The sequence below is a fragment of the Lentzea albidocapillata genome, from assembly GCF_000719115.1.
In the GTDB taxonomy this organism is placed as follows: domain Bacteria; phylum Actinomycetota; class Actinomycetes; order Mycobacteriales; family Pseudonocardiaceae; genus Lentzea; species Lentzea albidocapillata.
In genome coordinates, this window is record NZ_JOEA01000001.1 from 1 (window position 1) to 109849 (window position 109849).

Consider the following 109849-nt stretch of genomic DNA (forward strand, 5'->3'; position numbering starts at 1 on the left):
ATGGTACTGCACTGGTTACGGTGTGGGAGAGTAGGTCGCCGCCGAACTTAATTTGCCCTGCGGGTTGAGCGCCACAAGCGCTCCCCGCAGGGCTTTTTTGCGTACAGAACAACTTGCTTGATCAGCCTGGGATGCTGGCCCCGTGAAGTGGTTCGGACTGCTGGGACTCGCCGCCGTCGCCACCCTCGTGGCCGTCACCCACCGGGACATCGGGACGGTCCTGGCCATCTGGTTCTCCGGCAAGCAGACGTCGGGCGCGACACTGTGGGGCCTGTCCATGGTGTGGTGGGGCCGCGCCGGCAAGCTTCTGCAGTTCATGGCGGGCTGCGTGGTGATCCTCGACCTGGTCGGGCCGGACCGGCTGCGTGCGATCGGCGCACGGGCCACCGCCGAGGTCAGCGACTTCCGGGCCTGGCGCTCGCGGATGCACGAGGCCGGCCAGCTTCTGGAACTACAAAGAGCCATCTCGGAATGGCTCATCACCAGGATTGGGTCCATCAACAAGGTCAACGGGGACACCCGCCGGTGGCAGCTGGTGCGCCACGGCAGCCGGTACTTGCCGGACCAGCCGTGGTTCACCGGACCCATGATCGAGGACCCTGCGGAACACGGTGCTGAGCGACCTGCCGCGAGCGCACGCCTGCGCCGACGCCCACGCGGAGGAGCCGTGCGCGAAGCAGGTCGGCTACGTGTTCGACCGGGTCAAGGAGTTCGTGCGCGACGGCCTGCCGCCTCGTGAGCGGGAGCTCGTCGACCAGCGCGAGGCCGTGTTCCGTGTGGAGAACCACGGCTGCACGGCCATCAGCTGCGCTGGCTCGGGTTCCTCCTGTTCGTCACCGGCTTCGGGCTGGACCTGCTGAGCAGCTAGGGGGCTCGTCATGCATCGTTGGTCGGGTAGTGGGTCCGGTCAACGTTCAGAACAACTTGCCGGCCAGCCTCGCAACCGCTTGCGCATCGCAGTCGAGCAGCAGCTCGCGCAGATTCGCATCGGCCTCGCGATCGGAATAGGCGAACCCGAGCTTGGCGATCGTTGCGCCCCACTGGACGCCGCGTCTGCCAGGTCCTGCCATCCACCTCGCAGGCGGTGCAGGTAGGCCGGCCACCGGACCGCGATCTCAGCGACGGCGACCAGATGACCTGCCTGCGTGACGTCCACGGTGCTGAGAACGCGCAGATAGAACTGCCACACGTTCAGCAGCCGCTTCTCCTCGCGCACCGAGTGTTCGGGCTGAGCGCTCAGACGGCGACGCAGGTGGTCGCGCACCTCGGTGTGCCGCTCGATGGCGACGATCTCCTGCTCGATCTCGGGCAGCGAAGGGAGGCCGCCGAGGGTGCCGCCGCTACTGTGCTCGGGTTGGGTCAATGTCCGCTCGTCCCTGCGCACCGGCCCGAGCTGGGAGAGCAGGACCTGGCCGATGTCGTCCGCGGTCGTGCGAGGCAGGCGCACCGGGAGCTGGACGAGCTTGCGCAGGAACGTCCAGCCAGGACTCGGGTCGTCCGGGTGCGTCACGATCTTCGCGTCGGCGAGCTCCTTGTAGGCGTGGTCCACGTGCGATGCGACGACGGTGGTGTCGAGGCCGAGCACGAACCTCGTGGCGGGGAAGTCGTCCGACAGGAACACGTTGATCGCCTCGAACACCTGCGCAGTCGTGCGGGGCGTGCACCGGTCCAGGTCGTCGATCAGCAGGATCGGCTGGTAGCCATGCACGTTGAGGTCCTCCAGCAACGCCTGGACGTCGTGCTGCACCAGGTACAGATAGCCGGCACGCGCGTTGTAGTAAGGGTCGCGGATCAACGGATCCGTTGTGGTACCTGCGAAAGCATTGCTAACGACCGGTCCGGCGAACAGTTCACCCGGCAGGAACGCCGACGCACGCCCGAACAGGTACCTCAGGCCCGTGTGCAGCAAACCGGCCGAGGCCAGGCCGACGGTCACCCACCACGCCCAGCCGAGCTTCAGGTTGGTCAACGCGTTCAGCACCGACAGCCCGAAAGCCAGCCCCGCCAACGACAGCAGTGGTGAGAAGATCCGCTTCCACAGCTGGCGCTGGAGGTGCCGACGGTCGACGCGTTCGGCGTTGCGGGTGAACCAGTACCGCTCGCGTGCGTTCTGATGCGGCATGATCGCCGTTTCCGCCGCTTCGGTCACTGCCTTCGCGAGCCCCGCCCACACCTGTTCACTCGACTGGTGCCGCCAGGGGTTGAAAGACACGACCAACGGCCTCGGCTTCGGCTTCGTCGCCACCGGCTGCCGATGCCACCACCGCCACAACCTGCGATCTGCGCCGGCCACCGTCAGTCGTCGTCCTTTTGGAGTCTCGGCAGGGGGCGTGGCCAGTTCACCCTTGACCATGTCCAGCAGGGTGCTCTTGCCCGAACCCCACGCGCCCTCGACCGTGATCACGGTGGGTGGATCGTCGTCCCTCGGGTCGAGCATCTGCTTGAGCGCCTGCACCAGCGCACCGCGGTCGAGCAGGTCCTGGCGCGCCACGCGGTCGCTGAACCCGCGTGTCGACACGAGTCCGGTACGAGGAGGTGCCGCCAGCTGAGGGTCCCAGATGCGCAGCCGACCGGTGTTGCCACCGGAGGCGATGCGAGTCCGCCCGTCCGGGCCAGGAAACGTGACCAGCACCGAGACCCTGGTCGACCTGCTCCGGCCGACCTCCTGCCCGGTCCGAGGGTTCCAGATCCGCACCGATCCGCCCTCACTGCCGGACGCCACCAGCGGTCCGCCCGCAGCTGGGAACACGTCCAGCGAGATGACCGGCGTGGTGTGGCCGGTCAGCTCGGTGATCACTTCCCGGTCGTGGAACACGACGATCGCGGTGCCTTCGGCCCGGACGGTCAGGTCCTCGATCCGCACCGACCGCACCGCGCTGCCCGAACGTCGCCTGAACTCGGACGGCGTGTGCTCGCCCGTGAGGGGATCCACGATTTCCGCCCCGCCTTCAGCGAGCTCGACCACGAGCTGCGGCTGCACCGGATCGATGACGGTGATGCCGGTGATGGGGGCTCCGAAGCGGATCGTGTGTACGAGTTCCATGTCTGGCGCGTCGGCTGAGATCACGCCTGGAAAGTACCGAGTTTCGTTTCCGGCAGGTTTCTGTCCGGTCGGACTAGTGCGAAATCGGCCTGAACAGGGTGAAGATGTGGACCATGGAGCACCGAGCCCGCACCTCAGGACTGCGCCGCAGCCGCACGGTCACCACGCCGAGGCTCGGTGAGCTTTTCAACGGCTATCTGAATCCCGAACGGCCGCACGCCGGTGCCTACGACGAGATGTTCTCCACGGACAACGGGGTGCGGAGTGCTTACCGCGCGCTGTACGAGTCGGTGGCTCCGTCGCAGGTCCACGAGCTGAACGCGCGAAGCGAAGCCCTTGGCAGAGCCTTTGTGGACCAAGGGATCACGTTCTCGCTCAGTGGTCAGGAACGGCCGTTTCCGCTCGACCTGATTCCGCGGATCATCACCGCGACTGAGTGGTCGAAGCTCGAGAAAGGCATCGTTCAGCGGGTGCGCGCGATGGAGATGTTTCTCGCGGACATCTACGGTGACGCGCAGATCGTCCGGGATGGAGTGTTGCCCCGGCGTCTCATTACGAGCTGCGAGCACTTCCATCGGGAGGCGGCCGGCATCAGTCCGCCCAACGGGGTGCGCATCCACGTCTCGGGTGTGGACCTGGTGCGGGACGAGCAGGGGACGTTCCGGGTGCTCGAAGACAATCTTCGGTGTCCGTCCGGCGTCTCCTACGTCATGGAGAACCGGCGGACGATGGCACGGGTCTTCCCCGATCTGTTCGCACGGCACCGTGTGCGCGCTGTGGGTGACTACGCGGTTCATCTGCTCAGGGCTCTGAGGAACGCTGCCGCGCCTAACGCTGCGGACCCGAACGTTGTTGTGCTTACGCCTGGCCTTGCCAACAGCGCGTACTTCGAGCACTCGTTGCTTGCGCGGCAGATGGGGGTGGAGTTGGTCGAAGGGCGGGATCTGTTCTGCCGCGACAACTTCGTGTACCTCCGGACGACCGAGGGGGAGCGGCAGGTCGATGTCATCTACCGGCGCATCGACGACGACTTCCTGGATCCCGTGCACTTCCGGCCTGACTCGGTGCTGGGGATCGCGGGGCTGTTGAACGCGGCGCGGGCGGGCAACGTGGTCGTTGCCAACGCTGTGGGTAACGGGGTGGCGGACGACAAGCTCGTCTACACGTACCTGCCGGAGATCGTGCAGTACTACCTTGGCGAGAAGCCGTTGCTGCCCAACGTGGACACGTTCCGGTGCTGGCTTTCCGAGGAACGGTCGCACGTGTTCGACCACCTCGACGAACTGGTGGTGAAGCCCGTCGAGGGGTCTGGCGGGTACGGGATCGTGTTCGGGCCGGACGCTACGGTTCGCGAGCTCAACTCGCTGCGGAAGCGGATCAAGAGCAATCCGCGCGGATGGATCGCGCAGCCCGTGGTGCAGTTGAGCACGGTGCCGACCAAGGTGGGCGACAAGCTGGCGCCTCGGCACGTGGACCTGCGGCCGTTCGCGGTGAACGACGGCAACTTCATCTTCGTGTTGCCCGGTGGGTTGACGCGGGTGGCGTTGCCGGAGGGCAGTTTGATCGTGAACTCGTCGCAGGGCGGCGGGTCCAAGGACACCTGGGTGCTGGCGGCCAAGTCGTCCACGCAGGAACGGGAGCTGGCGCAGCCTGGGCTCGCCGGTCCGTCCGAAATGGAGGCTGCGGCGGCTGAGCAAGGGCCGGAGCTGACCACTTCGCAGCAACAGCAACAGCAACAACAGCAGCAGTAGGGAGGCGCGCGAAATGCTGGCACGCAACGCTGAGTCGCTGTACTGGATCGGCCGCTACGTCGAACGGGCGGACGACACGGCGCGCATCCTGGACGTTTCGGTCCATCAGCTGTTGGAGGACGCGACCGTCGACCCGGACGCCACGTCACGGCAGTTGCTGACGGTTCTGGGCATCACACCGCCTGAGGGTGCTGAGCAGTTCGACGTGTGGTCGTTGACGGAACTGGTGGCGTACAACAAGGACAACCCCAGTTCGATCGTGTCGTCGGTCAACAGCGCGCGGGAGAACACGCGTGGTGCTCGTGAGGTCGTGTCGACCGAAATGTGGGAGTGCCTCAACGCGATGTGGAACGCCGTTGCCGAACGGGAGACCTACGCGCGCACGATGGGGCCGCACGCGTTCTTCAGCTTTGTCGAGGAGCGGGCGGCGATGTTCGCAGGGCTTGCGGACTCCACGATGTCACGGGACGACGGGTGGCGGTTCCTCGTGCTGGGACGCTCGGTTGAGCGCGTTGACATGATCGTGCGGCTGCTGCTGGCTCGTGTGGGCGACAAGGCGTCTTCGCCGGGCTGGGTCACGGTGCTGCGGTCGGCCGGTGCGCACGACACGTACCTGAGGACGTACCGCGGCGCGTTGGACGCGTCGAGAGTGGTGCAGTTCCTGTTGTTGGACAGGCTGTTCCCGCGGTCGGTGTTCCACGCGCTGAGGCAGGCGGAGTCGTGTCTGGAACAGCTGGAGAACCAACCGTCCGTGCGTGTCGGTGCGCGCGCGGAGGCGTTGCGGTTGCTCGGCAAGGCACGGAGCGACCTGGAGTTCTTGAGGCCGCACGATCTGCTGCCTGATCTGCCGAAACGTCTTTCTGCGTTGCAGAAAACCGTGCGTGACGTCGGTGAGGCCGTGTCGACGCAGTACTTCCACGTGTCCCCGTGGGTCGCCTGGACGAACACCGAGGTGGGCTGACCATGAGCTGGCGAGTGCGTGTCGTGCACACGACGGGCTATCAGTACGAGGCACCGGTCATGCAGTCGTACAACGAGGCACGGCTGACACCGCGCGGTGACCGCCGTCAGAACGTGGTCGTCTCACGCGTCGAGACCACGCCGGCGACCCGTGCGTACCGGTACACGGACTACTGGGGCACGGAGGTCACGTCGTTCGACCTCCATGCGCCGCACAAGGAACTGCAGGTCGTCGCGTCGTCGGTGGTGGAGACGAGTGCGGTGATCGAGCCGGTGACCACGGGGACGTGGGCGGACATGCGCGAGGAGAACCTCCTCGACCGGTACACCGAGTTTCTGGAACCGACGCGCTACACGCCGCGCAACCGTGAGTTGCTGGCGAAGGCGCGTGAGCTCAAGAAGGGCAAGACGCCGTCCGAGGCCGTGCTGGCTGCCTCGCAGTGGGTGTGGGAGCAGCTGAAGTACCAGCCGGGTTCGACCGGCGTGCACAGCTCGGCCGTTGACGCGTGGCACGAACGTAAGGGCGTGTGTCAGGACTTCGCGCATCTGACGTTGGTGTTGCTGCGCGGTATGGGGATCCCGTCGCGGTACGTCTCCGGGTACCTGCACACGAAGAAGGACGGCGCGCTGCGAGAGACGGTGCGTGGCGAGTCGCACGCGTGGATCGAGGCGTGGACCGGCGGGTGGTGGGGATACGACCCGACCAACGCGATGCCGGTCGGGCCACGGCACATCTGGGTGGCGCTCGGGCGCGACTACGCGGATGTGGCTCCGTTGAAGGGGATCTACTCGGGTGGGGCGGCCACCGCGCTGGAGGTGACGGTCGACATCACGCGCCTTGCGTAGGTTGTTTTCACCCGAATGAGCACCTTCCTTGGACCGACTGCAATCCCTAGCGTCGGCCCTATGAGTGTGATCACATCCACCGCGTGCAGCAGGTCCTTGGGTGACGAGCTGCGCCGGCTTCGGGAGTCCTGCACGGACTTGGGCGGTGCCCACATGGCCGTGCGGTTGGGTTGGCATCCGAGCAAGGTGACCAACATCGAGAAGGGCAAGGCGCGCGCCAGCGAGATCGACCTGGTGCAGTTCCTGACGATGTGCGGCAAGGACATCGACTTCTTCGAGGACTTTCGAAGGCGCTACAAGTACGCCTTCGACGAGTACGTGGTGCAGGTGAACGAGGAGCTGCGCACGGTTGCGTTCGCCGAGTCCACGGCGGCGACGCTCACCAGCTACTCCGCGCGGGGCATACCTGGGCTGGTCCAGACGTCGGAGTACGCCGATGCCCTGTACCGGCTGGGCGGATTCGTCGCGGAGGAGCGGATTCCGAACCTCGTGCGGTTCCGCATCGAGCGGCAGGCGATCCTGCGCCGGCACGATCGGCCGACCTGCGTGTTCTTCGTGCACGAGCTGGCGCTTCGGCAGAAGGTCGGTGACGACCGGATCATGGAGGACCAGTACGCCAAGCTGCTGTTCAGCGCGCAGGACATCCGGATCGTGCCCGCGGACGTCGTGGTGCCCTCGTCGGGCTGCGTGTTGTGGTCCTACGAGAAGTCGGCACCGGTGGTCTATTGCGAGGCCGACCTCGTGAACGTGTTCGTGCAGGACTCAGGTGCCATCGCCCGGACCAGGCTCCTCTTCGATCACCTGGATCAGGTCGCGTTGGATGCGGGACAATCGCGGTCGAAGCTGGCGGAGTACGTCAGCCCACCGCGAGAGGAATTCGATGGCCGGGGACCGCGTCTGGCGTAAGAGCAGCTACAGCGGAGCAACCGAGGGCGGCGAGTGCGTGGAGGTCTCGATCGCTCATGACGTGCTGGTTCGTGACTCCAAGAACGCCGGCGCGGGCACGCTGACCTTCAGCGCACCCGCGTGGCGTGCGTTCGTTCAGCGCCAGCCGTGACGGTCGCGTAGGGCGTCCACGACCAGGCCGAAGGCGGCGGGTGCCAGCACGGCACCCTCACGCCGGATGTCGTCGTCCGAGTCGAGGGCGAAGACGCGGTCGAGGCGCAGGTACGACGGGCGGCCGTCGCGGTCCCAGGCGCCCGCGCCCAGTTCCAGGTAGTCGTCGCGCGGCTCCTTCGAGGAGAGCATCAGCGCCACGAGATCGCCGTCCGCATGCCCCACGACCAGCAGCGGACGGTCCTTGCCGCGGGTGGCGTCCTCCTCGAAGGGCACCCACGCCCACACGACCTCGCCGGGGTCGGCGTCGCCGTCCATGGTGGGGGAGTAGTCCAGCTTGGCGGCCCGTGCCGCGTCGAAAATCTCGCGAACCGCGCCCTTGGCCGGGCGGGGGTCTTCACCGTTCATCTGCACGGACGCACCCTAGTGGTGCAGAGCACGTCAGCCTCTATGGGACCATAAGGGGACACCCGTCCGATTTCCTGTTGAGGACTGCCTTGACCTCGTTCGCCGACACGACCTTCACGCCGCCGGAACTCATCCGGAACTTCTGCATCATCGCGCACATCGACCACGGCAAGTCGACGCTGGCCGACCGCATGCTGCAGCTCACCGGCGTGGTCGACGCGCGGGCGATGCGTGCGCAGTACCTCGACCGCATGGACATCGAGCGTGAGCGCGGCATCACCATCAAGGCGCAGAACGTGCGCCTGCCGTGGCAGCTCGACGGGCAGGACCACGTCCTGCACATGATCGACACGCCTGGCCACGTCGACTTCACCTACGAGGTGTCCCGCGCACTGGAGGCCTGCGAGGGCGCCGTGCTGCTGGTCGACGCCGCGCAGGGCATCGAGGCGCAGACGCTGGCGAACCTGTACCTGGCGATGGAGAACGACCTCACCATCATCCCGGTGCTGAACAAGATCGACCTGCCCGCCGCGGACCCGGACAAGTACGCGAAGGAGATCGCGCACATCACCGGCTGTGAGCCGGACGAGGTGCTGCGCGTCTCCGCGAAGACCGGTCTCGGTGTCGGCGCGCTGCTCGACGAGGTCGTGAAGAAGGTGCCGGCCCCCGTCGGCAGGGACGACGCCCCGGCCCGCGCGATGATCTTCGACTCGGTCTACGACACCTATCGCGGCGTCGTCACCTACATCCGCGTCGTCGACGGCAAGATCACGCCGCGCGAGCGCATCAAGATGATGTCGACCGGCGCGACCCACGAGATCCTCGAGGTCGGCATCGTCTCGCCGGAGCCCAAGCCGTCCCAGGGCCTCGGCGTCGGCGAGGTGGGCTACCTGATCACCGGCGTGAAGGACGTGCGCCAGTCCAAGGTCGGCGACACCGTCACGTCGGAGCGCAAGGGCGCCACGGAGCCGCTGGCCGGCTACCGCGAGCCGCGTCCGATGGTCTACTCCGGCCTGTACCCGGTCGACGGCTCGGACTACCCGGAGCTGCGCGAGGCGCTCGACAAGCTCCAGCTCAACGACGCCGCGCTCACCTACGAGCCGGAGACTTCCGCAGCGCTGGGCTTCGGTTTCCGCTGCGGCTTCCTCGGCCTCCTGCACCTGGAGATCACCCGCGACCGCCTGGAGCGCGAGTACGGTCTCGACCTCATCTCCACGGCCCCGAACGTCGTGTACCGGGTGGTGATGGAGGACGGCGCCGAGATCGTCGTGACGAACCCGTCCGACTGGCCGGAAGGCAAGCGCGCCGAGGTCTACGAGCCCATCACCAAGTGCACCATCATCGCTCCGTCCGACTACATCGGCCCGATCATGGAGCTCTGCCAGTCCAAGCGCGGCCAGCTCGGCGGCATGGACTACCTCTCCGAGGACCGGGTCGAGCTGCGCTACACGATGCCGCTCGGCGAGATCATCTTCGACTTCTTCGACTCGCTGAAGTCGCGCACCCGCGGCTACGCGTCGCTGGACTACGAAGAGTCCGGCGAGCAGGACGCGGAGCTCGTCAAGGTCGACATCCTGTTGCAGGGTGAGACGGTCGACGCGTTCAGTGCGATCGTGCACAAGGACTACGCCTACGCGTACGGAACGCGCATGGCGACTCGTCTGCGTGAGCTCATCCCCAGGCAGCAGTTCGAGGTGCCGATCCAGGCCGCGATCGGTGCCCGCGTGATCGCCCGCGAGACGATCCGCGCCATCCGCAAGGACGTGCTGGCCAAGTGCTACGGCGGTGACATCACCCGTAAGCGCAAGCTGCTCGAGAAGCAGAAGGAAGGCAAGAAGCGCATGAAGATGGTGGGGCGTGTGGAGGTGCCGCAGGAGGCCTTCGTCGCCGCGCTGTCCACGGATGAGCCGAAGGGCAAGAAGTAGGCTTCAGGCGTCAGAAGGGCCGGATCCGCTTGGCGGGTCCGGCCCTCTGTGCGTTGCTGGAACGGCAACGTAGGTTGCCAATATGGCACGGCCGGGAGCATCGTCGAAGCATGACGACAGCGCAGGAGTTCTGGGAGACCTTCTACTCGGAGCGGGACCAGGTCTGGTCCGGGAAGCCGAATCCGTTGCTGGTGCGCGAGGCCGAACGGCTCACGCCCGGCAGCGCGCTCGACATCGGGTGCGCGGAGGGCGGGGACGCCGTCTGGCTGGCGAAGCGGGGCTGGCGGGTGCTGGGCGTCGACGTGTCGCAGGTCGCGCTGGACCGGGCGGTGAAGCACGCGTACGACGCCGGTGTCGAGATCTCGGTGGAGCGGCACGATCTCAAGGCCACGTTCCCCGAGGGCCTGTACGACCTCGTGAGCGCCCAGTTCCTGCACTCGCCGGTCGAGGAGGACGGGGAGCGCAACAGCATCCTCAAGAAGGCTTCACAGGCGGTGGCGCCGGGTGGCTACCTGATCATCGGCGGGCACGCGGGCGCGCCGTCATGGTCCGAGCACCAGGACTACTACTTCCCGACGACGAAGGACGTGCTCGACCACCTCGCGCTCAAGGACAACTGGATCGTCGTCACCGACGAGGTGGTGGAACGGCCGCTCACCGGGCCGGACGGTCAGCAGGAGACGCGCAGGGACAACGTCCTGACCCTCAAGCGGCTGTTCTAGAAACGGATCAGGAGGAGAGCGTCACCGCGCTTCAGGCCACCTGGCTGGTCGCGAGGTTCACGTCTTCGCCGTCGATGTCAGCCACGATCTTGAGCGTGCCGCCGAGCGCGGTGATGTACCTCCGCACCGTGTCCACCTCGAGCTGATCCACTTCGCCCTGCTCAAGCTGACTGATCCGTGCCTGACTGACTCCCATGTGCTCGGCCACGTCGACCTGGGTCAGTCCGACCTTCTTGCGCAGTTCGGCGAGCCGGAATCCCAGCACGTATGCCTGTGTCCGGTTGCGTGCAGTGGTTCGGGTGGCTTCGACATCGCGTCCGGCGGCGTGGTCGATGGCTTCCTTGTCCGCCTTCACGTCTTTCCATGAGCGGCCCATGCGTCACCTCTTCTCCGCGTTCGCGAGATGCTCGTCGTATCGCTGCTCTGCCAGCGGGATGTTCGAGTTGTACCAGCTGTTCCAGCTGCCTGCTTTGTCGCCCGCCACCAGGAGAACGGCGCATCGTGCCGGATCGAAGACGAACAAGATCCGCACCTCACTCGTTCCCGCTGAGCCCGGCCTGAGCTCTTTCATGTTGTGGTATCGCGATCCTTTGACGCGATCCACGAGCGGTCGCCCTAGTTGCGGGCCTCGCTCCGCCAGCAGGTCGATGGCGCTCTCGACCAGGTCCGCGGACATCGGGTCCGTCCGAGCCAAGTCAAGCAGCCAGCCAGCCGTCGACCTCTGGATGCAGTTCGATCTCCCACACCTGACAAATATAACGTTAACCTTGTTTTTCTGTTCTGCCAAGCCCTGGAAACGCGAAGGCCACCCTCGGCAACGTTGCCGGGGTGGCCCAAGGGGTACTCGTCAGGCGGAACGGAGCAAACGGTCCATCGCCTGGCGGTTGATGATCGAGCGGAGCTCGCCGGTCTCCTCCGCGCTGTGGCGCGACAGGATGGCGTCCAGTTCGAGCCGGTCGCTCTCGGTGGTGTAGCTGGCCAACTGCCGTTCCAGGCTCTGGCGCTTCGTGCGAGCGGCACGGCGGGAAGCCAGGCTCGAGCGCAGGGACTTCACGGACAGGTCGTGGCGGGTCATCGTGTCCTTCCAATCTTGGTTACGATTCGATAATACACCCTGTTCAAGCGACCTGTACCGATGAAGACGCGAGTTAGCTCACGTACTCGTCGAGCAACCTGAGTGCCCGCGCGTACTTGGCCTTCAGACGATCCTGCGTCGCCTCGTCCAGCCGGGCCATGCGGGCGGGTGCGAGGTTGTCGCCGATGTCCGCGCGCTTCACGGAGAGTGCCAACGGGTTCGCGGCGACGCGCCGCAGGTAGTCCTCCTGCGGCTCCTCCGGCAGATGCGACAACGCCACGACGGCGTCGACGACGACGGCGGGGCAGCCGCGGGCGAGCAGGTCGGAAGCCGTCACCGGGGTGTCCTCGATGACGTCGTGCAGGACGGCGGCCATCTGCTCGTGCTCTCCCGTCACGGATGCCATGACCCGCAACGGGTGTCCGATGTACGGCCGGCCTGACTTGTCGACCTGGCCGTCGTGGGCCGAGGTGGCGATCGCGATGGCGTCTTCGAGGGTGAACACGGACATCAAGCTAAACCAGGGCTTGACCGGAGGCAGTGGTCTAGTCCATTTTTAGTCCACTCACAACATGGCCGCCGCATGATGTGTGGAGGTGGACCATGTCCAAGACCAGACGAGCAGCCATAGCGCTGTTGTCCGCGCTGTTCGCCTGCGCCGGTCTGGTGTTGGTGATCAACGGGAGCGCTGCCGCCGCGAACCTCGCGGCGAACAGCGGCTTCGAGGCCGGCAACCTGAGCGGTTGGACCTGCACCGAGGGCACGAGCGTCACCAACAGCACGAAGCGCACCGGCACGTACGCACTGCAGGGCGCTCCCGCCGGGCAGAGCAACGCACGGTGCCAGCAAACCGTGACGGTGCAACCGAACACGGCCTACAAGCTGTCCGCGTGGGTGCAGGGCAGCTACGTCTACCTCGGCGTCACCGGTGGCGTGGAGAAGAACACCTGGACGCCCGGCTCCAGCGGCTTCTCACAGCTCACCGTCGACTTCAACTCCGGCAGCGCCAGCAGCGTCACGATCTACCTGCACGGCTGGTACGGCCAGCCCGCGTACTACGCCGACGACGTCAACCTCGACGGCCCCGGCACCCCGCCGACGACCACGAGCACCACGACGTCGACCACCACCACTACTACTACGACCACGACGACCACCACCAGCAACCCGCCGAACACCGGTCTGCCCAAGCACGTCCTGACGGGCTACTGGCAGAACTTCTACAACGGTGCGCGCGCTCTGAAGCTGGCGGACGTCCCCACCACCTACGACATCATCGCGGTCTCGTTCGCCGACGCCACGGCGGTGCAGGGCCAGGTCGCGTTCAACCTCGACCCCGGTCTGAGCAGCCAGCTCGGCGGCTACACCGACGCGCAGTTCCGCGCGGACATCAAGACCGTGCAGAACCGCGGTCAGAAGGTGATCATCTCTGTCGGCGGTGAGAAGGGCACGATCAGCGTCGGCAACTCGACGGCGGCCACGAACTTCGCCAACAGCGTCAAGGGCCTGATCTCGAGCTACGGCTTCAACGGCGTCGACATCGACCTGGAGAACGGCGTCAACGCCCAGTACATGGGCCAGGCGCTGCGCAGCATCCACGCCGGTGGCGGCACCGTCATCACCATGGCGCCGCAGACGATCGACATGCAGAACGTCAACGCCGAGTACTTCAAGCTGGCGCTGGCCACCAAGGACATCCTGACGATCGTCAACATGCAGTACTACAACTCCGGCACGATGCTCGGCTGCGACCAGCAGGTCCACAGCCAGGGCACGGTCAACTTCCTGACCGCGCTCGCGTGCATCCAGCTGCAGTCCGGTCTGCGCGCCGACCAGGTGGGCCTCGGCCTGCCGGCGTCGCCGTCCGGTGCCGGCGGCGGTTACCAGTCGCCGTCCAACGTCAACAACGCGCTCAGCTGCCTCGCCCGCGGTACCAGCTGCGGGACGTTCAAGCCGAGCACGACCTGGCCGTCCATCCGGGGCGCCATGACGTGGTCGATCAACTGGGACGCTTCCAACAACTGGCAGTTCGCCAACACGGTCGCCCCTCATCTGGACTCCCTGCCCTAGATGATGGAACCGGTCGGCGCCACGTCCACAGTGGACGTGGCGCCGACCGTCCGATCCAACTAGGTTGTCCCTCATGTTCCACACGCTGGCCGTGCCTGTGATCGCCGCGCCGATGGCAGGTGGCCCCTCCACCCCCGAGCTGGTAGCCGAGGTGAGCGAAGCAGGCGGGTTCGGGTTCCTCGCGGCGGGGTACATCACCGTCGAGCAGCTCGCGGAGAAGATCACGCGCACGAGCGAGCTCACGAGCAAACCGTTCGGGGTCAACCTTTTCGTGCCCGGCACACGGCCGACAGCGGACATCTCGTCGTACGTGCAACGCGTCGCGTCCTATGCCGAGAAGGTCGGCGCTGTACCCGGCGATCCCCGCTGGGACGACGACAACTACGCGGCGAAGCTCGAACTCGTCCTGGCACTGCGGGTGCCCGTGGTGTCGTTCACGTTCGGCCTGCCCGACATCGACGACGTGCACCGGCTCAAGGCGGCCGGTTCCACGATCGTCGTCACGGTCACCACCCCCAGCGAGGCACGGCAGGCCCAGCAGATCGGCGCCGACGTCGTGTGCGTGCAGGGCTCGGACGCGGGCGGCCACCGCGGCACGTTCGTCGACGACGGCATCTCGCCTGGCGGCGGTGACCTGTACGGCACGCTTGCGGCGATCAGGCTGGTGCGCGGAGCCGTCGGCCTGCCGGTGATCGCGACCGGCGGCCTTCTCACCGGCGCCGACGTCGCCGCCGTGCTGGCGGCGGGCGCGGTCGCGGCCCAACTCGGCACCGCGTTCCTCGGTTGCCCGGAGGCGGGAACCAATGCGGCACAACGGGAAGCGCTCGCCGAAGGGGCCAGGCGCACCGCGCTCACCCGGGCGTTCAGCGGACGGCCCGCGCGGGGACTGGTCAACCGGTTCCTGATCGAGCAGGGCCCGCACGCGCCCGCCGCCTACCCGAACGTGCACCACTTGACGAGGCCCGTGCGCGCGACCGGCGAGGTGGAGGTCATGTCGCTGTGGGCAGGCACCACGTACCCGCTCGCGACGGCCGAACCCGCGGGTGAGCTCGTGCAACGGATCGGTGCCGAACTGACGGAAACGATCAATTCCTTGGCAGAGCGGTTCCCGCGCGGCTAAGAAGGAGGGCGTGACCTCGCTCTCCGATGAGATGTTCCAGACGATGATGGACTGGAACCCGCTGTTCGCCACGCTCGTCGGTGTTCCCGGCTGGGACGACAGGCTCGACGACGTCAGCGTCGACGGCCACCAGGCGCTGCGGCAGCGGTTGACCGGCATCCTCGGCCGCCTCGACGGCAGTGACGAGGACCGGGTCTCGCGGGACGTGATCCGGCACCAGGCCGAGTCGATCATCACGTGCATCGACGCGCGGCTGGTCGAGCACTCGGTGTCCAGGGGCACGAACGCGCCGGTCGCGACCATGCTCAGAGCCACCTCTCAGGTGGACTTCTCGCGGCGGCGGCACCTCGTTCCGCGCCTGCTGGAGCAGGCCGGGCGGCGGTTGCTCGACACCGATCGCAGGCCGTTGCGCCGGCACGTCGAGAACGGCGCTGGGTACGTCGAACGGTTCCTCGCCTCACCGCGCCAGGAGTGGGAGGGCGACGCGGACCTGCGTCCGGCGTTCGCCCGGTACCGCGAGGTGTTGCTCGGCCTGCCCGGACGGGACGACGAGAAGGCCGGCCTGTGCTGGCTGCCCGACGGCGAGGAGAACTACCGCAGGCTCGTCCGCGACTACACGACCGCCGCCTACAACCCCGCCGAACTGCACCAGCTCGGGCTCGACCTGATCGCCCGGCTGCACGAGGAGTACGCGGAGATCGGTTCACGGGTCTGGGGGATCTCGGACGTGCCGGAGATCTTCCGGCGGTTGCGCACGGATCTGTTGTGGGACAACGAGGACCAGATGCTCGTCAGCGCGGTCGAAGCCGTCGCGCGGGCCGAGGCCGAGGCGCCCAAGTGGTTCGGGCGGCTGCCGCTGGCGCGCTGCGAGATCAGGTTCGTGCCGGAGGTCGACCGCCACAACGCCGCGTTCGCGTACTACGAGGACGCGGCCCTCGACGGGTCTCGTCCCGGCACGTACTTCGTGAACCCGTTGAACGCCACCGGACGCAGCCGCACGGTGTCGGAGGTGACGGCGTTCCACGAAGCCATTCCCGGCCACCACTTCCAGCTCTCGATCGCCGCCGAGACCGAGCTGTCGAACGTGCGCAAGTTCGCGTTCATCGACTCCTACCTCGAAGGCTGGGGCCTCTACACCGAGCGCCTGGCCGACGAGATGGGCCTGTACTCGTCGGACGAGGCACGTCTGGGCATGCTGGGCCTCGACGCCATGCGCGCCGGCCGGCTGGTGGTCGACACCGGCCTGCACGCGCTCGGATGGCCGCGGCAGCGGGCCATCGACTACCTGAGCGAGAACACCGCGATGGACGACGCGGAGATCTCGGCCGAGGTCGACCGGTACATCGAGGCGCCGGGGCAGGCGCTCGCCTACATGGTGGGGCGCCTGGAGATCCAGCGCGTGCGCGAGGAGGCCAGGGTGGCGATGGGCGACCGGTTCGACATCAAGGAGTTCCACGACCTCGTGCTGCAGAACGGCATCGTGCCGTTGCCCACGCTCGGCAAGCTCGTTTCCGACTGGTCCAGGAGGGCCTGATGTCGCTCGCTGATGAGATGTTCCAGGCGATGATGGACTACTCGCCGCTGCATGCCGCGATGCTGGGGGTGCCAGGCTGGGAGGACGGGCTCGGTGACTTGAGCGTCGACGGCCAGCGGACCGACCGTGACCGGATCGCCGCCCTCCTGGACAGGGCCGAGACGGACGACACCGAGGACGCCGTCACGCTCGCGGTGATCAGGCAGCAGGGCAGGGCGATCGTCGACCGCATCGACGCCAGGCTGGCCGAACACACCGTCGCGACCATGAGCGCGCCGGTGAACAGCCTGCTCATGATCTCCTCGAAGCTGGACGTGTCCCAGCGCCTCGACAAGTACCCGCGGTACATCGAGCAGGCCGGGGAGCGGGTGCGCGACTCCGGCCGCAGGCCGCTGAGCCGGCATCTCCAGACCGGTGTGCAGCGCATGGACGCCTTCCTGGCCCTGCCGGCACAGGAGTGGGAAGGCGCGCACTCAGGCGAGATCCGCACCGCCGTCGCCGGGTTCCGCGACGTGCTGGCTTCGATCGAGGACGGCCGCGACGATGACAAGGCTGGACTCTGCTGGCTTCCCGACGGCGAGCGGAACTACGCGAACCTGGTCCGCAACTACACCACGACCTCCCGCACACCCGACGAGCTGCACCGGCTCGGGCTCGACATCATCGCGTCGCTGCGCGAGGAGTACGCGGAGATCGGCTCGCGGTTGTGGGGCACCAAGGACGTGCCGGAGATCTTCCACCGGCTGCGCACGGAAATGTTGTGGGACAACGAAGAGCAGATGATCGAGAACGCCCTCGCGGCGATCGCCCGCGCGGAGGCCGAGGCGCCGAAGTGGTTCGGCCGCATGCCGGTCGTCGGCTGCCAGGTGCGGGCCGTGCCCGAGGAGGAGCAGCGCACGTCGGCCATCGCGTTCTACCAGCCCGCGCCCGCCGACCGCAGCCGTCCCGGCACGTACTGGCTGAACCCGTTGGGCGCCACCGAACGCAGCCGCACGCTGTCCGAGGTGACGGCGTTCCACGAGGCCGTGCCGGGCCACCACTACCAATTCTCGATCGCCGCCGAGACGGACCTGCCCAACCTGCGCAAGTACGCGTTCATCGAGGCGTACCTGGAGGGCTGGGGCCTCTACACCGAGCGCCTCGCCGACGAGATGGGCCTGTACTCGTCGGACGAGCAGCGCCTCGGGATGCTGGGGCTCGACGCGATGCGCGCCGGCCGGCTCGTGGTGGACACCGGCATCCACGCGTTCGGCTGGTCGCGGCAGCAGGCCGTCGACTACCTGCGTGAGAACACCGTCATGACCGAGCCCGAGATCGACTCCGAGATCGACCGGTACATCGAGACGCCGGGCCAGGCGCTCGCGTACATGGTGGGGCGTCTGGAGATCCAGCGCATTCGTGCGGAGGCCGAGACGAAGCTGGGCGACAGGTTCGACGTCCGCGCGTTCCACGACCTGGTGGTGGGGAGCGGCGCCGTGCCGCTCTCCACCCTCGACCAGATCGTCACTTCCTGGACTGCTTCTCCATGACGGAGTTGCGCTTCGAGTAGGCGAAGTAGATGACCAGTCCGATCACGAACCAGGCCGCGAACCGCAGCCAGGTCTCCGGGTTGAGGAACGTGATCAGCCAGATCGAGAAGATCACGCCGATGATCGGCACCACCGGCATGCCCGGCGTCCTGAACGTCCGCGGCAGGTCGGGCTGCTTGTAGCGCAGCACGATCACGGCGATGCAGACCACGACGAACGCCAGCAGGATGCCGATGTTGGTGAGTTCGGCGGCCTCCGCGATCGGCAGGAAACCGGCGATGATCGCGGAGGCGATGCCCAGCACCCAGGTGATGCGCGACGGCACGTGCTTCACCGGGTGCGTCTTCGCGAACCACTGGGGCAGCAGGCCGTCACGGCTCATCGAGTAGCCGACCCGCGCCGCTCCCATGAGGAACGTGAAGAGCACCGTCGTGATGCCGAGGATGGCGCCGACGCTGATGATGATGCCCAGCGCGGGCAGGCCCACGTCCGCGAACGCCGTGGCGAACGCGGACTCCGCGTCGACGTCCTTGTAGTTCACCATGCCCGTGAGCACCAGGCAGGCCAGCACGTACAGCACCATCGAGATCGCGAGCGAGTAGATGATCGCCTTCGGCATGTGCCGCTGCGAGTCCTTGGACTCCTCGGCCGCCGTCGACATCGCGTCGTAGCCGAACACCGCGAAGAACACCGTCGCCGCACCCGTGAGCGCACCCGTGAGGCCGAACGGGAAGAACGGGTTGTAGTTGTCGGTGTTGATGTGGAACACGCCGACGCCGATCACCAGCAGCACCACGGCGACCTTCAGGTACACCAACGTGGTTTCGAACCGTGCGGCGTTCTTCATGCCCATGTTCAGTACGTACGCGATGAGCAGGCACAGCAGCACGGCGAACAGGTTCACCTTGTACGTTCCCGCGTCGACGGCGCCTGTCTCGGTGCCCGGTGCACCCAGCATCCATTGCGGCAGCTGGATGTTGAGCAAACTGAGGAGTTCGGTGAAGTAGCCGGAGATGCCGATCGCGACCACCGCCACGATCGCGGTGTACTCCAGCAGCAGGTCCCAGCCGATGAACCAGCCGACGATCTCGCCCAGCACCGCGTAGCCGTAGGTGTAGGCACTGCCCGCCTTGGGGATCAGGCCCGCGAACTCCGCGTACGAGAACGCCGCCGCCGCGCTCGCGATACCGGCGATGAGGAACGAGATCAGCACGGCAGGGCCCGCCGTCTTGTTCGCGACGGCGCCCGCGAGCGAGAAGATGCCGGCGCCGATGATGCCGCCGATGCCGATCGCGGTGAGCTGCCACAGGCCCAGTGTTCTGGTGAGCCCGTCGCCCTTCTCCTCCGAGATCTGTTCGATGGGCTTGCGCCGGAACACGCCCTGCGTCGTCATGCCGTCAGCTCCCCTGGTTGGTGGGTCCGGGCGAACGGAGTGTGGTGGCCGCCAACCTTCACCGCGTCTCCGGCGCTCAGCAGGACGCCTCACGGCCCCGGCCCCGCACCCCCGTACAACCAGTACGAGGGTGCGGGGCCGGCACCGCGATGCGCCCGTCTGAACACCGAAGCCGGGGCAAAGGCTGGCGGCCACCACACTGCCCGCGTCAACTGTCACGCGGTTTGTCCGAACCCACCAATCAGGGAGCCGATTTTTGGCTTTTCGTGCTGTTTACGGCCTGCTGAACACGATCTTGCCGGCGGTGTCGCCGTCCAGCATCGAACGGAACCCCTGCTCGGCGTCCTCGAACTTCAGCTCGGCGCCGATCTGCGGCTTGAGGCCGTTGATCGCGCAGAACCGCATGAGGTCGCCCAGTTCCTCGCGCGTGCCCATGGTCGAGCCGACCACGCGCAACTGCAGGAAGAAGAGTCGCTGGAGCTCGGCCGCGGAGGCGTCACCGGACGTCGCGCCGGAGATCACCACGATGCCGCCGGGCTTGAGCGCCTTCATCGAGTGCGACCAGGTGGCCTTGCCGACGGTCTCGAACACCGCGTCGACCCGTTCGGGCAGCCGGGCACCGGACTCGAACGTGTCGTGGGCACCGAGACTGGACGCGAGCGCGCGCTTCTCCTCCGTGCGGCCCGTGACCCACACACGGAATCCGGCGGCGCGGCCGAGCTGGATCAGGGCGGTCGACACACCACCCGACGCGCCCTGCACGAGCATCGTCTGGCCGGGGCGCAGGCCGGACTTCACGAACAGCATCCGGTACGCGGTCAGCCACGCCGTGCCCATGCAGGCGGCCTCGGCGAACGAGAGGTCCGCGGGCTTGGGCAGCGCGTTGCGGGCCGGCACGACCACGTGGTCGGCGAACGTGCCCTGGTGCTTCTCGGTGAGCAGCGAGCGCTTCGGGTCGAGCGTCTCCTCGCCGGTCCAGTTCGGGTCGCCGATGACGGAGTGCAGCACCACCTCGGTGCCGTCGTCGAGGACGCCGGCGCCGTCGCAGCCCAGGATCATCGGGAACTGCTCGGGCTTGATGCCGACACCGCGCAACGTCCACAGGTCGTGCATGTTGAGGCTGGCCGCCTTGACCGCGACGCGCACCCACCCGGCGGGAACCTCGGGGTCGGGGCGCTCGCCGACGCGGAGCGACGCCAGCGGGTTCTCAGGACTGGGTTCTGCTGCGTAAACGGCGAACATGGTTCGCAACATACCCACCTGGATCGTGGCCAAATGCCGTGACACGGGTCACGCGACTACGCTCGGGGGTGTGGACTGGCTGGTGCAGTGGTGGGACGGGGTCGAGCTGTGGGTCGTGCAGCTGCCCGTCGCCGTGCAGTTCCCCGTCGTGATGGTCGTGGTGCTCCCGCTCTGCCTGGGCGTGGCGCGGCTGATCGACCGGGTCGCTGACTGGGGTGCGAAGAACCCGGCTTCCGGTTCCGAGCTGGAACCCGAGCCCGAGCCGGAGAAGGTCGCCGCGTGAGCCCTGGTCGTCGCCTGACCGTCGCACTGGTCGGGCTCATCGCGCTGGTCGTCATCGGGTGGTTCGTCAAGGACAACACGGCGGGTGCGCCTCCCGGGACCACGAAGCCGGTGGTCACGAGCGCGGCGCAGGGCGAGACCGTGCCCGGCGCGAACTCTGGGCTGGACGTCGAGGCGCTGTCGAAGCTGCCCGCCGAGGCCGCCAAGACCTGGAAGCTGATCGAGGCGAAGGGGCCGTTCCCGTACCCGCGCAACGACGGCGTGACGTTCCAGAACCGCGAGAAGCGGCTGCCCGCCAAGGACTCCGGGTACTACAAGGAGTACACCGTGCCGACGCCGGGAAGTCCTGACCGGGGCGCGCGGCGCATCGTCACCGGTTCGGAGAAGGAAGTCTTCTACACCGGTGACCACTATTCGTCGTTCGTCGTCGTGGACGTGAAAAAGTGAAACGGCACATTCTCGTTTCGGAAAAGTCCGCTGCGATCTCGGCCATTGCCGCGGCGCTGGACTTCCCCGAGTGGTTCGGGCAGAACCTGGACGCCTTGTACGACAGCCTGACCGACCTCTCGTGGCTGCCCGCGGGCGAGTACGTGCTGGTCGTGCCCGCGAACCTGGACCCGTCGGTCTCGCAGGTCCTGCGTGACGCTGCGAAACTGACCGCCGAATCAGGTGACCGAAAAGTGCGCGTGATTCGCACAGAAAGGTGACTTGGGCTGCGGTTGTGGCGTCCGGAGTGGACAGTGCCATTCCATGGGAACGCAATTCCGCCGCTTGAGCTCCGTGCTCGGCGTCGTCGTGGTTGTTGGAGTGCTTTGTCCGGCGGTGTCGTTCGCCGGTGACCCCGACTGCTCGCAGGAGGGGCCTTTCACGCCGTTCGAGACGATCGACGGCGACAACCCCGTGACGATGCAGAACGGCCGGGTGGTCGAGCTGCGCGCGTCGAACAAGTCCAAGTGCGCGTGGGGCCGCATCTCCTACGGCACGCCCGGCGAGGAGATCTGGACGGACCGCAAGGAGCCCTCGGCCAACTGGCACGAGGGCTTCCTCGGCTACACCAGGATCGACTCGGGTTCGGCGAAGTACACCGACGCGTTCAAGAACGACGGCAAGGTGATGCGCGCCTGCGGTTCCTCGCAGGGCGTCATCGAGTGCACCGGCTGGTTCTAGCCTTCCGCGGGCACCCAGGAGGGCTTGCGCTTCTCCTTGAACGCCGCGATGCCCTCCTGGCCCTCCGGGCCGCCGAAGTGCTGCGCTGACAGCTTGAGCATGTCCGCGAAGACCTCACCGAGGTTCGTGGACCTCTCCTGCTGCAGCATCTCCTTGGTGGCCGCGAGCGCGTTGGGCGCGCCGAGCGCGAGCATGTCCGTGTAGCGGCGGACCTCCGCGTCGACGTCCTCGGTCGCGGAGTTCAGCAGGCCGATCTCGACCGCGCGCTTCGCGTCGAACGTCTCGCCGGTCAGGAACAGCTCGTGAGCCTGGCGGGGGAGCAGGCGCGGCAGCACGGTCACCGAGATGACGGCCGGCACGACGCCGATCCTGACCTCGCTGAACGCGAACGTGGCCGCGGTGGCGGCGATGGAGATGTCGCACGCCGCGACGATGCCGACGCCGCCCGCGCGCGCCGGGCCCTTCAGTGCGGCGACGACCGGCTTCGGGCTGGTCCAGAGCTGTTCGAGGATCGCGGGGAACTCGTTGACGCCCTGATCGCCCGCGCTCGCTCCGGCGGCCTCCTTGAGGTCCATGCCGGAACAGAACACGGAACCCGTGTGGGTCAGCACGACCACGCGCACCTGGTCGTCGCTCGCCGCGCTGGTGAGGTGCTCCTTGAGCTCCCGGCGCAGCTGCGAGGACAGCGCGTTGCGGTTGTGGGGGGAGTCCAGCGTGATCGTCGCGATGCCACGCTGCACCTCGTAGTGGACCAGCTCGTCTGCCATGTCGCTGACCTTAGCTTCCGGGTTCCTTGACAGCATGCTGTCAGACATGACAGTCTACTGTCATGACACAGACGGTGTACCTCGTTCTGGCCGACCAGCTCGCCGACTGGGAGTACGGCCACGTGGCCGCGCAGGTGAGCCTGCAGCAGTTCCAGCAGCAGCCGGGGCGGTACGAGCTGCGGACGGTCGGGCTGACCACGGACCCGATCCGCACGATCGGCGGCGTGCGGATGCTGCCGGACATCGCCATCGAGGACGTCTCGGTGGAGGACGCGGCGATGCTCGTCATGCCGGGCGGCGACGGGTGGGAGTCCGGTTCGCTGGCGGCGTTCGGGAAGCTCGCGCGGCGGTTCCGCGAGGAGGGCAAGCCGATCGCGGCGATCTGCGGGGCGACGGTCGCGCTGGCGGCCGAAGGGCTGCTCGACGACGTGCCGCACACGTCGAACTTCCTTGAAGGACTTGGTCCTTACGGCGGCGCGGCTCTCTACCGCGACGAACGTGTGGTGCGCGCCGATGGTGTGATCACGGCGGGCGGTGCCTCCGCGCTGGAGTTCGCCCGCGAGGTGCTGGCGGAGCTGGAGACGTTCTCGCCGGGAACCCTGCAGGCGTGGTACGAGTTCAACCGCGACGACACGGTCGAGGCGTTCGGGAAGCTGGTGGCGAGTGTCCAGGACTGAGTCGGGTGATGTGCTGACCGACGTCGTGATGAGGACTTTCCGTTTGTACGGAGCGTTCCTCGACGCGGCCGAGGTGATGACGAAGCCCGTCGGGCTGACGGCGGCGTGGTGGCAGGTGCTCGGCGCGGTGCTGCGCGAGCCGTTGTCCGTCTCGGGCATCGCGCGGGAGATGGGGCTGGCGCGGCAGTCCGTGCAGCGGATCGCGGACCTGTTGGTGGACAAGGGTTTGGCGGAGTACCTGCCGAACCCGGCGCACGCCCGCGCAAAGCTCGTGCAGCCGACACCGGAGGGAATCGCTGCCATCGAACGGTTGCGGGACGCGCAGCACGAGTGGGCCAACCGCGTCAGTGCGCAGGTCTCACTGGAAGACCTGCGCACGACGCTCGCCACGATGACCGCTCTGGTCGCGGCTACGTCCTGATGCCCGGCAGGGGGTTGGGCATCAGGATCGCTAGCCGATCGTGGTCGTGGTCAGCACGGGGCTCGGGTCCGGGTAGCCATTCGCGGCCGCGTTGACCGGGAACCCGATGACCGTGACGACGGCGGTGAAGGTGAGGCCGGGGGCGTCGTAGCTGGTGCCACCCAGCTTCGTGGTGATCGTCCCGGCGCCACCGGCCTGGAGGTTGATCGTGACGGTCGGCAGCTCGAAGTCCGCGCCGCCCTTGATCGGCCCGGGCACGTTCAGCACGACGTCGTTGCCCTGCAAGGCAACCGTCGGCGTGCCACCCAGCCCGGAGCCGCCGGACAGCGACGCGGACTGGAACGTCGAGTTGGCGGGCACCGGCAACTTCAGCGCGAGCCCCTTGATCTCCCGCACCTGCCGGCCACCGGCCTCGGCCGGGATCTTGTTGGGCGCGGGGTCGATCGTGACCGCGACCGAGCCGTTGGGCGCGACGGTCGCGGGTGCCGACGCGTCGACGCCCTGGTCGAGTGTGAAGTCCGACGACTGCCCGGCGGCACTCGCCCGGAGCTTGTAGGTGATGGTCTGCGGAGCTGCTGACGCGTTGACGGCGAACATCAGCATTGGTACCAGTGCGGCTGCTGCGATTCCGGCTAGCTTCATGGCCTCTCCCCGATGAGTGGACGAGGGACACTTCCAGCACACGGCGTAACCAATTGACTACTCATGAGTAGGTTTCACGTCAACAGTTCACAGTTCACATCGCCCGAACGGCGCTGTGGATTCGATCTTGTGGCGGCGGCTGAAAGTGGCGCGGGGAGCGGTTGGGCTCAAATGTGCTAGGCTGTGCGCATAGCCTTCGCCGCTAGGTGGAGGAAGTGAGCCCAGGTGCGCGTCCGGACGGTCGCTGCCTGGGCTTCGCGCTTTTTAGAGCTGGCCCAGGTCGACGACGGTCCCGGTAATGGGCGTGATCCGCCGCTTCCAGTCGCTGCCGGCGCCGTGGCACCAAGCGAGCGCGTCGCTGACCCACAGTGCGGGTTCGGAGGACGACTGGATGTGCTCGTACACCAGTCCGGCATCGTGGGCCTTGGTTCTGGTACCGATCACCAGCCGGTCGCGACCGTTGGCCACGGGGTCGCGTGAATCGAGCACCAGGCGGGTGACGCCGGCGCCGACGGCGTCATCGACCAGCAGCGGGAGAAGCTTCGAACGGACTTTTTCGCTCTTGCCACGCGCGACGTAGATGTTGACCACGAGGTCGCAGCACGCCAGCTTGTCGGCGATCAGCTTGCGCCGGGCGGGTTTCTCGGTCTTGAAGTGCACGCGTCGGCAACCGGGGAGCAACAGTCCGCGCATCAACGAGCGGGTGGAGTGAAGTGCGTTCGGGGCGATCAGGACGGCTGCCATGAGGTAGCCGCTCCGCTCCGACTCGTCGACGAACATATGCATCCAAACAGGATCGCAGGTGGCACCGACAGTTCCTGCTCGGGTCGTTGAACGCGATCCAAGGAATTGCTTGCGGCACAAGCTAAGCGGCCACCGTCTGACGCGCCACGGCGAAGTCGTAACGGTCGAGCACGAGCTGCGCGACCTCCACGTCGTCACCCAACGGCTGTGCCACCACGGCATCCCCAGCCAGCGAAGCGACCTTGTCCGGCAGCAACCCCGGCGCCAGGAACCACGACGCCACCGCGATCCGAGTGGCACCCTTCATCCGCAGCTTCTCGACAGCCTCGGGCACGGTAGGCGACGCGATGGAGGCGAACGCCGCCTCGACACCGGCCCATCCCGACTCGCGAGCCCACCGCCGGGCGACGCGGGCCACGGCCTCGTTCGCTGGAGCATGCGAGGACCCGGCGCCGGCCAGCACGACGCCCAAAGACCTGTCCCCGAACGAGACCCCGGCCTCGGACAGCCGGCGCAGAGCCGCCGACTCCAGCCGGGGATCCGGCCCCAGCACGTCCGTCACCACAGCGGGAACGCGGGACTCCGCAACGGCGGCCGGAACGTCGACGCGGGCGTGATAAGCCTTGCCCAGCAACAAAGGCACGACCACGGCGGGTCCGCGCAGCACGTCGCTCAACCGAGGCGCGCACAGGTCCAGGAAGCACCCGCGAACGTCCAACTCGGGCCGCAAGGACCGCACCACGTCCAACAACCCATGGATCGACGCGGCCGAACGGGGATCGCGGCTGCCGTGGGCGACAGCGACAAGAGGAATCACAGCGCCCCCGTCAGTCCACGGGCCCGCAGCACAGCGCGTTCCAACGGCCGGAACAGCAGCAGCTCGATTCCGATGCCCACCAACAGGATCAGGAAGATCGCCGCGATCACCATGTTGATGTCGTTCAACGACGAACCGTTGTGCAGGTACTGCCCGAGCCCGACGCCGAGCTGCGGCGAGGTGGCGATGATCTCCGCGGCCATCAGCGACCGCCACGAGAACGCCCAACCTTGTTTCAAACCGGCCAGGTATCCGGGCAGGGCGGCGGGAAGCAGGATGTAGCGGGCCGAAGCGAGCCGGCCGGCCCCCAGGGCACGTCCCACGCGGGGCAGCAGCGGCGGGATCTGGTCGATGCCCGCCACCAGGCCGTTCGCGATCGACGGCACCGAGCCCATCAGCACCACGAAGTAGATCGTGGACGGCGTCACGCCGAACCACAGGATCGCCGCCGGAACCCAGGCCACCGAGGGAAGTGACTGCAGGCCGGTCAGCAACGACCCGATCGCCGCGCGCACCACCCGCACCTTGGCGATCAGCAGACCCAGTGGCGTCGCGATCACGACCGCCGCGAGGAACCCGAGCACCGCGCGGTGCAGTGAGGTCCACAGGATGCCGAACGCGTCGCCGGTGGTGATCGAGCGGACGAGCTCGTTCCACACGTTGACCGGAGCGGGGAGCTGGAACTCGGGCAGCAGGGCCGAAGCCCACAACGCCTGCCACACGCCCAGAAGCAGGGCGAAGGCGATGAGGGGTGGCACGCCCGTCTTCAGGAAACGGCGCCAGACCGGCGGTCGGTGCGCCTCTACGGGCACATCGAGCGCGTCGAGGCCGGCGCCGACCTTGTCGAGCGTGTCAGGAGGCGTGGCCACTGATGACCTCTCGCAGATGGATGTTGATCTCGTCGAGGACCTCGTTCGAGGAGTCCGTGACGTCCCACTCGCGCACGACGCGGCCGGGACGTGAGGACAGCAGCACGACGCGCTGGCCGAGACGAACGGCCTCGCGCACGTCGTGCGTCACGAAGATGATCGCGGTGTTCGTGGTCTCCCAGACGCGCAGCAGTTCGCTCTGCAGCACGTCGCGCGTGATGGCGTCGAGTGCCGCGAACGGCTCGTCCATCAGCAGCAGGGCGGGAGCGCCGTCCGGGGAGACCGTGGTGGACGCCAGGGCGCGAGCCAGGGCCACGCGCTGGCGCATACCACCGGAAAGCTCGTGCGGGCGCTTGTCCGCGACGTCGCCGAGCCGCACCAGTTCCAGCAGTTCCAACGCGCGGCGCTTGCGTGCCAGGCGGCCGACACCGGCGAAACGCAGCGCCAGTTCGACGTTGCGAGCGGCGGTGAGCCACGGCATCAGAGCGGGCTCCTGGAACATCACGGCCGGGCGGGACGTGTTGAGCTGCAACGAGCCCGACGTCGCGGCGTCGAGGCCCGCGACGATGTTGAGCAGCGTGCTCTTGCCGCAGCCGGACGCGCCCAGAAGGCACACGAACTCGCCCGGCTTCACCAACAGGTCGACGCCGTCGAGTGCCACCACCGCCGAGTTGCCGTGGCCGAACACCTTGCGGACGCCGGCCAGTTCGACGGCGGTGTCCACAGTAGACAAGACAGTGGTCTCGAGCGTGGCGGTCATGGTCCGTGTCCCCTCAGAAGTTACTTCTGGTCCAGTCCGGCTGCTTGTACCTGCGGCTTGCCCTGTGCCTGGAGAACCTTGTTCAGCAACGTGAAGTCGGCGTACCCGGCGACGTTCGCGGCCTCCTTGGCCACGCCCGCCGTCACAGCGTCCTTCGCGAGCTGCGGGAAGTGCTTGGCCTGCGCGTCGGTCGTGAGCTCGATGTTGTCCCAGGCGGCGTCGAGGACCTTGTCGCCGAGCTTCTTGGACGTGAGCTTCTCCAGCGCGGCGTTCACGGACTTCTTGGCCTCGTCGGAGTTGGCATTCGCCCAGTCGATCGCGGCGACGTGCCCCTTCAGCACTGCCTCGACCGTCTCCGGGTGCTCCTGCAGGAACTTCGTCCGCACGATGACCACGGTGGTCGGGAACGCCCCGCCGTCCCACAGCGTGTTCTCGTCGAGCAGCACCTTCGCGCCCGCCTCGGCGACCAGGCGCGCCGACCACGGCTGCGGTGCCCAGGCGGCCTGGATGTCGCCCTTCTTGAACAGGTCGAGCGACGCGGCGTTCTCCACGTTCTGCACGGTGACCTGGCCGGTCAGGTTCTTCTCCGCCAGGTACTTCTTCAGCGACACGTCCTGCGTGTTCGCGAGCTGCGGCGTGGCGACGATCTTGCCCTTGAGGTCCTCGACCGAGTTGATCCCGGGCTTCACCACGAGTTGCGCGCCACCGGACGTGGCACCCGCGATGAGCTTCACGGCCTCGCCCTTGGACTTCGCGTAGGCGTTGATCGCCGGCCCCGAACCGATGTAGGCGATGTCGAGGGACTCGCCCAGCAGCGCGTTCACCTCGTCGGGGCCCGCGTTGAACGTCTGCGTCGTCAGCTTGGTACTGCCGAGCTCCTTGGTGAACAAGCCCTTCTCGACGCCGATCAGCGCGGCGGCGTGGGTCACGTTCGGGAAGTACCCGAGGCGGACCTCGGTCGCGGCGCCCTTTGACCCGACCGTGGCCGGTTCGTCGGTGACGCGGCGGCTGCAGCCGGACAGTGCTGTCAGTGCGATGAGCGCGACGGCGAGCGCGGGCTTGAGGTTCACGAGGAGGTGGCCTTTCAGGGACCGGGGGAGACGAGGGCGTGGTCGTCGGGGGTAGCGGCGCTACCCCCGGTACAGCTCTCCACGCCGTCCTCGAGCAGCGGCAGCGGAGCCCCGACCAGGCCGGCGGCGAGCGTGGAACCGTCGCTCGCGTCGATCACCAGGAAGGACCCGGTGCGCCTGCTGAAGCTGTAGTCGTCCAGCGGAACGGGCTCCGCGAGTCGCAGAGCCACCCGGCCGATCTCGTTGAGCTCCAGCGAGGCAGGGCTGTCCACACTGGACAGGTTCTGCTCGTCGAAGCGGTCGCGCAGGTCGGTGACCACCGCCTGCACGGTGCGCGTGCCGTGCTTGACGAGAACCCGGGCGCCGGGCCGCAGCGACTTCTCCGCGAGCCAGCACAGGGTCGCGTCGAGCTCGTCGGTGACGGTCGGCGCGTTGTCCGCGACGGCGATCAGGTCGCCGCGCGAGATGTCGATGTCGTCGGCCAGCAGCAGCGTGACGGACTGGCCGGCCGCCGCCTCGGTCAGTTCACCGTCGGCCGTGTCGATCTTCGTGACCGTCGAGCGACGGCCCGACGGCAGCACGACGATCTCGTCGCCCGGCTTGATCGTGCCGGCCGCGACCAGACCGGCGTAACCCCGGTAGTCGAGGTGCTCGGCGGTGCGAGGGCGGATCACGTACTGCACCGGGAAGCGGAACGGAGCGTCGTGCGGGTCGGGCTCGACCGGCACGTTCTCCAGGTGCTCCAGCAGGGTCGGGCCGGAGTACCAGGGCGTGTTCACGGACTTGTCCACGACGTTGTCGCCCGCCAGCGCGGACACCGGGATCTCGACGACCGAGTCCTCGGTGTAGCCGAGAGCCGTGGCGTGCGCCGTGAACTCCTTGGCGATGCGGGCGAACGTCACCTCGTCGTAGTCCACGAGGTCGATCTTGTTGACCGCGAGGACGAGCCGCGGCACGCCCAGCAACGCGAGAACCGCCGCGTGGCGCCGGGTCTGCTCGATGACGCCCTTGCGCGCGTCGACGAGCAGGACCGCGAGCTGCGCGGTGGAGGCGCCGGTGACGGTGTTGCGGGTGTACTGGACGTGGCCAGGGGTGTCCGCGAGCACGAACGACCGCTTGGGCGTCGCGAAGTAGCGGTACGCCACGTCGATCGTGATGCCCTGCTCGCGTTCCGAGCGCAGGCCGTCGACCAGCAGTGACAGATCCGGCGTCGCGAGACCGCGGTCGGCGCTCGCGCGGTGCACGGCGTCGAGCGTGTCCGCGAGCACGGACTTGGTGTCGTAGAGCAACCTGCCGACGAGCGTGGACTTCCCATCGTCCACGCTGCCTGCGGTAGCCAGCCTCAACAGGTCGCTCATTTAGAAGTAGCCCTCCCGCTTGCGGTCTTCCATGGCGGCCTCGGACAGCCGGTCGTCGGCCCGCGTGGCGCCGCGCTCGGTCAGTCGTGACGCGGCGACCTCGGCGATCACCGCGTGGATGTCGGCGGCGTCGGACTCGACGGCACCCGTGCAGGAGCCGTCACCGACCGTGCGGTAGCGAACTGTCTTGCGCAGCAACGTTTCGCCGTCGCGTGCCGTGCCCCACGGACCCTCGGCGAGCCACATGCCGTCGCGCAGGAACACGTCGCGCTGGTGCGAGTAGTAGATGTCCGGCAGCTCGATGCCTTCGCGCTCGATGTAGTTCCACACGTCGAGCTCGGTCCAGTTGGACAGCGGGAACACACGGACGTGCTCACCGGCGCGGTGCCGGCCGTTGTAGAGGTTCCACAGCTCCGGGCGCTGGCGCTTCGGGTCCCACTGACCGAACGCCGTGCGCAGGCTGAAGATCCGCTCCTTGGCGCGCGCCCGTTCCTCGTCCCGGCGCCCGCCGCCGAAGACCGCGTCGAACTTGTGCTGCGTGATGGAGTCCAGCAGCGGCACGGTCTGCAACGGGTTGCGCGTGCCGTCCGGGCGCTCTTCGAGGCGGCCGTCGTCGATCCAGTCCTGGACGTTCGCGACCTCCAGGCGCAGACCGTGTTGCGCGACGACGCGGTCGCGGAACTCGATGACCTCGTCGAAGTTGTGCCCGGTGTCCACGTGCAGCAACGGGAACGGCACCGGCGCCGGGTAGAACGCCTTGATCGCGAGGTGCAGCAGCAGCGTCGAGTCCTTGCCGCCGGAGAAGAGGATCACCGGCCGGTCGAACTCGCCCGCGACCTCGCGGAAGATGTGGATCGCCTCGGATTCGAGGCGTCCCAGGGTGTCCAGAGCCAGTGTCATCCGTGCAACCCACATTCAGTCTTGGACTGGCCCGCCCACCGGCCGCTGCGGGCGTCCTGCCCCGGCAACGGCTTGGCGGTGCACGGCAGGCAGCCGATGGAGGGATAACCCTCCTGCACCAACAGGTTCTCGAGGACGCCCTTCTCGCGGATGTAGGCGTTGAACTCGTCGTCGCTCCACGGCGCGATCGGGTTGATCTTCACCAGGCCGTTGCGGTCGTCCCACTGCACGATCGGCGTGTTGGCCCTGGTCGGGGCGTCCACGCGGCGCACACCGGTGACCCACGCGTCGTACTTCGCGAGCTCCCGACGCAGGGGGATCACTTTCCGCAGGTTGCAGCACTTGGCCGGATCCGACTGGTACAGCAGGCCGAACTCCGCCTCCTGGTCCGCGACGGACTGCTCGGCGGCGGCGTTGACGACGCGCACCTCCGGGTAGACGACACCGACGGCGTCACGCACGCCGATGGTCTCCGGGAAGTGGTAGCCCGTCTCCAGGAACAGCACGTCGAAGTTCGGCTTCACCTTGGCGGCGAGGTCGATCAGCACGGCGTCCTGCATGTTGGAGGCCACGATGTAGTTGTCGCCGAACGTCCGCGCGACCCACTCCAGCGCTTCCTCGGGACTTGCGTCCCTCAGTTCCTGCTCGGCCGCGTCGGCGACGATCTTGAGGTCTTCCTTGAGATCGCTCACTTCTTCACCTCCTGCGGCAGGTTGAGCCCGACGAACGAGACCTTGAAGACGCGGCGGCACCCGGTGCACAGCCACGCGTAGCTGGGTTCCTCCTGCGGCCGGAGGTCCTCGTCACCGCAGTAGGGGCAGTAGAACGGCGTCGCGCGTTCGCTCATCGCAGCGAACCCTCTTCCGCCCGGCCGACCCACTGCGCGAACCGCTCGTCGGTCTCGCGCTGGGCGACGAAGTTCCGCACGACCCGCTCGACGTACTCGGGCAGCTCGGCCGAGGTCACCTTGTGGCCGCGCAACTTCCGGCCGAACCCGGCGTCGAGGCCGAGGCCACCGCCGAGGTGCACCTGGAAGCCCTCGACCTGGTTGCCCTGCTCGTCCGTGACGATCTGGCCCTTGAGGCCGATGTCCGCGGTCTGGATGCGGGCACAGGAGTTGGGGCAGCCGTTGATGTGCACGGTGATCGGCGCCGTGACGCCGTCGACGATGTCCTTGAGGTTGGCTTCGAGCTGCGTGACGAGGTCGAGGGCGCGCGCCTTGGTCTCGACGATCGCGAGCTTGCAGAACTCGATGCCGGTGCACGCCATGATGCCCCGGCGCCACGGCGACGGGTCGACCTGCAGGCCCAGCTTGGCGAGATCGCTCTTGAGCGCCGGGATCTCGGACTCGGGCACGTCCAGCACGATGATCTTCTGCTGCGGCGTGAAACGGACGCGGCCGGAGCCGGCCCGTTCCGCGTACTTCGCGACCTCGACGAGGATCGAGCCCGAGACCCGGCCCGCGACGGGAGCGGCGCCGACGTAGAACAGGCCGTCCTTCTGCTTGTGCACGCCGATGTGGTCGAGCTGCTGGTCCAGGGTCTCCGGCGCCGGGCCGTCGATCATCTTGCGCTTGAGGTACTCGTCCTCGACGACCTGGCGGAACTTCTCCGGGCCCCAGTCGGCGACGAGGAACTTGATGCGCGCGCGGTGGCGCAGACGGCGGTAGCCGTAGTCACGGAAGACGCTGATGACGGCTTCCCACACGTCCGGCACCTCGTCGAGCGGCACCCAGGCGCCCAGGCGCTTGCCCAGCATGGGGTTCGTGGACAGGCCGCCGCCGACCCAGAGGTCGAAGCCCGGCCCGTGCTCGGGGTGGTGCACGCCGACGAACGCGATGTCGTGGATCTCGTGCGCCACGTCCTGCAGACCGGAGATGGCCGTCTTGAACTTGCGCGGCAGGTTGGAGAAGCGCGGGTCGCCGATGTAGCGCTCGAGGATCGTGTCGATCGCCGGCTGCCCGTCGATCACCTCGTCCTGCGAGATGCCCGCGACCGGCGAACCGAGGATGACGCGCGGGCTGTCGCCACACGCCTCCATCGTCGTCAGGCCGACGGCTTCGAGCTTCTGCCAGATCGTGGGAACGTCCTCGACCCGGATCCAGTGGTACTGGATGTTCTGCCGGTCGGTGATGTCCGCGGTGTCACGCGCGTAGGTCTGCGAAATCTCGCCGAGGACCGTCAACTGCTCCGTGGTGAGCGCACCGCCGTCGCTGCGGACGCGCATCATGAAGAACTCGTCGTCCAACTCCTCCGGCTCCAGCGTGGCCGTGCGGCCGCCGTCGATGCCGGGCTTGCGTTGCGTGTACAGGCCGTACCAGCGGAACCGTCCGCGCAGGTCGGCCGGGTCGATCGAGTCGAAACCGCCGTGGGCGTAGATGTTCTCGATGCGGGCGCGGACGTTGAGCGGGTTGTCGTCCTTCTTGCTCCGCTCGTTGGGGTTCAGCGGCTCTCGGTAACCGAGTGCCCACTGCCCCTCGCCGCGACGCTGCTTGGCACGCGGTGACGTCTGCGGCGTGGCCATCGCCATCCTCCGGGTTTCGAGGCGCTCAGTGCGCGTGCGAGCCCGGAGGTGCTTGTGGTGGGGGCGTCGTCAGCGCGCCGAGCGCTGACGGGAACAAATCAGCGCGCGGTCATGCCGAACGACGGCACATCGCGCTGGAGACACGACGGAAGTCGACGTGGCGGCGGGCCACGAGGCGGACTCCAGTCGAATGCATGACCTCAGTGTGCATGCCGTCCAGTGCGTGGTCCACCGCCAACCGAATGCTGGGATTGCCGAGGGGGAGTTGACATCCTGGCCTGATCTCACTCCGTAGCATTTCTGTCACCGACAGACACTTTCCCTGGTCGAACACCGCCATTTGGGCCGTGTAGGGGACACTGGGAGTCATGCCCTCCGCTTTGCCCGATGGCGAGCCCGCGCCCGCCGACGGTTCGCTTCCCCCTTCCGCTCTCGCCGGTGCCGGCTCGCGCCCCTTCGGCATCTACGTGCACGTGCCGTTCTGCGCGACCCGTTGCGGCTACTGCGACTTCAACACCTACACGCCCGGTGAGCTGGGTTCCTCCGCGTCACCGGAGTCGTGGCTGGAGGGCCTGCGCCGCGAACTGGACCTGGCCGCTTCCGTTCTCGGCACCGCTCCGTTGGCCGAAACCGTGTTCGTCGGCGGCGGTACGCCTTCTCTGCTGGGCGCCTCGGGTCTGGGTGACGTGCTGGACGCGGTGCGGCAGTCCTTCGGCCTGGCTCCCGGCGCCGAGGTGACGACGGAGTCGAACCCCGAGTCGACGTCCGTGGAGTTCTTCTCCGGTATTCGTTCGGCCGGCTACACGCGCGTGTCGCTGGGCATGCAGTCCGCGGCCCGGCACGTTCTCGCTGTGCTGGACCGCAAGCACACGCCCGGCCGTCCCGGCGAGGCCGCGCTGGAGGCCCGCGCGGCCGGGTTCGAGCACGTGAACCTCGACCTCATCTATGGCACACCGGGGGAACGACCCTCGGATCTGGCCGAATCCCTCGACGCCGTGCTGGCCGCAGGCGTCGACCACGTGTCCGCCTACGCGTTGATCGTGGAGGACGGCACCGGCCTCGCCCGCCGCATCCGCCGCGGCGATCTGCCCATGCCGGACGACGACGTGCTGGCCTCGTCGTACGAGATGGTCGACTCGGTACTGAGCGGCGCCGGTTTCTCCTGGTACGAGGTGTCGAACTGGGCGACCTCTGCCGAGGCGCAGTGCCGCCACAACGTCCTGTACTGGAAGGGCGCCGACTGGTGGGGCTTCGGCCCCGGCGCGCACAGCCACGTGGGCGGCGTGCGCTTCTGGAACGTGAAGCACCCTGCCCGCTACTCGTCCCTGCTGGCCGAGGGCAAGTCACCCGCCGCAGGCCGCGAGACGCTGTCGGCCGAGGACCAGCGCGTCGAACGGGTGCTGCTGGAACTGCGCCTCTCCGAAGGCCTGCCGATGGACGTGCTGGACGACGCCGGCCGCGAGGAGGCGAAGCAGGCGATCGCCGACGGGTTGCTCGAACCGCACGACGACCGCTGCGTGCTGACCGACCGCGGCCGCCTGCTGGCCGACGCCGTCGTCAGGCGCCTGCTGCCCTGATCACCTCGCGCGCAGGTCGTGCTGGCTGTGCACCTCGGTGAGCACCCACCCGCCCTTGCGGTATGTCACCGTGCCCCACCACAACCCGTCCGCCCGGCGGGCCTCCTCCCAGACCACGGTGCCCTCCCACCACTCGTCCTCGCTGTGGACCAGGCACGCTCTCCCCGGCGCGGGACCTTCCTCCTCCGGTGGCCGCAGCCACACCACGTTGCCCACGTTTGGACCCTAGCGACGGGCACCGACAAAAACCGGAGCCCGGATCGAGCACGACTTCAGAGCGCGCACCGAGCAGGAAACGGGCTGGGTAAACTCGGGAGCAATGGACACGGAGGTGAACAGCGGTGAACGCCGATGAGCGTCGGTTCGAGGTGCTGCGCGCCATCGTTGCCGACTACGTGTCCAACCAGGAGCCCGTGGGGTCGAAAGCCCTGGTCGACCGGCACAACCTGGGTGTCTCGAGCGCGACCGTGCGCAACGACATGGCCGCGCTGGAGGACGAGGGCTACATCGCCCAGCCGCACACCAGCGCGGGGCGCGTGCCAACGGACAAGGGCTACCGGCTCTTCGTCGACAAGCTGAGCGAGATCAAGCCGCTCTCGCAGGCCGAGAAGCGGGCCATCCGCAGCTTCCTCGACGGCGCGATCGACCTCGACGACGTGATGCGCCGCAGTGTGCGGTTGCTCGCGCAGCTGACCAGGCAGGTGGCGGTGATCCAGGTGCCGACGCTGTCCCGCGCGGCCGTGCGCCACCTGGAGGTGCTGCCGATCACGCCGTCGCGGCTGATGCTGGTGCTCATCACCGACACCGGCCGCGTCGACCAGCGCATCGTCGAGCTCGGGGACGTGATCAGCGAGGCGCACACGGCCCAGTTGCGCGGCGTGCTGAACCAGGCGATGGCGGGGCAGCGGCTGGCCGAGGCGAGTGCCAAGGTCGCCGAGCTGCCCGACGAGGTTCCGCCGAACCTGCGCGATCCGATGCTGCGAGTCGCTACTGTGCTCATCGAGACGCTGGTGGAGCACCCCGAGGAACGGCTGGTGCTCGGCGGTACCGCGAACCTCACGCGCAGCATCACCGACTTCCCGGGCTCGCTGCGGCAGGTGCTGGAAGCGCTGGAGGAGCAGGTCGTCGTGCTCAAGCTGCTCGCCGCCTCCCGCGACCCCGGTCGCGTGCTGGTGCGCATCGGCGAGGAGAACGAGGCCGCTGAGATGCGCAGCACTTCCGTGGTGTCCATCGGCTACGGCAGCCGTGACAATCCACTCGGGGGCCTCGGCGTCGTCGGACCGACGCGCATGGACTACCCCGGGACCATGGCCGCCGTACGCGCGGTCGCCAACTATGTCGGTGAGATCCTGACCGGTCGTTGACCAGAAACGTCTTGCACTTGAGATGAACACGAAAGCGAACAAGGTGGCCAGGGATTACTACGGCATCCTCGGTGTCTCGCAGAACGCGACACAGGATGAGATCAAGCGCGCCTATCGCAAGCTCGCCAGGCAGCTGCACCCGGACGTCAATCCCAACGAGGAGGCCCGCTTCAAGGAGGTGACGGCCGCCTACGAGGTGTTGTCGAACCCCGAGAAGCGCCGCGTCGTCGACCTGGGAGGCGACCCGCTCGACTCGGGCGGCGGTGGCCGCGCGGGTGGTGACCCGTTCGCGGGTTTCGGCCTCGGCGACATCATGGACGCCTTCTTCGGCGCCACGCCCGGCGGTGGCCGGGGGCCGCGCAGCCGCGTGCAGCCCGGCTCCGACGCGCTGATCCGGCTCGACATGACGCTGGAGGAGTGCGCGGCGGGCGCCACCCGTGAGCTGACCGTCGACACGGCGATCCTGTGCGACCGCTGCCACGGCGCCGGCACCCAGAACAACTCCAAGCCCGTCCAGTGCGACACCTGCCACGGCCGCGGCGAGGTCCAGTCGGTGCAGCGCTCGTTCCTCGGGCAGGTCGTCACGTCGCGCCCGTGCCCGGTGTGCCGCGGCTTCGGCGAGGTCATCCCGGACCCGTGCCAGCAGTGCGCCGGTGACGGCCGCACGCGGTCGCGCCGCACGATCTCCGTGAACATCCCCGCGGGTGTCGCCGAGGGCATGCGCGTGCGCCTCGCGGGCCAGGGCGAGGTCGGCCCCGGCGGTGGCCCGGCCGGCGACCTCTACGTCGAGGTCGAGGAGCACCCGCACGAGATCTTCGAACGCGACGGCGCCGACCTGCACTGCATCGTCCAGATCCCGATGACGACGGCCGCCCTGGGCGCCACGTTGCCGTTGAAGACCCTGGACGGCGAGGAAGAGCTGCAGATCGACCCCGGCACGCAGCCGGGCACGCAGCTCGTCATGACCGGCCGCGGCATGCCGAAGCTGCGTTCCACCGGCCGTGTCGACGGTCGCGGCGACCTGCACGTGCACCTCGAGGTGGTCGTGCCGACCAAGCTCGACGCCGCGCAGTCCTCGTTGCTGCGCGACCTGGCCGAGATGCGGGGCGAGAGCGAGCCCTCCCTGTCCCACAACGGCAAGGGCGGCGGCGGGCTGTTCGCCCGCCTGCGCTCCTCACGCGGCCACCGGTGACCCTGCCGGTCTTCCTCGTCGAGGCGTTGCCCTCCGGCGAGGAGTTCGTGCTCGACGGCCCGGAAGGCCGGCACGCCGCCACCGTGAAGAGGTTGCGCGCGGGCGAGGAACTCGTGCTGTCGGACGGGTCCGGTGCCCAGGTGCGCTGTTCCGTGGTGGCGGTGGAGAAGGACGCCCTGGCGTTGCGCGTGGTCGAGCGCTGGGTGGAGCCCGAACCGGCCCCGCGCGTCGTGCTCGCCCAGGCCCTGGTGAAGGGCGACCGCGGTGAGCTGGCGGTCGAGCTGGCCACCGAGGCCGGCGTGGACGGCGTGGTGCCGTGGCGCGCGGCCCGATGCGTGGCGAAGTGGGAAGACGGCCCGCGCGGTGCGAAAGCGTTGGGGCGTTGGCGATCCACGGTCCGTGAGGCGGCCAAGCAGGCCCGTCGTGCGCGAGTGCCGTTCGTCGATGAACCCGTGAGCACGAATCAGCTTTCTCATCGCGTGTCGTCGTCGGCGCTCACTCTCGTGTTGCACGAAAGTGCCACCGAACGGCTTGCGGACGTTCCGTTGCCCGATTCGGGTGACGTGCTACTTGTAGTGGGCCCCGAGGGTGGAATCACGCCCGAGGAACTCGACACGTTGCGATCTTCGGGTGCGCGGATCGTCCGATTGGGTCCAACCGTTCTGCGTGCATCTACAGCTGCGGCGGTTGCTCTTGGTGCCATTGGGGTACGTACTACAAGGTGGTGACCCCGATCACTCCGAAGATGAACATCGGATGGATTGGCTTGACGCAAGTTGTAGCGAACCGCAGGCGGTTGGGGTTACCCTTGTTCGCAGAGGGGCCGATTGGTCTATCCGGAAACGGAGTAGACGATTAGCCTTTCTGACCAAAAGACTCGCCGGACACCTCCCCCCTCGGTCCGGCGTCGGCGCCTCGCGGCGAAGCGACCCCCAGGCTTCGGACCGCGAGGCGCCCCTTTTGGTTTCAGGTGTCTTTGTGCGCTCTGCTCGGGCCGTCTGGCCTGCGGGTTCGTCACTCCCTATCGAACCGGCGCGCTTCTCGGCGAATTCTTGTCGTTCACGTAAGTTCTGCGTGTGCAGCGAATTGCTTACGGTGACCATCCCAGTCAGTTCGGCGAGCTTTACGTTCCCGAGACCGCGACTCAGGGTGCCGTTGTCGTCATTCACGGTGGTTTTTGGCACCAGCGCTACGGCCTCGAACTCGGCCGCCCTCTCGCGGACGTGCTCGTCGCGGAAGGATTTGTCGTCTGGAACATCGAATACCGGCGGGTGAGCGGCGGCGGTGGGTGGCCGCAGACGGGTGAGGACGTGCTCGCCGCGATCAACGCCGTCGACATCGGGCCCGTCGTGACGCTCGGGCACAGCGCCGGAGGCCACCTCGCCGTGTGGGCGGCCAGGCACAGCGCGCGAGTGGTCGGAGCGGTCGCCCAGGCGGCGGTGCTGGACTTCACCAGGCACATCACGCCGCGGGCGCTGGAACTGTGCACCGAGGAACAGTTCGCGGAGGCCTCGCCGGCCGCGCTGATCCCCATCGGCAAGCCGGTGGTGTGCGTGCACGGTGACCAGGACGAGGACGTCCCGGTCGAGCAGTCGATCGAGTTCTGCGCCGCCGAGCCGCAGGCGGAACTCGTCGTGGTGCAGGGGGCAGGGCACATGGACATGATCACGCCGGGCACCGAGTCGTGGGAGAGGTGCCGCGCGGCTGTCGTTCGGCTCGCGCACGACTGCTAGAAAGGGCCGGTGCCGAAGGTTGTCGACCATGAGCAACGCCGCCGCGAACTCGCTGAGGCAGTGTGGCGCATCGTGCGGCGGGACGGGATAGACCACGCGTCCGTGCGCGCCGTCGCCGCCGAGTCCGGCTGGTCGAGCGGGTCGCTGCGCCACTACTTTCCGACGCAGGACGCGCTGCTGGGGTTCGCGATGGAGCTCGCGTACCGGCGGTTCATCGCGCGGTTGGAAAAGATCGACACCACCGCCGGCAACCGCGAGGTGCTGCGCTCCTTCGCGCACGAGATGCTGGCGATGGACGACGACCGCCGGGTCGAGGCCGCGGTGCTGCTGTCGTTCCTGCCCCGGGCGATGGTCGAGCCGTCGTTGCACGAGCTGGAACGCATCGGCACACGCGAGTTGTACGGCGAGATCGCGCGTGTTCTCGTTGCGGCGCAAGAAGCCGGTGAGCTGCGGGATGGCGTCGTGCCGATGAAGGCCGCGCGGCGGTTCATCGTGCTGATCGACGGGCTCAACATCCACCACGGGCTCGGCCCCGACGAGCTCACGGTCGCCGACATGGTCGAGGCCGTCGACGAGCAGCTGGACCGGCTGTTCGTTTAGCTTGGGGTATGTCCTGTTTGTTCTGCCGGATCGCCGACGGTGAGATTCCCGCGACGATCGTGCACGAGACCAAGACGACGCTCGCGTTCCGCGACATCCAGCCCAAGGCGCCCGTGCACGTGCTGCTCATCCCGCGCGAGCACGTGCCGAACGCCGTCGACCTGAACGGCGACCAGCTCGGCGACCTCTTCGCCGCCGCGAAGGAGGTCGCCGACGCCGAGGGAGTGGCCGAGTCGGGCTACCGGCTGCTCTTCAACACCGGGCCGGACAGCGGACAGGAGGTCTTCCACGCCCACCTGCACCTGCTGGGCGGCCGCCGTCTTTAGCCCAGCGCCTGCAGCAGGGGAGCGTGGTAGCGGGTGCGGTCACCCGGCAGGTGCTCGGCACCGCGGACCATCCAGGTGGCCTCGCCCCACGACTCCAGGCCGTGCTCGCGCACGAACGCGATGACCTCGGGGTCGTGCACGTCGACGCGCACGCTGGGATCACCGGCGGCGCAGTCGGCGATGAGCGCGCACGCGTCGGCGGCGGAGTCCGCGATCACCGGGCCGATCAGCTTCCGGCCCTCGCGCACCTGCCACGAGCCCGCGACGCCGTGCTCGGAGATCCGGACCGTGCCCATCCTGAGCAGCGACTCCCACAGGTACGGCCGGGTGAGGCCGGTGACCTTGGTGTCGAGCGCGACGAGGTCGTCGAGGTCGGCTGCGGTCGCGATATGCGATATATCGGATGCCGGTCCGGTGAACGTCCCGGCGTGGATGTCGGTGAAGCCGACGGCGCGGAAACCCATCTGCTCGTAGAGCGGGCGGCCCATCGACGTCGCGAACAACGTCGAGACATCCGTATCCAATACATGGGATACCAGCCGCCGGGCGTGGCCTTGGCGCGCGGCGCGTTCGGCGACCAGCACCATGCTGACCGACGCCAGCTCCGGATAGCGCGTCAGGATCGTCGTGCCGACGAGGCCCTGCTCGTCGAACAGTCCCCAGCCCTCGCCGTACGTGAGCAGGAACTCCCACTTGCTCTCCTCGCGCGGCCACGACCGGCTTTCCGCCAGGTCGGAGCACGCGGGGATGTCGTCCAAGGTCAGTCGTCGCAGTTCCACAGGTTCCCCAGTCATCCCAGCGCGAGCGACGCGGGCGCGAAGTACCGCCCACGGTCGCCGCCGACGTCATCGACGCCGTGCACCATCAGTGCGCAGCCTCCGCGCACCTCGTAGCCCTTGCCCAACAGGAACGCCGCCACCTCCGGGTCGCTCACGTCGACGCGGGACGGCCCGGCGCCGGCGGCCACGTCAGCGATGATCTCGCACGCCGCAGCCGCGTTCGGTGCTACGAGCGGACCGATGACCAACGTCTCACCCATGCGCCGCGTGCAGACGAAGCCGTCCTCCCCGATGTGGGGTGTGTAGACCGATGACGGACCGAACACGTGCATCCAGAACGCCTCTCGCGTGAACCCGCTCGCCGCCCGGTCCAGCGCCACCACCGAGGGCAGATCGCCTGACGTCGCCGGCCGCGTCACGCCGGCAGCCGCGCCCATGATCTCGCCGTGGTACGCCAACGCACGCCCGACCGAGTGAAAGCCGAGCCGTTCGTACAGCGGCTCACCCATCGTGGTCGCGTACAGCACCGAAGGACCCATATCCAATATATTGGATATCAGTGCGCCCGCAATGCCCCTGCGTTCCGCCCACGAACCGACCAGCACGCCGCTGATCGCCTGCATCTCGGGATACGGCGTGACCAGAGTCGTGCCGAGCAGCCCGGTCTCGTCGAAGGCGCCGAAGCCCGGACCGAGGGACAGCAGCATCTCCCACTGCGCGGGCGTCCAGCTCCAACCCCGGTCCGTCACGAGTTTCATGCACTCGGGTACGTCCTCGACACCAAGCCTCCGGATCTCCACGGTTCATGAGCACACACCGTGAGCAAAGCGGTAGCCACCCATTTTCGGCCGGACTAGCATCGACGGCACCAGATCCGAGCGACAGGAAGCAGGCCGGGGCCACGTGGCCGAGGAAAACCAGCAGAACAACAAGGAAGGTCAGTCCCGGTTCGCCGTGCCGGAAGGTGCGGTGCTCACGCTGCTCGGGTCGCGCGACGAGAACCTCCGGCTCGCGGAGGAACTGCTCGACGCCGACGTGCACGTGCGCGGGAACGAGATCACCTTGTCCGGCGACCCCGCCGACGTGGCCTTCGCCGAACGCGTCTTCTCCGAGCTCATCACCCTCGCGGGCCGCGGGCAGGCCATCGACCAGAACGCCGTCCGCCGCATCGTCGCGATGCTCAGCGCGAACGAGGCCGAGTCGCCCGCCGAGGTCCTGAGCCTCGACATCATCAGCCGCCGCGGCCGCACCATCAGGCCGAAGACGCTGAACCAGAAGCACTACGTCGACGCGATCGACAAGAACACGATCGTGTTCGGCATCGGCCCCGCCGGCACCGGCAAGACGTACCTCGCCATGGCCAAGGCCGTGCAGGCGCTGCAGGCCAAGCAGGTCAACCGGATCATCCTCACCCGCCCGGCCGTCGAGGCCGGCGAGCGCCTGGGCTACCTGCCGGGCACGCTCTACGAGAAGATCGACCCGTACCTGCGGCCCCTCTACGACGCGCTGCACGACATGGTCGACCCGGAGTCGATCCCGCGCCTCACGCAGGCGGGCACGATCGAGGTCGCACCCCTCGCATACATGCGTGGCCGCGCGCAGCCGATCTTCACGCCGGTGCTGACCCCGGAGGGCTATCGCCCGATCGGATCGCTGCAGGTCGGTGACCTGGTCATCGGCTCCAACGGCGAGCCGACCCCCGTGCTGGGCGTCTACCCGCAGGGTGAGAAGGACGTCTACCGCGTCACGGCGCAGGACGGTTCGTCGACGCTCGCGTGCGGTGAGCACCTCTGGACGGTTCGAACGGCTGCTGATCGTCGCCGTGACAAGCCGTGGCGAGTGCTCGAGACCAGGGAGATGATCGGCAACCTGCGGGCCGCACACGCCCGCCGGTACGAGCTTCCGCTCCTCAGCGCACCGGTGTGCCTGCCGGAACGCGAAGTGCCGATGGACGCGTACGCGCTCGGCCTGCTGCTGGGCGACGGATGCATCACCGGCTCGACGACGCCGTCGTTCGCCGCAGATGTGGCGCAGGAGACGCGGTCAGGTGCCAGCTCTGACGTTGCCACGCTGGAGAAGTCCCGCAGCGACGTCGTACGTGCGCTCGGGGGCGATGACACGGGCATCGACTTCGTTCCGGAGCTGTACCTGCACAACAGCGCTGACGTGCGGCTCGGCGTGCTTCAGGGCTTGCTGGACACCCAAGGCGAGCCGCACCTCCAGGCGGGCCGATCCTGCCGGATTCACTACACGGCTTCTTCGCAACAGCTGAGTGCCGACGTCGTCGACCTTGTTCGTTCGCTCGGTGGTGTCGCCTTCGCGGATGTCCGCGACGGTCGCCACGACGCGTACGTCCTCGACATCAGGCTGCCCGAGGGCGTCGAGCCGTTCCGGCTCAAGCGCAAGCGGGAGAAGTACCACGCCGCCGGTGGCGGCGGGCGTCCGATGCGGTTCATCGACAGCATCGAGCCCGCGGGTCGTACGGAGACGGTGTGCATCCAGGTGGCGGCGCAGGACTCCCTGTACGTCACCGAGGACTATCTGCTGACGCACAACACGCTCAACGACGCGTTCATCATCCTCGACGAGGCGCAGAACACCACGCCCGAGCAGATGAAGATGTTCCTCACCCGCCTCGGCTTCGGCTCCAAGGTGGTCGTCACGGGTGACGTCACCCAGGTCGACCTCCCCGGTGGCCAGCGCAGCGGCCTGCGGGTCGTCAGGGAGATCCTCGACGGTGTCGACGACGTGCACTTCTCGGTGCTGACCAGCCAGGACGTGGTGCGCCACCGCCTGGTCGGCGACATCGTCGACGCGTACGACAAGTGGCAGGTCCAGCAGGACGCCGTCGACCAGAACGGGCAACACCACGGACCCGGTGCACGCCGGGGGAACCAGCGGCGAGGACGATAGGCGCTGTGAGCATCGAGATCGCCAACGAGTCGGGTGTCGGAGTCGACGAGGGTTCCATCGTCTCCGCCGCCCGCTTCGCGCTGGACCGCATGGGCGTGAGCCCGCTGGCCGAACTGTCCGTCCTGCTCGTGGAGCTGGACGTGATGGCAGACCTGCACGAGCGCTGGATGGACCTGCCGGGTCCTACGGACGTCATGGCCTTCCCCATGGACGAGCTGGACTCCGCGCGCCGCCCCGACGCCGCGGGCCTCGGTCCCGCGCTGCTCGGGGACATCGTGCTGTGCCCCGCGTTCGCCAAGGACCAGGCCAAGAAGGCGGGCCACGGCCTGCTGGACGAGCTGCACCTGCTGACCGTGCACGGCGTGCTGCACCTGCTCGGCTACGACCACGCCGAGCCTGCCGAGGAACGTGAGATGTTCACGTTGCAGAACCGCATCCTCGGCGACTTCCGCACCGCGCGTGACGAGGCCGAACGGGCCGCGCACCAGCGCAGCACCGACGACAAGGTGCTCGGCGCGGTCGGCCTGGACGAGAAGAACGAAGAAGCCTGACGCGATGAGCGCCAACCCTGCCAGTGTGATCGTGCTGGCCGTTTTGCTCGTGCTTGCCGCAGGCCTGTTCGCGTGTGTGGATGCCGCTCTCGGCACCGTGTCACGCGCACGGGTGGAGGCCCTGCAACGGCAGGGTCGCTGGGGCACCGGGCAGTTGCTGAACGTCCTCAACGACCGGCCACGGCACGTCAACCTGTTGTTGCTGCTGCGCCTGGCCTGCGAGATGTCGGCGGCGGTGCTGGTCACGACGGTGTTCCTCGACTACGTGGCACAGGACTGGCTCGCCGTCCTGTACTCGTGCCTGAGCATGCTCGTCGTGTCGTATGTCCTCGTCGGCGTCGGACCGCGCACCATCGGCCGTCAGCACTCGTACGGCGTGAGCCTGCTCGCCGCGGGCACCGTCCGGCAGCTCGGGCGCGTGCTCGGGCCGCTGTCCAAGCTGCTGATCCTCGTCGGTAACGCCATCACGCCCGGTAAGGGCTTCCGTGAGGGTCCGTTCAGCTCCGAGGTCGAGCTGCGCGAGCTCGTCGACATGGCGCAGGAACGCGGCGTCGTGGACGAGGGCGAGCGCGAGATGATCCACTCGGTGTTCGAGCTGGGTGACACCATCACGCGCGAGATCATGGTGCCGCGCACCGAGATCGTGTGGATCGAGCAGTCGAAGTCGTTGCGGCAGGCGCTCGCGCTGTCGTTGCGCACGGGCTACACCCGCGTCCCGGTGATCGGCGAGAGCGTCGACGACGTGCTCGGCGTGGTGAACCTCAAGGACCTGATGCGGGCCACGCTCGCCGAGGACGAGGACCCGAAGAGCGTCGCCGAGCTGATGCGCCCGATGAGCTTCATCCCGGACTCGAAGCCCATCGCGGACCTGCTGCGCGAGATGCAGGTGTCGCGCCGGCACATGGCGATCGTCGTGGACGAGTACGGCGGCACCGCGGGCCTGCTGACCATCGAGGACATCCTCGAGGAGATCGTCGGCGAGATCACCGACGAGTCCGACACCGACGACCGCCCGCCGGTCGAGCACCTGGAGGACGGCGCGGTGCGGGTCAGCGCGCGCCTGCCGGTGGACGACCTCGACGCGTTGTTCGGCACCGAGCTCGACGACCACGAGGTCGAGACCGTCGGCGGCCTGCTCGCGCAACGGCTCGGGCGCGTGCCGCTGCCCGGCACCGAGGCGGAGATCGCCGGCCTGCGCATGCGGGCCGAGGGCGGCAAGGACGAACGCGGCCGCATTCGCGTCACCACCGTGCTCGTACGCCCCGTGCAGAAGGAGAACGATGACGATGCCTGACGTCGACCCCGAGAACGCGAAGCTCATCACGCTGGCGCGGTCCGTCCGAGCGCGCAACGGCGCCGAGGAGGGAGCGGCGGTGCGGGACCTCGACGGCCGCACCTACAACGCCTCCACGGTCTCGTTGCCGTCGCTGAAGCTCACCGCGCTGCAGGCGGCGATCGCGGCAGCCGTGTCGAGCGGTGCCGAGGGGCTGGAGGCGGCGGCGGTCGTCACCGAGTCGAACCGGGTGGACGGGGAGTCGCTCGCGGCCGTGCGGGACCTCACGCCCACCGGCCCGGTGCTTCTCGCGAACCTCTCAGGCGAACTGCGCAAGCAGTTCTAGGTGGTCGGAAGGCCCCGCGAACGGCCAGAACGAGCTAGAGGGACAATGGACGGATGGATGGTTACCGCTCCGGGTTCGCGTGCTTCGTCGGCCGCCCGAACGCAGGGAAGTCGACGCTGACGAACGCGCTGGTGGGCACGAAGGTCGCCATCACGTCCAGCAAGCCGCAGACCACCCGGCACACGATCCGCGGCATCGTGCACCGCGAGGACGGCCAGCTCGTGCTGGTCGACACGCCTGGTCTGCACCGGCCGCGCACGTTGCTCGGCCAGCGGCTCAACGACCTGGTGCGCGAGACGTGGTCGGAGGTCGACGTCGTCGGCTTCTGCGTGCCCGCGGACCAGAAGGTCGGCCCCGGTGACAAGTTCATCGCCGCCGAGCTGGAGAAGGTCGCCAAGCGCACGCCCGTGCTCGGCATCGTCACCAAGACGGACCTGGTGTCGCAGCAGCAGGTGATGGAGCAGTTGCTCGCGCTGCAGAAGATCATGGAGTTCGCCGAGATCATCCCGGTGTCCGCGGTGGACGGCTTCCAGGTCGACACGCTGAGCGACCTGCTGCTGAAGAAGCTGCCGGAGGGCCCGCAGCTGTTCCCGGACGGCGACCTGACCGACGAGCCGGAGCAGACGCTGGTCGCCGAGCTGATCCGCGAGGCCGCGCTGGAGGGTGTGCGCGACGAGCTGCCGCACTCCATCGCCGTGGTGGTCGAGGAGATGCAGCCGCGTGAGGGCCGCAACGACCTGATCGACATCCACGCGTTCGTGTTCGTGGAACGGTCGTCGCAGAAGGCGATCATCCTGGGACATCGGGGCGAGCGGCTCAAGCAGGTCGGCATGGAGGCTCGCAAGCAGATCGAGGGTCTGCTGGGCAGCCGGGTGTACCTGAACCTGCACATCAAGATCGCCAAGGACTGGCAGCGCGATCCGAAACAGTTGCGCCGCCTGGGTTTTTAGTGCCGTGACCTCCAGTCTTCACCGCGTCTTCCGGCGCCCAGCAGGCCACCTCACGGCACCGCCCCCGCGCCCCCATATGCCCGATATGAGGGCGCGGGGCCGGCGCCGCGATGCGACCGTCTGAACGTCGAAACACGAGGCAAAGACCGGAGGTCACGGCACTATGGCACATCTGTACGGCGACACCGGGATCGTGCTTCGTGTGCAGAAGCTCGGTGAAGCCGACCGGATCATCACCTTCCTGACCCAGAAGCACGGCAAGCTCCGCGCCGTGGCCAAGGGCGTGCGCCGCACGTCGTCGAAGTTCGGGGCGCGGCTGGAGCCGTTCTGCCACGTCGACGTGCAGTTCCACCCCGGCCGGTCGCTCGACATCATCACGCAGGTGCAGACGCTGGACGCGTTCGGAGTCGGCATCGTCACCGACTACCAGCGCTACACGGCCGCGTGCGCCATCTTGGAGACCGCTGACCGGCTCACGGCCGAAGAAGGCGAACCGGTCTTGCGGCTGTACATGCTCGTGGCCGGGGCGTTGAGGGCGTTGTCGAACGGTGAGCGTGACCCGTCGCTGCTGCTGGACGCGTTCCTGATGCGTGCGATGGCGTTCGCGGGATGGGCGCCCGCGGTGAACGAGTGCGCGAAGTGCGGCGATCCCGGTCCGCACCGGGCGTTCAGCATCCAGGCGGGCGGCTCGTGCTGCCCGAACTGCCGTCCCGCCGGTTCGTCGTCGCCGTCCCAGGACACGCTGACGTTGCTCTCGGCGTTGCTGCATGGCAGGTGGACCGTGGTCGACGAGATCCCGCACATCGCCCGTCGTGACGCGAGTGGCCTGGTCGCGGCGCATCTGCAGTGGCACCTCGAACGGCAGCTCAGGTCGTTGCCTTTGGTCGAGCGAAAGGCACAGCCGGCGGACGGCTAATGTGGCGGCTACCCGAAAACGGTTGTCGCCCGAGAGGATGCCGAGCCCCATGTTGCGTCGCCGCCGCTCTGAGCGTGAGAAGCGCGTACCGCGCCCGCCGGAGCCGCACGAGTCCGGTGCGACGCCCCCGGACATCCCCGCCGACCTGGTGCCCAAGCACATCGCGATCGTGATGGACGGCAACGGCCGTTGGGCGAACCAGCGCGGGCTGTCGCGGGTGGAGGGGCACAAGCGCGGTGAGCAGGTCGTGCTCGACGTCGCGAAGGGCTCCATCGAGCTCGGCGTGAAGTGGCTCTCGCTCTACGCCTTCTCCACGGAGAACTGGAAGCGCAGCCCTGAAGAGGTCCGCTTCCTGATGAATTTCAACCGCGACGTGATCGCGCGCCGCACCGACGAGCTGGACGAGATGGGTGTCCGCATCCACTGGGCCGGCCGCTCGCCGAAGCTGTGGGGCAGCGTCATCAAGCAGCTGCAGGAGGCCGAGGTCCGCACGGCCGAGAACGACGTGCTGAACCTCGTGATGTGCGTGAACTACGGCGGGCGCGCGGAGATCGGTGACGCCGCCCGCGAGGTCGCGCGCCTGGTCGCCGCCGGGAAGATCAACCCGGACAAGGTCGACGAGCGCACCCTCGCGAAGTACCTGTACAAGCCGGAGATGCCCGACGTCGACCTGTTCATCAGGCCGTCCGGTGAGCAGCGCATCTCGAACTTCCTGCTGTGGCAGTCCGCGTACGCCGAGATGGTGTACCAGGACATCCTGTGGCCCGATTTCGACCGCCGCGACCTGTGGCGCGCCTGCGAGAGGTTCGCGGGCCGCGACCGCCGCTTCGGCGGTGCCGTCGACAAACCCGGTGAGGAGGCGGTGTCGTCGTGAACGCGAGTGGTGAGGCCCTGGAGGCCGCGCGCAAGGCGTTGGAGCTGTTCCACGACGTCTCCGTTGACGACGACGGCGCGTTGAGTTTCCGCCACGGCGACGTGCCGTGCGCGGTGCAGGGCATGGAACTGGCCGAAGGGCTGACGGTTCTCTCGCTGACGGTCGTCGTCGCGTGGGACCTGCCCGGAGACGTGGCTGTGTGGGTGGCCGAACGCGCTGGTCAGGGCCTGTTCGGGACGTTGGGTGTCATCGCGTCCGAACGAGGCACGGACGTGATGCTGCGCTACGCCTTCCCGGCGGACGGCCTCAAGCCCGAGCCGCTGAGCACGCTGCTCATGCTCGTCGTGTCGACCGCGTCGCAGGTGCGCGGCGAGCTCCTCTCCCGGTTTTCTTGAGAAAGGACCCTTCCATGGGTGGCGTGATCATTTACGAGCCGGAAGAGGACTCGGACGTCAACGAGTTCCCGTGGACCGTCACGTTCGAGCCTTCGGGCGGCGACGACTGGGACTCGTTCATCTGCGGCCCGTACGAGCGTGACCACGCCGTCGCGCTGGCCGAGGCGGTGGCGCTGGACGACGCCGAGGGCGGCGTGCTGGCCATCGTGAAGCCGATGCTGCCCGCGCTGTCGGCCGACGACGTCTCCGCGACGATCGAGGAGCTCCGCGAGGCCGCCCTCGAAGAGGAGGCCGACGACGAGGAGACCGTCAACGGCACCCCCGTCGACTTCGATGACGACGACCTTGTAGAGGAGGAGGCGGAGTTCGACGAGCCGCCCTCGCCCGAGGAGATCCGTGAGGGCATGGCGCGCCAGTACCGCCGCCTGCTGGACCTGGACGCGGACGCGGAATGACGATCACCGGCGAGATCCGCTCGTCGAAGCGGCGCTCGGGCCCGCCTCGGCTGAAGATCACGTCGTTGGAGGTGCTGTGCGGGATCCTCGTTCTCGCACTGCTCTTCCAGTCCAGGCTCGTCGACCTGCTCGACGCGCCGAAGCTGCGTACGGCGTCGACGGTGTTCGTGGCGATCTGCGTGCAGGCGATGCCGTTCCTGGTGCTGGGCGTGCTTATCTCGGGCGCCATCGCGGCGTTCGTGCCGCCCTCGGCCCTGCGCCGGTTGTTGCCTTCGAAGACCGCGCTGGCCGTGCCCGTGGCCGGTGTCGCGGGCATCGCGCTGCCGGGCTGTGAGTGCGCCTCGGTGCCGGTCGCGAAGCGGTTGATGCAGCAGGGTGTCGCGCCGGCCGTGGCGCTGACGTTCCTGCTGGCCGCGCCCGCGGTGAACCCGATCGTGCTGGTGTCGACCGCCGTGGCGTTCAACGACACCCCGATGATGGTCGTCGCGCGGTTCGCCGGCTCGTTGCTGACCGCGATGATCATGGGCTGGCTGTGGGTGCGCTTCGGCAAGATGGAGTGGATCGCCGAACGCGCGCTGGCACGCATGGCCGACCACTCCGGTAAGTCGAAGTGGGCCGTGTTCGCCGAGAGCGCGCGGCACGACCTCGTGGACGCCGGCGGGTTCCTGGTGCTGGGCGGTCTGTTCGCGGCGGCGTTCAAGACGTTCGTGCCGACCGCGTGGATGCAGACGCTGGGCGGCCAGATCGTGCTGGGCGTGATCGTGATGGCCCTCCTGGCCGTCATCCTCGCGCTGTGCTCCGAGGCCGACGCCTTCGTGGCGGTGGCGTTCTCCGCGCTGCCCCTGCTGCCGCGCCTGGTGTTCCTCGTCGTCGGCCCGGCCGTCGACGTGAAGCTGATCGCGCTGCAGGCCGGTGCGTTCGGCAAGTCCTTCGCGTTCCGCTTCGCACCCGCTACCTTCGTGGTGGCGATCTTGTGTGCCGTGGTGAGTGGAGTGGTGCTGCTGTGAGACGGGAAACCCAGAACATCCTGCTGGTCCTGCTCGGCGGCGCGCTGCTGAAGATCAGCTTCTCGGGCCTGTACCTCAGGTATGTGCAGAAGAGCCTGCTGCCACTGCTGATCGCGGCCGGCGTGATCATGATCGGCCTGGCGCTGTTCGCGATCGTCCAGGACATCCGTCGCGGCAAGGCCGCCTCCGAGGACGACCACGAGCACTCGCACTCGTCGCGCTCGACGTGGCTGATGCTGCTGCCGGTGCTGGCGGTGTTCCTGATCTCGCCCCCGGCTCTGGGTGGCGACGTCGTGAACTCGGCCGCCGACACGAACCAGACGCAGCGCTCCCGCAATCTGCTGGGCGAGCTGCCGTCCGGGGACGTGATCCCGTTGTCCATGACGGAGTTCGTCACGCGCACGGCGTGGGACGAGTCCGGGACGCTGGACGGGCGCCGGGTGAAGCTGACCGGGTTCCTGCTGCGCGCGGAGGGCGACACGTTCGTCGCACGGCTCGCGATCTCGTGCTGTGCCGCCGACGCCCGGCCGTTGAAGGTGCGGGTGACCGGGGACGTGCCCTCGCTGCCCGACGAGCAGTGGGTCGAGGTGACCGGGCAGGTCGTGCCGAAGTCGGCGAGCGAGAAGAACTCCTGGGTGCCGAGCTTCACCGTGGAGTCCTTCACGCCCGTGCCCGAGCCGGTCGAGCCCTACGAGTCCTAGTGCCTACTTGAGGCCCTTCGCCGTGCAGTCCGCGCACGTCCCGAAGATCTCTACGGTGTGGCTGACCTCGGAAAAGCCGTTCTCGGCCGCCACCCGGTCCGCCCACTTCTCGACGGCGGGACCCTCCACCTCGACCGTGCGGCCGCAGTGGCGGCACACGAGGTGATGGTGGTGGTGCGCCGAGCAACGGCGATAGATCGCCTCGCCCGAGTCGGTGCGCAGGACGTCGACCTGGCCGGCGTCCGCGAGCGACTGCAGGGTGCGGTAGACCGTGGTCAGGCCGATGCCCTCGCCACGGCGGCGTAGTTCCTCGTGTAGTTCCTGGGCGCTGCGGAAGTCGTCGAGCTGGTCGAGCAGGTTCGACACCGCGGTGCGCTGCTTGGTGGACCTCAGTCCGGTCACAACTTCTCCTCGACGTGCGTCACAGCGTCCACCACGATGTGCGCCAGATGTTCGTCCACCAGTCGGTACACGACCTCGCGGCCGTGTCTCTCGCCGTGCACCACGCCCGCCGACTTCAGCACGCGCAGGTGCTGGCTGATCAGCGGCTGCGCGACTCCGAGCGCCTCGACCAGTTCGTGCACACAGCGGTCATGTTCCCGCAGTTGCAGCACGATGGCGATGCGGACCGGGGCGGCCAGTGCGCGCAGCAGGTCGCCGGCCTCGGCGAGGGTGTGCGCGGGGCGGGGTGGAGCGGGCGCGGGGGCCGCGCGTTCGGGGGAGTGCTCACCGTGCAGCTGGACGGTCATGGCGGCACACCTCACCTGGTAGGGATTTTCACAACCAATTCTACGGTGATGATGAGCAGTACCAGCAGGACCACCACGCGCAATGTGCGGTGAGCTGGGGAAAGAACCTTCCAGGTGGCCGCCAGGAGCACCGCGGCGCCCACGACCAGCACGCCGAGGAGCACCGCGCCGAGGGTGCCGCCCACCAGAACGCCGGTGACGAACAGACCGAGCACGAGCACGAACGCAACGACGGGGCGCACACGCGCGAGTGGTCCGTCGCCGGGCAGGAGAGGGCGCTTGGAGGTCACCGTGCCATCCTTGCACCGTGCTGCTGGTGTGCCGATTCCGCGTGTCCGACCCCGAGACGTTCACCGTGCGCGTCGAAGAGGCGTTGAAGCTGCTGACGGCTCAGCCGGGGTGTCACAAGGGCACGCTGGCGCGGTCGACCGACGAGGACGACCGCTGGGTGCTGACCGTCGAGTTCGAGTCCGTGGTGGCTTATCGGCGCGCGATGTCGCCGTTCCCCGTGCGTGAACACGTCATCCCGCTGCTGTCCGAGGCGCTGACCGACGAGCCCGCCATGTACGAGCCGGCGCTGACCAGCGCCGGCGGCGAGGTCGAGAAGCACACGAGCGTGCTCGCCGAGGACGCGTTCACGGTGCGGCTCGGCGAGGCGGCAGGGCCTACGAACCCTCGGCGATAGCTTCCATCTCCTTGACCCACTCCTCCTGCGAGTCGTGGGGGAGGAGCTCCAACGCCCTGCGCGCGGCCTCGGCGGCCTCCGCGGACCGGCCCAGCGCGTGCAGCGTCTTGGCCTTGCCGCTCTCCGCGTACGCCTCCGGCGTCTTCTCGAACGCGTCGAGCGCCTCGTCGTAGCGGCCGTTCTCGAAGTAGAACCAGCCGAGGTTGTTGTGCAGCGGGCCGAGCCAGCGCACGAGTCCGGGGTTGGCCACGACCAGTTCGATGCCCTGCTTGGTCCACTTCTCCGGGTCGTCGACCAGCGACGCCATGTGCGCGGCGTCGACCGCGAGCGACAGGTCACCGCGCGTCTTGGCGAGGATGAACGCCGCCACGAACAACGGTTGCGCCGCCTCGGAGTCGCCGCCGGAGCGGTGCAGCCTGCCGCGTTCGAGCAGCGCGCGCACCCGGCCCGTCGAGTCGGGGGCGACCAGCACCTCCGCCTCGTCGACCAGAGCGTGACCTGCGGCGAAGTTCTCCCTCAGCCCCTCGACACGCGCGAGCTGGGTCAGCACCTCCGCCCGCTCGTCGTCGGTCTCCACGTTGCCCAGGAACGCGCGGAACCTCGCCTCGGTGCCGTCCAGGTCGGCGAAGTCCCACAGCTCTCGCAGCCGGTCTTCCATTCCTGCAGGGTAAGGCTCCGGTCGCCCGTTCGGGGCGTGACGTGACGGGCTAGGCTTGAGCCCCCGATTCTCATTCCCCCGATGGAGTTCCCCTTGCCCGCCGATCGCATCGAGACCGTTGTCAGCCTCTGCAAGCGCAGGGGGTTCGTCTACCCGTGCGGGGAGATCTACGGCGGTACCCGCTCGGCATGGGACTACGGACCTCTCGGGGTCGAGCTCAAGGACAACATCAAGCGGCAGTGGTGGAACTTCATGGTCCGCGGCCGCGAGGACGTCGTCGGCCTGGACTCGTCGGTGATCCTGCCGCGTGACGTGTGGGTCGCCTCCGGTCACGTCGAGGCGTTCGTCGACCCGCTCGTCGAGTGCGAGTCGTGCCACAAGCGGTTCCGCGCGGACACGCTGTCCGAGGAGTACGCGGAGCGCACCGGCAAGGAGGTCGCCGAGGGCGACGTCTCCGACGTGCCGTGCCCCAACTGCGGCGTGCGCGGCACCTACACCGAGCCGAAGATGTTCAACGGCCTGCTCAAGACGCACCTCGGTCCGATCGAGACCGAGGAGGGCCTGCACTACCTGCGCCCCGAGACCGCGCAGGGCATCTTCACGAACTTCCTGAACGTGCAGACGACGTCGCGCAAGAAGCCGCCGTTCGGCATCGGTCAGATCGGCAAGTCGTTCCGCAACGAGATCACGCCGGGCAACTTCATCTTCCGCACCCGCGAGTTCGAGCAGATGGAGATGGAGTTCTTCGTCGAGCCCGGGACGGACGAGGAATGGCACCAGTACTGGATCGACGAGCGCACCCGCTGGTACACGGACCTGGGCATCTCCAAGGAGAACCTGCGTCACTACGAGCACCCGAAGGAAAAGCTGTCGCACTACTCGAAGCGGACGGTCGACGTCGAGTACCGCTTCCAGTTCGGCGGCCAGGAGTGGGGTGAGCTCGAGGGCATCGCGAACCGCACCGACTTCGACCTCACGACGCACTCGAACCACTCGGGTGTCGACCTGTCGTACTTCGACCAGGCCACGAACTCGCGCTTCAGGCCGTTCGTCATCGAACCGGCGGCCGGTGTCGGCCGCCCGATGATGGCGTTCCTGCTGGAGGCCTACTCCGAGGACGAGGCCCCGAACGCCAAGGGCGGCGTGGACAAGCGCGTCGTGCTGAAGCTCGACCGCCGCCTCGCACCGGTCAAGGTCGCGGTGCTGCCGTTGTCGCGCAACGCCGACCTGTCGCCCAAGGCCCGCGACCTCGCGACGGCCCTGCGCCGCAACTGGAACGTCGACTTCGACGACGCCGGCGCGATCGGCCGCCGCTACCGCCGCCAGGACGAGATCGGCACGCCGTTCTGCGTGACGGTCGACTTCGACACGCTCACCGACCTCGCCGTGACGGTGCGGGAGCGCGACACGATGTCGCAGGAGCGCGTGGCGATGGACCAGCTGGAGTCGTACCTCGCGGCACGCCTCGTCGGCTGCTAGTTCGACTACTCCGTTCAGTCGTATCCACTGCTACGCTGTGAAGTCACTTCGTCACAGCGTAGCAGGGTGGAAGTCGACAACTGATGATCATCGGCCAGGGGCCGGCACCGGCGTGGGTGTGGGTGTCCGCACCGCGCGTCGAGCGGATCAGGACGAGGCTGGCTCTGACGGGCCTGCCCCTCATCGGCATGGCGCTGGTGTTCGGGATCGCGCTCGTCGGGGTCGGCCTGAACCTGCCGACCGCCCACAGCCCGATCAACGTGATCGGCGTGATGACGGCCGGGATCGGCGCGTTCTGGGGGATCTTGTCCGGCGTGAGTCTCGCGACGGCTCGGTCGTGCGCGCGAGGTGAGTTCGTCGACGTGAACGGGGCCCGGCTGGTCCGGCGGTTGCTCGGGGTCTGGTGGCTCGGGGCGATCGTGTGCGCGATGGCGGCCTGGTTCTGCGAGGTGATGACGTTGAACAGCGTCGCTCGGCCGGTGCCGTTCACCATCGGATCCGCTGTGTACCTCGCGGTGCTGGGCCTGCTCGTCGTGCTGGGCGGGGTCGCGTTCTTCACCGCCCGCAAGGTGTTGCGGGTCGGCTGAGGCAACTTTCCTGGGCGTTCTCGCGTGTAAAAGACATGGCGGGGGAGCGCGGGCAGGCCGCGGCGGGGGTGGCGCTCTTCGTCTGGGTGGTGGTGTTCGCGGCGTTGGCCGAGGTGGGAAATCCGCAGGTGCTGCTGGCCACGGCCGTGAGCGGCGGGCTGGTGTGCCTGTGCGCGGTGGCGGGCGGCGTAGTGGCGATGCGGATCACCGACGCGGAGTCGGCGGCTCGGTTGCGGCACGTGTTCGTGGTGCTGGAAGGCACCGCGATGGCGATCTTCTACCTGTTCTACGGGTTCGCGTTCAGCGCCGAGCCCGTGGGGAGGCCGGGGGACTTCGCGGTCGTGGTCCTGCTGGTGTTCTCGGTGCCGGCACTGGGTGCGCTCGCGTTGGTCGTGTGGCGGAGCTACGCCGTGCACAAGGTCGTCGTCGAGGCCTTCGGGCCGCTCGTGCCGGATTCCCGCGCGGGGGTTGGGTTGCAGCGGATCAGGGTGCTCGGGACCGTGCTTGTCACGGTGGGACTCGCCTTGGTGGTGTCCGCGATGACGGTGGCGCTCGTGACGCCGCTGTACCGGCCGGTGCTGCTGGTCGTCGGATTGCTGGTGACGCTCACGCCCGTTGTGCTCGGGGTGAGTCTGGTGCGGGTGACGGACGTCTACTCCGCACGGCGCCGCAACGTCGGCAACTACGTCATCGTCCTCGCCGCTTCGGGGTTCGCCGTGTCCGAGTTCTCCTCCGGCGCGGGGGTCGCGGGGGTGTTGTTCGGCGCGCTGGTCTTCGGCGCGGTCGTGCTGCTCGTGATCGCGATCCTCGTGGTGCGCGAGTTCACCGGCGAGTGGGACCGGCCGTGGCGGGAGCGCCAGGACCGGAGGGTCAGCCGTTGACACCCAGCTTCGCGAGGACGGCCGACGCGACGGCGTTGATCGACTGCCTGGCCGTCGTCCAGGACCCCGTGGGGCTCGTGGTGAGCACGGCGACGGCGTAGCGGCCGTCGAGCACGCCCGCGCTGTGCAGGTAGACGTCGCTCGGCAGGTAGTACATCCAGCCCTGCTTGGCGTAGACGCCGGTGACGCCGAGCAGACCGAACGCCTGGTCGAAGCCGTCGGCGGCGGTGGCGGGGGCGGACGACAGCGCCGTGACGATCGCGTCGCGCGCCGGTGAGGCGAGGATGTAGTGGTAGAGCCGCACCATGTCGTTCGCGGTGATGACGACCTCGCCCCACTGTGAGGGGTCGTCCGGCGCGTGCGTGCCGGTGAGGCCCGCTTCGGTGGCGACGCGGCTGATGGCGTCCATGCCGTCGAACCTCGTCCACAGCATGTCCATGGCGTTGTCGTCGCTCGCGCTCAACGCGCGGTGGATCAGGTCCTGGTCCTCGTCCGACAACTGCTGCTGCAACGCGTCCACGGCGAGGATCAGCTTCGATAACGATGCCGAGTAGAACGGCTGGTCGCCCTGTTCCGAGACCACCTGATCCGTCTGGAGGTCGAGCACCGCGACGCCGACGTCGGACGCACCGCCCGTAGCGGCGATATCCGATATATCAGTCGGTGATATATCGGATATCGCTGAAGGCGAGCCAGTATCCGATATATCGGCGTCGCCGGGATCCAGCGAACCGTCGCCGGTGTCCACCACGTCGGGGCCGCGCGATATATCGGCGGAAGGCTTCCCGTGCGCCAGGCACGGCGACGTCTCGGGGACGACGAACACGGCCGCCGCGAGGAAGAGGATCAAGGCCCAGCGCACACTTCAAAGGTCCGCTTCACAGGAGCCGGGTGTCGAGCTTTTCCTCCTGTGCGGTTCCTGAAGAATCCTCCCTGACCACCACGTATGCGCCGGAGCCCGGACGTTCCGCCACCGCCTCGACGAGTTCGGTGCCGCGGTAGAGCAGGCCGGCGCCGTCGTCGGTGCAGTACGTCTTCGGCAGCACTCCGGCGGCCACCGCGGCGTGGATCTTCGGACGGCGTTGCTCCTCCGAGTCGTAGTGCACGCCGTTGCCATAGGGCAGGAAGCCCAGGCCGTTCGTGACGATCCGGAGGTCCGGGCCGAACGAGTCCGTGGCGCCGCCCGTGTGCCAGCAGATCGAACCTGCCGACACGCCGCTGAGCACCACGCCGGCCTCCCACGCCTTGCGGAAGACCGCGCCGAGCCCGTGCACCTCCCACACCGCGAGCAGGTTCGCCACCGAGCCACCGCCCACCCAGACGACGTCGTGGGACAGCACGTAGTCCTCGAGGTCGTCGGTCGGCGGCATCGTGAAGAGGTTCAGCACCGACACGTCGACGCCCGCGACCCGGCCCGCCTCCGCCATGTTCGCGTTCATCGCCCGCTGGTCGCCCCCGGCGGTGCCGACGTGGCACAGGCGCGGTGTGCGGCCGTCCACGCCGGACAGGTCGAGAGCGAAGTGGATCAAGCTGTTGAACTCGACGAAGGTCCGGCTCCCGGAGCGCAGACCCCCGGACGTCGCGAGGATGGTGGGCTGCTCAGCAGGCATGCCGATGATCCTTGCAGGGGCGTCAACGCGACACCCGCGCCGTCTGGAAGCATGCGTGGTGTGCGGACCACGCCCCTGAAACCCCTCGCCAGGATTCGCCGAGTCGTGTTGCGCCTCTTTTTCGGGGCGTTGGTCATCGGCATGCTCGTGGGCGGTGGCACGGCGTTCCGCGTCTGGCAGGTCGCGCGCGTGGACGACTGGACGAAGGCCGACATGGCGATCGTCCTCGGCGCCGCGCAGTACAACGGTGTCCCGTCCGACGTGCTCGCGGCACGCCTGGAGCACGCGCTCGGCCTCTACGAGGAGGGCGTGGTCGGCTACATCGCCACGACCGGCGGCCGCCAGCCCGGTGACAACTTCACCGAGGGCCAGGTCGGCAAGTTGTGGCTGGTCAAGCGCGGTGTGCCGGAGGACAGGGTGCTGCAGGTCGGCGAGGGTGCGGACACGCTCGGGTCGCTGCGGGCCGTCGCGTCCGTCGCGAGGGAACGCGACCTGAAGACAGCCGTGATCGTCAGCGATCCGTGGCACTCGCTGCGCGCCCGCACGATGGCGGAGGACTCCGGTCTGCAGGCGTGGACGTCCCCGACCCGAAGCGGCCCGAACGTGCAGACGCGCGAGACGCAGTGGTTCTACATCAAGCGCGAGACCGGAGCCTTGCTCTACTACCGCCTGATGAAGGCGCACGCCGGCGTGTTCGACGAGCTCATGCTCCCTAAAATCGGCTGATGGGATACACCGGCCACGACACGGAGCGCCTGCTCCCCGAAGAGCCCAAGAGCGCCGTGCTGCCGGGTGCCCGCACCGACACGCGCACGCCGTTCTCCCGTGACCGGGCCCGTGTGCTGCATTCCGCGGCGTTGCGCAGGCTCGCCGGCAAGACCCAGGTCGTCGGTCCCGGCGAGGGCTCCGAGGTCACCGGTGTGCCGCGCACGCGCCTCACGCACTCGCTGGAGGTCGCGCAGATCGGCCGCGGCATCGGTGAGGAACTGGGCTGCGACCCCGACATCGTCGACACGGCCGGTCTCGCGCACGACATCGGGCATCCGCCGTTCGGGCACAACGGCGAGCGGGCGTTGAACGAACTCGCGGGCCCGTGCGGTGGCTTCGAGGGCAACGCGCAGACGTTCCGCATCCTCGCGCGCCTCGAACCGAAGACCGCGCACGGCCTGAACCTCACGCGCGCGGTGCTCGACGCGTCGACGAAGTACCCGTGGACGCGCACGCCGGGCACGGTGAAGTTCGGCGTGTACGACGACGACCTCGAAGTGTTCGAGTGGATGCGTGCGGGTGCACCGGACCGTGAGCGGTGCATCGAGGCACAGGTGATGGACTGGTCCGACGACGTGGCCTACTCGGTGCACGACGTCGAGGACGGCGTGCTGGCCCACCGCATCAGCCTCGGCGCGCTGGCCCGTCCCGACGAACGCGGCGCCATCGCGTCGCTCGCCGCGAAGACGTTCTCCGGCGAGTCCGTCGCGACGCTCGAGGCCACCGCCGAGGAACTGCTGAAGCTGCCGGTGATCGCGTACTGGACCGACCGCGAGTACGACGGCTCGCTCGGCGCGCAGGTGGCGTTGAAGAACCTCACCAGCGAACTGGTCGGCCGCTTCGCCTCCGCCGCCGTCACCGCGACCCGTGCCGTGCACGGCGACGGGACGCTGACGAGGTACAACGCGTCGCTGGAGGTCCCGACGCAGGTCGCGGCGGAGGTGGCGCTGCTCAAGGCGATGGCCGTCCGGTACGTGATGAGCGATCCGGCACGCCTGGCCATGCAGGCGAAGCAACGCGACCTGATCACCGACCTCGCCGGCCGCCTGATGGAGCGCCCGACGTTGCTCGACCCCGCGTTCCGCCCGGTGTTCGCGGCCGCTTCCTCTTACGCCGCACGGCTTCGCGTCGTCATCGACCAGGTCGCGCTGCTCACCGACGCGCAGGCCGTGGCCTGGCACCGCGCATCGGCGTAGGTTCGGGGGCGTGGCGGACGAACCGGGACCGCCGGACCGGCCGTGGCGGAGACCGGGCAGGGGATGACGACGATCCGGCCGGTCACTGCCAGATCCACGCCGTTAGGGGAGTGTTTCCGTGACCGATCAGGCCGACTTCGCCCTGAACCTGCACCGCGTCGCAGTACCTGATCCCTCCTCGAACGCGTGCTGGTCGCCCTTCTCGGTGGCCAGTGCGCTCGCGTTGGCCCGTGAGGCCGCGCGCGGCGAGACCCGCACCGAACTCGACGGCCTGCTCCAGGACTTCGACGCCTCCGACGCGCTCGACGTGCCCGAACTGGCCGTCGCGAACACGCTGTGGGCCGACGACGACCTGAGGATCGACCCTGACTTCTCGCTCGCCGGTTCGGTGCGGCGCACCGCGTTCTCCGACCCCGCGACGGTCCGCAAGCTCGTCAACACCGACGTCGCCGAGACCACCCGCGGCCTCATCCCCGAACTGCTGACGGACCCGCCACCGCCGGACGCCGCCGCGATCATCGTGAACGCCCTGTACCTCAAGGTCGGCTGGCTCAACGCGTTCTCCGCCTGGGAGACCGCCGCGAAACCGTTCCACGCGCCCGGCGGCGACGTGGACGTGCCGACGATGAAGGTCACCGAGAAGTTCCGCTACGCCCGCCACGACGGCTGGCAGACGATCGTGCTGCCCGCCGACTCCGGCGTCGAGGCCGTGGTCCTGCTGCCGGACGAGTCGCTCGACCAGCCGCTGAGCCCGTCCGTGCTCACCGCGCAGGACTTCACGCGGCTCGAGCTCTCACTGCCCAAAGTGGACGTACGGGCGAAGTTCAACCTCAAGACCACGCTGCGGCAACTGGGAGTCGAGCGCATGTTCGCGCGCGACGCCGACTTCTCCGGCCTCTCGCCGGACGAGCGGATGTTCGTCGACGACGTCGTGCACGAGGCCGTGCTGCGCCTGGACGAAGAGGGCCTCGAAGGCGCGGCGGCCACCGCCGTCACGTTCCGCACGGTGTCGATCGAGATCCCGGTGGACCCGATCGTCGTGACGGTCGACCGGCCGTTCCTCGTCGCGGTCCGGCACGCCCACTCGAAGGCGATCTACTTCCTCGCGCAGGTAGCCACTCCGTAACCGATTTCCGGCAGCATTCGCCCTGTAGAGCGGGCGTTTCGCGCGGCGAGATCATGATCATGGCTTTACCGTTCCACGCATGACCCAGCACGGTGCAGGTGAGCAACTCGTCGTGCTCGCCGCAGCGGGCGCCACCCAGATCACCTGCTTCAGCGGCGTCACCATTCCCGTCCTGCTCAGAACCGAGTGCTACGCGAAGGCGCTGGCCAGCGCTCTGGGGTTCGCGCCGACGCCGGAGCTGCAACGTGATGGCGTGCTGCCGCGGTGCGTGTTCTTCATCCACGAGTACGCGTTGCGCACCGTCGTCGGCGGCGACCGGCTGATGGAGGACCAGGTCCTGCACCTGCTGTTCCACGCGCCGTCGATCCGGATCGTGCCGGCCAGCGCGGGCGGGGCGGCGGCGGTCGGGCTCGACTACGCGCTCGTCCAGTACGAGCACGAGCCGCCGCTGGTCTACCTCGCGAACTGGACGCTCGCCAGCGACGCGGCGACCGTCGAACGGGCCGTGGCCATCTTTCAGCGCATGCACGCCGTCGCTCTGGACAACGAGAAGTCGCGCGACGTGCTCATGGAATATGTGGCCGTGTACGACCGCTAGGGCGTGTTGCGGCGCAGGAACAGTCGCATGCCGTCCTCACCGGGCAGCGCGCACAGCAGCAGTTTGACGTTCTGGTGTCGCACCGGAACCGCACACGAGTCGCCTGCCAGCAGCGTTCCCGCCAGCAGGCCGGCCGACTCGTGATCGATGTCCAGCACGAAGTCGTTGCTCATGAAGGGACCCTATGAGTAGACCGGCTCGCGCCCCAGTCACCCAAAGGTGTCACGTTCTGTCGGGCTGTCTCGTCCATCGGGCATGACGAGGATCAAGGGAGTCCCCAAGAAGGACGCGGGCCTGCTGCTCAAGGCCGTGTACTGGTTCGCGCGGCGGGAGTTCGGCGCGGTGCCGGAACCCGTCACGGTGATGGCGCACCACCCCAAGCTGCTGATGGCGGGCGGGCGGCACGAACTCGCGATCAAGAAGGCGATCCACGGGCCGTTGTTCGAGCTGTGCGTCTACCGCACGGCGGTGAAGCTCGGCTGTTCGTGGTGCGTCGACTTCGGCGCCATGCTGATGAAGCACGGGGGCCTCGACATCGAGCGCCTCAAGCACATCGACTCCTACGCCACGTCGCCGCTGTTCACCGACCTCGAACGCAAGGCGCTCGCCTACGCAGACGCGATGACCGACACGCCCGTCGCCGTCACCGACGAGCAGGTCGCCGAGCTGGAGGAGCTGCTGGGACGCAAGGAACTCGTCGCGCTGACCTACCAGGTCGCGCTGGAGAACCAGCGAGCCCGGTTCAACAGCGCGTTCGACATCAGGGACCAGGGTTTCACCAGTGGTGACGCCTGCCGCGTGCCGACAAACTAAAGCGGTGGAGAAAATCACCCTGACCGGGGCGCAGGAGACCATGCTCGCCACGCTGTACGGCCGGGCGCTCGACAGCGAGCGCCCCGCGTCCGTGCTGCACGACACCGAGGCGAAGCGTGCCGTCGACCGCATCGACTACGACTTCGCCAAGACCGGGATGAACACGACCACCTCGGTAGGCGTCGCCATCCGCGGCAGGGTGCTCGACGACTGGACGCGCGAGTTCCTGCGGCGCAACCCGTCCTGCACGGTGCTGCATCTGGCGTGTGGGCTGGACACTCGCGCGCACCGGATCGAACGGCCAGACACCGTGCGGTGGGTCGACGTCGACATGCCGGACGTCGTTGCGTTGAGGCACAAGCTCTTGCCCGTGCCACAAGGTGACTATCGCCTCGTGGCGTCGTCGGTCACCGAGGACGCCTGGCTCGCCGAAGTGCCCGCCGATCGTCCGGTCGTGGCGGTGTTCGAGGGACTGTCGATGTACCTCACGCAGGCGGAGGGTCATGCGTTGATCAGCAGGATCACCAGCCGGTTCTCCAGCGGTGAGCTGCTGTTCGACGTCTACGGCCCGTGGGGGATCAAGCTGCAGAAGCTCGTGCCGGCCGTGCGCAACGCCGGCGCGACCTTGCACTGGGGCGTCGACGATCCGCGCGAGATCGAGGCACTGCGCCCCGGACTGACCACTGTGGACTCCTGGCGCAGCGTGGACCTGCCGCACCTGGACGCGTTGCCCAGGTCCGGCAGGATCCAGATGAAGGTCGTCAGCGCGATCCCGAAGCTCCGTGACGTCGGGAAGCTGCTGCGAATGCGGTGGTAGTTCAGGTCTCCAGGACGAAGTCGAACTTGGCGGTGTAGCGGTTGCCGACGAGCGGGCCGAGCTCGACCTCGCACTCGCGGTCGAGGTAGGCGTCGCGCCGGTTCAGGTAGGGCACGTTCATCCCGTACGCCCTGAGGTTGTCCGGGAAGAACAGCTGCGTGGTGAGGATACGGCCGGCGCGGGGCTGGGCCTTGACGTGGATGTGCGGTGTGCGGCCGGGATAGTCCTTGGGCACGATCGTCTCCAGCACGTACGCGCCGGAGGCGTTGGTGAACTGGTGGCCGCGCATCTTGAACGTGGTGTTGTCGTACACGCCCCGGTCGTCCGCCTGCCAGAAGTCCAGCAGTGCGTTGGCGATCGGCTGGCACTTCATGGTGTAGACGAAGCCGGTGATGCTGAGCACGATCCCGGTGACGCCGGGCGTGCGCAGGTTCGTGCGCTGCGGGGAGTTCCGCTTGAAGTAGGGACCCTCGATGTTCGACGGGGTGTCGTCGTCATCGACGCAGGTCGGGGTCAGGGGAAGGGGCGCGCTGCGCGCCGTGGTGGCGCCGGCGGCGGTCAGGGCGACCACGGCGGCCGCACCGGTCGCCAGGAACGCCCGGCGTGAGGGGATGTCGTGTTCGGGCATGTTCGAACTCCGGTGGTTGCAACCCGCGGCAGGGGGCTTGGGCTGGACCAGCGGGCCGAACGTTAGCCACGGAACGATCCCGGTTCCAGTTGTGGTCCAGACCAAAAGCCGTCAGAACGCCACGTGGGTCAGCTTGTCCGGGTTCGCGATGTCGTAGATGGCCTTGACCTTGCCCTCGTGCACGGTGAACGCCGTCACGCGCGCCGACACCTCGCCGTACGCGGGCATGAGCACGCCCAGTTCGCCGTTGACGAACATCGGCCGGTGCTCCTCCGGGTAGCCGTACTTGCGCATCAGGCCGAGGAAGAAGCGAGCGACCTTGTCCGCTCCGGAGACCGTGCGGACCGCCGTGCGCACCTTGCCGCCGCCGTCGCCGATCATCATCGCGTCGGGGTGCAGCAGTTCGAGCACGCCGTCGATGTCCCCGCTCGCCATGGCCCGCAGGAACTTCTCCAGCACCTCCTGCTGCTCGGCCAGCGCGGCACGCGGCGGCGGGTCGGCGTCCGCGACGGCCTTGCGGGCGCGGGAGGCGTGCTTGCGCGCGGCGGCCTCCGAGACCTGCAGCACGTCGGCGATCTCGTTGAACGGCAAGGAGAACGCGTCGTGCAGCACGAACGCGACGCGCTGGTCCGGCGTGAGCCTGTCGAGCACCACCAGCGCGGCCATCCGCACACCGTCGGACTGCACCACGCTCGCCAGCGGGTCGTCCTCGCCGGTCGTGAGCAGCGGCTCGGGCAGCCACGAGCCCACGTACGTCTCGCGGCGCACGGCGGCGGAGCGCAGCCGGTCGAGGCAGATGCGGCTGACGACGGTCGTGAGCCAGGCGCGCGCGTCCTGCACGCCCTCGGCCTTCGCGAACCGCGGCCACGCCTCCTGCACGGCGTCCTCGGCGTCGGCGAAACTGCCGGTCAGCCGGTAGGCGACGCCGATCAGGTGCGTCCGGTGGAGTCCGAAGACGTCGGCGGTGGTCACGGTCGGCAGTTTGCCAGGGGATTAGACTTGGCCGTGTGGCAGGACGCATCAGGGAGAGCGACATCGCATTGGTGCGTGAGCGCAGCCGTATCGACGAGGTCGTCGGTGACCAGGTTTCGCTGAAGCGGGCCGGCGGCGGAGCACTCAAGGGGTTGTGCCCGTTCCACGACGAGAAGTCGCCGTCGTTCAACGTGCGTCCGTCGCACGGCACGTTCCACTGCTTCGGCTGCGGCGAGGGCGGCGACGTGATCGCCTTCGTGATGAAGGTCGAGCACCTGTCGTTCGTGGAGGCCGTCGAGCGGCTCGCGGACCGGGTGGGCATCCAGCTGACCTACGAGGGCGGCGGCGCCACGATCCAGCGCGACCGCGGCACGCGCGGCAGGCTCATCGAGGCGCACAAGGCGGCTGCCGAGTACTACGCGGAGCAGCTCGCGACGCCCGACGCGCAGGCGGCGCGGGAGTTCCTGGCCGAGCGCGGGTTCGACGAGGCCGCGGCACGCCAGTTCGGCTGCGGGTTCGCGCCCGGCGGCTGGGACAGGCTGACGAAGCACCTGCTCGGCCGCGGGTTCGAGCTGCAGGAGCTGATCAAGTCGCAGCTCACCAAGGAGGGCCGCCAGGGGCCGATCGACCGGTTCCACCGGCGGTTGCTGTGGCCCATCAAGGAGATCAGCGGGGACGTCGTGGGGTTCGGCGCGCGGCGGATCTTCGACGACGACCCGATCCAGGCGAAGTATCTCAACACCAGCGAGTCGATGATCTACAAGAAGTCGCAGGTGCTGTTCGGGCTCGACCAGGCCAAGCGCGAGATCGCCAAGCGCAAGCAGGCCGTCATCGTCGAGGGCTACACCGACGTGATGGCGATGCACCTGGCCGGCGTGCCGACGGCGGTCGCCTCCTGCGGCACGGCGTTCGGCACGGACCACATGAACGTGCTGCGCAGGCTGCTGATCGACGACGACGTCAACGGCGAGGTCATCTTCACCTTCGACGGCGACGAGGCGGGCCAGAAGGCCGCGCTCAAGGCGTTCGACGGGGAGCAGCACTTCTCCGCGCAGACCTACATCGCGGTTGCGCCGGACGGCATGGACCCGTGCGAGCTGCGGCAGGCCAAGGGCGACGTGGCGGTGCGCGACCTGGTGGCGCGGCGCATCCCGTTGATCGAGTTCGCGATCAAGGCCCAGCTCAAGGCCTACGACCTCGACTCCGTGGACGGCCGCGTCGAGGCACTGAAGAAGATGGTGCCGTTCGTCGCGCAGATCAAGGACAGGGCCAAGCGCGACGGCTACGCGACGCGGCTGGCGTGGTGGGTGGGCTGGGACGACGAGGCGATGGTCGTGCGCCGGGTCCGTCAGGTCTCCGGCGGCAGGACGCCGGTCGCCGTTGCGCGCGCCGACCCGAACCAGATGGCGCTGGGCGTCGAGGTCGACGGCCCGGCCAGGCCGAACCCGCGTGATCCCCGGCTGGTGCCCGAACGCGAGGTGCTCAAGATCGCGCTCCGGCTGCCCGAGTACGCCGGTCCGATGTACGACTCGCTGCCGGACGAGTCCTTCACGGACCCGGCGTACGTGGCGCTGCACCGGGCGATCCGCGCGGCCGGTGGCGCGTCCTGCGGGCTCGAGGGCTCGGCGTACCTGGAGGCGATCTCGCAGGCGTGTTCGCACGCGTCGGTGCGGTCGGTGATGACCGAACTCGCGGTGGAACCGTTGGCCGTCAAGCAGAACGACGAGTTCCGCTACGTGTCGATGGTCATCGCGCGGTTGCAGGAGGTCCAGGTCGGCAAACAGGTCGAGGACGTGAAGTCGCGGTTGCGGCGGCTGTCCCCGATCAAGGACGCCGACGAGTACCGGGCGCTGTGGGGCGACCTGGTGGCGCTGGAGGAGTACCGCAAGGCGCTCCTGCAGCAGAGCGCTGGAGTGCTGTAGTGGGGTTGTTCCGACGGTTGTTCGGCAACGGTGCGCCGGACGGCTTCACCGGTTCGCTGGAGAACGACGAGACCGTGATCGCGTTCGCGCCCGTGCAGACGGGCGGGCACCTCGTGGTGACGTCGTTCGGGCTGTGGGTTCCGGGTGACGAGCCGCGGCGGATCGGCTGGCACCTGATCAGCAAGGTGAAGTGGGAGGGCTCGCTGCGGGTGGTCGAGGCGGTCGAGGCCTCCGTCGAAGGGCCCGTCGTGCTGCTGGAAGACCTTCCCGCGCAACGGTTCGCACTGGACGACCCGCGGCGCGTGCTGCGCGCGATCAGCCAGCGCGTCGAGGGGTCGATCCGGGCGCGGGAGCGCGTCGAGTCGCCCGGAGTGTGGATCCTGCAGCGCAAGATCCCCGGCCGTGACGGCGTGGTGTGGCAGGCGCGCGGGGATGCCGGCGTGGATCTGGGAGCCGTGCGCGAGGCCGTTTCGGCGTTCGCCGCGAAGCTTGCGGGCTAGCAGTACGCGTGTACTGTTAGCCGTATGTGGGATCCGGCGCAGTACCTGGCCTTCGCCGATCACCGGGCAAGGCCGTTCTACGAACTCGTTGGGCGCGTACGGGCTTCGGAGCCTCGTCGCGTCGTCGACGTGGGCTGCGGGCCCGGCAACCTGACCTCGTCGCTGTCCGCGCGGTGGCCCTCGGCGGTGGTGGAGGCGTTCGACTCGTCTCCGGAGATGGTCGAGGCGGCGCGTTCGGCCGGTGTCGACGCTCGCGTTGACGACGTGACCACGTGGGAACCGTTGCCGGACACCGACGTCGTCGTGTCGAACGCGGTCCTCCAGTGGGTCGCTTCACATCCCTCGATCGTGTCGAAGTGGGTCGACGCGCTGCCGTCCGGCGCGTGGCTCGCGTTCCAGGTCCCCGGCAACTACGCGGACGCGTCGCACCGCCTGATCCGTGAGGTGGCGGGAGAGGGATTGGCGCACGTCTTCCGTGCGGAGAAGCCGGTTCTGGACCCTGTCGAGTACGCGGACCTGCTCGGCGACTGCGCCGTCGCGGACGTCTGGGAGACGACGTACGTGCAGCGGTTGTCCGGCCCGGATCCCGTACTCGAATGGGTGAGTGGCACGGCTTTGCGGCCCGTGCGTGCGGCACTGTCCTCAGCGGACTGGGACGCCTATGTGGCGGAACTGGCGCCGCGGCTGCGTGAGGCGTACCCGCAGCGAGCCGACGGCACCACTTGGTTCCCTTTCAGGCGGATCTTCGCGGTCGCCCAGGTGTGAAGCGCGTCACTTCCGCGGCGTCATCGGGGAAGTGGTGACCTTGCCGTCGGAGTTCTCCTGGTGACGCCACGGAGCCTTCTCGGCTGCCTTTTCCGCGACATCCGTGGCCCGGTCCTTCGCCTGAACTGCGGCTTCGAACGCCTTGTCCTTGGCTTGGGCGGCCGTCTTGCGCACGGTCGGGTTGGCGGTGAAGCGGTGCCAGAGGCGCACGATCTGGTCGTAACGCTCCCGTCCGGCCTTCGCGCCGAGCACGTAGCCGATCGCCGCGCCCACCAAGATGCCCTTCATGTAGCGTCTCCTCTCGCATCGTGCCTGTTCAGAGCCTGTGATGCCGCCAAGTGGGGGGTCCTTGCAAAACCCCTTTCGCGGCTCATGTAGAGTTACCCACTGTCAGGAGGAACCAAGCCTGACACGCTAGAACAACCGAACATTCCCCCATAGCTCAATTGGCAGAGCATGCGACTGTTAATCGCAGGGTTACTGGTTCGAGTCCAGTTGGGGGAGCTTAGCCACTAGGCCCCAGTCATCCGACTGGGGCCTAGTGCTTTGCCGGGCCTTGAGCCAGCTTGGACGGATGGCCACCCGCTTCGCGAACCTCCGCCGCATCTCCGCGCTCGACCCCGTGGCCGACCACGAGGAGATCGTGAGGATCTCCGCCGGTCTGGAGTTCCCGTGGGACTACCAGAAGTCCCTCGAAATGGCGCTGTTCCGCACGTACTGCGTCCCGACGATCTCCGGCCTGCTGGAACGCACCGGAGAGTTCGAACGGCGCCCGCAGAAGCGCTACGACGACACGGCCGTCCTGATGGCGGAACTGGTCGAGCACGGCTACGACTCCCCACGCGGCCGTGAGGCGCTCCGCGTCGTCAACCGCCAGCACGGCCGTTACGACATCTCGAACGACGACATGCTCTACGTGCTTTCGACGTTCATCTATGACCCGATCGACTGGCTGCGCCGCTACGGCTGGCGTTCGTTGACCCGCAACGAACAACTGGCCGGATTCCACTTCTACCGCGCGGTCGGCGCCCGCATGGGCATCAAGGACATCCCGGCCGGCTACGACGAGTTCCTGGCGTTCAAAACGGCCTACGAGCAGGAGCACTTCGTGTTCGCGCCGTCGAACCGCCGCATCGGCCAGTACACGCTGGACCTGTTCTGCTCGTGGTACCCGTCCGTGGCGCGTCCGGTGGTCGCACGGGCCGTGGTCGCGATGCTGGACCCGGCGATGGTGCGAGCGTTCGGGTTCGTCGCGCCGCCTTCGTGGGTCGGTGCTCTGGGACGGCGTGCGTTGCGGCTGAGGGCTTTCGTCGTGCGCCGGATGCCGGTACGCAAGGCGCTGAAGCTCACCAGCACCCCCAACCGCACTTACCCGGGCTATCCGCGCGGCTACCGGCCGGCGGACCTGGGCGCGACCTCCAGTACGGCCCGCTGACCGTTGCGCACGAAGCCCAACGCCTTCAGGAACTCGTTGCCGGGCTTGAAGTCGTCGAGCCGCACGTGCACGCGCGTGACGTCCGGGAAGCGCTCGGCCAGGGCCTTCGCCATCTCCGTGCCGATGCCCCACCGGCGCAGATCCCGCGGCACCAGGAAGAACCCGATGCTCGCCTCGCCCTGAGCGGGGTGGCCGACCACGAGGTCCACGAACCCGATCATGCCCTGTGCCTGCGCGACCAGCAGGTGCTTCTGCTCGAACGCGGCACCCTCCGGCAACGCGTAGAAGAGGCTCTGCACGTCACCGGGCCCGGACGGATGCCCCGTGGCGGCCTGGAACCAGTCGTCGCAGTCGGCGAACAGCGCCAGCACCTCCGGCTCGTCCGCCGGGGTGAAGTCGCGGAGGATCAAACGCACGCGTCTACCCTATGTGTCGCTCGCCACGGGGGCGCGCAAGGCCCGTTCGGGCTGATCGGTATCCTCCACCACGCGGTGTCAGCGGCTCGGGGGCGCCGCGACTGCGAGGGGGCAGTAGCTCAGTTGGTCAGAGCAGCGGACTCATAATCCGTCAGGTCGTGGGTTCGAGCCCCACCTGCCCCACCACCTCCACCAGGTCAAATCGCGTGCGGACGCGGCTCTTCGGTGCGTAGGGTGCGCGAGACCAAAGGGGGTGCGGCATGACGAAGCTGAACCAGATCATCGCGGTGGAGAAGAGTGTCAAGGGGGGCACGCTCCGGGACCTCACCGACGCTCACCACGGGTTGCAGAAGCCCGCGCTGCTGGCCGGCATCTCCCGGACGTACCAGCCGAAGGACGAGGACGGCGAGGTGCTGCCGCCGGAGTCCACGCGCGTGCAGATCAAAGCCGAGGACGTGCTGCGGAAGACCGCAGCCGTGATGACCCGGCTCTTCGACGTCACGGCGACCAAGGACTGGGCCAACTGCGTCGCGAAGGCCGATGTGGTGGTCGACGGGCAGACGTTGCTCCGCGACGTGCCGGTGTCGTACCTGTTGTTCCTCGAGAAGCAGCTGACCGACCTGCACACCTTCGTGAAGAAGCTGCCCCTGCTGGACGCGGCCGAGGACTGGAACTTCGACGAGTCCGCCGACTACTGGCGCACCGAGCAGGTCCGGACCATCCGCACCAAGAAGGTGCCGCGCAACCACGTCAAGGCCGAGGCCACGGAGAAGCACCCGGCGCAGGTCGAGGTGTACTACGAGGACATCCCGGTGGGGTACTGGACCACGGTGAAGTTCTCCGGTGCGCTGCCTGCCCGGCGGGTCAACGAGCTCGTCGACCGGGTCGAGAAGCTCCAGCACGCGGTGAAGTTCGCCCGCGAGGAAGCCAACGGCCTGGAGATCACCGACCAGCGCGTCGGTGAGGTGGTCTTCGACTACCTCTTCCGCTAGCGTCCACAGACTCCCCCGCTGGAGCGCGGGGGTGCGCTCCCTTCAGGGAGCGTGAAAGCTGAAACTGAAACGTCAGCCTGAACCACTCGGTCCCAAGTGGAGGTTCGAATCCTCCTCCCGGCACCATCACGCCGGGGTAGCCCAATCGGTAGAGGCAAGCCGGGATCAAACTCAGACTCTCGCTCCAGACTCAGCATTTCCGCCGAACGCCAGATCACTCGAGACCGGACAAGACTCGCCGAGGTGCAGGTTCGAATCCTGCTGGCCGCTCCACTCATGCGGCCGTAGCTCAACGGAAGAGCGCGGCGACCTAAGGACTGATCCGACTCTTAAACGTCGCTGGTGTGCGCAAATGGGCGGCAAAACGGGGCCCTGGACTGGACATGTCCGGGGCCCCACCCGCGTTTCGCTATGCGCGCAGGCCTTCTACGTAGATCGACAGGAAGCGCCGCCACTCGCCGGGAGAATCGCGGATCACCTGGGCCATCGCCCTGGTCAACGTTGCCAGGTCGGCGATCGAGTAGTCGGCGCGCAGTACGCCTGCCGCCATGGCGCGGTCGATCAGGATTCCCGCGTGGCCGGCCCCGCGGTGACAGGCCGAGACCACCTCGGGGGCGTTCGGCAGGTCGCGGGCCAGCACGTCGTTGAGGCCCCGATCCTCCGCCTGCAACGCGTAGAGGTCGTCCAGATAGCCGGCGAAGGCCTGCCAGGGGTCCGGTTCGGTCAGGGCCTTGTCGCCGATGACGTCCAGGGCGGCGAGGCGCTGCGGGAAGATCTGCGCCACGAAATCGTCGCGGGTCGGGAAGTGCTTGTAGAGCGTGCCGATGCTGACCTCGGCCCTGCGCGCGATGTGTTCCAGGGGCACGTCGAGGCCGCGTTCCGCGAACAGTTCCGTGGCCGCTACCAGCAGCTTGTCCCGGTTGCGTGCCGCGTCCGCACGCAGGGGCCTCGACGCGGTGACCATGCGGCGGATCCTACTCGGGCGTTAAGTCGAGGGTGCCCTCGAATTCTGTGGTAGCGTCGGCGGGCGTAAGTCGAGGGTCGCCTCGAATTAGCGTTCGGAAGGACGAAACCCATGTCTCCCACCGCTGTTGTGCTCGGCGTCGGTCCTGGGCTCGGCATGTCCATCGCGCACCGCTTCGGGCGTGAGGGCTACGACGTCGTGCTGCTCTCGCGGCGCGGTGATCGGCACGGCGACTACCTGAAGTCTCTTGCCGCGGCCGGCGTGCACGGGCGGGCATTCGCCGTCGACGTCCGTGACCGCGAGCAGCTGCTGTCCACTTTGGACGAGATCGGTCCGGTGGACGTCGTGTACTACGGGCCCGGCGCCACCGATCTGAACGACGCGCCCGGTGAGATCACGTCGGCCACGTCCGACGACGCGCGTGCCGCCATGGATTGGCTCTACCCGGCCATCGACGTCGTCCAGCGCGTGCTGCCGGGCGTCGTCGAGCGCGGGGGCGGCCTACTGTTCGCCGGCGGGCTGAGCGCGGTGCAGCCGATGCCGATGCTCGGTGCGCTCGCGCTGACGAGTGCCGCGTTGCGCAACTACGCGGTGACGCTGAACGCGGCGCTGGCAGAGAAGGGCGTGTACGCGGGCACGCTCACCATCGGTGGCGTGGTTGAACGTGGCGACATCCACCAGACGGTGAAGTCCATGCCCGGGCGGTTCGGCTCCCTGGCCGGCCACACCCTCGACCCGGACGACATCGCCGAGACCGCGTGGCAGATGTTCGTGCAGCGGGACCGCGCGGAGGAGGTGTTCTCGGTGCTCTAGAGGTACGAACCGGGGGTGTGGCCGAGCGAGCGGCGGAACACGTCGATGAACGCGCTCGCGGTGGCGAATCCGCACTGCAGGGCGACGGCGGTGACGGGCTGGCCCTCGGCGAGCAGGCGCAGGGCGTGGTAGAGCCGCACCTGCGTGCGCCACTGGGGGAAGGTCATGCCCATTTCGTCGCGGAACAGCCTGGTCAGCGTCCTGCCGCTCGCGCCGGCCTCGCGGCCGAGCGCTTCGAGACCGCGTGTGTCCGAGGGGTCGGTCTCGAGCGTCGCGCAGACCGCCGCGAGCCTGGGGTCGTGGGCGGCGGGAACGCGCACCGGTCGTTCGGACGCGGTGGCCAGTTGGTCGAGCAGTACCGCGCGCATTCGTTTGCCTGCAGGGGTTTCTCGGTCGGTGAGCTCTGTGTAGGTGATGAGCAGCTCACGTAGCAGAGGAGAGACGGCGAGTGCCGTCGGCTCGTGGAGCTTCAGGGGGTTCTGCGTGAGCCCGAGGAAATGCAGCCGTGTGACGCCGTACGCGCGATGTGAATGCACGGCACCGGACGGGATCCACAACGCACGGTGCGCGGGCGCGATCCAGCGTGACGTCTCCGTGTGTACGGCCACGACGCCACGGCTGGCGTAGACGATCTGGTGCTCGTCGTGCCAGTGCGCGGTGACACCACTGGCGGCCGCCAGGTCGCGGCTCGTGGTCGGCGCCGCCGGCAGATGGCGAGAATTCGACATACATCGGCAGAATATCGGAATCGCGAACGCGCTGGCGGGCGCGACGATCGGTGCGTGGACAACTCTCGCCGGCGGATGTCGGTCCTGGTCGCCGGGCACGCGGTGAACGACCTCTACCAGGGTGCCGTGCCGGCCGTCGTGCCGTTCCTGGTGCTCGAACGCGACTACAGCTACGTCGCGGCGGCCGGCATCACGGTCGCCGCGACGTTGCTGTCGTCGGTCGTGCAGCCACTGTTCGGGGTGTTGACCGATCGGCGGCCCATGCCGTGGCTGGTTCCTCTCGGCATGACGCTCGCCGGCGTGGGCATCGGCTTGTCCGGCCTGAGTGACTCGTACCTGCTGACGTGGCTCGCGATCGCGTTGTCGGGCCTCGGTGTCGCCGCGTACCACCCCGAAGCCGCCCGTCTCGCGCGTCGCGTCGCGCAGGATAGCCACGTCGGCATGAGCTGGTTCGCGGTAGGCGGCAACGTCGGGTTCGCCCTGGGCCCTGTGCTCGTCACACCGGTGCTGGCGTTCGGAGGGCTCGCGTGGAGTCCGTTGCTCGCGGTTCCCGCGCTGGTGGGAGGCGCGTTGACGACGGTGGCGCTGCGAGGGGTGCACGGCGCTGCCTCCGCGGGCCAGGTTTCGGCGGGCCGTGACGACTGGGGCCAGTTCAGCAGGCTGACGGTGGTGATCGTCGCGCGTTCGATGGTGACGTTCGGGCTCGGCACGTTCCTCGCGATCTGGGTGACCGGCCGCGTCGGCGGCGGCCCGGCGGCCGGAGCGGCGGCGCTGGTCGTGCTGTTCGGAGCCGGTGCCGCGAGCACGTTGCTCGGCGGCGTGCTGGCCGGACGGTTCGGGCGCGTGCGTGTCCTGCAGGTGTCCTATGCGGTCGCGGTGCCCGCGGTCGCCGGAGTCGCGTTGGTGCCCGGTCCGGCCGTGTATCTGACGGTGGCGCTCACGGCCGTGGCGCTGTACGTGCCGTTCTCGCTGCACGTCACCCTCGGCCAGGACTACTTGCCCAACCGCCTCGGCACCGCCGGCGGCGTCACGCTCGGCCTCGCGGTCAGCATCGGCGGCCTGGGCTCTCCGGTCGTCGGCGCCATCGCAGGCGTGTGGAACCTCCAATGGGGCCTGCTGTCTCTCGTAGTGCTGCCCATCGTCGCGTGGGTGGCAGCACGCGGCTTGCGCTCGCCCGTGCGCGTCTAGGGCCTGGCTCGATGCGCGCTCTAGCCCGTGTGACTACCGTGGAGCGCGTGCGAGTGGCGACCTGGAACGTGAACTCCGTCAAGCAACGCGTACCCCGCCTGCTGCCGTGGCTGGACCAACGGCAGCCGGATGTCGTGTGCCTGCAGGAGACCAAGCTGGCCGACGACGCCTTCACCACGTTGCTGAGCGACGCCCTGAAGGAACGCGGTTACGAGTTCGCCCTGTTCGGCGAGACGCAGTGGAACGGCGTGGCCATCCTCTCCCGCGTGGGCCTGGACGACGTCGCAGTAGGCGTAGCTGGCGCACCGGGCTTTCCACACGTCGAGGCCCGCGCCGTAGCCGCAACGTGCGGCGGCGTGCGCGTTCATTCGCTGTACGTGCCCAACGGCCGTGAGCCGGAGTCGGACCACTACAAGTACAAGCTGGAGTGGTTGGCAGCACTGCGCGACGTGCTGGAGACAGGCCCTTCGGACGCGCTGGTGTGCGGCGACATCAACATCGCGCCCACCGACGCCGACCTGTTCGACCCCGAGGCCTACATCGGCCAGACCCACGTCACCGAACCCGAACGCGCCGCATTGCAGGCCATCGAAGCGTTGGGGTTCCACGACGTCGTGCGCGACCGGTGGCCCACCGAGCGCATCTTCAGCTACTGGGACTACCGGGCCGGCATGTTCCACCGCGACCTCGGCATGCGGATCGACCTGATCCTCGCGTCCAGTTCCGTCGCGCCGCGGGCCAAGGCCGCGTGGATCGACCGGCACGCGCGCAAGGGGACCGGACCCAGCGATCACGCGCCGGTGATCGTGGACCTGGACGAGGCGCCGGACGGGGACATCGGGCCCGTGGTGCCGCCGCCTTCGTCGCCGGGCGTGAAGAAGAAGGTCAAGCTCCCGCAGGCGAAGTGATCGTCATAGGGTTATCCCGCGCACGGCCGCCGCCTGCGTCATCGGGCGCATCCGGTCCCACACCCGCTCCGACTTCAGCTCCTCCGCCGCACGCACCGCCCGCGTCCCCACGGTCTGGCCCTCATCGAAGTCGCCGTCGAGGAAGTGGCACGTGGCCAGCGAGATCAGGCAGAACGTCCGGCTGCGCGCCATCGCCGGGCCGAAGTTCTCGATCGCCGAGCGCAACGCGGGAAGCGCGGCACGGGTGTCGCCGAGCTCGGTGTGGATCGTGCCGGTCATCGCCGTCAGGTCGGTCTCGTCGTGGAACCGCGCCCAGTCGGGCACATGTGCCAGATCCGCGGAAGCGAACGAGTCCTGCGCTTTCCCCAACGCTCGCAACGCCTCGGCGGAACGGGCCTGGTGCGCGTACGCCCACGCTTCGTTCGCGTACATGATGCTCGCAGCCAACGGCGCGAAGGCGCCCCTCTGGAAGTAAGCCAGCGCATCGCCCGGTGCGCCGTGATGCAGATGCACGCGCCCACGCCGATAAACGATGTTGGTGATCAGGTCTTCGTCGTGACGCGCGAAATCCAGCGCACGGTCGAAATGGTGGTACGCCGCCCCGACCTGACCGCTGTCGAACGACGTCCACCCGGCCAGGTTGTGCAAATCCGCGACCGCGGACAACAGGCGCGCCCGCACCCCGTCCGAGGCTTCGGCGGCCAGCAGCTGCTGCGCCCAGTAGATCCGCACCACTACGGCGTCACGGCACGCCCCTCCGCCGTACTGATAGTCCACCGAACGCAGCGAACGGGTCTGCGACTCCAGCTGCTCCACATCGCTCGCACCGATGCGGCTGGAGTGCGGGGGAGGGAAGTACGCAGGATCCGCCATGGAGTACACCTCTGCGCCGCCGTTGGGTTCCGAGGGTAAGGCGCCCAGGTCCGGCTGAGAAGAGGTCCTGTGTCACCTGGAATTGTCCGAAAGTGGCGGTTAAGCAGGTAGTAATGCGGGTAGGCAGGACGAAAATCCAGGGGGCAGGATCTGTTTATGAGGCGACGCGCGCACCTGCGGCTGGTGACCTCCTCCGAGCCAGAGGACACGACGTTGACAGCGGTCCTCAAGGCCGAGGACCTGGCCGAGGAACTGGGCCTCGACCCCTGCTCACGGGTGACGTGCGCCCTGCATCGTTGCTGGCTGCACCAGTGTGTCGGCTCGTCGGAAGCGGCCGCGGACCGCCAGGTCCTCAGGGCCTACCGCACGAGCGTCGCGGCGACGTTCGCATACTAGGACGGCCAGTAGAGCCGCCACTCAGAACGACCCGGAAGCGTTAAGCCTGATGGGTGAAGGCGGCGGTCTCCGGAAGGTAGATCGGGGGCCGCCGGCTGTCCTGAGGCACGTCGAGCACCGACCAGATCACGTGCCGTCCACCCCCGGCCGGCGTCTCGCCCATCGTGAAGTTGCAGACGGCGATGGACGCGACGTTGTGCCGCATGATGTGCCACTGCTTGAGGTCGAAGCGTGCGGTCGTGCGTACGGCGACGGACAACTTGTTCCCACGCATGCGCAGCAGCAGTGCGAGAGGGCTGTCGTCCTCGATGTGTGACACGAGCTCGACGGCCACCTGAGGTGCGACGTCCAACATCGACTGGATGCCCCACCGCTCACAGGCGCGTTCGGTGATCCGCTCGGCCACGTGGGGCAGGCAGCGGCACGTCGGCAGCGGCGCGTCCACCCGGTCCTCGTGCTTGAGCCGCTCGACCGCGGCCACCGCGGCGGAGGTCGTCGAGTACATCGGGATGTGCCGGGGGAGCCCGCGCGACTCCAGCGTGGAGCGCAGCCGGTGATCACTGACGACGATGCTCAGCGAGATGCCCGGCCAGCGCACCGCGGACAGCCACACGACGTCGAACAGCACGAGCAGCGCGGGAGACTCGGCGACGAGCTCGTCCAGCTCCACCACGACTCCGACGAGCTCCTTGGTGGCGTGGTCGAGCAACACGTCCTGCGCGCGCATGTACGTCGCCCAGTCGAGCCGTCCGCTGAACCGGACGACGAGTACGCCGTTCTGCTCCCGGACGTCGACCTCGAGGCTGCTACCGGCCATGATCCCGTCCCCTCCCGCGGCCACGTCCCCCCAAGCCTTCAAGGCTGGCGAGGTGACCGCATGCGCCCTAGGGGGTAACTACCCGTGTTTCAGCGTTGGTACCTCCGGGGGACCGCATTGCAGCGGGAGATCGAGCAGACCTAGGGTGCCGCTGTGGGCGGTTCGCTTTACCCAGGTCGCAGAGGCAATTTGCCTGCTGACACAACTACTTTCGTCGGCCGCAAGCACGACGTCGCCGAGGTGAGGAGGCTGCTGTCCGAGTCGCGCCTCGTCACTCTGACGGGCGTCGGTGGCGTCGGCAAGACGCGACTGGCGTTGCGTGCTGCCGCCGAGACGAGCAGGGCGTTCCGCGACGGGGTGTGGTTCGTCGAACTGGGCGGTGTCACCGACCCGGAACTGGTGGTGCACACGGTTCTGGGACAACTGGGCGTCCGCGACGACACCGTCCGCATGCATCGCACCGTCCTGGTGGAACACCTGCGCGACCGGCAGATGCTGATTGTCCTGGACAACTGCGAGCACGTCATCGGGGCGGCCGCCGACCTCGTGGACGCGCTGCTGCGCGGGGTCCCCGGCCTGCGCGTGCTCGCCACCAGCCGCGAACGCCTGGGCGTCGACGGCGAACACCTGTGGCAGGTCGCGCCTCTGCCGCAGGACCCGGCGGTGGCGTTGTTCGCCGAACGGGCCGTGGCCGTCGACCCCGGCTTCGTCCTCGACGCGCGCAACCACGAGCAGGTCAGCCAGATCTGCGCGCTGCTGGGTGGAATCCCGCTGGCCATCGAACTGGCGGCCGTGCGCCTGCGCGTGCTCGGTCTTGACCACTTGTCGTCCAGATTGGACAACACCTTCCGGGTGCTCGCGGACGGCAAGCGCGGCGGCGACCCCCGCCACCAGACGCTGCACGCCGCGGTGGACTGGAGCTTTCACCTGTGCACGCGGTCCGAGCAGATCCTGTGGGCACGGGCGTCGGTGTTCTCCGGCACGTTCGACCTGGAGGCCGCGGAACGCGTCTGCTCCGGTGACAGCGTCCCGATCGAGGAGATCATGCGCTCGCTGATGGGCCTGGTCGACAAGTCCGTCGTGGTGGCCGAGCAGCACCCGTCCGGCACCCGCTTCCGGCTGCTGGAGCCGTTGCGCCAGTACGGCCTGGGGAAGCTGCGCGACGCCGGCCGTGAACAGGTGATGCGCGAACGGCACCGCGACCACTTCATCGAGTGGGCCGAGCGCCGCGAACAGGAGTGGTTCGGGCCGGCCCAGCCGCAGATCTTCGCGCTCACCCGTCTGGAGCAGGGGAATCTGCGGTCCGCCCTGGACTTCGGCTTCGACCACGGCGGCGACCACTGCGTGCACCTGGCGAGCACGCTGTGGTTCTACTGGGCGGGCTGCGGCATGCTCGGGGAGGGCCGCCACTGGCTCGACCGCGCCGTGGCGAGCGCGAAACCGGGCCCGCTGCGGGCCAAAGCGCTGTGGGTCAACGGCTACGTCTCGACGTTGCAGGGCGACCTGCCCGCGTCGGTGCGGATGCTGGACGAGTGCCGTGAGTACGCCGTCGAGTCCGGCGACGGGTCCGCGCTCGCCTACGCGACTCACCGCATCGCCTGCACGCACCTGGTCAGCGACGACCTCGACCTCGCGGAAAGCGGGTTCCAGGAGGCCATGCGCCTGTACCGGAGCCAGGGCACGGTCAACAGCCACACCATGCTCGCCGGCATCGAGCTCGCGATCTCGGCGACGTTCCGGCGTGACTTCGCGTCCGCCGAACGGCTCTGCGTCGAGGCCAAGGCCATCGGCGAGGAGCACGGCGAACTGTGGGCGCAGGCCTACGCGACCTGGGTGCTGGCGTTGTGCGCGTGGGTCAGCGGCGACCTGGCCCGCGCCGACGTGCTCGGCCGCGAGTGCCTGCGGATCAAGCGCTCGTTCCACGACCTGCTGGGCATCGTGCTCGCGATCGAACTGCTGGCCTGGATCTCCGCCTCGCAGGGCAACGCGGTGCGCGCGGCCACGTTGCTGGGCGCCACCAACGAGATCTGGCAGTCGGTGGGCTATCCCATGTTCGGGTCGCGCTACTTCGGCACGCCGCACGGCGAATGCGAGTCCGCGACGGTCTCCACGCTCGGCGAGCAGGAGTTCCGGGCGGTGTTCCGCAAGGGCATGGACCTCGAACTGGACGACGCCATCGCGTTCGCGATCGGCGAGGAACAGGCGCAGGTCCCGGTGCCGGTCCTGGCCCTCGCCCCGCTGACCCGGCGCGAGCAGCAGGTCGCCGACCTCATCGCCGGTGGTATGTCGAACAAGGAGATCGCGGCCAGGCTGGTGATCGCGCGGCGGACCGCGGAGGGGCACGTGGAGCGGATCCTGCAGAAGCTCGGCTTCAGCTCGCGCGCGCAGATCGCCACCTGGGTCACCGAACGCCGCGTCTAGTCGATGCAGGGAACGCCGTCGCCGGGCGGCGGTGGGGGCGGGGCCGTGGCCAGTTCGGTCACCTTCGCCCTCACCTTGGCCTGGTCCACCCTGTTCACGTCGAGCCCGCCCAGGTGTGCGCCACCCTCGGTCGGCAGCGTGTCGAACCGCACCTCGGAGGGGATGTCGCGGGCGAACTCGATCAGGTCGAACCGCGCGTCCAGCACGACATCCTGCTTGGCCATGTCGATCATCGCCTGCACCGCGCCCACGTCCGCGCCCTTGAGCCGCTTGGTCACGGCGGACAGGAACGCCTGCTGCCGCCTGGTGCGGCCGAGGTCACCGTCGGGCAGGCCGTGCCGCTGCCGCACGAACGACAGCGCCTGGCCCGCGTCGAGGTGCTGCGGCCCGGCCGGGAAGTCCGCGCCGGACAACGGGTCCTTCGTCGCGTTGCGCAGGCACACGTCCACGCCACCGAGCCCCTCGGCGATGTGGAAGAACCCGATCAGCGAGATCTCCACGAGGTGGTCGATCGGCTGGCTCAGGAACGACGACACCGTCTGCACCTGTGCCCTGCGCCCGGCCTCCCGCCCGGCGCGTTCCAGTTCCCGCCTGTCGTGCGTGCCGGCCGCGCGCAGCCGGTCCTCCTCGACGATCTTGGCCCGCCCGTAGGCCTCCTTGATCTTGCCCTCGCCGCCCGACGACAGCGCGACGAGGTTGTCCCTGGGCACGGACATCGCCACGGCCGGTCCGGAAACCGGGATGTGCAACAGGATCAGCGTGTTCGCGTTGTAGCCGCCGCGGTCGCTCTCGCCCGCCTGCATGCGCCGCAGCACGTCGTCCGGGAGTGGTTCGCCGTGCAGGTCCAGCCTGGTCGTCAGGCCCATGATCAGGATGTTGCGGCCGGACTCCGAGCGCGGTGCGTCGTCGGAGATCGCGTAGGACCTCTCGACCCCCGTCGAGAGGGTGGACACGGTGGTCCAGGCGAACGCGGAGGCGGCGAGGACGACCACGCTCAGAGCCGTCCACGCGATGCGCGTGAGGACGAGGAAGACCGCGCGGTGATAGCCGCCACGTGATTGCATGAACAGAACACCCCCTGAACTATTCTAGGTGGTCATGGGGGTTCAACTGCCCACTCTCGCCGCGCTCGCGATGCTGGCGGTGTTCGCGCAGACGGGGGTCTGGGTGGACGGGGGCGACTTCGGCTGGGCGTTCGGCGGGTGGCTCGTGGGCGGCACGCTCGTGGTCTCGGCACTGGTTCGCCGGGTGGGGTTGTGGACGGTGGCACCGGCGCCACCTCTCGTGTTCGTCGTCGTCGCGGTGGGCGACGCGGCCTGGGAACGGCAGTCGAAGAGGTACGCGCCGTGGGGGAGCAGCAAGGAGTTCGCCGCTGACGCGGTCCCGTTGCTGGTGAACGGGTTTCCGTGGATGGCGGCGGCGGTCGGCGCGGCACTGGTGGTCGCGGTCGTCCGCATCATCACTGGGGGGAAGAGAAAATGCAGGTCTTCGTCGACAGAACCGGCGGTAGACGGGTAACGGCGAGGCTGGTCAGCTGGACCGTCGCGAGTGGACTGATCGTGTTCGCGGCCGTGGTGGGCGGCACGCTGCTGGGAGCGTGGTGACGCGCACGCCGCGGTTGCACTGGATCTCCATCCTGCTCGGGCTGCTCGTGCTGATGTGCGTGGTGTCGTTCCACGCCTACGCGTCGATCAGGCCCGAGCCCGTCCCGGTCGCGGGCGGGCACCGGGAACTGCCGGACGGCACGCTCGCGCTGGCGTTCCACGGCGGCCCGGACCCGAAGTGGACGCCGCGGACCCTGGAGAGACTGGACGCCGCGGGCATCAAGGCGACCTTCTTCGTCACCGGCGCCCAGGTCACCCGGCATCCTGACGTCGCGCGCCGGATCGTCGCCGAGGGGCACCGGATCGGCATCGACGGGTTCCGCGCCGAAGGCGACCACACCGACCCGTTGAACCTCGCCTTCGCGCAGGCCGCGCTCGCCGACGCGCTGGGCGTCCACACGCGACTGGTGGGCGCTCCGGCCGAGGTCGACAGCGGCGACCGCGAGTACCAGGACATCGGCACGCTGGTGCGGATGTCGTTGCGGGAGCGGGGAGGCGTCGTCCGGCTGCACGACGACGGCAGCATCGGCGGCGACATCGCCCGGGAACTCGCGAGGCAGCCCGGCTACCGGTTCGTGCTCGTCGACGACGGACCGCCGGTCGAGGCCTCCGTGCGCGAACGGTTCACCGGCGCGGTCACCACGTGGTCCCAGCGCAACGGCGGTGTCGTGCTCGTGCTGTTCGGCACGGCCATCGCGATCGCCGCCCTGCTCGGCCTGCTGCGCACCCTGATGCAGCTGGGCCTCGCGCACACCGACCGCCGGCTGCGGCGGGAGAGCGAGCCGCCGCCGTGGTTCGCGCCGCCGGTCTCGGTGGTCGTCCCCGCGTACAACGAGGCGCTCAACATCGCCGCCACGGTCAGGTCCATCGCCGGGAACAACCACGTCGCCGACGTCGAGGTGATCGTCGTCGACGACGGCTCGACCGACGGCACCGCGGATGTCGCCAAAGAGCTGGACCTGCCCGGCGTCACCGTGATCAGGCAGACCAACCAGGGCAAGCCGGCGGCGTTGAACGCGGGCGTCCGCGAGGCGGCGCACGACGTGCTGGTGCTCGTGGACGGCGACACGATCTTCGAGCCGGACACGATCGGCCAGCTCGTGCAACCGTTCGCGGACAACGGGGTCGGCGCGGTCTCCGGCAACGCCAAGGTCGGCAACCGGCAGGGCCTGCTCGGGCGCTGGCAGCACCTGGAGTACTGCGCGGGCTCCAACCTGGACCGGCAGATCCTGCACGCGCTGCGCTGCATCCCGACGGTGCCGGGCGCGGTCGGGGCGTTCCGCAGGGCCGCGCTCACCGACGTCGGCGGCGTCAGCGACGACACGCTGGCCGAGGACACCGACCTCACGATGGCCGTCACGCGCGCGGGCTGGCGGGTCGCCTACCGTCCGGAGGCCAGGGCGTGGACGGAGGCACCGGCCAGCCTCCACGGCCTGTTCCGGCAGCGTTACCGCTGGTCGTACGGCACTTTTCAGGCGATGTGGAAGCACCGTGGCGCGTTGGTGGAGAACGGGCCGATGGGCCGGTTCGGACTCCTCTACCTCTTGGCGTTCCACCTGCTGCTGCCGCTGCTCGCGCCGGTGATGGACCTCTTCGTGCTGTACGGGTTCCTCGTCGCGGACGCACCGCTCGGGCTGATCGTGTGGGCGGTGTTCCTGCTGATCCAGACGGCGAGTGCGGGGTACGCGCTGCGGCTCGACGGCGAGTCGCTCCGGCCGTTGTGGGCCTATCCGTTGCAGCAGCTGGTTTATCGGCAGCTGATGTACGTCGTGGTCATCCAGTCGTTGATCACGGCGTTGCACGGCACGCAGTTGCGCTGGATGTCGGTGCGGCGCACGGGTCGGCTCACGGACGCGCCCGGCGGTACGGTGCACGTCACCTGAGCCTGGGAGACATGTTGGGTCGCACGCCTTTGGACGCGCCGGAGCGTCAGCAGGAGGTCTTCGCCGCCGTGCTCGGTGTGCTGGCCGAGGTCGGCTACGCGCGGTTCAACATGGACCTCGTCGCCGGCCGGGCGCGCGCCAGCAAGGCGAGCCTCTACCAGCGCTGGCCGTCCAAGGCGCGGCTGATCACGGACGCGCTGAAGGCGAACCTGCCCGAACTGCCCCAGCCGGACGAGGGCACGTTCGCCGAGGACGTCCGCCAGATCCTGCTGGCGTGGGGCGAGCCGACGCCGTTCGACACCGCCGGCATCTTCCTCGGGTTGCTCGAAGGCAGTCGCCAGGACGCCGACCTCGCGTGCCTGCGCGAGGAGCACGTCGACCGCGCCTACACGGAGCACCTGCGGGTCGCCGTGGACCGGGCGAAGGCGCGCGGTGAACTGCCGGAGCGCCTCGACGCCGACTTTCTCATCACCGCGCTGATCTCGACCTTCGTGCTCAGGTCCGAGGAGCAGGGCGTGATCGAGGGCATCGTCGACGGCCTGTTGAGACCGCTGATCGGGACTTTCAGGGCCAAATAACTCGTCAAAGCGTAGTTTCTTCGCTACGTTCGGTCATGGAATCAAAAGAACAGTTTTGTTCTGTTGAGGGGAACTCCCGTGACTGAAGCTGCTGTCTGCCCGGTCCACCACGAACGCGACCACCCGCTCCAGCCGCCGATCGGTTTCGCCGAGGCCGTCAGCGACGGGCCGGTCAGGATGGTCTGGCCCAACGGTGTCGAGGCCTGGATGGTGTCGAGCTACGCCGGTGTCCGGCAGGTGCTGTCCGACTCGCGGTTCAGCACCCGCAAGGGCGGACAGCCGGAGATGCGCACCGACGACGGCGAGGAGGTGCTCGACCCCGACCAGCCCGGCAACATCAATGGCATCGACGGCGCCGAGCACATGCGGTTGCGTCGTCCTCTCTCGCGCGGCTTCATGGTCAAGCGCATGAACGAACTGCGTCCGCGCATCCAGCAGATCGTCGACGAGCACCTCGACGTGATGGAGGCCAAGGGCGCTCCCGCCGACCTGGTCACCTCGCTGTGCCTGCCGCTGCCGTCGCTGGTGATCGCCGAACTGCTGGGCGTGCCGCCGGAGCATCAGGAGCTGTTCCAGGCCACGGCCGGCGACCTCTTCGGCAAGAACGGCTCGAAGGACGAGTACCTCGCGCACGCGACCAAGCTCGCCGAGGTGCTCACGCCGATCGTCGAGGCGAAACGGGCCGCGGGCACGAACGACGACATGATCGGCCTGATGGCCAACGACACCGACTTCAGCATGGACGAGCTGATCTTCCTCTGCATCGGGCTGCTCGCCGCCGGGCACGAGACCACGTCGAACTTCCTCGGCCTCTTCACGTTGCACCTGTTCGAGAAGCCCGACCAGCTCGAGATCCTGCGGCGCGACCCGAGTCGTGCGGACGTGGTGGTCGAGGAGCTGATGCGGTACACGGTCGGCCAGCTCGGCGGCCCGGGACTCACCCGCAGGGCGACCGAGGACGTCGAGGTCGACGGCGTGCTGATCAGGGCGGGGGACTGGGTGAGCGTGTCGCTCATGGCGAACCTCGACGAGGCGCTCTGCCCGCGGGCCGAGCAGCTGGACCTGGACCGCGACGCCGTGTCGCACCTGGGCTTCGGGTTCGGGCCGCACCAGTGCCTCGGCGCGAACCTGGCCCGTGCGGAGCTGCAGATCGGCCTGCGGACGCTCTTCGAGCGGTTCCCGAACCTGCGCCCCGCCGTGCCCGTCACGGAGATGGCCTACCGCAACGACATGATCACCTACGGCGCCGCCGAGATCCCGGTGGTGTGGTGACATGACGGTCCGGATAGACCAGACGGGGTGCATCGGATCGGGCCAATGCGTGCTCGCCGCACCGGAAGTGTTCGACCAGTCGGACGACGACGGGCTCGGCATCGTGCTGATCGCCGAACCCTCCGCCGACCTGCTGCCGGGAGTTCGTGACGCGGTGGACAGGTGCCCCGCTCAGGTGGTGACGCTGGAAGAGTGACCTGATCGGCCGTTCCGGTGAGGGGTCGTCACGGGAAATGGATTCAGTTCCCGTGCGCTGACACCTCGTTGGCCCTTTCCGTTCACCACGACCGTCCGTAATCGTAGGCGCGACCACCACGGCGTTGTGGCGGTCGCGCCGGCGTGCCCTCCGGGAGAGTCGAAAGGCCCTTCCAGACCAGGCCTGACAGCGGGATGGTGTCGGCGCGGGTGAGTACCGGAGGGCCGACCTATGTTCAACGGCGATGCGTTTCCAGATCGCGTGGACAAGACCGACGTGCGGCATGTCGAAACCCTGACGAGTGCGTTGAGGGCACTCGACCACGAATACGGCGGCGGTTCCTGCCGCGACGCCTGTGTCGCGTTGCTGAACTGGGCGAACCCGCTGATCGACACCAGTTCGTCCGGGCAGGTCCTGCACCGGCTCCAGGTGGCCATCGCGGACCTGCACAACCTGGCCGGCTGGGCGTCGTTCGACATGGGCCTGCTCGAATCGGCGCACCTGCACTTCGGCCGTGCGATGGGTCTCGCGCGGGCCTCGGGCAACAGCGCGTTGGAGGCGAACATCCACTACCGGATGGGCCGCGTGCATCTGCACTACGAGCTGGCCGAGGATGCTTTGTCGTCGTTCCAACGGGGTTTGCCCATCGCGCAGGCCAGCGGGTCCACGTTGGCCGTGTCGATCCTGCACGCCAACGAGGCGTGGGCGTTCGCCAAGATGGGTGCGGAAAGGCAGGCGCTGCGCCAGTTCGCGCGCGCCGAGGACGAGTTCCACCGGTCCGTGGCCGAGGAGGCTCCGCCGTGGGCGCAGTTCTTCGACCTGGCCGACCTGGTGTCGATCGGCGGCATGGTGCACACCGAACTCGCGCGCACGTGCGACGTGACGTACGCGCGGTCGGCGATCCCGATGCTCACCAGTGCGATCTCCTCCGGGGGAGCGGAGGCGTCGCGCAGCCAGTCGTTCCGGCTGGCCGCGCTCGCGATGAACTACCTGGTGCAGAACGAGGCCGAACAGGCACGGGACATCGGGGAACAGGCGATCGCGCTGTCCGGCCCGATCCGCTCGGCGCGCACGCGGGATCGCATGCGGCCGTTGAAGCAGGAGGCGGAACGGTTGCGGGGCAACGAGGCCGCGGACGATCTGGCGTCACGCCTGGGGAAGTTCATGACGACGTCGCGAGGCGCGGCCTGAGCTGGAAGGTGTCACCAGGGCCCGAGGAGAGGTTTGGGCTTCGCGCCCCGGCGACACCGTCTGAAGAGGAGCGGCGCCCCGCTGGGGGGCCAAGACGCCGCTCCAGTCCGGTGCCTCAGCAGCGGATGTCGGTGCGGACCCGGTAGGTCGTCGCGCCGGAGTTCCACTCCACGTAGGCCGAGGTGCAGTCGCTCAACGTGCTGGTGCCGCCCGACCAGAGCTCCTGCTGGCGGTAGCGGCCCTCCCGCAGACCCACACGCCCGTACGGTTCGCGGGCGTCCTTCGAGTTCCACTGCTCGATCAGAACGAGCTCAGGGGTGTACGGAGCACCGCCGTCGTGGACGCTCGACCAGGTGTAGACGTAGGCCCAGTTCTTGCCGCAACCCTTGAACTGCTTCACCGACGCCCACCGCTGCCCGTGGTCACCGACGTAGGCGGTGCTGCCGATCTGGGTGACGGGTCCGCAGCCGGGGGCGCTCTCGGCGACCGCGTTGGTGGCGGTGATCAGGCCGAGAAGCACGGCACCTGCGGCGATCAGTGCTGACCTCTTCATGGGCTGTGAGCATCACGACGGCCGCTGACATTTCGCTGACACCTTGGGTTACCGGCTGGTTAGGATCGGCTCATGCAACGGCGATGGGGGTTCAGGGTTCTCGGATCGTTGCAGGTCATCGACTCGGGCCGGACGGTGGAGCTGCGCTCGGCCAAACAGCGTGTCCTGCTCGCCGCGTTGCTGATGAAGGCAAACGCGCCAGTCTCGTCCTACGAGCTGATGGAACACCTCTGGGGCGAAGAACCGTCAGGTGCGGCGCGCGCGACCCTGCAGACGTACGTCATGCGGTTGAGACAGTCGCTGGACGACCTGGCCGACCGCAAACTCGTCCGCACATGGCCCACCGGCTACTCGATCCACCTCGAGGACGACCAGCTCGACCTGCTGACGTTCCAGCGGCTGCGCGCCGAGGCCCGCCGCGCGCCCGACCTGGAGACCGAGGCCCGCCTGCTCGGTGAGGCAGCGGCGTTGTGGCGCGGCCCCGCCCTGGACCAGGTGTCGTCGCTGCGGATGGAACAGACCGACGTGCAGCGGCTCAACGAGCAGCGCTGGGAGGTGCTGGAACGCCGCAACGACGCCGAGCTGCAGCTGGGCCGGCACGACCAGATCGTCGACGAGCTGCGCTCGCTGGTCGCGGAACACCCGCTGCGCGAACGCTTCTGGTACCAGCTGATGCTCGCCCTGCACCGCACCGGCCAGCAGGCACAGGCGCTGGACGTCTACCGGCGGGCCAGCGACGTGCTCGCCGACGAGCTCGGCATCGACCCGAACGCCGAACTGCGCGCGCTGCACATGGAGGTGCTGGCAGGCTCTTGCGCACCGGTCGCCGTCCAGTCCGGACCGTCGTGGCTGCCGCCCGCGGTCGGCGACTTCGCCGGGCGGTCCGACGAGGTCGTCCGCCTGACGGCCGGGCTGCGCGCCGGCGGGACGTGGACGATCACCGGACCCGGCGGCGTCGGCAAGACCTCGCTGGCCGTGCACTGCGCCCATGCCGTCCGGGACACGTTCCCGGACGGGCAGCTGTACCTGAACCTGCGCGGCGGTGAGCAGAGACCCGTCGAACCCGCCGCGGCGCTGGACCGGTTGCTGCGCGGGCTCGGTGTCTCCGGTGGCGCGATCCCGTCCTCCGTGGAGGACCGGGTCGACCTGTACCGGGACCTGTTGTCGGACCGGCGGATCCTCGTCGTGCTGGACAACGCCGTGAACGAGGCCCAGGTGCGGCCGTTGCTGCCGGGAACCACCTCGGGTGCGGCACTGGTGACCTCAAGGGCGGCGCTGGCCGGTCTGGAGGCCGCGCACGTCGTGCCGTTGGACGTGCTGCCGTCCACCGATGCGCTGGCGTTGCTGCGGGCCGCTGTCGGCGAGGCTCGCTGCGCGGCCGAGCCCGTTGCGGCGCAGGAGATCGTGAACTACTGCGGCAAGCTGCCACTGGCGTTGCGGGTGGCGGCGGCCCGGCTGGTGGCGCGCCCGCACTGGCAGCTCGCGAAACTCGCCGGCCGGTTGTCCGACGAACGCCGCCGGTTCGACGAGTTGTCGCTGGGTGATCTCGACGTGCGGGCTTCGCTCGCGCTGTCCTACGACGGCCTGGGTGAGTCGCACCGGACCGCGTTCCGCCTGCTGTCGCTGGTCGACACACCGGACTTCCCCGCCTGGGTGGCGTCCCCGTTGCTGGGGCTGGACCTGGACGACGCGGAGGACCACGTCGAGGCGCTGGTCGACGCCCGGCTGGTCGACTACGCGGGCCGCGATGCGCTGGGGCAGGTGCGTTATCGGCTGCACGACCTGTTGCGCGCCTTCGGCCGTGAGGCTGCCTCCGAAGACCCGGCTGTTGCTCTGAAGGCGTTGTTCGAGCAGTGGCTCGACCTGGCGATGCGGGCCGACGTGGAGCTGCCGCACCAGGGCGTCCGGCTGGAACCCCTTGCGCTGGAACGGTTCGACCTCGGGGACGCGGCCGACTGGTTCGACGCGGAGTGGCTGAACATCCACGCCGTGATCACCCAGGCCGCGGCGCTGGGTCTCGGGTCGCTGGCCGCCGAACTGGCGATCCGCTCGGCCGCGTTCTGCGACCTGCGGGCCCGGTTCGACGACTGGGAACACATCAACGCGCTGGGGCTCTCCTGCGCGCCTGCCGCGCGCCGGCCGATGTTGTTCCAGCAGCGGGGAATCCTGCGGGCGCGGTTGCACGACTACGGTGCCGCGTCCGCGGACTTCCAGGCCGCGCAGGAAGGGTTCGCCGCCGCCGGTGACGTGTGGGGCGAGGCCTACGCCTGGTACGGCATGGGGTGGATGCACGAGTGGAGCGGGCGGTCCGCGGAGGCCCGTGAAGCGCATCGCGAGGCCATGACCCGGTTCGTCGCCTCCAGCAATCCGCACGGTGAGATCGAAGTGCTGTGTTCGCTGGGCGCCATCGAGCGCCGGGCCGGCGGGCTCGCCGCCGCGCAGGAGTACCTGGAACGGGCGCGGCGGGTCGCCGGGCAGCTGGGGGACGAGCAGAGCGAGCTGATGGCGACCCTCGAACTGGGGCGGCTGCACCAGTTCACGGGCGAACTGGCCGAGTCCGCCGCCTTCCTGCGGGCCTCGCTGGCCGCCGCGCAGAAGCTCGGCGATCCGGACCTGGCTGCCAACATCCGGTTGTTCCTGGCGGACACGCTGGTGCGGTCCGGGCAGGACTCCCTGGCCGAGGAGCAGTTGCGGCAGGCCTGGGAGTTCTTCGAGGAACACGACGACCGGCAGGGCCGCATCTGGGTGTGGCGCCTGAGGTCCGGGCTGGCCTCGTCGCCGGAGGAGGCGTTGCGGTTGGCCTCCCTGGCCATGGAACAGGCCCGGAAGATGGGATCACCGCCGGAGTTCGGGCGGTCGTTGAGGGTGCTGGGCAACGCCCTGGAGCGGTCCGGGCGGGGCGAGGAGGCCCGGGAGCACTGGCAGCTGGCCGAGGAGACGCTGACGGCGGCCGGGTTCCAGGCGGAGGTCGACGAGCTCCGTCACGCCACCAGCCCCGGTTCTGGCTGAGGACCGTTGCCGCGCTCGACCTGGTGCGGGCGTTGGTGCCAGGCGACGGGCACGGGTGTCGCCTGGCGGCTCATCAACGCGTGGCGGATCAGCTGATCGTGATCGCGCCCGCCGGGCAGAGGTTCGCCGCTTCCTTCGCGGTGGCCTCGTGCGCGGCGTCCGGGTGTTCTTCGAGGAGTACGACCGTGCCGTCCTCGTCGTTCTGGTCGAACAGGTCCGGGTCTGTCAGCACGCACATTCCCGAACCGCAGCACTTCGTCTGGTCGACGGAAATCTTCATGCCGACCACGCTACTGGCAGCGAGTGGACCCCGTAGATTCCCATGTCGGTGCGCAGCGGCACCTCCTCGGGGTCGACGTCGAGGCGCAGGTCCGGGAACTCCTGGAACAGCTTGGAGAAACCGATCCTCATCTCGATGCGGGCCAGCTGCTGGCCCAGGCACTGGTGGATGCCGTGCCCGAACGCCACGTGGCCACTGGCCGGGCGGCGCAGGTCCAGTTCCTCGGGGTTGCCGGGGAACTTCTCCGGGTCGCGGTTGGCCGTCGGCACGTGCATCAGCACGGTGTCGCCGGCCCTGATGAGGTGGCCCTCGATCTCCACGTCCTCGGTGGCGGTGCGCACCGGTCCGAAGTGGATGATCGACAGGTACCGCATCAGCTCCTCGACGGCGTTGTCGACGACCTCCGGCTCGTCGCGCAGGATCTTGAGCTGGTCCGGGTGCTGCAGCAGCGTGAACGTGCCGATGCCCAGCATGTTCGCCGTGGTCTCGTGGCCCGCCAGCAGGAGCAGCAGCGCCATGTTCGACGCTTCCTCGTCGGTCGGTTCCCCGGTGGCGAGCAGGTCGCTGATCATGTCGTCGCCCGGGTTCGCCTTCTTGCGGACGATCAGCTCGCGCATGAACTCCTGGATACGCGCCATGGCGTCCATGGCCTCTTTGAACGTCGACTCCAGGTTCAGCAGCTTCGCTGTGTCCTCCTGGAACCTGTGCCGCTCGTCGTAGTCGACGCCGAGGATCGCGCAGATCACCAGTGACGGCACCGGAAGCGCGAACTCCTTCACGAGGTCGGCCTTGCCGTCGAACGACCGCAGGTGCTTGAGCTGGTCGTCGACGATCGTGCCGATCCACTCGGACAGCTGGTTCATCCGCCGGACCGTGAACTGGCCCTGCAGCATCTTGCGCAGCCGGGTGTGGTCCGGTGGGTCCTGGCTCAGGAACATGCCCGGTTCGACCTTGCGCTTCTCCGCCGGCGCCTCCCCCTGGAACCTGACGTCCAGCATGTGGTGCTTGCCGGGGTCGTTCGTGAACTTCGGACTTCCCAGGATCTCGCGGACCTGGTGGTGGCCGGTGACGAGCCAGCCGAGGTGTCCGTCGGCGAACTTCAGCCTGCTGATGCGGGCCTGCTCGCGGATCCGGGTCACCTCGGCGGGCGGGTCGAACGGGTTCTGGCGCGTGGTGGGCAGTTCATCGGAGATCAGTTCGGTCATCTCGCACACCTCCCAGTGCTCGGCAGAGGACCTATTTCGAAGCTACAGAAGTTTCATGACTTCGTGAAGGTGAATTGAGGGTCACGGACCGCCACGAGCCGAAATCTGTCCGCATCTGCCGGTCGTGGGTCGCGACGGCCACGGCGGCCGTGGTGTGGTCGAGGGCCTCGGTCAGTTCGTCGACCAGGGCGATCGACAGGTGGTTGGTCGGTTCGTCGAGCAGCAGGACGTGGGGCGAGCCGCTCAGCAGGATCGCCAGCTCTAGGCGCCTGCGTTGTCCAGTGGACAGGCGGCCGACCGGGCGCGCCAGGTCTTTTCCGCTGAGCAGACCGATGTCCTCCACCCGCGAACAGAGCTGGACCGCCGTGGCGTCCTCGTTCTCGAACGCCGACTCCTGGGCCAGCAGGGCGACCCGGCCGACGTGGTGCACCGTGCCGCGGGCAGGCGTGATCCGGCCGGCGAGCACGTTCAGCAACGTCGACTTGCCCGCCCCGTTCGGGCCGGTGACCAGCAGCTTCTCGCCCGCGCTGAGTGAGATCGGCTCGGTGAGGTACAACCTTCCGGGTACTTCGAGCGGGGTGGCGTGCAGCAGGTCGCCGCTCGCCTCCAGCTCTGGCGGCGTGAAGCGCAACGGGGGCGGGGGAGCGCCGACGCGCTGGTCGCCGAGCTCTTCGAGCCTGCGGGCGACGTTGCGCATCTTGTTCGCCGCACGCGTCGTGCGCTGGTGCTTGCCCGTGCCCTTCGGAGGACGCCAGCCGTCCCTCAGGCGGGACTGGGCGCGTTCGACCTTCTCGGCCAGTTCGTCGTGCTCGGCCTCTTCCTGGGCGAACCGCTGTTCCCACCGTTGCCGCTCGGCTCGTTTGGCCTCCTTGAACGCCCGGTAGCCGCCGCCGTGCAGGTGCACCTCGCCGTCCGGGGCCGGGTCGAGGTCGAGCAACTGGGTGCAGACCTCGTCCAGCAACGTGCGGTCGTGGCTCACGAGCACCACGACGCCGTGGTGGTGCTGCAGGCGTTCGGTCAGGAAGGCCAGTGCGCCCGCGTCGAGGTGGTTGGTCGGTTCGTCCAGCAGCAGGACGTCGGCTCGTTCGGCGAGCAGGCACGCGAGCCGGACCCGATAGCGTTGCCCCACACTGAGCCGTGCGAGTGGCGTTGCCCGGTCGTGGTCGGCGTCGAGCGCCTTCAACGCGATCTCGGCACGACGCTCGGCGTCCCAGGCCTCGATGTTCTCGGCGTGGGCCAGGGCTTCGGTGTAACGCTGCTCGTCGAACGGCTCCGCCGCACAGTCCAGTTCGGACAGTGCGTCGCGGCTTTCGCGCAGGGCCTCGGACAGCAGGTCCCCCACCGTTTTGCCCTCGTGGAAAGGCATTTCCTGTCGCACGAGGCTCAACGAACCGTGACGGGTGACGGTTCCCTGGTCCGGTGTCAGGTCTTCGGCGAGCAGGCGGAGCAGTGTGGTCTTGCCGCGGCCGTTCTCGCCGATGATGCCGAGGCGCTGGCCGGCGGAGACCGTCAGTGAGATGCCGTCGACGACGGGCCCGGCCTCATAGCCCTTGGTGAGATCTTGGGTCGTCAAATGAACATGCGAACGCACGGGGATCCTCTTCTGGGTACGCGAAATCAGGACGTGTTGCGCGGTGGCACACGTCCGTGATCAGAGGTAGAAGACCCCGTACCCGAATCCCATGAAACCCACGGTACCTACGGTCGCAACGCTTTTTCGACGGCCGTCTTCAGGTCCCGCACGCTTTCCTCGGTGCCCGGCGCAGGCCCGACCGTGCTGCCGCCACCGACGAGCCGGTAGAAGAGCAGGCCCTCCAGGAACGCCGTGAAGTGCGCGCCCGCCCGTTCGGGATCCTGGTGGCCCAGCATCTTCGCGATCGCGGTGGCCTGCTCGCGAGGCGAGTGGACCATGATCGACTTGAGCTCGGGGTGGTGCGTGGCCTCGAGCATCGCCGAGTACCTCGCGAGCGTCCTGTTCCGCTCGACGAGCCAGCTGTCGAGCGTTCTGGCGATGCTGCCCGCGACGTCGTCCGGATCGGGCACGACGTCCAGCCGTTCCTGATCCGCGAGCCGTTCGACGAACCCCTCGATCAACGCCTTGCGTGTGCGGAAGTACGCGCTGGTGGAGCCTTCGGGCAGCCCGGCGCGGCGGTCGACCGCGCGGTGGGTGAGCCCGCGCATGCCCTGCTCGGCGACGAGCTGGATCGCGGCGTCGGTGATGAGGTCTCTGCGCACTGGGGTCCCAATCTCTCTACAGCTGTAGTCTACGGCTGTAGAGTCCTCTACATCTGTAGAGGAGGAACGATGAAGGCGATCGTGGTGGGTGGCGGCATCGGCGGGCTGGCGACGGCGGTGTCGTTGCGGCGCGTCGGCTGGGAGGTCGTCGTCTACGAACGCGCGGCCACGTTCGGTGAGATCGGCGCGGGCGTGGGCGTGATGCCGAACGCGCTGCGGGCGCTGGAGTGGATGGGTCTAGCCGACGAGGCCCGCCGCCTGGGTACGCCGCGTGTGTCCGGTGGTGTCAGGGCGTCTGACGGGCGCTGGCTCATGCATCTGCCCGACATCGGCCAGGAGAAGGTCATCGCGATGCACCGCGCCGATCTGCACGGCGTTCTGCTGCGCGCGCTGCCGCCCGAGATTCTTTTCAACAACGTCGAGGTGACCGGCGTTGACGAGCTGGACGCGGATCTCGTGGTGGCGGCGGACGGCATCAACAGCCGCCTCCGTGCGGAACTGCTGCCCGGCGCGCCGGGACCGGTGTACGCGGGGGCCACGGCGTGGCGAGGGGTGGCGCCGGGGCCTTACGAGCTGCCGATCTCGCAGACACTCGGTCCCGGCGGCGAGGCGGGCATCCTGCCACTGGGCGACGGGCGGGTCTGCTGGTACGTCGCCGCTGTCGCGCCCGCGTCGGCCGACCTGGACCCGGTGGCGCTGTTCGCCGGCTGGCACGACCCGCTGCCGGAACTGCTGGCGTCGACCCCGGACGTGATCCGGCACGACATCTACGAACTGCCTTTGCTGCCCACGTTCGTGCGGGGCCGGGTGGCGCTGCTCGGCGATGCCGCGCACGCGATGACGCCGTACCTCGGGCAGGGGGCGTGCATGGCGTTGGAGGACGCGGTGACGCTGGCCTCGGTCGACGGTGATCTCGCGCGCTACGACGCGTTGCGGCGGCCGCGCGCCCAGTCCGTGTGGAAAGGCTCGCGAATGGCGGGGAAGTTCGGGATCGAGGTCCGCTCGCCCATGGCGCTGGCGTTGCGGAACTTCGCTTTCCGGGCATTGCCGTCTTCCTTGGCAGTACACGGGATGACTCGCTTCTCCTCGTGGGAGGTGCCCGGCGAAGTTCACTCGAACGGGTCGAATCCGCTGGTGAACTGAATCACTGGTCAATGTTTGGTGTCGGCGCGATAACGGTCCAGAACCACCCTTTGTCGCGCCCTTTGTCACCCGGTCGCGGTATCAAGTACTTGCTGAGAGTGTCGGACGCGGTCCAGTGATCCAGATGGCGTAGCGCAACAGGCGGTTCCTCCTCCACGAAAGCGCAACTACGGTGCCTCGCCATGACCCCCGTCCCGACTGATGTGATGCCCCGTTCCCTCACAGCGCTTCCCCCGGCGCAGGTCGAGAACACCGGCGAGATCGACATCGCCGAGGCTGAGGACTTCGTCCGGCAGCACCGCACCGAACACCCGGACCTCGGTCCCGTCGAGGCCAGGCTGGCCGAAGTGCACGCGGAGATCGCCGCGACCGGCACCTACCGCCACACCACCGACGAACTGACCTTCGGCGCCAGGGTGGCCTGGCGCAACAGCTCCCGCTGCATCGGCCGCCTTTACTGGCGGAGCTTGAAAGTGCGCGACCAGCGGGACGTGTCCGATCCCGCCGACGTGGCCAGCGAATGCGTCGAGCACCTCCGCGTCGCCACGAACAAGGGCAAGATCCGGCCCGTCATCACGGTCTTCGCCCCCGCCGAGCCCGGCATGGACGCGCCGCAGATCGTCAACGAGCAGATCATCCGCTATGCCGCCTACCGCGGTTCCGACGGCGGAGTGCTCGGCGACGCGCGCAACCTCGCCCTCACCGACCTCGCGCTGAAGCGAGGCTGGCAGCCGCCGTCCACACGCGGCCCGTTCGACGTGCTGCCGCTCATGGTGTCCTGCAAGGGCCAAGACCCCGCGCTCGTCGAGATCCCGTCCGGCGACGTGCTGGAAGTCCTGTTGTCGCACCCGGACTTCCCGTGGCTGAAGGCACTCGGCGTGAAGTGGCACGCCGTTCCCGCCATCAGCAACATGCGCCTGCGCGTCGGCGGGATCGACTACCCGTCCGCGCCGTTCAACGGCTGGTACATGGGCACCGAGATCGGCGCCCGCAACCTGGCCGACCACGACCGCTACGACCTGCTGCCGTACCTCGCCAAGCGAATGGGCCTGGACATGTCGTCGGAGGCGACGTTGTGGCGCGACCGAGCTCTGGTGGAGCTCAACCGCGCCGTCCTGCACTCGTTCGCGGAGGCCGGGGTCACGATCACGGACCACCACACGGAGTCGAAGAGGTTCCTGACGCACCTGGAGAAGGAGGAAGAAGCCGGACGTTCCTGCCCAGCGGACTGGTCGTGGATCGTGCCACCCGTGTCGGGCGGGCTGACGCCGGTGTACCACCGGTACTACGAATCCGGTGAACTGCTGCCGAACTTCTTCCCCGCCGCGAAGCCTTCAGGGTGCCCTGTCGCACACTGACCGTGTGCAACTGACCCGAAGCCTGTCGTTGACCGACGCCGTGTTCGTCGGGCTCGGCTCGATGATCGGCGCCGGAGTGTTCGCGGTGTTCGCCCCGGCCGCGGCGGCGGCCGGGTCCGCATTGCTCGTCAGCCTGGTGATCGCGGGCGTGATCGCCTGCTGCAACGCGTTGTCGAGCGCCTGGCTGGCGGCGCGCTACCCGCAGTCCGGCGGCACGTACGTCTACGGCCGCGAACGGCTCGGGCGCGTGTGGGGCGACCTGGCCGGCTGGGCGTTCGTGCTGGGCAAGACGGCGTCGTGCGCCGCCATGGCGCTGACGGTCGGCACCTACGCCGGTGCGCCGAAACCCGTTGCGGTGGCGGCGATCGTGGCGCTGACGGTGCTGAACCTGACCGGCGTCCAGAAGTCCGCGCTGCTCACCAGGGTCATCGTGGTCGTGGTGCTGCTCGTGCTGGCATCGACCGCCGTGACCGCTCGCGACGCCGTGCAGCCGGCGGAGTTCCTGCCGACAGGAATCCTTCCCGCCGCCGCGCTGCTGTTCTTCGCGTTCGCCGGCTACGCGCGCATCGCGACGCTGGGAGAGGAGGTACGCGAACCCGCACGGACGATCCCCCGCGCCGTCGTTGTCGCTCTGGCGATCACGCTGGTCGTCTACACGGTCGTGGCCCTCGTGGCGTTGAACGCCCTGGGCAGCGATCTGGCTGGGTCGACGCTGGCTGACGTGTCGCCTTCGCTGGCACCCGTCATCCGGATCGGCGCCTGCCTGGCCGCGCTCGGCTCGTTGCTCTCGCTGCAACTGGGCGTGAGCCGGACCGCGCTGGCGATGGCGCGCGACCGCAGGCTGCCGGGGTTCATGGCCGACCTGCGTGCCGCCGAGGTCGTCACCGCGGTGGCCGCGATCGGGCTGGTGCTCACCGTCGACGTGACGCGCGCGATCGTGTTCAGCTCGTTCTGCGTGCTGCTCTACTACGCGATCGCCAACGCCAGCGCGTGGACGCTTGGTAAGCGCTTCGTGCCTGCGATCGGGCTGGCAGGGTGCCTGACGCTGGCCGGTGCGGTGCTCTGGCAACTTTGAATGCTCCCCGCCCTACAGGGGCTTATGTGGGGATTCTCGACTCAGGCTGCCTGGCCGTCCGGCGGACGAGCAGGTCTTGTGCCGTCAGCGCCGACCGGGTTCAAACCTGCCCGGACCAGCATCACCGCCGCGGAGTTCTTGTCCCTGGGGGACATGGCCCCGCACGACGTGCAGGTGTAGGTGCGTTCGGACAGCGGCAAGGCGTGCTTGGCTCTCGCACCGCATGCCGCACAGTCCATCGTGGTGTGTCTCGGGTCGACCAGCCGCAGGTCCCGGCCGTGCTTGCGGGCCATCGCAATCAGCTCACGCTTGGTGGCGCCGATCGCGGCGTCCGCGGCTTTGCGGGCCATCGTGGACTTCGCCAGGAACTTCGGCCGGAAGTCCTCCACGGCGAGCGCGTCATGATCGCGAACAACCCGCTTGGCCCACTTGCGGCCGGTGTCCTGCCGACGCCGGGCGACCTTCTTCTGGATCTTCGCCGCGTGCCGCTTGGCGTGTTGGTAGCCCTTCGAACCGGGCCGGCCCTTGGCCGGGCGGCGACGGGCCATCATCCGCTGATACCTCGCCAGGCCCGCCGCGGCGCACTTGCCGTAGCCAGGGTGCGGCAGGTCATGCGCGTCGCTGGTGGTGGTGGCGAGTTCCTTCACACCCCAGTCGACACCGATCACCCGGCCGGTCACGGGCAAGGCCTGGACTTGCGTCTGGACGACGAAGGAGCAGTACCACTCGCCGAGGCTGTCGCGGTACACGCGCACCGACGACGGCACGGCAGGCAACTCCCGCGACCACACCGGCCGCACCACGATCCCGCCCGCCAGGCGCAGCACACCGTCACGCAACCGGAACCCGCGCTGGGTGTAGTTGAGCGTCGGCTCGGCCAGCGACCGCTTCTTGAACCGCGGCATGCCGGCACGCCGCCGCTGCGGCACCCGCTCCCGCACGTCCTTGAGTGCCTTGGCACGCGATGCGCCGAAATCCCGGATGACCTGCTGCTGCGCAACCGACGACCCAGACCGCAACCACACATGCCCAGCGCGCCAGCCCGTCAGGAGTTTGTCCAACTGTGCCGGACCGCACGTGCGCGGATCGCCGGGTTTCTCACGGTTGTGCCGGTGAGCCTCACGCGACTGCGCTACGCACTGGTTCCACACCCACCGACAGTGATCCCACTCCGCCCCCAACAAACGGCGGGCCGACGACGACAAGCGCAGCCGGTAGGAATACCGGACCACACCTGCCGCATCTGCCATGCAGGCGACCTTACCGAACAAATGTTCGGCTCTATCGGGTGATTGCGGACATCGCTCCACCGACCAGCGCGCTGCGCCCCTTGAACCGCCCCGGCTCCGCCAAGCCCCTTCTGCGGGAGCCCGAATTCCTCCCCGATCCGAATTCTTCCCGCTCTGAGACTGGGATCCTTCGGACGACATGATGATATGGCCCAGCTCACCTTTGATCGCGTAACGTGCGTACGGTGAGAGTGGGAACCCCCGCAGAGTCGCGGCCCGCCGAGCGCCGAGTCGCCTGCGTACCGGAAACGGTGTCGTCGCTGGTCGACGCTGGACTGACCGTGCATGTACAGGAAGGCGCCGGGCGTCACGCCCACGCCCTCGACGCCGCGTACCACGCGGCCGGGGCGACGGTGACGCCCGAGGACCCGACGCCGGAATCCGACGTCGTCGTGTCCGTGCAGCCGTTGACCATCGCCCAGGCCTCCGCGTTGAAACCGGGCGCCATCACCATCAGCTTCCTGCAGCCCCAAGGCGAACGGGAACTACTAGAGGTCTATGCGCGGCGGAACGTCACGTCGTTCAGCTTCGACCTGCTGCCGCGGGTCACGCGTGCCCAGAGCGCGGATGCCCTGTCGTCGCAGGCTTTGGTGGCGGGCTACCGGGCGGTGCTCGTCGCCGCCGAACGGCTACCGCGCTTCCTGCCCATGTTCACCACCGCCGCCGGCACCGTGCCACCGGCGAAGGTACTGGTGCTGGGCGCGGGCGTGGCTGGCCTGCAGGCCATCGCGACCGCACGCAGGCTGGGCGCCGTCGTCGAGGCGTACGACGTGCGCAAGGCCGCGGGCGAGGAGGTCCGCAGCCTCGGCGCGAAGTTCCTCGAACTCGAACTCGAGACGCAGTCCGGCGTCTACGCGTCCGTGCAGTCCGAGGAGTTCCTGGAACGCCAGCGAGAACTCATCGGTGAGCACGTGGCGGCGTCCGACGTCGTGATCACCACGGCCGCCATTCCCGGCCGCAAGGCACCGGTGCTCGTCACGACGGACATGCTCAAGGCCATGGCGCCCGGCTCCGTCGTGGTCGACCTGGCCGCGGAGTCCGGCGGCAACTATGCCGGTTCCGTTGCGGGCCAGGAGACCTGGGTCGGCGACGTGCTCGTGCACGGCGCGCTGAACCTGCCGTCGTCCATGCCGGTGCACGCCAGCAAGCTCTACTCCCGCAACGTGCTCAACCTGCTCAAGCTCATGATCGCGGACGGGTCGGTGTCGCCGGACCTCTCGGACGAGGTGCTCGACGGCTGCTGCCTCACCCACGACGGTCAGATCCGCAAGGAGTTGCCGTGATCGACCTGCTGACGATCTTCGTGCTGGCCGTCTTCGTGGGCTTCGAGGTGGTCTCGAAGGTGTCCACGATCCTGCACACGCCGTTGATGTCCGGTGCGAACGCCATCCACGGCGTGATCCTCGTCGGCGCGATCCTGATCACGGGATCCGCCGAGAGCACCCTGGAGCTGGTTCTGGGGCTGGTCGCGGTCTTCCTGGCCACGATCAACGTCGTCGGCGGGTTCGTGGTGACCGACCGGATGCTGGAGATGTTCAAGCGATGACGGTCCAGCTGATGTACCTCGTCGCGTCGGTGTGCTTCGTCCTGGCGCTGAAAGGCCTGAGCTCGCCCAAATACGCGCGCTACGGCAACTTCATCGGTGCGTTCGGCATGCTGGTCGCCGTCATCACCGCTTACCTCCACGGCGTTTCCCACCACGGACTGTGGATCCTGATCGCCATCGCACTCGGTGTCGTGGTCGGCATCCCGGCCGCGCGGTCAGTGAAGATGACGGCCATCCCGCAGATGGTGGCGCTGTTCAACGGAGTCGGTGGCGCGGCGGCGGCGCTGGTGGCGCTGGCCGAGTTCTTCGCGGTGCCGGACACGACGGTCATGTTCCGGCTCGCGACCGTGCTGACGGTGCTGATCGGCTCGGTCAGCTTCTCCGGATCCGTGGTCACGTTCCTGAAGCTGCAGGAGCTGATGACGACCCGCCCGGTGCTGTTGCCGGCGGGGCAGCAGCTCGCGATCGCGGCCGCCGCGTCGTCGATCGCCCTGTGCGCGTTGACGATGGCGGTGCCGAACGGGTTCCTGCTGTGGTTGCTGGCGGTCGTCGGGCTGGCGCTCGGTGCGCTGTTCGTGCTGCCGGTCGGTGGCGCGGACGTGCCGATCGCGATCTCGTTGCTCAACGCCTTCACCGGTCTCGCGGTCGCCGCGTCCGGTTACGTGCTGGCGAACACGCTGCTGATCGTCGCGGGCACGCTCGTCGGCGCGTCCGGCACCATCCTGACCCGGTTGATGGCGCAGGCGATGGGGCGGTCGCTCGCCAACATCCTGTTCGGTGCGTTCAAGGCGACGACCGTTGTCGCGCAAGGGGAAGAGCAGCGCACGGTCAAGTCGGGCACGGTCGAGGACGTCGCGATCCTGCTGGGGTACGCGAACAACGTGGTCGTCGTGCCGGGTTACGGGCTCGCCGTCGCGCAGGCGCAGCATGCGGTGCGTGAGCTCGTGGCGCTGCTCGAACAGCGTGGAGTGTCCGTGGCGTACGGGATCCATCCCGTGGCGGGGCGGATGCCGGGGCACATGAACGTGTTGCTGGCCGAGGCGGACGTGCCGTACGAGCAGCTCAAGGAGCTCGACGACGTCAACCCCGGCATCACGTCGGTCGACGTGGCCGTGGTCGTCGGGGCGAACGACGTGGTGAATCCAGGTGCGCGGGACGAGCCGTCCAGCCCGATCTACGGCATGCCGATCTTCGATGTGGACCGTGCGAAGTCCGTGGTGTTCATGAAGCGGTCGATGCGGCCGGGGTTCGCGGGCGTGGACAACGAGCTGCTGTACAACCCGAAGACGACGCTGTTGTTCGGTGACGCGAAAGACTCGCTCACGAAGCTTCTGGCGGCCGTGAAGCAGCTCTGAGCAGTTCGGTGACTTCGTCGGCGCTCTGGGCGGGCAGCAGCCCGATCACGCCGTCCGCGCCCGCCTGCCGCCAGTGTTCGGCGTCGTCGAGGGTGTGCACCTCGTCGACGCCGAACCGCACGCCGAAGTCGTGCACGGTCCTGATGAGGGCCCGCATCGCCTGGTACAGCGGGGAATCCGGCCTGGGCGCGGGCGCGCGGGTGATCACCGAGCGGATCGGCACCTCGGTCAGCACGGCCAGTTCGTCGTGGCCGCCGTGGAACCCGTCCAGCGACGTGACGATGCCGCTGTCGTGCAGCACCAGGGCGTTGTCGTCGCCGGCCAGCACCGACGAGATGTCCAGCGCGATCCGCAGCCGTTCGGGTGGAAGCCCGGTCTCGTCGAGCGCCCGCTTGACGTCGGCCACCAGGTCCTCGTCGCGGGACTGCAAGGCGCCCAACGCGATGTGCAGCGTGGGCGCCCCGTCGCCGAACTCCTCGACCCATCTTGTGGCCTGCGCGCACGCCTCCCGCAGCAGCCAGCGGCCGATGGGCAGCGACAGCCCCGTGGAGTCGGCCAGCGCCATGGTGTCGTTGTGGCTCAGGTCGTCCCAGTGCAGGCGGGCGACGGCGCCGAGCACCTCCTGGGTCTCCAGGTCGTGCACCGGCGCGTAGACGATCTCGATCTCGCCGTGTTCCCACGCCCCCGGCATCGACGCGGCCAGCGCGTACCTGCCCCGGCGGCGGGCGTCGTCGTGCGGGTCGTGCAACGCCCACTGCCGCTTGCCCCGCGCTTTCGCCTGGCGCAGCGCGGCGTTGGCGCACCGCATCAGTTCGCCGGCGGTCGCGAACGCCGGCGGGCGGTCCACCACGCCGATGCTCACCGACAGCGCGATGCCGTGATCGTCCACAAAGGTCGGTTCGCCGAGCGCGGCCTGGATCTCCTCGATGGTCGAGGTGACGTTGTCCGAGACCGTCAGCAACGCGAACTCGTCGCCGCCGATGCGCGCCAGCACGGCCTTCTTCTCGGCGGCGAGCTCGCCCAGGCGGTGCGCGACGATCTTGAGCAGCTTGTCGCCGGTCTCGTGGCCCAGGCCGTTGTTGACGACCGAGAACGCGTCCAGGCCCAGGTGGTACAGGGTGATCGGCTCGCCGTCGAGCTGCCGTTCGACCCGGGAGATGAAGTGCTGGCGGTTCGACAGGCCGGTGAGCGAGTCGTGCAGCAGTTGGTGGTCGAGGCTGCGCTGCAACAGGTGCAGCTCGCTGATGTCCTCGACCATCGTCACGTGGTGCGTCGGCCGGCCGTCCGCGTCGCGCAGCACCGAGACCACGAGGTGCACCCACACCGGCTCACCGTCGGCGCGGATCAGTTTGCGCTGGTCGCGGACCCTGTCGGCGTGCCCCTCGCTCACCTTCCGGTACGAGGCGCCCAGGACGGCCAGGTCGTCGGGGTGGTAGAAGTCGCGCAGTTCGCGATCGATGAAGTCGGCCCCCGAATCCAGGCCCACGATCTCGGCGAGCGTGTCGTTCGCCTCGACGCATCTGCCGGTGAGGTCGGTGATCGCGATGCCCTGCGCGGCGGAGTCGAACACCTCCTGGAACCGCGCCTGGCTGATCTGCAGAGTGCGCTCGACCCGCTGTTTGGCCCGCACGATCGCGACCTTGATCTGCTCCTGCTGGTCGAACGCGTCCAGTCGCATGGCCTGCGCGTACGCGGAGCTCAACCGGGCCAGCACAGGTAGTTCGAACGTGGGCGAGAGAACCTCGATCGTGGCGCGCAGCGAGTCCGGCCCGGTCGCGTGCAGTGACACCAGTCGATTGGCAACCGATTCGGGTGACTCCGGCAGCTCACGCAGCGAATCGAGCAGGGCCTGCTGGATTTCGGCGTGGGACAGCGGGATGTACGCGGTCGACGTCAACGCGTGCATCCAGCGGGCGGCGAGTTCCGGGAGTTCCATCCTGTGTACAGAGCGTACGGATCTGCTGCCGTACGGCCAACAACGACAGGCCCGTCAACCTTTGCGGCCCACCGCGGCGTAGATGCCCGCCTTGTCCGGATCGTCGGTGTTCGTGCCCTCGGGCCGCCACAACGGCGTGGGCACGATGCCGGGCTCCACCAGTTCGAACCCGCTGAAGAGCCCCTCGATCTCGCTCTTCGTGCGCGGGTACATCGGGTTCTGGCTCTTCTTCATGACCTCGACCACACCCGCCATCTCCTCGGGCTGCAGGTCCTGGGTGAACTGCGAGACCGCGAGGTAGCTGCCCGCGGGCACGGCGTCGCGGTACGTCGCCACGATCGCGTTCGGGTCGGCCTGCGGCGGCACGAAGTGGAAGACGCCGGCCGTGAGCACGCCGACGGGCTGCGAGAAGTCGAGGAGACCAGTGTTCCGCGCAGCCTGCAGCACCGCGGCGGGCCTGGTCATGTCCTCCTGGATGATCGTCGCGCGCGGGTCGTGCTCCAGGATGAGCTGGCTGTGCGCGACCGCGACCTCCTCGAAGTCCACGTAGACGACGTGGGCCTCCGGGTCGGCCTTCTGCGCGATCTCGTGCACGTTGCCGACCGTCGGGATGCCGGAACCGAGGTCGAGGAACTGGCGGATGCCGTGCTCGATCATGAACAACACTGCCCGGCGCAGGAACGCCCTGTTCAGCCGCGCGATCGTGCGGGCGTTCGGCTGTGCCTGCAGGAACTTCTCGGCGAGCGCCCGATCAGCCGCGAAGTTGTGCCCTCCCCCGAGCAGGTAGTCGTAGAGACGCGCGGCGCTCGGCTTGCCCGTGTCGACGCCTTCCGGAACCCAGCTCACCAGTTCAGCCATGGGGCCAGGCTACTGAGACGCCACCCGGATGTGGCAGGGGCCTGGGGCGATTGGTGCAGCAGAACCGCTGCTACCACTGGAAAGTGTTAATCAGCAGCGTCGCCACGGCGACGCCCAGCGCCGTACCGAGCCCTCGCGCGACGTTGACCAGCCCGCTCCCGACCCCGGCCGAGCCTTCCGGCAGCGCACCCATGACACGTTTCGTGCAGGCCGGCGCGATGATCCCCAGCCCGATGCCCGCGACGATGAGCTGAACCACCTGCGGCACCGGCAGAACCAGCGCGATGGCCGCGATCAGCGCCCCGACCCTGATGCCGGGCCTGCTCAGCAGCGTCGCCGCGATCGCGAACCCGAGCGGCAGCGCGGCGACCGTGAGTCCTATATGTGCCAAGGGTTGTTTCATCGTGAACGGCAGCAACGTCATCGGCACGAACAACGCGGCGTAGGTGAGCAGAACGCCAAGCAGTCCGGGCACCACCTGCCACGTCGGCTTTCCCTTGTCCCGCGCGGTCTTCGTGCGGGGGAGCAGGTAGTGGCCCGCGATCATGGCCACGACGCCGATCGGCACGTTGATCGCGAACACGGCCTGCCACCCGAAGTTCTCGGTGAGGTAGCCGCCGAGCAACGGCCCCGCCGCCAGCCCGGCCGCCTGCGCCGCGGCCTGAACGCCGAGCGCCTTGCGCCGTTGCCCCGGCGCAACCGCAGTGGTGACCAGCGCGACGCTGTTCGCCTGCAACATCGCCGCCCCCACGGCCTGAACGACCCGTGCCGCGATGAGCGCGTCGAACCCGGGCGCGTACACGCACGCGACGGACGCCCCGGTGAACAACGCGAAGCCGTAGATGTAGACGATCTTGCGCCCGACCCGGTCCGCGATCCTGCCCATTGGGACGAGCAACGCCACGAGCGTGATCAGGTAACTGAGCGAGATCCACTCCGGATCGGCGTGGAAGTGCGCGCTCATCGCGGGGAACGCCAGCGTGACGATCGAGGCGTCCAGCTGCCCCATGAACGCGCCGAAGCAGACCGTCGCGATGACCAGCCAAGGCGCGTAGGACCGGCGCGCGATCCACGCCGGTCGGGGTGACTCCGTGACGAACCAGTTCATCGTGAACCGATTATATCTGACACAGAGCTATTGCCCGAGGTTCAGTACTATTTCCGCATGTCAGACGAAGCCCGCACGCTCACCGACGTCGTCACTCGCCTGCGCCGGGCGTTGCGGACGAGCATCCGGGCCGACTGGCCGTGGGAATCCCTGCCGATGGCGCAGGTAGAACTGCTGCAGACCCTCGCCGAGCGCCCGCCGATGAAGGTCGGCGACCTCGCCGCCGCGCTGCGTCTCGCTCCCAACACGGTGTCCGGCCTGGTGTCCCAACTGATCGACTCGGGCCTCGTCGTCCGCGGCGGAGATCCCAAGGACAGACGGGTAGCGCGGCTATCCGTCTCACCTCGTGGACACGAACAGCTGCTCGTCTGGCAGCGCGAACACGAGAAGCGGATCGGCGCCGCACTGGGCAAGCTGGAGTCGTCCGAACGCGAGGATGTCGTGCGCGCGTTGAAGGCCCTGGACCACTTGGTGGAGCACCTTGCCGAGCCCACGAGCTGACCCTGGTCTCCGGTTCGTCGCGCTGGTGTCGCTCGGCGGCGGGCTTGGGGGCGTGGCGCGCTACGGCCTGTCGGTTCTGGTGCCGGGCGCGTGGGGGCTCTTTGTCATCAACGTGCTGGGGTCGTTCCTCATCGGGGTGTTGATGGGGTTGGTACCTCGGCCGTTGGTGCGTGCGTTCTTCGGCGTGGGGATGCTCGGCGGGTTCACGACGTTCTCGTCGTATGCGGTGTCGTGGTCTTGGGCGCTGCTGGCTACGCCGGTTTGTGCTGTGGTGGCGGCGTTTCTCGGGTTGCGGGTGACTCGGTGACCGTGCTCGCGGTGTTCCTCGGTGCTGCTCTCGGTGCGCCGACTCGCTATCTGCTGGATCGGTTCGTGCAGTCGCGGCACTCGTTGGACTTCCCGTTCGGCACTTTGGTGGTGAACGTCGCCGGGTGCCTGCTGATCGGGTTTGTCGTCGGCACGTCCTGGATGCCGCTGCTGGGCGTCGGCTTCTGCGGTGGGCTCACGACGTACTCGACGTTCAGCTACGAGACGGTGAAGCTGCTGGAAGCGGAGAAGTACCGCTCAGCCTTGCTGAACGTCGTCGTCAGCGTCGTGCTCGGGGCCGGCGCGGCGGCGGTCGGTCTTGCTCTGGCGCACTGACCTCGCCGCGGCAAGCCTGGGGGCGTTCTGGTCGCTGACGCCACCCAGGCTTCCACTCGATCTACGAAACGTCCTTCAGCCGGGACAGCACATCGGGCAGCGTTCCGGTGTGCACGACGCCGAGTCGTTGCGTGGCACGGGTCAGCGCGACGTACAGGTCCGACGCGCCGCGTGGCGACTCCGCGAGGATGCCGTCCGGGTCGACCACGACCACCGAGTCGAACTCCAGGCCCTTCGCGTCGGTCACGCCGAGCACCACGACCTGGGCCTCCTCCAGCTCGTTGCCCACGGACGAACCCGGCACCGCGGCGGAGATCGACGACCCCACCGTCGGCAGCAGCGCGGCCGGCACGATCACGGCGATCTTGCCGTCGCCGACCGCGGCGACCTCGCGTGCGATCAGCGCGGGCACTTCGGACGAGAACGACGACACGGTGGAGACCCAAGGTGCCACGCCGGTCTCCCGCACCGACGTCGGCGGCACCAAGGAGACGTCGACGGAGGCGAGCACGTCCGCGGCCACCTCCATGATCTCGGCCGGCGTGCGGTAGTTGACCGACAGTTCCGTTAGACGCCAACGGTTCTGCACGTACGGCGACAGGACGGAACCCCACGAGGTCGCACCGCCGATGTCACCGGTCTGCGCGATGTCGCCGACGACCGTCATGGACTTGCTGGGGCAGCGGCGCATCAACGTGCGCCACGCCATCGCCGACAGCTCCTGGGCCTCGTCCACGATGACATGGCCGAACGTCCAGGTGCGGTCGGCCGCGGCGCGTTCCGCGGCGGTCTCGTAGCGGTCGACGCCGTGGCGCTCGGCCAGGCGGTACGCGTCCATCAGGTCCGAGGCCATCAGGATGTCGGGGTCCGCGTCGTCCTCCAGGTCGAGGATGTCGAGAACTCCCTGGGCGTACTCGATGGCCTGGCGGCGCTGGCGATCGGCGCGGGCCTTGGCCTCCGTGTCGTCCTCGCCGAGCAGTTCGGCGGCCTCGTCCAGCAACGGCACGTCCGCCGGCGTCCAGTCGTCGGTGGAACGCTGCAGCAGGTCGCGCTCCTCGCGGGTGAACTTCGTCATCGCCCGGTTGCGGCGCTTCGGGTTCCGGTAGAGCTCCGAGAGCAGCGAGAACGGCGTCAGCACCGGCCACAGCGACGAGATCGCCGCCTGGACCTCGTCGGACTCGCGCAGCTCCCGGCGGATGTCGTCCATGTCCGTCTTGTCGAGCAGGTGCCCGCCGAGGCGGTTGGCGACCATGCTCGACAACATCGAGACGATCTCGCGGGCGAACGTGCGGCGCGCCTCGTTGTGCGCGCGGCGGGTGCGGCGCGCCCTGCCCCGTGCCTCGGAGATCGCACGCCGGTCCAGGCGCAGCACGTCGTTGTCGAAGCGGATCTCGACGGACGGCGGCGCCTCCTGGCGATCCCGCACGGCCGCGGCGATCACGTCGGCCATCTCGATGCGGCCCTTGACCGCTGCCGCCGCGGCCGACTCGCGCCCGGTGGCGTTGAGGTTGGGGTACAGCTCGCCGACCGTGGACAGCAGCACGCCCGTCTCGCCCAGGGAGGGGAGGACCTGGCTGATGTACCGCAGGAACGTCGAGTTCGGGCCGACCACGAGCACACCGCGCTTCGCGAGCTGCCGACGGTGCGTGTACAGCAGGTACGCGGCTCGGTGCAGGGCCACCGCGGTCTTGCCGGTACCGGGCCCGCCCTGCACGACGACGACGCCGTTGAGCTCGGACCGGATGATCTTGTCCTGCTCGGCCTGGATCGTCGCGACGATGTCGCTCATCTGGCCGGTGCGCGACTCGTTCAGCGCGGCGAGCAGCGTCGCCTCGCCGGTCAGCGACTCGCTGCGGGTCGCGTCGACGGAGTTGATGTCGAGCACCTCGTCGTCGAGGCCGATCACCTTGCGCGAGCGGGTCCGCAGGTGCCTGCGCCGGCGCACGCCGTCGGGGTTGGCGGCGGTGGCGAGATAGAACGGCCTGGCGGCGGGCGCCCGCCAGTCCATCAGCAGCGGCTCGTATTCCTTGTCCTCGTCGAACAGACCGATTCGGCCGATGTAGAAGCGGTCTTCGTTGTGGAAATCGAGCCGGCCGAACGCGAGGCCGTTCTCGACCGCGCTGTACTGGGCCAATTGATCTGTGTACATCGCGACGGACGTGTCGCGCTCGGACCGCATCTGGTGCGTGCCGCCGGTTTGTCGCAACGATTGTGCAAGTCGTTTCGACGTCTGTTCACGGAGGTCGTCGAGCCGGCCGTACAACATGGCCACGTATTCCTGCTCCGGCTCCATTTCGGCGAGCCGGAGGTCATCGGAGGGGCTTGACAACTTGCCTCATTTCTCGATATCATGCGGTGTCGGCTTGTATTCCGATTCGCACTGTCCTGCCCGCGCTGGGTCGCTGAGCGCAGACTGTCTAATCTACACGCATATCGGCGTGGTGCAGGTACGCCTTACGTAGCAGTGTGGCCAAGGTATCGCGCTCGTGCGGAGTCAACGGCGCCAGCAGCTCTTCCTCATGTGCTCGAGCCGCTTCGAGACGCTCGCGCAGCGCCCGTCTGCCTCCGTCGGTGATCGACACGGTGAACCGGCGCCGGTCCCTCTCGTCGCGTCTGCGCTGCGCGAACCCGAGCTCCTCCAGGTCGTCGAGCACCGACACGAGGTCGCTCGGATCCATCCGCACCCGGTCGCTGATCCGCTTCT

121 protein-coding genes, 2 tRNA genes and 2 pseudogenes (1 of these 125 cut by a window edge) are annotated in these 109849 nt (G+C 68.4%); 75 read left to right on the plus strand and 50 right to left on the minus strand.

The genetic code is table 11. From position 1 onward, the window contains the following. Positions 1 to 142 precede the first annotated feature (142 nt). The gene (locus tag IG04_RS0100005) at positions 143 to 739 is read left to right on the plus strand and encodes a hypothetical protein (protein ID WP_030474378.1); all 597 of its coding nucleotides are present in this window, start codon (positions 143 to 145) and stop codon (positions 737 to 739) included. 168 nt (positions 740 to 907) lie between these two features. Here IG04_RS0100005 and IG04_RS0100015 read toward each other — a convergent pair whose 3' ends face one another. Then, entirely contained in the window at positions 908 to 3067 is a 2160-nt protein-coding gene (locus IG04_RS0100015; RefSeq protein ID WP_030474379.1) for a P-loop NTPase fold protein, read from the minus strand. Between the two features lie 89 nt (positions 3068 to 3156). On the opposite strand from IG04_RS0100015, the gene IG04_RS0100020 reads away from it, so the two are divergent. Genes IG04_RS0100020 through IG04_RS44845 form a run of 5 tightly spaced genes read left to right on the plus strand, consistent with a single transcriptional unit; the run spans position 3157 to position 7657 of the window. Then, positions 3157 to 4794, plus strand: coding sequence for a circularly permuted type 2 ATP-grasp protein (locus tag IG04_RS0100020; protein ID WP_245816408.1), 1638 nt, complete (start codon positions 3157 to 3159; stop codon positions 4792 to 4794). A 13-nt stretch (positions 4795 to 4807) separates the two neighbouring features. Then, positions 4808 to 5755 carry an alpha-E domain-containing protein gene (locus IG04_RS0100025; protein WP_030474381.1) on the plus strand — a complete coding sequence of 316 codons (948 nt, stop codon included), beginning with the start codon at positions 4808 to 4810 and terminating at the stop codon, positions 5753 to 5755. Positions 5756 to 5757: 2 nt separating this feature from the next. Further along, positions 5758 to 6600 (plus strand): transglutaminase family protein, encoded by an 843-nt coding sequence (locus IG04_RS0100030; protein WP_030474382.1) that lies wholly within the window; start codon positions 5758 to 5760, stop codon positions 6598 to 6600. A 60-nt stretch (positions 6601 to 6660) separates the two neighbouring features. Continuing rightward, positions 6661 to 7506, plus strand: coding sequence for a helix-turn-helix domain-containing protein (locus IG04_RS43610; protein ID WP_159460487.1), 846 nt, complete (start codon positions 6661 to 6663; stop codon positions 7504 to 7506). Further along, complete coding sequence (locus IG04_RS44845) at positions 7481 to 7657, plus strand: DUF397 domain-containing protein (protein WP_084401769.1); 177 nt, start codon at positions 7481 to 7483, stop codon at positions 7655 to 7657. The genes IG04_RS43610 and IG04_RS44845 overlap by 26 nt, the downstream gene beginning before the upstream one ends. Here the strand turns inward: IG04_RS44845 and IG04_RS0100045 are convergent. Beyond that, entirely contained in the window at positions 7642 to 8064 is a 423-nt protein-coding gene (locus IG04_RS0100045) for a type II toxin-antitoxin system PemK/MazF family toxin (RefSeq protein ID WP_030474384.1), read from the minus strand. The two genes, IG04_RS44845 and IG04_RS0100045, sit on opposite strands and share 16 nt — an antisense overlap. An 89-nt stretch (positions 8065 to 8153) precedes the next feature. Between IG04_RS0100045 and lepA the strand changes: the two genes are divergently transcribed. Continuing rightward, positions 8154 to 9989 (plus strand): translation elongation factor 4, encoded by a 1836-nt coding sequence (lepA, locus tag IG04_RS0100050; RefSeq protein ID WP_030474385.1) that lies wholly within the window; start codon positions 8154 to 8156, stop codon positions 9987 to 9989. 110 nt (positions 9990 to 10099) lie between these two features. Next, entirely contained in the window at positions 10100 to 10711 is a 612-nt protein-coding gene (locus IG04_RS0100055; protein WP_030474386.1) for a class I SAM-dependent methyltransferase, read from the plus strand. Between the two features lie 31 nt (positions 10712 to 10742). On the opposite strand, the gene IG04_RS0100060 is transcribed toward IG04_RS0100055, so the two are convergent. The 4 genes from IG04_RS0100060 to IG04_RS0100075 all read right to left on the minus strand — a co-directional run bounded on the left by IG04_RS0100060 (position 10743) and on the right by IG04_RS0100075 (position 12291). Beyond that, a complete protein-coding gene (locus IG04_RS0100060; RefSeq protein WP_245816406.1) occupies positions 10743 to 11066 on the minus strand; it encodes a helix-turn-helix domain-containing protein in 324 nt (107 codons plus the stop codon). Positions 11067 to 11090: 24 nt separating this feature from the next. Continuing rightward, positions 11091 to 11387: a type II toxin-antitoxin system RelE/ParE family toxin gene (locus IG04_RS42125; protein ID WP_144065507.1), complete on the minus strand. Its 297-nt coding sequence runs from the start codon at positions 11385 to 11387 to the stop codon at positions 11091 to 11093. A gap of 171 nt (positions 11388 to 11558) precedes the next feature. Further along, positions 11559 to 11786 (minus strand): hypothetical protein, encoded by a 228-nt coding sequence (locus IG04_RS0100070; protein ID WP_030474388.1) that lies wholly within the window; start codon positions 11784 to 11786, stop codon positions 11559 to 11561. Between the two features lie 73 nt (positions 11787 to 11859). Beyond that, the gene (locus tag IG04_RS0100075; protein WP_245816404.1) at positions 11860 to 12291 is read right to left on the minus strand and encodes a phosphohydrolase; all 432 of its coding nucleotides are present in this window, start codon (positions 12289 to 12291) and stop codon (positions 11860 to 11862) included. 98 nt (positions 12292 to 12389) lie between these two features. Between IG04_RS0100075 and IG04_RS0100080 the strand changes: the two genes are divergently transcribed. From IG04_RS0100080 to IG04_RS0100095, 4 genes are all read left to right on the plus strand, one after another. Then, positions 12390 to 13856, plus strand: a complete 1467-nt coding sequence (locus IG04_RS0100080; protein WP_030474390.1) for a chitinase — start codon at positions 12390 to 12392, stop codon at positions 13854 to 13856. Between the two features lie 73 nt (positions 13857 to 13929). Then, the gene (locus tag IG04_RS0100085; protein WP_030474391.1) at positions 13930 to 14976 is read left to right on the plus strand and encodes an NAD(P)H-dependent flavin oxidoreductase; all 1047 of its coding nucleotides are present in this window, start codon (positions 13930 to 13932) and stop codon (positions 14974 to 14976) included. 10 nt (positions 14977 to 14986) lie between these two features. Beyond that, positions 14987 to 16510 (plus strand): DUF885 domain-containing protein, encoded by a 1524-nt coding sequence (locus IG04_RS0100090; protein ID WP_030474392.1) that lies wholly within the window; start codon positions 14987 to 14989, stop codon positions 16508 to 16510. Then, a complete protein-coding gene (locus IG04_RS0100095; RefSeq protein ID WP_030474393.1) occupies positions 16510 to 18039 on the plus strand; it encodes a DUF885 domain-containing protein in 1530 nt (509 codons plus the stop codon). The genes IG04_RS0100090 and IG04_RS0100095 overlap by 1 nt, the downstream gene beginning before the upstream one ends. Here IG04_RS0100095 and IG04_RS0100100 read toward each other — a convergent pair. Both IG04_RS0100100 and IG04_RS0100105 read right to left on the minus strand, forming a co-directional pair. Continuing rightward, positions 18014 to 19432 carry an amino acid permease gene (locus IG04_RS0100100; RefSeq protein ID WP_030474394.1) on the minus strand — a complete coding sequence of 473 codons (1419 nt, stop codon included), beginning with the start codon at positions 19430 to 19432 and terminating at the stop codon, positions 18014 to 18016. The genes IG04_RS0100095 and IG04_RS0100100 overlap by 26 nt on opposite strands. A gap of 273 nt (positions 19433 to 19705) precedes the next feature. Next, positions 19706 to 20674, minus strand: coding sequence for a zinc-binding dehydrogenase (locus tag IG04_RS0100105; protein WP_030474395.1), 969 nt, complete (start codon positions 20672 to 20674; stop codon positions 19706 to 19708). A gap of 70 nt (positions 20675 to 20744) precedes the next feature. Here IG04_RS0100105 and IG04_RS42130 point away from each other — a divergent pair, with 70 nt between their 5' ends. Genes IG04_RS42130 through IG04_RS0100125 form a run of 4 tightly spaced genes read left to right on the plus strand, consistent with a single transcriptional unit; the run spans position 20745 to position 22123 of the window. Beyond that, a complete protein-coding gene (locus IG04_RS42130) occupies positions 20745 to 20957 on the plus strand; it encodes a hypothetical protein (RefSeq protein ID WP_036013137.1) in 213 nt (70 codons plus the stop codon). After that, positions 20954 to 21403 (plus strand): guanyl-specific ribonuclease, encoded by a 450-nt coding sequence (locus tag IG04_RS0100115; RefSeq protein ID WP_030474396.1) that lies wholly within the window; start codon positions 20954 to 20956, stop codon positions 21401 to 21403. The genes IG04_RS42130 and IG04_RS0100115 overlap by 4 nt, the downstream gene beginning before the upstream one ends. Further along, positions 21400 to 21663, plus strand: coding sequence for a barstar family protein (locus IG04_RS0100120; RefSeq protein WP_051768526.1), 264 nt, complete (start codon positions 21400 to 21402; stop codon positions 21661 to 21663). Before IG04_RS0100115 ends, IG04_RS0100120 begins: the two co-directional genes overlap by 4 nt. A 43-nt stretch (positions 21664 to 21706) precedes the next feature. After that, on the plus strand, positions 21707 to 22123 hold the full coding sequence (locus IG04_RS0100125) for a DUF2690 domain-containing protein (protein ID WP_144065496.1): 417 nt from the start codon (positions 21707 to 21709) through the stop codon (positions 22121 to 22123). On the opposite strand, the gene IG04_RS0100130 is transcribed toward IG04_RS0100125, so the two are convergent. Further along, positions 22120 to 22890 (minus strand): enoyl-CoA hydratase family protein, encoded by a 771-nt coding sequence (locus IG04_RS0100130; protein WP_030474399.1) that lies wholly within the window; start codon positions 22888 to 22890, stop codon positions 22120 to 22122. The genes IG04_RS0100125 and IG04_RS0100130 overlap by 4 nt on opposite strands. A gap of 62 nt (positions 22891 to 22952) precedes the next feature. Between IG04_RS0100130 and IG04_RS0100135 the strand changes: the two genes are divergently transcribed. Beyond that, entirely contained in the window at positions 22953 to 23567 is a 615-nt protein-coding gene (locus tag IG04_RS0100135) for a DJ-1/PfpI family protein (RefSeq protein ID WP_030474400.1), read from the plus strand. After that, positions 23554 to 23988 (plus strand): MarR family winged helix-turn-helix transcriptional regulator, encoded by a 435-nt coding sequence (locus IG04_RS0100140; RefSeq protein WP_030474401.1) that lies wholly within the window; start codon positions 23554 to 23556, stop codon positions 23986 to 23988. The genes IG04_RS0100135 and IG04_RS0100140 overlap by 14 nt, the downstream gene beginning before the upstream one ends. A 30-nt stretch (positions 23989 to 24018) precedes the next feature. Here IG04_RS0100140 and IG04_RS0100145 read toward each other — a convergent pair whose 3' ends face one another. The 11 genes from IG04_RS0100145 to IG04_RS0100195 form a co-directional block, all read right to left on the minus strand. Next, positions 24019 to 24630, minus strand: coding sequence for a hypothetical protein (locus IG04_RS0100145; protein ID WP_030474402.1), 612 nt, complete (start codon positions 24628 to 24630; stop codon positions 24019 to 24021). Positions 24631 to 24894: 264 nt separating this feature from the next. After that, complete coding sequence (locus IG04_RS0100150; protein WP_030474403.1) at positions 24895 to 25416, minus strand: hypothetical protein; 522 nt, start codon at positions 25414 to 25416, stop codon at positions 24895 to 24897. 79 nt (positions 25417 to 25495) lie between these two features. Further along, a complete protein-coding gene (locus IG04_RS0100155) occupies positions 25496 to 26191 on the minus strand; it encodes a sirohydrochlorin chelatase (protein WP_144065495.1) in 696 nt (231 codons plus the stop codon). Further along, entirely contained in the window at positions 26188 to 27060 is an 873-nt protein-coding gene (locus tag IG04_RS0100160) for an ABC transporter permease (protein ID WP_030474405.1), read from the minus strand. The genes IG04_RS0100155 and IG04_RS0100160 overlap by 4 nt, the downstream gene beginning before the upstream one ends. Further along, the gene (locus IG04_RS0100165) at positions 27044 to 27820 is read right to left on the minus strand and encodes an ABC transporter ATP-binding protein (RefSeq protein ID WP_030474406.1); all 777 of its coding nucleotides are present in this window, start codon (positions 27818 to 27820) and stop codon (positions 27044 to 27046) included. The genes IG04_RS0100160 and IG04_RS0100165 overlap by 17 nt, the downstream gene beginning before the upstream one ends. A 20-nt stretch (positions 27821 to 27840) precedes the next feature. Then, positions 27841 to 28890, minus strand: coding sequence for an ABC transporter substrate-binding protein (locus IG04_RS0100170; RefSeq protein WP_030474407.1), 1050 nt, complete (start codon positions 28888 to 28890; stop codon positions 27841 to 27843). 14 nt (positions 28891 to 28904) lie between these two features. Continuing rightward, positions 28905 to 30248: a sulfate adenylyltransferase subunit 1 gene (locus IG04_RS0100175; protein ID WP_030474408.1), complete on the minus strand. Its 1344-nt coding sequence runs from the start codon at positions 30246 to 30248 to the stop codon at positions 28905 to 28907. Then, positions 30249 to 31148: a sulfate adenylyltransferase subunit CysD gene (gene cysD, locus IG04_RS0100180; RefSeq protein WP_173850001.1), complete on the minus strand. Its 900-nt coding sequence runs from the start codon at positions 31146 to 31148 to the stop codon at positions 30249 to 30251. Beyond that, positions 31145 to 31840 (minus strand): phosphoadenylyl-sulfate reductase, encoded by a 696-nt coding sequence (locus tag IG04_RS0100185; RefSeq protein WP_030474410.1) that lies wholly within the window; start codon positions 31838 to 31840, stop codon positions 31145 to 31147. The genes cysD and IG04_RS0100185 overlap by 4 nt, the downstream gene beginning before the upstream one ends. Next, on the minus strand, positions 31837 to 31995 hold the full coding sequence (locus IG04_RS0100190) for a hypothetical protein (protein WP_030472080.1): 159 nt from the start codon (positions 31993 to 31995) through the stop codon (positions 31837 to 31839). Before IG04_RS0100190 ends, IG04_RS0100185 begins: the two co-directional genes overlap by 4 nt. Next, complete coding sequence (locus IG04_RS0100195) at positions 31992 to 33671, minus strand: nitrite/sulfite reductase (protein ID WP_030474411.1); 1680 nt, start codon at positions 33669 to 33671, stop codon at positions 31992 to 31994. Before IG04_RS0100195 ends, IG04_RS0100190 begins: the two co-directional genes overlap by 4 nt. Positions 33672 to 34039: 368 nt before the next feature. On the opposite strand from IG04_RS0100195, the gene hemW reads away from it, so the two are divergent. Beyond that, entirely contained in the window at positions 34040 to 35248 is a 1209-nt protein-coding gene (gene hemW, locus IG04_RS0100200; RefSeq protein WP_030474412.1) for a radical SAM family heme chaperone HemW, read from the plus strand. On the opposite strand, the gene IG04_RS0100205 is transcribed toward hemW, so the two are convergent. Next, a complete protein-coding gene (locus IG04_RS0100205) occupies positions 35249 to 35464 on the minus strand; it encodes a hypothetical protein (RefSeq protein WP_084401764.1) in 216 nt (71 codons plus the stop codon). It lies immediately after the preceding gene. Between the two features lie 125 nt (positions 35465 to 35589). Here IG04_RS0100205 and hrcA point away from each other — a divergent pair, with 125 nt between their 5' ends. From hrcA to IG04_RS0100235, 6 genes are all read left to right on the plus strand, one after another. Next, positions 35590 to 36612, plus strand: a complete 1023-nt coding sequence (hrcA, locus tag IG04_RS0100210; RefSeq protein ID WP_030474414.1) for a heat-inducible transcriptional repressor HrcA — start codon at positions 35590 to 35592, stop codon at positions 36610 to 36612. 43 nt (positions 36613 to 36655) lie between these two features. Then, positions 36656 to 37804 carry a molecular chaperone DnaJ gene (gene dnaJ / locus IG04_RS0100215; protein ID WP_030474415.1) on the plus strand — a complete coding sequence of 383 codons (1149 nt, stop codon included), beginning with the start codon at positions 36656 to 36658 and terminating at the stop codon, positions 37802 to 37804. Next, positions 37801 to 38532, plus strand: coding sequence for a 16S rRNA (uracil(1498)-N(3))-methyltransferase (locus IG04_RS0100220; protein WP_030474416.1), 732 nt, complete (start codon positions 37801 to 37803; stop codon positions 38530 to 38532). The genes dnaJ and IG04_RS0100220 overlap by 4 nt, the downstream gene beginning before the upstream one ends. Positions 38533 to 38880: 348 nt before the next feature. Further along, positions 38881 to 39537, plus strand: a complete 657-nt coding sequence (locus tag IG04_RS0100225; protein ID WP_051768530.1) for an alpha/beta hydrolase — start codon at positions 38881 to 38883, stop codon at positions 39535 to 39537. A gap of 9 nt (positions 39538 to 39546) precedes the next feature. Continuing rightward, a complete protein-coding gene (locus IG04_RS0100230) occupies positions 39547 to 40137 on the plus strand; it encodes a TetR/AcrR family transcriptional regulator (RefSeq protein WP_051768532.1) in 591 nt (196 codons plus the stop codon). 8 nt (positions 40138 to 40145) lie between these two features. Beyond that, positions 40146 to 40463: a histidine triad nucleotide-binding protein gene (locus IG04_RS0100235; protein ID WP_030474419.1), complete on the plus strand. Its 318-nt coding sequence runs from the start codon at positions 40146 to 40148 to the stop codon at positions 40461 to 40463. On the opposite strand, the gene IG04_RS0100240 is transcribed toward IG04_RS0100235, so the two are convergent. Beyond that, positions 40460 to 41242 (minus strand): GNAT family N-acetyltransferase, encoded by a 783-nt coding sequence (locus IG04_RS0100240; RefSeq protein ID WP_051768535.1) that lies wholly within the window; start codon positions 41240 to 41242, stop codon positions 40460 to 40462. The two genes, IG04_RS0100235 and IG04_RS0100240, sit on opposite strands and share 4 nt — an antisense overlap. An 11-nt stretch (positions 41243 to 41253) precedes the next feature. Further along, on the minus strand, positions 41254 to 42000 hold the full coding sequence (locus tag IG04_RS0100245) for a GNAT family N-acetyltransferase (RefSeq protein WP_144065494.1): 747 nt from the start codon (positions 41998 to 42000) through the stop codon (positions 41254 to 41256). Between the two features lie 145 nt (positions 42001 to 42145). On the opposite strand from IG04_RS0100245, the pseudogene IG04_RS47900 reads away from it, so the two are divergent. The 12 genes and pseudogenes from IG04_RS47900 to IG04_RS0100300 form a co-directional block, all read left to right on the plus strand. Further along, a pseudogene (locus IG04_RS47900) lies at positions 42146 to 42838 on the plus strand (PhoH family protein); the annotation flags it as partial. A 960-nt stretch (positions 42839 to 43798) separates the two neighbouring features. After that, positions 43799 to 44155, plus strand: a pseudogene (locus IG04_RS47905) (PhoH family protein); the annotation flags it as partial. A gap of 5 nt (positions 44156 to 44160) precedes the next feature. Beyond that, positions 44161 to 44706, plus strand: coding sequence for an rRNA maturation RNase YbeY (gene ybeY, locus IG04_RS0100255; protein WP_030474423.1), 546 nt, complete (start codon positions 44161 to 44163; stop codon positions 44704 to 44706). 4 nt (positions 44707 to 44710) lie between these two features. Beyond that, a complete protein-coding gene (locus IG04_RS0100260) occupies positions 44711 to 46000 on the plus strand; it encodes a hemolysin family protein (protein WP_030474424.1) in 1290 nt (429 codons plus the stop codon). Beyond that, on the plus strand, positions 45993 to 46325 hold the full coding sequence (locus tag IG04_RS0100265; protein ID WP_030474425.1) for a hypothetical protein: 333 nt from the start codon (positions 45993 to 45995) through the stop codon (positions 46323 to 46325). Before IG04_RS0100260 ends, IG04_RS0100265 begins: the two co-directional genes overlap by 8 nt. Positions 46326 to 46378: 53 nt before the next feature. Next, on the plus strand, positions 46379 to 47275 hold the full coding sequence (gene era, locus IG04_RS0100270; protein WP_030474426.1) for a GTPase Era: 897 nt from the start codon (positions 46379 to 46381) through the stop codon (positions 47273 to 47275). Positions 47276 to 47438: 163 nt separating this feature from the next. Further along, positions 47439 to 48191, plus strand: coding sequence for a DNA repair protein RecO (gene recO / locus IG04_RS0100275; RefSeq protein ID WP_030474427.1), 753 nt, complete (start codon positions 47439 to 47441; stop codon positions 48189 to 48191). 49 nt (positions 48192 to 48240) lie between these two features. Beyond that, positions 48241 to 49065 carry an isoprenyl transferase gene (locus tag IG04_RS0100280; protein WP_030474428.1) on the plus strand — a complete coding sequence of 275 codons (825 nt, stop codon included), beginning with the start codon at positions 48241 to 48243 and terminating at the stop codon, positions 49063 to 49065. Continuing rightward, positions 49062 to 49460, plus strand: a complete 399-nt coding sequence (locus tag IG04_RS0100285; protein WP_030474429.1) for a YbjN domain-containing protein — start codon at positions 49062 to 49064, stop codon at positions 49458 to 49460. The genes IG04_RS0100280 and IG04_RS0100285 overlap by 4 nt, the downstream gene beginning before the upstream one ends. Before the next feature lie 23 nt (positions 49461 to 49483). Continuing rightward, positions 49484 to 49915 carry a hypothetical protein gene (locus IG04_RS47575; RefSeq protein WP_211257635.1) on the plus strand — a complete coding sequence of 144 codons (432 nt, stop codon included), beginning with the start codon at positions 49484 to 49486 and terminating at the stop codon, positions 49913 to 49915. Further along, complete coding sequence (locus IG04_RS0100295) at positions 49912 to 50922, plus strand: permease (RefSeq protein WP_030474431.1); 1011 nt, start codon at positions 49912 to 49914, stop codon at positions 50920 to 50922. Before IG04_RS47575 ends, IG04_RS0100295 begins: the two co-directional genes overlap by 4 nt. Further along, positions 50919 to 51623: a TIGR03943 family putative permease subunit gene (locus IG04_RS0100300; protein WP_030474432.1), complete on the plus strand. Its 705-nt coding sequence runs from the start codon at positions 50919 to 50921 to the stop codon at positions 51621 to 51623. Before IG04_RS0100295 ends, IG04_RS0100300 begins: the two co-directional genes overlap by 4 nt. A gap of 3 nt (positions 51624 to 51626) precedes the next feature. Here IG04_RS0100300 and IG04_RS0100305 read toward each other — a convergent pair whose 3' ends face one another. The 3 genes from IG04_RS0100305 to IG04_RS0100315 are packed head-to-tail and all read right to left on the minus strand — an operon-like array spanning position 51627 to position 52662. Continuing rightward, the gene (locus tag IG04_RS0100305; RefSeq protein WP_030474433.1) at positions 51627 to 52025 is read right to left on the minus strand and encodes a Fur family transcriptional regulator; all 399 of its coding nucleotides are present in this window, start codon (positions 52023 to 52025) and stop codon (positions 51627 to 51629) included. Next, entirely contained in the window at positions 52022 to 52372 is a 351-nt protein-coding gene (locus tag IG04_RS0100310) for an ArsR/SmtB family transcription factor (protein ID WP_051768539.1), read from the minus strand. Before IG04_RS0100310 ends, IG04_RS0100305 begins: the two co-directional genes overlap by 4 nt. A gap of 11 nt (positions 52373 to 52383) precedes the next feature. Further along, positions 52384 to 52662 (minus strand): hypothetical protein, encoded by a 279-nt coding sequence (locus tag IG04_RS0100315; protein ID WP_030474435.1) that lies wholly within the window; start codon positions 52660 to 52662, stop codon positions 52384 to 52386. Positions 52663 to 52679: 17 nt separating this feature from the next. Between IG04_RS0100315 and IG04_RS0100320 the strand changes: the two genes are divergently transcribed. Next, on the plus strand, positions 52680 to 53057 hold the full coding sequence (locus tag IG04_RS0100320; RefSeq protein ID WP_030474436.1) for an antibiotic biosynthesis monooxygenase: 378 nt from the start codon (positions 52680 to 52682) through the stop codon (positions 53055 to 53057). On the opposite strand, the gene IG04_RS0100325 is transcribed toward IG04_RS0100320, so the two are convergent. Next, positions 53038 to 53715, minus strand: coding sequence for a tetratricopeptide repeat protein (locus tag IG04_RS0100325; protein ID WP_051768541.1), 678 nt, complete (start codon positions 53713 to 53715; stop codon positions 53038 to 53040). The genes IG04_RS0100320 and IG04_RS0100325 overlap by 20 nt on opposite strands. Positions 53716 to 53808: 93 nt before the next feature. On the opposite strand from IG04_RS0100325, the gene IG04_RS0100330 reads away from it, so the two are divergent. The 3 genes from IG04_RS0100330 to IG04_RS0100340 all read left to right on the plus strand — a co-directional run bounded on the left by IG04_RS0100330 (position 53809) and on the right by IG04_RS0100340 (position 56662). Beyond that, positions 53809 to 55194, plus strand: coding sequence for a glycine--tRNA ligase (locus IG04_RS0100330; protein WP_030474438.1), 1386 nt, complete (start codon positions 53809 to 53811; stop codon positions 55192 to 55194). A gap of 83 nt (positions 55195 to 55277) precedes the next feature. Next, positions 55278 to 55781, plus strand: a complete 504-nt coding sequence (locus IG04_RS0100335) for a hypothetical protein (protein WP_030474439.1) — start codon at positions 55278 to 55280, stop codon at positions 55779 to 55781. A gap of 35 nt (positions 55782 to 55816) precedes the next feature. Then, positions 55817 to 56662, plus strand: a complete 846-nt coding sequence (locus IG04_RS0100340; protein WP_030474440.1) for a hypothetical protein — start codon at positions 55817 to 55819, stop codon at positions 56660 to 56662. Here the strand turns inward: IG04_RS0100340 and IG04_RS0100345 are convergent. Continuing rightward, positions 56652 to 57524, minus strand: coding sequence for a serine hydrolase (locus IG04_RS0100345; protein ID WP_144065493.1), 873 nt, complete (start codon positions 57522 to 57524; stop codon positions 56652 to 56654). The two genes, IG04_RS0100340 and IG04_RS0100345, sit on opposite strands and share 11 nt — an antisense overlap. Positions 57525 to 57540: 16 nt before the next feature. Beyond that, positions 57541 to 58272: a Type 1 glutamine amidotransferase-like domain-containing protein gene (locus IG04_RS0100350; protein WP_030474442.1), complete on the minus strand. Its 732-nt coding sequence runs from the start codon at positions 58270 to 58272 to the stop codon at positions 57541 to 57543. 51 nt (positions 58273 to 58323) lie between these two features. On the opposite strand from IG04_RS0100350, the gene IG04_RS0100355 reads away from it, so the two are divergent. The 4 genes from IG04_RS0100355 to IG04_RS0100370 all read left to right on the plus strand — a co-directional run bounded on the left by IG04_RS0100355 (position 58324) and on the right by IG04_RS0100370 (position 61960). Continuing rightward, a complete protein-coding gene (locus IG04_RS0100355) occupies positions 58324 to 58998 on the plus strand; it encodes a YdcF family protein (RefSeq protein ID WP_051768545.1) in 675 nt (224 codons plus the stop codon). After that, the gene (locus IG04_RS0100360; protein ID WP_030474444.1) at positions 58998 to 60236 is read left to right on the plus strand and encodes a deoxyguanosinetriphosphate triphosphohydrolase; all 1239 of its coding nucleotides are present in this window, start codon (positions 58998 to 59000) and stop codon (positions 60234 to 60236) included. The genes IG04_RS0100355 and IG04_RS0100360 overlap by 1 nt, the downstream gene beginning before the upstream one ends. A 118-nt stretch (positions 60237 to 60354) precedes the next feature. Beyond that, on the plus strand, positions 60355 to 61362 hold the full coding sequence (locus tag IG04_RS0100365; RefSeq protein WP_030474445.1) for a serpin family protein: 1008 nt from the start codon (positions 60355 to 60357) through the stop codon (positions 61360 to 61362). 79 nt (positions 61363 to 61441) lie between these two features. Then, positions 61442 to 61960, plus strand: coding sequence for a Scr1 family TA system antitoxin-like transcriptional regulator (locus IG04_RS0100370; RefSeq protein ID WP_030474446.1), 519 nt, complete (start codon positions 61442 to 61444; stop codon positions 61958 to 61960). On the opposite strand, the gene IG04_RS46165 is transcribed toward IG04_RS0100370, so the two are convergent. Next, positions 61957 to 62133 carry a hypothetical protein gene (locus IG04_RS46165; protein WP_157512840.1) on the minus strand — a complete coding sequence of 59 codons (177 nt, stop codon included), beginning with the start codon at positions 62131 to 62133 and terminating at the stop codon, positions 61957 to 61959. The two genes, IG04_RS0100370 and IG04_RS46165, sit on opposite strands and share 4 nt — an antisense overlap. An 82-nt stretch (positions 62134 to 62215) precedes the next feature. On the opposite strand from IG04_RS46165, the gene IG04_RS0100380 reads away from it, so the two are divergent. Both IG04_RS0100380 and IG04_RS0100385 read left to right on the plus strand, forming a co-directional pair. Continuing rightward, positions 62216 to 62773: a carboxymuconolactone decarboxylase family protein gene (locus tag IG04_RS0100380; protein WP_030474447.1), complete on the plus strand. Its 558-nt coding sequence runs from the start codon at positions 62216 to 62218 to the stop codon at positions 62771 to 62773. Between the two features lie 4 nt (positions 62774 to 62777). Further along, positions 62778 to 63590 (plus strand): class I SAM-dependent methyltransferase, encoded by an 813-nt coding sequence (locus IG04_RS0100385; protein ID WP_245816402.1) that lies wholly within the window; start codon positions 62778 to 62780, stop codon positions 63588 to 63590. A gap of 1 nt (position 63591) precedes the next feature. Here the strand turns inward: IG04_RS0100385 and IG04_RS0100390 are convergent, their stop codons facing one another. Then, positions 63592 to 64218 (minus strand): dioxygenase family protein, encoded by a 627-nt coding sequence (locus IG04_RS0100390; protein ID WP_030474449.1) that lies wholly within the window; start codon positions 64216 to 64218, stop codon positions 63592 to 63594. A 111-nt stretch (positions 64219 to 64329) separates the two neighbouring features. Beyond that, complete coding sequence (locus tag IG04_RS0100395; protein WP_030474450.1) at positions 64330 to 65190, minus strand: sigma-70 family RNA polymerase sigma factor; 861 nt, start codon at positions 65188 to 65190, stop codon at positions 64330 to 64332. 35 nt (positions 65191 to 65225) lie between these two features. Here IG04_RS0100395 and dnaG point away from each other — a divergent pair, with 35 nt between their 5' ends. From dnaG to IG04_RS0100410, 3 genes are read left to right on the plus strand one after another with little or no spacing between them, the layout of a single operon-like run. Then, on the plus strand, positions 65226 to 67112 hold the full coding sequence (dnaG, locus tag IG04_RS0100400) for a DNA primase (protein ID WP_030474451.1): 1887 nt from the start codon (positions 65226 to 65228) through the stop codon (positions 67110 to 67112). Beyond that, positions 67112 to 67612: a hypothetical protein gene (locus IG04_RS0100405; RefSeq protein WP_030474452.1), complete on the plus strand. Its 501-nt coding sequence runs from the start codon at positions 67112 to 67114 to the stop codon at positions 67610 to 67612. The genes dnaG and IG04_RS0100405 overlap by 1 nt, the downstream gene beginning before the upstream one ends. Positions 67613 to 67636: 24 nt before the next feature. Continuing rightward, positions 67637 to 68377: a trans-aconitate 2-methyltransferase gene (locus tag IG04_RS0100410; RefSeq protein ID WP_030474453.1), complete on the plus strand. Its 741-nt coding sequence runs from the start codon at positions 67637 to 67639 to the stop codon at positions 68375 to 68377. Between the two features lie 6 nt (positions 68378 to 68383). On the opposite strand, the gene IG04_RS42135 is transcribed toward IG04_RS0100410, so the two are convergent. Beyond that, the gene (locus IG04_RS42135) at positions 68384 to 68665 is read right to left on the minus strand and encodes a YtxH domain-containing protein (protein ID WP_036013152.1); all 282 of its coding nucleotides are present in this window, start codon (positions 68663 to 68665) and stop codon (positions 68384 to 68386) included. A 143-nt stretch (positions 68666 to 68808) separates the two neighbouring features. Here IG04_RS42135 and IG04_RS0100420 point away from each other — a divergent pair. Continuing rightward, a tRNA-Asn gene (locus tag IG04_RS0100420) sits at positions 68809 to 68881 on the plus strand. 70 nt (positions 68882 to 68951) lie between these two features. After that, positions 68952 to 69812, plus strand: coding sequence for an oxygenase MpaB family protein (locus tag IG04_RS0100425; protein WP_030474455.1), 861 nt, complete (start codon positions 68952 to 68954; stop codon positions 69810 to 69812). Here IG04_RS0100425 and IG04_RS0100430 read toward each other — a convergent pair. After that, complete coding sequence (locus IG04_RS0100430) at positions 69767 to 70228, minus strand: GNAT family N-acetyltransferase (RefSeq protein ID WP_051768551.1); 462 nt, start codon at positions 70226 to 70228, stop codon at positions 69767 to 69769. The genes IG04_RS0100425 and IG04_RS0100430 overlap by 46 nt on opposite strands. A gap of 108 nt (positions 70229 to 70336) precedes the next feature. Between IG04_RS0100430 and IG04_RS0100435 the strand changes: the two genes are divergently transcribed. Both IG04_RS0100435 and IG04_RS0100440 read left to right on the plus strand, forming a co-directional pair. Then, positions 70337 to 70414: transfer RNA gene (locus IG04_RS0100435), tRNA-Ile, on the plus strand. A gap of 74 nt (positions 70415 to 70488) precedes the next feature. Next, positions 70489 to 71220: a DUF7873 family protein gene (locus IG04_RS0100440; RefSeq protein ID WP_030474457.1), complete on the plus strand. Its 732-nt coding sequence runs from the start codon at positions 70489 to 70491 to the stop codon at positions 71218 to 71220. Positions 71221 to 71629: 409 nt separating this feature from the next. Here the strand turns inward: IG04_RS0100440 and IG04_RS0100445 are convergent, their stop codons facing one another. Further along, the gene (locus tag IG04_RS0100445; RefSeq protein WP_030474458.1) at positions 71630 to 72184 is read right to left on the minus strand and encodes a TetR/AcrR family transcriptional regulator; all 555 of its coding nucleotides are present in this window, start codon (positions 72182 to 72184) and stop codon (positions 71630 to 71632) included. 111 nt (positions 72185 to 72295) lie between these two features. Here IG04_RS0100445 and IG04_RS0100450 point away from each other — a divergent pair, with 111 nt between their 5' ends. Then, positions 72296 to 72997: an SDR family NAD(P)-dependent oxidoreductase gene (locus IG04_RS0100450; protein WP_030474459.1), complete on the plus strand. Its 702-nt coding sequence runs from the start codon at positions 72296 to 72298 to the stop codon at positions 72995 to 72997. On the opposite strand, the gene IG04_RS0100455 is transcribed toward IG04_RS0100450, so the two are convergent. Then, positions 72994 to 73725 carry an AraC family transcriptional regulator gene (locus IG04_RS0100455; RefSeq protein ID WP_030474460.1) on the minus strand — a complete coding sequence of 244 codons (732 nt, stop codon included), beginning with the start codon at positions 73723 to 73725 and terminating at the stop codon, positions 72994 to 72996. The two genes, IG04_RS0100450 and IG04_RS0100455, sit on opposite strands and share 4 nt — an antisense overlap. 75 nt (positions 73726 to 73800) lie before the next feature. Here IG04_RS0100455 and IG04_RS0100460 point away from each other — a divergent pair, with 75 nt between their 5' ends. Both IG04_RS0100460 and IG04_RS0100465 read left to right on the plus strand, forming a co-directional pair. Continuing rightward, on the plus strand, positions 73801 to 74913 hold the full coding sequence (locus IG04_RS0100460) for an MFS transporter (protein WP_036013155.1): 1113 nt from the start codon (positions 73801 to 73803) through the stop codon (positions 74911 to 74913). Positions 74914 to 74951: 38 nt separating this feature from the next. Next, positions 74952 to 75821, plus strand: coding sequence for an exodeoxyribonuclease III (locus tag IG04_RS0100465; RefSeq protein WP_245816422.1), 870 nt, complete (start codon positions 74952 to 74954; stop codon positions 75819 to 75821). A 3-nt stretch (positions 75822 to 75824) separates the two neighbouring features. Here IG04_RS0100465 and IG04_RS0100470 read toward each other — a convergent pair whose 3' ends face one another. Continuing rightward, positions 75825 to 76694, minus strand: a complete 870-nt coding sequence (locus tag IG04_RS0100470) for an NsdA family TPR-like regulatory protein (protein WP_051768555.1) — start codon at positions 76692 to 76694, stop codon at positions 75825 to 75827. A 156-nt stretch (positions 76695 to 76850) separates the two neighbouring features. Between IG04_RS0100470 and IG04_RS0100475 the strand changes: the two genes are divergently transcribed. Continuing rightward, the gene (locus IG04_RS0100475; RefSeq protein WP_030474464.1) at positions 76851 to 77090 is read left to right on the plus strand and encodes a hypothetical protein; all 240 of its coding nucleotides are present in this window, start codon (positions 76851 to 76853) and stop codon (positions 77088 to 77090) included. Between the two features lie 40 nt (positions 77091 to 77130). Here IG04_RS0100475 and IG04_RS43615 read toward each other — a convergent pair whose 3' ends face one another. Further along, on the minus strand, positions 77131 to 77907 hold the full coding sequence (locus tag IG04_RS43615; RefSeq protein ID WP_144065492.1) for an STAS domain-containing protein: 777 nt from the start codon (positions 77905 to 77907) through the stop codon (positions 77131 to 77133). Positions 77908 to 78096: 189 nt separating this feature from the next. On the opposite strand from IG04_RS43615, the gene IG04_RS0100485 reads away from it, so the two are divergent. After that, positions 78097 to 80328 (plus strand): ATP-binding protein, encoded by a 2232-nt coding sequence (locus IG04_RS0100485; RefSeq protein ID WP_051768560.1) that lies wholly within the window; start codon positions 78097 to 78099, stop codon positions 80326 to 80328. Here the strand turns inward: IG04_RS0100485 and IG04_RS0100490 are convergent. Continuing rightward, the gene (locus IG04_RS0100490) at positions 80325 to 81392 is read right to left on the minus strand and encodes an LCP family protein (protein WP_051768561.1); all 1068 of its coding nucleotides are present in this window, start codon (positions 81390 to 81392) and stop codon (positions 80325 to 80327) included. The two genes, IG04_RS0100485 and IG04_RS0100490, sit on opposite strands and share 4 nt — an antisense overlap. A gap of 34 nt (positions 81393 to 81426) precedes the next feature. On the opposite strand from IG04_RS0100490, the gene IG04_RS0100495 reads away from it, so the two are divergent. The 6 genes from IG04_RS0100495 (at position 81427) to IG04_RS0100520 (ending at position 87052) form a co-directional block, all read left to right on the plus strand. After that, positions 81427 to 81846, plus strand: a complete 420-nt coding sequence (locus IG04_RS0100495; protein ID WP_030474467.1) for a DUF6542 domain-containing protein — start codon at positions 81427 to 81429, stop codon at positions 81844 to 81846. A gap of 82 nt (positions 81847 to 81928) precedes the next feature. Continuing rightward, positions 81929 to 83815, plus strand: a complete 1887-nt coding sequence (locus tag IG04_RS0100500) for a bifunctional polysaccharide deacetylase/glycosyltransferase family 2 protein (RefSeq protein WP_036013286.1) — start codon at positions 81929 to 81931, stop codon at positions 83813 to 83815. An 11-nt stretch (positions 83816 to 83826) separates the two neighbouring features. Next, entirely contained in the window at positions 83827 to 84393 is a 567-nt protein-coding gene (locus IG04_RS43620; protein WP_084401757.1) for a TetR/AcrR family transcriptional regulator, read from the plus strand. Positions 84394 to 84471: 78 nt separating this feature from the next. Next, positions 84472 to 85665 carry a cytochrome P450 gene (locus IG04_RS0100510; RefSeq protein WP_051768566.1) on the plus strand — a complete coding sequence of 398 codons (1194 nt, stop codon included), beginning with the start codon at positions 84472 to 84474 and terminating at the stop codon, positions 85663 to 85665. Position 85666: 1 nt separating this feature from the next. Beyond that, complete coding sequence (locus IG04_RS0100515) at positions 85667 to 85861, plus strand: ferredoxin (protein ID WP_030474471.1); 195 nt, start codon at positions 85667 to 85669, stop codon at positions 85859 to 85861. A gap of 261 nt (positions 85862 to 86122) precedes the next feature. Beyond that, positions 86123 to 87052 carry an NsdA family TPR-like regulatory protein gene (locus IG04_RS0100520; protein WP_144065491.1) on the plus strand — a complete coding sequence of 310 codons (930 nt, stop codon included), beginning with the start codon at positions 86123 to 86125 and terminating at the stop codon, positions 87050 to 87052. Positions 87053 to 87167: 115 nt separating this feature from the next. Here the strand turns inward: IG04_RS0100520 and IG04_RS0100525 are convergent, their stop codons facing one another. Further along, positions 87168 to 87605 carry a hypothetical protein gene (locus IG04_RS0100525; protein WP_030474473.1) on the minus strand — a complete coding sequence of 146 codons (438 nt, stop codon included), beginning with the start codon at positions 87603 to 87605 and terminating at the stop codon, positions 87168 to 87170. A 72-nt stretch (positions 87606 to 87677) separates the two neighbouring features. Here IG04_RS0100525 and IG04_RS0100530 point away from each other — a divergent pair, with 72 nt between their 5' ends. Beyond that, positions 87678 to 90614 carry an AfsR/SARP family transcriptional regulator gene (locus IG04_RS0100530; RefSeq protein ID WP_051768569.1) on the plus strand — a complete coding sequence of 979 codons (2937 nt, stop codon included), beginning with the start codon at positions 87678 to 87680 and terminating at the stop codon, positions 90612 to 90614. An 88-nt stretch (positions 90615 to 90702) separates the two neighbouring features. On the opposite strand, the gene IG04_RS0100535 is transcribed toward IG04_RS0100530, so the two are convergent. From IG04_RS0100535 to IG04_RS47910, 4 genes are all read right to left on the minus strand, one after another. Further along, positions 90703 to 90894 (minus strand): ferredoxin, encoded by a 192-nt coding sequence (locus IG04_RS0100535; RefSeq protein WP_030474475.1) that lies wholly within the window; start codon positions 90892 to 90894, stop codon positions 90703 to 90705. Then, entirely contained in the window at positions 90891 to 92099 is a 1209-nt protein-coding gene (locus IG04_RS0100540) for a cytochrome P450 (RefSeq protein ID WP_030474476.1), read from the minus strand. The genes IG04_RS0100535 and IG04_RS0100540 overlap by 4 nt, the downstream gene beginning before the upstream one ends. 31 nt (positions 92100 to 92130) lie before the next feature. Further along, positions 92131 to 93672: an ABC-F family ATP-binding cassette domain-containing protein gene (locus tag IG04_RS0100545; protein ID WP_245816398.1), complete on the minus strand. Its 1542-nt coding sequence runs from the start codon at positions 93670 to 93672 to the stop codon at positions 92131 to 92133. A gap of 125 nt (positions 93673 to 93797) precedes the next feature. Further along, a complete protein-coding gene (locus IG04_RS47910) occupies positions 93798 to 94334 on the minus strand; it encodes a TetR/AcrR family transcriptional regulator (RefSeq protein ID WP_051768572.1) in 537 nt (178 codons plus the stop codon). Positions 94335 to 94403: 69 nt separating this feature from the next. On the opposite strand from IG04_RS47910, the gene IG04_RS0100555 reads away from it, so the two are divergent. The 3 genes from IG04_RS0100555 to IG04_RS0100565 all read left to right on the plus strand — a co-directional run bounded on the left by IG04_RS0100555 (position 94404) and on the right by IG04_RS0100565 (position 97910). Continuing rightward, positions 94404 to 95477: an FAD-dependent monooxygenase gene (locus IG04_RS0100555; protein ID WP_051768575.1), complete on the plus strand. Its 1074-nt coding sequence runs from the start codon at positions 94404 to 94406 to the stop codon at positions 95475 to 95477. A 182-nt stretch (positions 95478 to 95659) separates the two neighbouring features. Beyond that, positions 95660 to 96835 carry a nitric oxide synthase oxygenase gene (locus tag IG04_RS0100560; protein ID WP_420843981.1) on the plus strand — a complete coding sequence of 392 codons (1176 nt, stop codon included), beginning with the start codon at positions 95660 to 95662 and terminating at the stop codon, positions 96833 to 96835. A 10-nt stretch (positions 96836 to 96845) separates the two neighbouring features. Then, positions 96846 to 97910, plus strand: coding sequence for an APC family permease (locus tag IG04_RS0100565; protein ID WP_211257641.1), 1065 nt, complete (start codon positions 96846 to 96848; stop codon positions 97908 to 97910). A gap of 41 nt (positions 97911 to 97951) precedes the next feature. Here IG04_RS0100565 and IG04_RS0100570 read toward each other — a convergent pair whose 3' ends face one another. Then, complete coding sequence (locus tag IG04_RS0100570) at positions 97952 to 99340, minus strand: RNA-guided endonuclease InsQ/TnpB family protein (RefSeq protein WP_338043476.1); 1389 nt, start codon at positions 99338 to 99340, stop codon at positions 97952 to 97954. A gap of 44 nt (positions 99341 to 99384) precedes the next feature. Between IG04_RS0100570 and IG04_RS0100575 the strand changes: the two genes are divergently transcribed. From IG04_RS0100575 to IG04_RS0100585, 3 genes are read left to right on the plus strand one after another with little or no spacing between them, the layout of a single operon-like run. Continuing rightward, on the plus strand, positions 99385 to 100482 hold the full coding sequence (locus IG04_RS0100575; protein WP_030474483.1) for an NAD(P) transhydrogenase subunit alpha: 1098 nt from the start codon (positions 99385 to 99387) through the stop codon (positions 100480 to 100482). Continuing rightward, positions 100479 to 100745: an NAD(P) transhydrogenase subunit alpha part 2 gene (locus tag IG04_RS0100580; RefSeq protein WP_030474484.1), complete on the plus strand. Its 267-nt coding sequence runs from the start codon at positions 100479 to 100481 to the stop codon at positions 100743 to 100745. The genes IG04_RS0100575 and IG04_RS0100580 overlap by 4 nt, the downstream gene beginning before the upstream one ends. Beyond that, a complete protein-coding gene (locus tag IG04_RS0100585; RefSeq protein ID WP_030474485.1) occupies positions 100742 to 102100 on the plus strand; it encodes an NAD(P)(+) transhydrogenase (Re/Si-specific) subunit beta in 1359 nt (452 codons plus the stop codon). The genes IG04_RS0100580 and IG04_RS0100585 overlap by 4 nt, the downstream gene beginning before the upstream one ends. Here the strand turns inward: IG04_RS0100585 and IG04_RS0100590 are convergent. The 3 genes from IG04_RS0100590 to IG04_RS0100600 all read right to left on the minus strand — a co-directional run bounded on the left by IG04_RS0100590 (position 102066) and on the right by IG04_RS0100600 (position 106002). Continuing rightward, a complete protein-coding gene (locus tag IG04_RS0100590) occupies positions 102066 to 104036 on the minus strand; it encodes a putative bifunctional diguanylate cyclase/phosphodiesterase (protein WP_051768577.1) in 1971 nt (656 codons plus the stop codon). The genes IG04_RS0100585 and IG04_RS0100590 overlap by 35 nt on opposite strands. Positions 104037 to 104090: 54 nt before the next feature. Next, positions 104091 to 104894: an SAM-dependent methyltransferase gene (locus IG04_RS0100595; protein WP_030474487.1), complete on the minus strand. Its 804-nt coding sequence runs from the start codon at positions 104892 to 104894 to the stop codon at positions 104091 to 104093. Positions 104895 to 104964: 70 nt separating this feature from the next. Beyond that, positions 104965 to 106002: an MFS transporter gene (locus IG04_RS0100600; RefSeq protein ID WP_051768579.1), complete on the minus strand. Its 1038-nt coding sequence runs from the start codon at positions 106000 to 106002 to the stop codon at positions 104965 to 104967. Between the two features lie 57 nt (positions 106003 to 106059). On the opposite strand from IG04_RS0100600, the gene IG04_RS0100605 reads away from it, so the two are divergent. Genes IG04_RS0100605 through crcB form a run of 3 tightly spaced genes read left to right on the plus strand, consistent with a single transcriptional unit; the run spans position 106060 to position 107145 of the window. Then, the gene (locus IG04_RS0100605; RefSeq protein ID WP_036013162.1) at positions 106060 to 106503 is read left to right on the plus strand and encodes a MarR family winged helix-turn-helix transcriptional regulator; all 444 of its coding nucleotides are present in this window, start codon (positions 106060 to 106062) and stop codon (positions 106501 to 106503) included. Positions 106504 to 106528: 25 nt separating this feature from the next. Beyond that, positions 106529 to 106810, plus strand: a complete 282-nt coding sequence (locus tag IG04_RS0100610; RefSeq protein WP_051768581.1) for a fluoride efflux transporter FluC — start codon at positions 106529 to 106531, stop codon at positions 106808 to 106810. After that, positions 106807 to 107145: a fluoride efflux transporter CrcB gene (gene crcB / locus IG04_RS0100615; RefSeq protein ID WP_030474491.1), complete on the plus strand. Its 339-nt coding sequence runs from the start codon at positions 106807 to 106809 to the stop codon at positions 107143 to 107145. Before IG04_RS0100610 ends, crcB begins: the two co-directional genes overlap by 4 nt. Before the next feature lie 61 nt (positions 107146 to 107206). Here crcB and IG04_RS0100620 read toward each other — a convergent pair whose 3' ends face one another. Both IG04_RS0100620 and IG04_RS47055 read right to left on the minus strand, forming a co-directional pair. Beyond that, positions 107207 to 109474, minus strand: coding sequence for a HelD family protein (locus IG04_RS0100620; RefSeq protein ID WP_030474492.1), 2268 nt, complete (start codon positions 109472 to 109474; stop codon positions 107207 to 107209). Positions 109475 to 109562: 88 nt separating this feature from the next. Beyond that, a protein-coding gene (locus tag IG04_RS47055; RefSeq protein ID WP_030474493.1) for a MarR family winged helix-turn-helix transcriptional regulator crosses the window boundary here: on the minus strand, positions 109563 to 109849 show its 3' portion. It continues 142 nt past the right edge of the window; the window shows 287 of its 429 coding nt (coding positions 143-429); its start codon lies beyond the right edge, outside the window; it ends in the stop codon at positions 109563 to 109565.

What these genes read in the sequence shown, in the direction of transcription:
- IG04_RS0100020 (WP_245816408.1), top strand. Translation starts at nt 3,157, where the DNA reads ATGGAGCACCGAGCCCGCACCTCAGGACTGCGCCGCAGCCGCACGGTC.
- IG04_RS0100025 (WP_030474381.1), top strand. Translation starts at nt 4,808, where the DNA reads ATGCTGGCACGCAACGCTGAGTCGCTGTACTGGATCGGCCGCTACGTC.
- IG04_RS0100030 (WP_030474382.1), top strand. Translation starts at nt 5,758, where the DNA reads ATGAGCTGGCGAGTGCGTGTCGTGCACACGACGGGCTATCAGTACGAG.
- IG04_RS43610 (WP_159460487.1), top strand. Translation starts at nt 6,661, where the DNA reads ATGAGTGTGATCACATCCACCGCGTGCAGCAGGTCCTTGGGTGACGAG.
- IG04_RS44845 (WP_084401769.1), top strand. Translation starts at nt 7,481, where the DNA reads ATGGCCGGGGACCGCGTCTGGCGTAAGAGCAGCTACAGCGGAGCAACC.
- IG04_RS0100045 (WP_030474384.1), bottom strand. Translation starts at nt 8,064, where the DNA reads ATGAACGGTGAAGACCCCCGCCCGGCCAAGGGCGCGGTTCGCGAGATT.
- IG04_RS0100055 (WP_030474386.1), top strand. Translation starts at nt 10,100, where the DNA reads ATGACGACAGCGCAGGAGTTCTGGGAGACCTTCTACTCGGAGCGGGAC.
- IG04_RS42125 (WP_144065507.1), bottom strand. Translation starts at nt 11,387, where the DNA reads ATGTCCGCGGACCTGGTCGAGAGCGCCATCGACCTGCTGGCGGAGCGA.
- IG04_RS0100070 (WP_030474388.1), bottom strand. Translation starts at nt 11,786, where the DNA reads ATGACCCGCCACGACCTGTCCGTGAAGTCCCTGCGCTCGAGCCTGGCT.
- IG04_RS0100080 (WP_030474390.1), top strand. Translation starts at nt 12,390, where the DNA reads ATGTCCAAGACCAGACGAGCAGCCATAGCGCTGTTGTCCGCGCTGTTC.
- IG04_RS0100085 (WP_030474391.1), top strand. Translation starts at nt 13,930, where the DNA reads ATGTTCCACACGCTGGCCGTGCCTGTGATCGCCGCGCCGATGGCAGGT.
- IG04_RS0100095 (WP_030474393.1), top strand. Translation starts at nt 16,510, where the DNA reads ATGTCGCTCGCTGATGAGATGTTCCAGGCGATGATGGACTACTCGCCG.
- IG04_RS0100100 (WP_030474394.1), bottom strand. Translation starts at nt 19,432, where the DNA reads ATGACGACGCAGGGCGTGTTCCGGCGCAAGCCCATCGAACAGATCTCG.
- IG04_RS0100105 (WP_030474395.1), bottom strand. Translation starts at nt 20,674, where the DNA reads ATGTTCGCCGTTTACGCAGCAGAACCCAGTCCTGAGAACCCGCTGGCG.
- IG04_RS0100125 (WP_144065496.1), top strand. Translation starts at nt 21,707, where the DNA reads ATGGGAACGCAATTCCGCCGCTTGAGCTCCGTGCTCGGCGTCGTCGTG.
- IG04_RS0100130 (WP_030474399.1), bottom strand. Translation starts at nt 22,890, where the DNA reads ATGGCAGACGAGCTGGTCCACTACGAGGTGCAGCGTGGCATCGCGACG.
- IG04_RS0100135 (WP_030474400.1), top strand. Translation starts at nt 22,953, where the DNA reads ATGACACAGACGGTGTACCTCGTTCTGGCCGACCAGCTCGCCGACTGG.
- IG04_RS0100145 (WP_030474402.1), bottom strand. Translation starts at nt 24,630, where the DNA reads ATGAAGCTAGCCGGAATCGCAGCAGCCGCACTGGTACCAATGCTGATG.
- IG04_RS0100150 (WP_030474403.1), bottom strand. Translation starts at nt 25,416, where the DNA reads ATGCATATGTTCGTCGACGAGTCGGAGCGGAGCGGCTACCTCATGGCA.
- IG04_RS0100165 (WP_030474406.1), bottom strand. Translation starts at nt 27,820, where the DNA reads ATGACCGCCACGCTCGAGACCACTGTCTTGTCTACTGTGGACACCGCC.
- IG04_RS0100175 (WP_030474408.1), bottom strand. Translation starts at nt 30,248, where the DNA reads ATGAGCGACCTGTTGAGGCTGGCTACCGCAGGCAGCGTGGACGATGGG.
- cysD (WP_173850001.1), bottom strand. Translation starts at nt 31,148, where the DNA reads ATGACACTGGCTCTGGACACCCTGGGACGCCTCGAATCCGAGGCGATC.
- IG04_RS0100190 (WP_030472080.1), bottom strand. Translation starts at nt 31,995, where the DNA reads ATGAGCGAACGCGCGACGCCGTTCTACTGCCCCTACTGCGGTGACGAG.
- IG04_RS0100195 (WP_030474411.1), bottom strand. Translation starts at nt 33,671, where the DNA reads ATGGCCACGCCGCAGACGTCACCGCGTGCCAAGCAGCGTCGCGGCGAG.
- hemW (WP_030474412.1), top strand. Translation starts at nt 34,040, where the DNA reads ATGCCCTCCGCTTTGCCCGATGGCGAGCCCGCGCCCGCCGACGGTTCG.
- IG04_RS0100235 (WP_030474419.1), top strand. Translation starts at nt 40,146, where the DNA reads ATGTCCTGTTTGTTCTGCCGGATCGCCGACGGTGAGATTCCCGCGACG.
- IG04_RS0100245 (WP_144065494.1), bottom strand. Translation starts at nt 42,000, where the DNA reads ATGAAACTCGTGACGGACCGGGGTTGGAGCTGGACGCCCGCGCAGTGG.
- IG04_RS0100260 (WP_030474424.1), top strand. Translation starts at nt 44,711, where the DNA reads ATGAGCGCCAACCCTGCCAGTGTGATCGTGCTGGCCGTTTTGCTCGTG.
- IG04_RS0100265 (WP_030474425.1), top strand. Translation starts at nt 45,993, where the DNA reads ATGCCTGACGTCGACCCCGAGAACGCGAAGCTCATCACGCTGGCGCGG.
- era (WP_030474426.1), top strand. Translation starts at nt 46,379, where the DNA reads ATGGATGGTTACCGCTCCGGGTTCGCGTGCTTCGTCGGCCGCCCGAAC.
- recO (WP_030474427.1), top strand. Translation starts at nt 47,439, where the DNA reads ATGGCACATCTGTACGGCGACACCGGGATCGTGCTTCGTGTGCAGAAG.
- IG04_RS0100280 (WP_030474428.1), top strand. Translation starts at nt 48,241, where the DNA reads ATGTTGCGTCGCCGCCGCTCTGAGCGTGAGAAGCGCGTACCGCGCCCG.
- IG04_RS0100295 (WP_030474431.1), top strand. Translation starts at nt 49,912, where the DNA reads ATGACGATCACCGGCGAGATCCGCTCGTCGAAGCGGCGCTCGGGCCCG.
- IG04_RS0100310 (WP_051768539.1), bottom strand. Translation starts at nt 52,372, where the DNA reads ATGACCGTCCAGCTGCACGGTGAGCACTCCCCCGAACGCGCGGCCCCC.
- IG04_RS0100325 (WP_051768541.1), bottom strand. Translation starts at nt 53,715, where the DNA reads ATGGAAGACCGGCTGCGAGAGCTGTGGGACTTCGCCGACCTGGACGGC.
- IG04_RS0100335 (WP_030474439.1), top strand. Translation starts at nt 55,278, where the DNA reads ATGATCATCGGCCAGGGGCCGGCACCGGCGTGGGTGTGGGTGTCCGCA.
- IG04_RS0100340 (WP_030474440.1), top strand. Translation starts at nt 55,817, where the DNA reads ATGGCGGGGGAGCGCGGGCAGGCCGCGGCGGGGGTGGCGCTCTTCGTC.
- IG04_RS0100350 (WP_030474442.1), bottom strand. Translation starts at nt 58,272, where the DNA reads ATGCCTGCTGAGCAGCCCACCATCCTCGCGACGTCCGGGGGTCTGCGC.
- IG04_RS0100355 (WP_051768545.1), top strand. Translation starts at nt 58,324, where the DNA reads ATGCGTGGTGTGCGGACCACGCCCCTGAAACCCCTCGCCAGGATTCGC.
- IG04_RS0100360 (WP_030474444.1), top strand. Translation starts at nt 58,998, where the DNA reads ATGGGATACACCGGCCACGACACGGAGCGCCTGCTCCCCGAAGAGCCC.
- IG04_RS0100370 (WP_030474446.1), top strand. Translation starts at nt 61,442, where the DNA reads ATGACCCAGCACGGTGCAGGTGAGCAACTCGTCGTGCTCGCCGCAGCG.
- IG04_RS46165 (WP_157512840.1), bottom strand. Translation starts at nt 62,133, where the DNA reads ATGAGCAACGACTTCGTGCTGGACATCGATCACGAGTCGGCCGGCCTG.
- IG04_RS0100380 (WP_030474447.1), top strand. Translation starts at nt 62,216, where the DNA reads ATGACGAGGATCAAGGGAGTCCCCAAGAAGGACGCGGGCCTGCTGCTC.
- IG04_RS0100390 (WP_030474449.1), bottom strand. Translation starts at nt 64,218, where the DNA reads ATGCCCGAACACGACATCCCCTCACGCCGGGCGTTCCTGGCGACCGGT.
- IG04_RS0100410 (WP_030474453.1), top strand. Translation starts at nt 67,637, where the DNA reads ATGTGGGATCCGGCGCAGTACCTGGCCTTCGCCGATCACCGGGCAAGG.
- IG04_RS42135 (WP_036013152.1), bottom strand. Translation starts at nt 68,665, where the DNA reads ATGAAGGGCATCTTGGTGGGCGCGGCGATCGGCTACGTGCTCGGCGCG.
- IG04_RS0100425 (WP_030474455.1), top strand. Translation starts at nt 68,952, where the DNA reads ATGGCCACCCGCTTCGCGAACCTCCGCCGCATCTCCGCGCTCGACCCC.
- IG04_RS0100440 (WP_030474457.1), top strand. Translation starts at nt 70,489, where the DNA reads ATGACGAAGCTGAACCAGATCATCGCGGTGGAGAAGAGTGTCAAGGGG.
- IG04_RS0100445 (WP_030474458.1), bottom strand. Translation starts at nt 72,184, where the DNA reads ATGGTCACCGCGTCGAGGCCCCTGCGTGCGGACGCGGCACGCAACCGG.
- IG04_RS0100450 (WP_030474459.1), top strand. Translation starts at nt 72,296, where the DNA reads ATGTCTCCCACCGCTGTTGTGCTCGGCGTCGGTCCTGGGCTCGGCATG.
- IG04_RS0100455 (WP_030474460.1), bottom strand. Translation starts at nt 73,725, where the DNA reads ATGTCGAATTCTCGCCATCTGCCGGCGGCGCCGACCACGAGCCGCGAC.
- IG04_RS0100460 (WP_036013155.1), top strand. Translation starts at nt 73,801, where the DNA reads ATGTCGGTCCTGGTCGCCGGGCACGCGGTGAACGACCTCTACCAGGGT.
- IG04_RS0100470 (WP_051768555.1), bottom strand. Translation starts at nt 76,694, where the DNA reads ATGGCGGATCCTGCGTACTTCCCTCCCCCGCACTCCAGCCGCATCGGT.
- IG04_RS0100475 (WP_030474464.1), top strand. Translation starts at nt 76,851, where the DNA reads ATGAGGCGACGCGCGCACCTGCGGCTGGTGACCTCCTCCGAGCCAGAG.
- IG04_RS43615 (WP_144065492.1), bottom strand. Translation starts at nt 77,907, where the DNA reads ATGGCCGGTAGCAGCCTCGAGGTCGACGTCCGGGAGCAGAACGGCGTA.
- IG04_RS0100490 (WP_051768561.1), bottom strand. Translation starts at nt 81,392, where the DNA reads ATGCAATCACGTGGCGGCTATCACCGCGCGGTCTTCCTCGTCCTCACG.
- IG04_RS0100495 (WP_030474467.1), top strand. Translation starts at nt 81,427, where the DNA reads ATGGGGGTTCAACTGCCCACTCTCGCCGCGCTCGCGATGCTGGCGGTG.
- IG04_RS43620 (WP_084401757.1), top strand. Translation starts at nt 83,827, where the DNA reads ATGTTGGGTCGCACGCCTTTGGACGCGCCGGAGCGTCAGCAGGAGGTC.
- IG04_RS0100515 (WP_030474471.1), top strand. Translation starts at nt 85,667, where the DNA reads ATGACGGTCCGGATAGACCAGACGGGGTGCATCGGATCGGGCCAATGC.
- IG04_RS0100525 (WP_030474473.1), bottom strand. Translation starts at nt 87,605, where the DNA reads ATGAAGAGGTCAGCACTGATCGCCGCAGGTGCCGTGCTTCTCGGCCTG.
- IG04_RS0100530 (WP_051768569.1), top strand. Translation starts at nt 87,678, where the DNA reads ATGCAACGGCGATGGGGGTTCAGGGTTCTCGGATCGTTGCAGGTCATC.
- IG04_RS0100535 (WP_030474475.1), bottom strand. Translation starts at nt 90,894, where the DNA reads ATGAAGATTTCCGTCGACCAGACGAAGTGCTGCGGTTCGGGAATGTGC.
- IG04_RS0100540 (WP_030474476.1), bottom strand. Translation starts at nt 92,099, where the DNA reads ATGACCGAACTGATCTCCGATGAACTGCCCACCACGCGCCAGAACCCG.
- IG04_RS0100555 (WP_051768575.1), top strand. Translation starts at nt 94,404, where the DNA reads ATGAAGGCGATCGTGGTGGGTGGCGGCATCGGCGGGCTGGCGACGGCG.
- IG04_RS0100560 (WP_420843981.1), top strand. Translation starts at nt 95,660, where the DNA reads ATGACCCCCGTCCCGACTGATGTGATGCCCCGTTCCCTCACAGCGCTT.
- IG04_RS0100570 (WP_338043476.1), bottom strand. Translation starts at nt 99,340, where the DNA reads ATGTCGTCCGAAGGATCCCAGTCTCAGAGCGGGAAGAATTCGGATCGG.
- IG04_RS0100585 (WP_030474485.1), top strand. Translation starts at nt 100,742, where the DNA reads ATGACGGTCCAGCTGATGTACCTCGTCGCGTCGGTGTGCTTCGTCCTG.
- IG04_RS0100590 (WP_051768577.1), bottom strand. Translation starts at nt 104,036, where the DNA reads ATGGAACTCCCGGAACTCGCCGCCCGCTGGATGCACGCGTTGACGTCG.
- IG04_RS0100595 (WP_030474487.1), bottom strand. Translation starts at nt 104,894, where the DNA reads ATGGCTGAACTGGTGAGCTGGGTTCCGGAAGGCGTCGACACGGGCAAG.
- IG04_RS0100600 (WP_051768579.1), bottom strand. Translation starts at nt 106,002, where the DNA reads ATGAACTGGTTCGTCACGGAGTCACCCCGACCGGCGTGGATCGCGCGC.
- IG04_RS0100605 (WP_036013162.1), top strand. Translation starts at nt 106,060, where the DNA reads ATGTCAGACGAAGCCCGCACGCTCACCGACGTCGTCACTCGCCTGCGC.